Consider the following 108703-nt stretch of genomic DNA (forward strand, 5'->3'; position numbering starts at 1 on the left):
AGAGCAGGCAGAGCAGGCAGAGCAGATGGCGCAGGAGATCATCGTCGCCCGCGCGGCCGCCATGGCAACCGCGGCGCTGGATGTCTCCCCGGTATCCACCGAGGATTCGGTGGTAGAGACGTCGGCGGTGGCGCCTATCGTTGATCTGGCCGAGGTTGCACGCTCGCAAGAGACCGCCGATCTGCAGGATATCGACGCGGAAGAGGAGGCGTCGCCCGCGCCGATCAGCGTGCGTGAGCAGGAGAAGCCGGTGAAGGAGGGCTTCTTTGCCCGCCTGAAGCGTAGCTTGGTTAAGACGCGTCAAAATCTGGGATCCGGCTTTTTTAGCCTGTTCCGCGGCAAAAAAATCGATGACGATCTGTTCGATGAGTTGGAAGAGCAGCTTATCGTGGCCGACGTCGGCGTGGAGACCACGCGCAAGATCATCGACTCGCTGACCGCCCACGCCAGCCGCAAAGAGCTGAAAGATGCCGAAGCGCTGTACGGTAAGCTGAAGGAGGAGATGGGCGAGATCCTGCAGAAGGTGGATGCACCGCTGGATATCAGCGGGCATCAGCCCTTCGTTATTTTAATGGTTGGCGTTAATGGCGTGGGTAAAACCACCACCATCGGCAAGCTGGCCCGCCAGTTCCAGGCGCAGGGGAAATCAGTGATGCTGGCAGCGGGTGACACCTTCCGTGCGGCGGCGGTGGAGCAGCTGCAGGTCTGGGGCGAGCGTAACCATATTTCGGTGATTGCCCAGCATACCGGCGCCGATTCGGCCTCGGTGATTTTCGATGCGATCCAGGCGGCGAAAGCGCGTAAAGTGGACGTTCTGATCGCTGATACAGCGGGGCGTCTGCAGAATAAATCACACCTGATGGAAGAGCTGAAAAAAATCGTGCGGGTGATGAAGAAACTGGATGAGCAGGCACCCCATGAGGTGATGCTGACCATCGACGCCAGCACCGGGCAGAACGCCGTCAGTCAGGCGCGCCTGTTCAACGAGGCCGTTGGGCTGACCGGTATTACCCTGACCAAGCTGGACGGCACCGCCAAGGGCGGAGTGATCTTCTCCGTTGCCGATCGGTTTGGCATCCCGATTCGCTATATCGGCGTCGGGGAAGGCATTGAGGATTTGCGCCCCTTTAAGGCTGATGATTTTATTGAGGCACTTTTTGCCCGAGAGGATTAAAACGGATGATTCGCTTCGAACAGGTCAGTAAAGCGTATCTGGGCGGGCGTCAGGCCCTGCAGGGGGTGGATTTTCACCTGCAGCAGGGCGAAATGGCGTTTTTGACCGGCCACTCCGGAGCGGGGAAGAGTACCCTGCTAAAGCTGATTTGCGGTATTGAGCGCCCGAGCGCCGGGCATATCTGGTTTGGCGGTCACGATATCAGTCGGTTGAAGAACCGCGAAGTGCCGTTTTTACGCCGCCAGATCGGGATGATCTTTCAGGATCATCACCTACTGCTTGATCGTACCGTGTATGACAACGTGGCGATGCCGCTGATCATCGCCGGTGCCAGCAGCGAAGACATTCGTCGCCGGGTGTCGGCGGCGCTGGATAAGGTCGGCCTGCTGGATAAAGCGAAGAATTTCCCCATTCAGCTGTCCGGTGGTGAGCAACAGCGCGTCGGAATTGCCCGCGCGGTGGTGAACAAGCCGACGGTGCTGCTGGCTGACGAGCCGACCGGCAACCTGGATGAGGCGCTGTCCGAAGGTATTCTGCGCCTGTTTGAAGAGTTTAACCGCGTCGGGGTCACGGTGTTGATGGCGACCCATGACATGACGCTGATCGCCCGGCGTCGCTACCGTATCCTGACGCTCAGTCAGGGGCGCATGGCTGGAGGGGGGCAACATGAGCAGTAAACCCAATGCCCGGACGCGCCGCCCGGATAAGAGCAAGGCCCTGCGCGGCGGCTGGCGTGAACAGTGGCGCTATGCCTGGGTCAATACTCTGGCAGATATGCTGCGTCAGCCGCTGGCGACGCTGCTGACGGTGATGGTTATCGCGATCTCGCTGACCCTGCCGAGCGTGTGTTACCTAGCCTATAAAAACGTCAGTGAGGCTGCGACCCAGTGGTATCCTACGCCGCAGCTGACGGTGTATCTGGATAAGGCGCTGGATGACGATGCCGCCAGTCAGGTGATCGCGACCCTCAAGCAGCAGGATGGTGTGGCCAAGGTCAACTATCTGTCGCGTGAAGAGGCGTTGGGCGAGTTCCGCAACTGGTCTGGCTTTGGCGGCGCGTTGGATATGCTGGAGGAGAACCCTTTGCCTGCGGTGGCGATCATTACGCCGAAGCTGAACTTTGAGAGCAGCGCCACCCTGAACACCCTGCGCGATCGCGTGGCGGCGGTGAAGGGGGTGGATGAGGTGCGCATGGATGACAGCTGGTTTGCCCGCCTGGCGGCGCTGACCGGGCTGGTCGGCCAGGTGGCCGGAATGATCGGGGTACTGATGGTGGTGGCCGTATTCCTGGTGATCGGCAACAGCGTCCGTCTGAATATTTTTAGCCGCCGCGATACCATCAATGTGATGAAGCTTATCGGTGCGACAGATGGCTTTATTCTGCGTCCGTTTCTCAACGGCGGCGCGCTGCTGGGGTTCTGCGGTGCCCTGCTGTCGTTGATCCTGTCCCAGACCATGGTCTGGCAGCTGGACAGTGCGGTCGCGCGGGTGGCCTCGGTATTTGGCACCACCTTTACCCTGCACGGTCTCAGCTGGGATGAGTGTCTGCTGCTACTGCTGGTCGCGACCATGATTGGCTGGATCGCTGCCTGGCTGGCGACTGTTCAGCATTTACGCCGTTTTACGCCGCAGTAACACGATGTCATATCGCCTTATGCTATACTCTCCCCCCGTTGAGTCCGAGACGGGGGAGAGCCAGTGGCCTGACCCAAACTTGGTTTCCCGCCTGATATGGTTTTATTTCTCCCCCGGCACGTCGAAGCAGCGTATGCTTCTGTGAAGCTACTGTTGCAGATTTGTGCAATAATATCCGCTATAATAGTGAACTTGTGGAATGACTCACGGTCAAATTATTCAGGATCGTGCTAGCCTTTACCGTTTGGACCTTTTGCCCGGCCGAAAGCTGTAACGCACGGACTGTTATCGTATTGAGAGGGTTTGATGACCAAAGAAATGCAAACTTTAACCTTGGTTCCCCAGGGCAGTCTGGAGGCCTACGTGCGGGCTGCCAACGCCTATCCGATGCTGACGGCAGAGGAAGAGCGGGCGCTGGGGGAACGGCTGCATTACAAGGGAGACCTGGATGCAGCCAAACAGCTGATCCTGTCGCACCTGCGCTTTGTGGTTCATGTCGCCCGTAACTACGCTGGCTACGGACTGCCGCAGGCAGATCTGATCCAGGAGGGCAATATCGGCCTGATGAAGGCCGTGCGTCGCTTTAACCCCGAGATGGGGGTGCGCCTGGTATCATTTGCCGTGCACTGGATCAAGGCCGAGATCCATGAATATGTGCTGCGCAACTGGCGTATCGTTAAAGTCGCGACTACAAAGGCTCAGCGTAAGCTGTTCTTTAACCTGCGTAAAACCAAGCAGCGCCTGGGATGGTTTAATCAGGACGAGGTCGAGCTGGTGGCCCGGGAACTGGGCGTGAGCGAGAAGGACGTGCTGGAAATGGAGTCGCGCATGGCCGCTCAGGACATGGCGTTCGACCTGCCCGGTGATGACGAGCAGGAGGGTGCACCGGCAGCGCCGGTGCTGTTCCTGCAGGATAAGTCCTCTGACTTTGCCAATGAGATCGAGGATGACAACTGGGAAAGCCACGCCGCAGATAAGCTGAGCGTCGCCCTGGAGGGGCTGGACGAGCGTAGTCAGCACATCATTCGCGCCCGTTGGCTGGACAGTGACAATAAGGCCACTCTGCAAGAGTTGGCCGATCGCTATGGCGTTTCCGCAGAGCGCGTGCGTCAGCTGGAAAAAAATGCCATGAAGAAGCTGCGTATGGCGATAGAAGCCTGAGCGCGGTAACGGCAGGATAAGGGGCGATGCGACGGCATCGCCTTTTTTGTGTCCGAACGTCGGCATCGCCGCGCCGGGCGTACGATGGAGGATGTATGGACGGCAGCGATCTCAGTGAAGCCGTGGCCCGACAGATAGTTCACCGGGCGATGGAGATTATCGGCCACTCGGTCAACGTGATGGATGCCCGCGGCGTGATCATCGCCTCTGGCGATACGGCCCGCCTGCATCAGCGTCATGAGGGGGCGGTGCTGGTGCTGGCAGAAAATCGCCTCATTGAAATCGATGAGGCGGCGGCCCGTCAGCTGCGCGGCGTGCGCCCCGGGATCAATTTACCGATCACGTTCCACCGACGTCTGGTCGGCGTGGTGGGGATCTCCGGTGCGCCGGGCGAGGTGCGGGCCTATGGCGAGCTGGTGCGTATGGCGGCAGAGCTGATTCTGGAGCAGGCGGCACTGCTGGAGCAGAGCCAGTGGGAGAAACGCTATCGCGAGACCTTGGTACAGCAGCTGATTGCCGACGAGCGCGATGAGGCTCAGCTGGCGGCGACGGCGGCCTATCTGGGCGTTGACGTCGCGCAGCCGCGCATTGCGCTGCTGTTTACGCTGCAGGATGCCCACCATGAGACGCTGCGCGCTCTGCTGGAGGCCCTGACGGCGCTGCACCGCGAGGCGCTGATCGGGGTACAGGGCTTTGCCCAGCTGGTGATGCTGCTGCCCTGCGGCGACGGCGTGATGGAGAGCCCGGCGCTGCGCCGGACGGTGCGTCAGCTGACCCGCGGTATCGCGGCGCGTTTCGCGCTGCATATCTATGTCGGGGGGGCGTTCTCCGGTACCGGTGCTGTCTGCCGCTCCTACCGCAGCGCGCAGGCACTGCAGGCGCTGGCGCGTCGCCATGCCCTGTCCGGGACGGTGATTTATTACCAGGATCATGTGCTGCCGACGCTGCTGGAGCATCTGGCCGGCAGCTGGCAGGCGGATGAGTTGGGGCAGGTGTGGCGGCGGCTACAGCATCAGGATAGCCGCGGGGTGCTGTGCCGTACCCTACGGACATTTTTTGCTCAGAACTGTGAGCTGTCTCAAACCTCAAAACTGCTGCACATTCACGTCAATACCCTGCGCTATCGTCTGCAGCGGATCTCTGATATTACTAATTTAAATATCAACCAGTTACAGAGCGTCATTCAGCTTTATCTCGGTATGCAGCTGCACGGCTAATTTGGTCTTTCCTACAAAAACGGCGCCGATCCACGGCGCGTTTTCTGTCCGTTTCCCCCAAGCTTTTCCCCGCCTATTTTTCATAATGGCTCGGCATCGATGCTCTCCCGCTTGGCAGGAGAGCACTGAGTACCCTTTGCCGCCCTCGGCGGCCATACCGATAAAAATAACAAGAGGAGTCATTCTATGGTGACTGTATCCGCAACGGGGGCGCTGGTGGCGCTGATCGTTGCCATCATTTTGATTTTACGCAAGGTTCCTCCCGCCTACGGTATGATTGCCGGCGCGTTGGCCGGGGGATTGGTCGGCGGGGCCGATCTGGTGCAGACCATTGCCCTGATGATCGGCGGGGCGCAGGGGATCACCAGCGCAGTGCTGCGTATTCTCGGCGCGGGGTACTGATTGAGTCCGGCGCCGCCAGCGCCATCGCCGAGACGATCGTACGCCGCGTCGGCGAGGGGCGGGCGCTGCTGGCGCTGGCGGTGGCTACGCTGCTGCTGACCGCCGTCGGCGTCTTTGTCGATGTGGCGGTGATCACCGTGTCGCCGATTGCCCTGGCTATCGCTCACCGGGCCGACATCTCTAAAATGGCCATTCTGCTGGCGATGGTCGGCGGTGGTAAGGCGGGAAATGTCATGTCGCCAAACCCCAACACCATCGCCGCAGCGGAGGCGTTCAACGTGCCGCTGACCTCCCTGATGTTGGCCGGTATCGTGCCCGGACTGTTCGGCCTGGCTCTGGCTTACCTGCTGGCGCGGCGCCTGCGCGGGCACGGGAGTAAGGTTCAGGCCCATGAGCTGGTGGCCGCCGATCACGCCAGCCAGCCCGGCTTTATGGCCGCGCTGACCGCGCCGCTGGTGGCCATTGTGCTGCTGGCCCTGCGCCCCGTCGCGGGCATCGCCATCGATCCCCTGCTGGCCTTGCCGCTGGGGGGGCTGATCGGACTGCTGGCCATGGGGCAGTGGCGTCACGCCAACCGCTACATGGTCTCCGGGCTATCGCGCATGGCGCCGGTCGCAATTATGCTGCTGGGGACCGGTACGCTGGCCGGCATCATCGCTAACTCCGGATTGAAAACGGTGCTGATCGACGGCTTGGGCGTATCCGGTTTGCCCTCTTATCTGCTGGCGCCGGTCTCCGGCGCGCTGATGTCGATGGCCACCGCGTCTACGACGGCGGGCACCGCCGTGGCCTCCGCCGTCTTTAGCGCCACCCTGCTGGAGATGGGGATCACGGCGCTGGCCGGGGCGGCGATGATCCATGCCGGTGCGACCGTATTTGATCACATGCCGCACGGCAGCTTCTTTCATGCCACCGGCGGCAGCGTCAATATGCAGGTGCATGAGCGCCTGAAGCTGATCCCTTATGAAACCGCGGTCGGTCTGATGATCGCGCTGATTTCCACGCTGATGTTCGGCGTATTCCACCTGGCGGGTTAACGGAGAAGAGAGAGTATGAAAGTTGTGATCGCCCCCGATTCGTTTAAGGAGAGCCTGAGCGCCATGCAGGTGGCACAGGCGATTGAGCAGGGGTTTCGTGAGATCTATCCCGATGCCAACTACCTGCTGTTGCCGATGGCGGACGGCGGCGAGGGCACCGTCGATGCCATGGTGGCGGCGACCGGTGGGCAGCGCATCGCACAGACGGTTACCGGCCCGCTTGGGCAGCCTGTGGCGGCCTTTTTTGGCTGGCTGGGCGACGGCGGAACCGCGGTGATCGAGATGGCGGCCGCTTCCGGTTTGCATCTGGTGCCGCCCGGTCAGCGCGACCCGAGCATCACCACCTCCTACGGTACCGGTGAGCTGATCCTGGCGGCGCTCGATCGCGGCGCACGCCGATTGATCCTGGGGATCGGCGGCAGTGCGACCAACGACGGCGGTGCCGGAATGATGCAGGCGCTGGGCGCCAGGCTCAGCGATGCGCAGGGAGAGGCGCTGGCCTATGGCGGCGGCGCCCTGGGTGAGCTGGCACACATCGATCTGACGGGGCTCGATGCCCGGCTGGCGCAAACCGATATTCTGGTAGCCTGCGATGTCGATAATCCACTGTGCGGCCCGCAGGGGGCATCGGCGGTATTCGGCCCGCAGAAAGGGGCTACGCCGGAGCAGGTGCGTCGTCTGGATACCGCCTTACATCGCTATGGCACGCTGCTGGAGCAGGTCAGCGGCCGATCGGTGCTGAGGGTGGCGGGAAGCGGTGCGGCCGGTGGCATGGGCGCGGCGCTGTGTAGCCTGCTGAATGCCCGTTTGCGTCCCGGCATTGAGATCGTCACCGACGCGCTGGATCTGGCGCAGGCGGTGCAGGGGGCCAGCCTGGTGATCACCGGCGAGGGACGTATCGACAGCCAGACCGTACACGGCAAGACGCCGATCGGTGTGGCGCGGGTAGCGAAGGCCGCCGGCGTGCCGGTCATCGCATTAGCCGGGGGGATGACGCCCGACTATGGCGTGGTGCATGCCCATGGACTGGACGCAGTATTTTCGGTGCTGTGCCGCGTTTCCCCCCTGGAGGAGGTGCTGGCGCAGGCGCACGATAATCTGCGTGTTACGGCGCGCAACGTTGCGGCGGTCTGGCGCGCCGCGCGCGGTTAACGGCGCCAGCCCTCCGGCCGGCGGCTGAAGCCGCAGGCGCGCATAAAGCCGTCCATGATGGCGAGCTGCGCTGGCGGAATATCGCCAAGCGGCAGCTGCCAGGCGTGAATGTCCGGCAGCTGGCGCAGCGTATCCTCCACCAGGTACAGACCGACGCCGCGCCGCCGGGTGACCTCGCGAACTCTCAGATCGTGCAGGGTCGCGATGCCGTTATCCTGCGTCACCTTCACGGCTGCCAGCAGACGATCGTTAAAGCGGGCGACAAACAGCGCACCGCCGTTGTCCAGCCCGCGCTGCCATGCCTGCGGCGTTTGCTGCGGCCAGATTTTTTGCAGATCGCTCAGATCGGCGGCGTTGAGGGTATGCAGACGTTCAATGGTGAGTTTCATGGGCCTTCCATTAGGTGATGGGGAGCGCAGGCAGCGTGCCGTTCATTGTACGGCATTCCCGGCGCCGACGCTGGTGGGCGCGCGTGATACCGTCGGTCCCCTATCTCCCTTTACGCGGCCTCACGCATTGATAATGCTTCCCAGCCTGGCGCCGGGTGTCACGGTCACGCCATCTTTTATTTCATCCTGCGGCTATTTTTCTGTCATATGCACGTGGCATGGCACGCAGTGCAAATAATATTGATTGTAAATCAATATGTTGTGAGTGTGTGAGCGTTTCACCACGGAGAGATGGAATAGTTAACAAGGTAACAGTGATGCTGGCATCGCTGGCGATGCCCCTGACGCTGAGCGGCCCGGGATGGGCGGTCACCGAGCTCCTGTTCTGGCATTCAATGGATGCCGAGCTGGGTGAAAGAGGTGGATAGCTTGGCGGTGCGCTTTCAGGGCTTTGTTTGGTAAGGTCTTCCCCAGTCTGTCAATGCCGGTGTTTCAGGGTTTCTGTCTGCACGGCATTCCTTGCTCGCTACTCTCTTATCGCTTTGATTACGCGATTATTTTTAATATAAAGATGATGCTGATGACCAGGATTTACACGTTGTAGTATGACGCCATCAGGTTCGTCATATAAGAATTCTACCGGAAAACCATACGCTTCTTCTATCATCAGGTAGATATCTATATCAATAGGATAGTGATTTTGGCATATTTTTTCCTTACTGATACCTTGTGTTGAGCATTATATATGTATATTGCAGCACAGGAAGTGAGATTTGTTTCCTCCCAGGAAGGGGGGAGATCTCGTTGTGGTAGGATCAAGACATTATATGTACATGAAGCCATTCTGACTAACCTAGAAGAGCCACTAGATTACTATCTGGCAGATCAGGTGATGAAAAAGGTTAGAAAGAGATTTGTGCAACTGACTGCTAATGTCAGTAGTTATGATGTGACGCTCAAGGATGATGGAGTTCAAATTTATCAATAACTCTAGCAGGAAAATCATTTTGTAAAAATACAAAGCATTACTGAGCACTGTTGTAGTATTTGGCATTCTCTCATCACCAGCAATAGCGACTACAGAGCTAAATGTTGCTGTTGCGGCTAATTCCCCGCCGATGTTGTCAAAATCACCTTCAGGTAAGATTGAAGGGGTTGAGATGGATATTTTTAATGCGTTTTGTAAAAAGAATGATTGTACGCTGAGGGTCAAGGAATACACCTTTGAAGGGATGTTGGGGGCCTTAGCCAGCGGTCAGGCCGATGTAGCCTTTTCAGCAATATCCATTACGCCAAAACGTGAAGCTGTGATGGACTTCTCCAAGCCATACTATGAGAACTCTTGGAATTTGGTAAGCATGACCAGCAGAAATATTAAGATAACTGACTTATCACAACTCAAAAAATATAAAATTGGTTATCCGAGAGGCATGGCCTACTCAGGTCTGATTAAGAGCAAGCTGCAACCAAAAGGTTATTACCAGCTGAGCGACGTGAGGCTTTATCCTTCCTATAGTGAAACCATGCAAGACCTGAAAAATGGTAATATTGACCTTGCTTTTGTTGAAGACCCAGTATTAATCTTTTATAAAAATAAGAAAAATTATCCAATCATCAATAGCTATAGCTTTAAGAGGATGGATTCTCTTGGGTTTGCTTTTAAAAAGAACTCCCCTCTACGTAACCAGTTTAACCAGTTTCTGGATGAAGAAGGACAGGAAAAAATAAATGTTATTGTTGATAAATGGATGAAGTAGCGTCAGGTGCCACATGAACTGGACTGAACTGGTTAATGTTGTTTTACAACTGTCACAGGGAGTCATCACTACGACTCTAGTTACGGTCAGCTGTTTTATTACTGGTATGGTGGTGGCACTTTTGCTAACTGGCATACGGCAATTGGAGTTGCCAGGTGTTAGGCACTTACTTGATAGCTGTGTCTTTATATTTCGTAGTGTGCCAGTACTAGTACTAGTACTGGTTTTTCTGGTTTACTTCGGCCTACCTAACCTTGGCTGGAGTGTTTCAGCTATGATAGCGATCAATTTGAGCCTTGGCCTGATTGCTGCCGCTTTTTTGTCAGAGGTATTTCGTGGAGCCCTGAATGCGGTAGACCGAACTGAACTACTGGCAGCTAAATCGATGGGGTTGGGGCGTTTGCAGATTTTCTTCAATATAGAGGCTCCACAGATGATTCGTTTTTCCTTTCCAGGTGTGGTTAATGAGTTTAGTACCGTACTAAAGAACTCGGCATTTGCCTACACAATTGGTATTTCAGAAATTATGCGTCAGGCCATGGCTTTGACCTCAACTACCAACTTGGGTGTGCTTGTCTATGTCATAGTTGGTTTTTTGTATTTCTGTATTTACAAGGTGATTTTGTTTTTAATGGGACTGGTTGAGCATCGAATAGCTATTTAACTTAACACCTTGATATTTTTCTGGAGTGATGGAATGTCTTTAATTTCAATTCGTAATCTTGTAAAAAAATACGAAGAGAATTATGTGCTGGCAGGTATCGATCTTGATATTGAGAGTGGTGAAGTCAAGGTAATCATGGGGCCTTCTGGCTGCGGTAAGACGACACTGATCATGTGTCTTAACCGTCTGGTTGAGCCTGATTCTGGAGATATTTATATTCATGGGGAAAATATCATGGCCCCTGGAGTTGATATTCAACAATTACGAAAAAAATTTGGCTTTGTATTTCAAAGCTTTGCTCTATATCGCCATTTAACAGTGCGAGAAAATATTACTCTTGGATTACGGAAATTATGCGGCATGAGTCGGCAGCAAGCCAGTGAGCGGGCGATGCATGAGCTTGCACGCTTTGAAATGGCTGTGCATGCCGAGAAGTTGCCAAAACAGTTGTCTGGTGGGCAAAAGCAACGGGTTGCCTTGGCTAGGGCTTTGTCTATGGATCCTGAAATACTGATTTTTGATGAACCGACTTCAGCCTTGGATCCAATCATGACCCGAGAAGTCGCATCATTGATAAATAGACTACATGGCGGTGTTACCCTGGTTTGTGTGACCCACGATGTACTGTTAGCAGAACAGATTTCAGACAAGGTGACCTTTCTCGACAAAGGCATGGTACGGGCACAGGGTAGTATTCAGGCCTTGAAACAGCAGCAGCAGGAATCGATACGTGATTTCTTTGGGCGTTACGGTAATGTTTAATCAATGGATGAGTTTTCAGTCGGATCTTATAGATCAATTCCCTTTGATTCTGGATGGGCTATGGCACACACTGATGCTGGCCGGAGTTGTATCTATCACTGGGCTCTTGGGGGGGATGTTGTTACTGTATATGAAAATTAGTCGGCGAAAATGGTTGATTCGCAGTGTCGATGGTTACATTTCATTTTTTGTCGGTACTCCACTCATCGTACTATTATTTGTTGTCTACTATGGCTTGCCGAACTACGGTGTTCATTTATCGTCGTTTGCGGTGGCAGTACTAGGTTTTACCCTGAATGTATCAGCCTATAATGCATCTTATCTGTACTCAGCTTGGCTGGGACTGGATGAAGCAGAACTGCGGGCTGCTCGGGCGCAGGGTTTTACTGATTTACAGGTCTATTGGCATATTGTTTTACCACAAGTCTTTAGTCGTTCAACACCATCCCTGACCAATCAGGTGATCGCTAATCTTAAAGATAGCTCTTATGCGTTTCTGATTGGCTTTATTGATTTTTTTTCACGGATTCAGGAGGTAGCATCCACAAATTTTCAGTTCTTTCATGCCTATTTATTTGCAGCGCTGTCCTACATAGCCATGGTTTCGGTGATTGTGCTATCTGCTCGCCAGCTAGAAAAGAGGGGTATACCGTCGAGAGGCTGACCAACACTACGGAAGTATCCATGATATAGGAGCTCGACGAAAGAAGCCTTGAAAACTTTTCATATTCGTCATTTTATAAGTAAAAGCGTGTTGCTACTCTGTAGATATCTGCCACTTTCTGGAAAGCCTGCTTTTGTTTCCGTCAGATAGCCACTTGTCTATAGTTTTAAGAAGATACTTATTATCCTTCGCCATCATATAAACTTTATTGCTTACTGTTCCTGGTAAAATGTTCATAATTGATACACAGAAGATGCCAGGCTCATTGTTCTGGTAATAGTTACCCTCGAGTAAATCGGTAAACATGATATCAGCGCTGCGCTCACGGATCCGCTGCAAACTGGCGGTATTGTCTCTTTCACGAATAACCTTCGCATGCCTGATGTGTATGTCAACATAGTCCTGATTTGTGCCTCCCGGATTAACAACAACCCGGACTTCTGTATGGTCTATATCCTCAAGGGATTTGAAGTCATTAACCCTGTTGCACTGTGTCAGTGCTATTTTCCCATTTTTAAGAACAGGAGAGGAAAGTGCGAACTTTTCTCTTCTATCGGGGGTTTCAGTGACCCCTCCCATCGCAATATCAAACTTGTCAGCAGCCAGATCCGCTGATAACGTAGGCCAGCTACTCAGCACAAAACGGATATTGAGGTGCAACGCCTGGCCCAGTGAATGCGCCATATCAATATCAAAACCAACCAGATGCCCTTGCTTGTCGTGAAATGCAAGAGGAGCATAGTCACCAGGTACTCCCACACGTAACTCTCCACTCTGTTTAATATCCTGCCATCCTTTTGCCGTTGCGGAATGAATACCTGAAAGTGATAACAGAATCGTCAACCAAAAATGTATTTTTTTCATTTTCTCTCTCGATGTTTAGTCAATGTTTAAAACTATGGCTGCGAATAAAATATCCTTCCTGCCATTGCCACGGGAGAGTGTCCTATAGGCCGTCGGACGGGATATCGAAAATAACTCAGCCAGATCGCTGATAGAGTATTGTCCGACTTCATTCATCCGGCATAGCTCTTTTTGTTGTTTACCCGACAGTTTTTGCCGCATTCCCCGAAGATTTCCTTTTGCCCGGCAATGGACATCCCTTCACGGGTGCATAGCCGTATCAGATCGCCTTCAAACTCAGCTAACGTGGCCAGTACGTTGAAGAATATTTTCCCCATTGGGTCTGCGGGATCATAGAGGCTACCCAACGCCAACTTCACTCCCTTGGCTTACAGTGCGTCGGCTACCTGACGCGCATCAGGAAGCGGGCGGGCCAGGCAATTAAGTTTTGGTACTATCAGTGTGTCACTATTATGAACGGCGGCTAGCGCCTGATTGGTAAATCCTTTATCGGTGTAAATCCGGTCTGGGGATACACCGAGTTTCACCAGTGCTTCCTGTTGGTTGAGTACCGAGTATAGCCAACCCGTATTTCAGTCATAAAGTTTACGTTTAAGATGTCATGAAATAGATTAATATCGTACCAGTTATATGAGACAACGCCAGCAGTAATTTTTCCGAAGGTTCAAAAAATCATTTTACAGTCCGTTGAGCGATCTTCTTACGGACACGACTCATGAGGTCAGGATGACAGATCGTGATCAAGCAGTAGGCTGGCTGTTTTAAACAGTGTAGAGCAGGAAGCGCTGTATGGTCTCCCTGATTTCGAGGATGCACAGCGACTGGAGTGACCCTACCCCAAAATCCTGCGCCATTCAGAAACAGAATTCCGGCATGATAAACACTCCCTTGAACGGAGGTGGTGCCGATGAAAAAGTTACGATTCACCGAAGAGCAGATTATCTTTGCCCTGAATCTGAATAGCCACGGATAATCTAACTAACTGATCCTAATACCGCTACACTTTAACCAGTCTATGTTCCCCTCCGGGGAATGGGCTGACGGTATCCATAAAATGACGAACCTTTTTTAACAGTTGCCACATTGAACGGCACTGGTGATTTCGGGTTATTGTCTCATGAAGCGCCTGCCACAACTGTTCGATATGATTGACCCACGGCGAGTAAATCGGCTGGTAAATCACCTTGAACGTTGGGTTTGCTTTCAGCCAGCGCAATGTTTCACAGCTTTTGTGAATGATGTAATTATCGACAATGAGCATAATCGTTTTTGCCCGCCGGCATGTCGCCTTCAGATTTTTTAATTGTTTGATAAATAAGGATGAATATTTACTGTTTCCACTAACGTAGCTGACTTTACCCGTACCACTGTGCAGTGCGCCGGCAAGAGAGTACTTTTCATCCTGGCCCGGAGTGACGATGCGCTTTTGCTGCCCGCGTAGCTGCCAGTCAGCGCCGATTTTGGGATTGAGGTGGATATCCACTTCATCTTCGTAAAACACAGGGTATTCTGTGGTACAACTGGCTAACGCCACATTAATCGCTGCCATTTTTTCTTCCTTATTTGGGTCCCCGATACGCAGTGTTGGTGCTGCTCTGCGCCATACCAGTCCGGCTGCAGCGGCCGCTGCCAGCGCTGGCCGGCCGATCGCTGACGCTCGGGATCCGTCCTGAACACCTGCGGCGCGTCAGCGCGGCACAGGGCGAGACGGGGAATGCGCTGACCATTGACACACTGGAGCTGCTGGGTGCCGACAACCTGGCGCACGGGCGCACGGGCGCACGGGCGCACGGGCGCTGGGGTGCTCAGGGCGTCACCGTGCGTTTACCCTATCAGGTGGTGCCGGCCATCGGCAGCGTATTGCAGCTGGTGCTGCCGCAGGATAACCTGCATTTCTTTGAACCTGGCGACGGGCGGCGTATCGTGCTGCCCGCAGAGGAATCACCATCATGAGTCACTGGCCTTATCCGGCCATCGTCGCCCACCGCGGCGGCGGCAAACTGGCGCCGGAGAATACCCTGGCAGCAATCGATGTGGGGGCCAGCCATGGCCATACCATGATTGAGTTCGATACGAAGCTGAGTGCCGACGGGCAGATCTTTTTACTGCATGACGATACGCTGGAACGAACCACCAATGGCTGGGGCGTGGCGGGGGAGCAGCCCTGGGAGCGGCTGGTGTGCCTGGATGCAGGGGGGGGATTCGGCCGTCGCTTTGCCGGTGAGCCGCTGCCGTTGCTGAGCCAGGTCGCCGAGCGCTGCCGGCAGCATGGCATGATGGCCAATATCGAGATCAAGCCTACCCACGGCTGCGATATTGAAACCGGGCGGGCGGTGGCGCTGGCCGCCGCTGCTCTGTGGCAGGATACCGCGGTGCTGCCGCTGCTGTCCTCTTTCTCGCAACCGGCGCTGTCCGAGGCTCAGCGCGTTGCGCCGCAGCTGCCGCGTGGGCTGTTGCTGGAGGCGTGGGACGACGAGTGGCAGGCGCTGACCCATGCGCTGGGCTGCGTCGCGCTGCATATCGATCACCATGCCCTGAACGCCGAACGCGTGGCGGCGATCCGCCACGCCGGGCTGCATATCCTGGTGTATACGGTGAATCAGCCGCAGCGGGCGCGCGAGCTGCTCAACTGGGGCGTCGACAGCATCTGTACCGATCGCATCGACCTTATCGGCCCTGACTTCGCCAAACGCTGAGGAGGACGGTGCCCAGTGGCGGCGACTACTGCGCGCGCGGTGAGTTCGGTGCTGGCGTTACGCCCTGCTGGCTTTGCCACAGCGGATCGTTGCGCTGCATACGCTGATTCAGCTGCTGAATCTGCTGTGCTTGCGCGTCGCGCTGGATCTGCGTTTGGGTGTTGCGCAGACTCTGCTGAGCGGCACTGTTACGCTGTTGCTGAAACTGCTGCTGCTGCTGCTGGATCATCTGTTGCTGCTGCTGCATCAGGGTGCTATCGGCATGGGCGGACAAGAGAGGGCCGCCCAGCAGGCCCAGGGTGAGGGCGATGTATCTCATGGAAACGTCTCCGTCACGGCGGCACCGCCGGTATGGTCGTGCCTCTGCGCCAGTATAATCAACGGCGCGGCAGGGCGCGTGGCGTAAAGTGGGATAGTGGTGGGGGATTTTGTCCACAGTCCGGCCGATCGCGCTTTTTGTGCTTGCTTTTTAATGTAAAAGCCGCAATCTCTGGAGGAGCCAGCGAGCCTGCCCAGACTCGTCTTTGGCGGGTGTTCATGTACCGTTGTCGTATTCTGCATTTAACAAAATAGTTACAATGCGTCTCTTTTTGGGAGAGGTAGAGTATGGAGCAGTTTGAGACGATCGCCGTCGCGCAGGCGCAGCAGATGCTGGCGCAAGGGCAGGCGCTGTTGCTGGATATCCGGGATGCGCAGAGCTATGCCGCCGGACACGTGCCCGGTGCGCTGCATCTGACGGATGCGACGCTGCCTGCGCTGATGCGGCAGCATGACGGTGTTCAGCCGGTGATGGTGATGTGCTACCACGGCAATAGCAGCCGCGGCGCGGCACAGTATCTGCTGCACCAGGGGTTTGATGAGGTTTACAGTATTGATGGCGGCTTTGACGCCTGGCAACGGGCTTACCCTGAAGAGGTGGCCCGCGGCGGCGACTGAGGCACGTACCGTCAGCGGTTATCGATATAAGCAGGTATTCATGGTTCGTGTGATCACATTGCCCAACCCGCGTTTGGCACAGGCATTTATTGACTATATGGCGACACAGGGTGTGCGTCTGGAGGCGGAGAGCGGGTCGCAGGGCGTAGCCCTGTGGCTGGCGGATGATAGCCGTTTGGCGCAGGTCGAGCAGGAGCTGCAGCGTTTTTTGCAGGCGCCACAGCACCCGCGCTATCAGGCCGCCAGCTGGCAAAGCGGCTCGACCCACAGCGGGCTGCGCTATGCCCGTTTCGGCTACCTGCGCAGCTTTGCCCGCCAGAGCGGCCCGTTGACGATCGGGGTGACGCTGCTGTGCATCCTGGTGTATCTGCTGCAGCTGGCGCTGGGCGATGGCGCGGTGATGGCCTATCTGGCCTGGCCCGCGGATGCGGCGCAGCACTATCAGCTGTGGCGCTACTTCACACCGGCGTTGCTGCACTTTTCACCGCTGCACATCATTTTCAACCTGATGTGGTGGTGGTATTTGGGCGGTCAGGTTGAGAAGCGTCTAGGGGCCGCCAAGCTGGCGCAGATAGCGCTGGTTTCCGCGCTGATGAGCGCCTGGGCACAGTCGCTGTTCAGCGGGATTTTCTTCGGCGGTCTGTCCGGTGTCGTGTATGCCCTGATGGGCTATGTCTGGTGGTGCGGCGAACGTGCACCGCAGTTTGGCGTCGCCATGCCGCGCGGCCTGATGCTGTTTTCGCTGCTGTGGCTGGTGGCCGGCTATTTCAACTGGTTTGGCCTGGCGATTGCCAATGCCGCTCATGCCGGTGGCCTGGTAATAGGCCTGCTGATGGCGTTCTGGGATATGCGCCATTTCCGCCGACAGTGAGGCTCCCGCCCGCTGTTCCGTTTTAATGCTGCCGGGAGAGCCGGTAAACGCAGGGGAATTTACGTGAAACAAACGCAGCGCCATGAAGCGATTATCGATCTGGTCCGTCAGCGGGGCTATGTCAGCACCGAGGAGCTGGTCGAACACTTCGACGTGAGTCCGCAGACCATCCGCCGCGATCTGAATGACCTGGCTGAACAGAATAAGATCCACCGCCATCACGGCGGCGCTGCGATGCCATCGAGTTCTGTCAACGCAGCCTATCACGATCGCAAGGGAATGTGGTCGGAAGAGAAGGCGCGTATTGCCCGGCAGGTCGCCAGCATGATCCCCGATGGCGCCACCCTGTTCATCGACATCGGTACTACGCCAGAGGCCGTTGCCTATGCCCTGCTAAACCATCATAACCTGCGGGTGGTGACCAATAACCTCAACGTGGCCAGCTTGCTGATGGTGAAAGAGGATTTTCGCCTGATCTTGGCCGGTGGTGAAGTCCGCACCCGCGATGGCGGCATCGTCGGCGAGGCGACGCTCGACTTTATCTCTCAGTTCCGCCTGGACTACGGTATCCTTGGCATCAGCGGTATCGATATGGACGGATCTCTGTTGGAGTTTGATTATCACGAGGTGCGCACCAAGCGGGCGATCATTGAGAATTCCCGCTGCGTGATGCTGGTAACGGATCACTCCAAATTTGGCCGTAACGCGATGGTGAATCTGGGGAGCATGGAGCTGGTGGACTATCTGTTTACCGATCAGCCGCCGCCGCAGGGACTGCAAAAAGTGATCGAACAGCACAGTGTTCAGCTGGAGATCTGCTAGGAGATCTCCCGTCACGACGTATGGCGTCGACGCTGATCCCATTCCCCCTCCGCCCGCAATGGGACGCTATCGGCGCCCCATTGACCGACCCCTGCGCCACCCCTTTTGCACTCATCTGCCTTTGCGCCTGTTGGGCGGCCCGATGCGGGAATCGGTTTGCTATTATCCACACCATATGTAATGACAATATCAACTTTGTGTTATCTGCGTTGCATTGATGTGTTTTTATTTGGTCAACTGATGGTGTATTTGTTGCTTATCGCATATCATAATGCTCGAAATCGAACATTGTGGCGTGTGGCAGAGAGCGGGAGGAGTCGTGGACATCAAAGACGTAATCGTCATCGGTGGCGGTATTAACGGTGCGGGTATCGCAGCCGATGCTGCCGGTCGCGGGCTATCGGTTCTGATGTTGGAGGCGCGCGACCTCGCCTGCGCCACTTCGTCGGCCAGCTCGAAGCTGATCCATGGGGGCCTGCGCTATCTCGAACACTATGAGTTTCGATTGGTGAGCGAGGCTTTGGCGGAGCGTGAGGTGCTGCTGAAGATGGCGCCGCACATCGCCTTTCCGCTGCGCTTTCGCCTGCCGCATCAGCCGTATTTACGCCCGGCCTGGATGATCCGCGCGGGCCTGTTTCTGTATGATCATCTCGGTAAACGCACCAGCCTGCCGGGCAGCTGCGCCCTGCGCTTCGGCGCCAGCTCAGTGCTGAAGCCCAGCCTGACGCGTGGCTTTGAGTACTCCGACTGCTGGGTGGACGATGCCCGCTTGGTGGTGCTCAACGCAATGGCGGTGGTGGAGCGCGGCGGTGAGGTGCGCACGCGCACCGAGGTGACCCGCGCCTGGCGTGAGGAGGGCATATGGGTGGTGGAGGCGTGCGACATCGACAGCGGGGAGACGCTGACCTGGCGCGCCCGTAGTCTGGTCAATGCCACCGGCCCGTGGGTCAAGCAGTTGTTTGATGACGGACTGCAGCTCAAGTCCCCCTACGGTATCCGGCTGATCAAGGGGAGCCATATCGTGGTTCCGCGGGTGCATGACCAACCGCAGGCGTATATTTTGCAAAATGAGGATCAGCGCATCGTCTTCGTGATCCCGTGGCTGGATACGTTCTCCATCATCGGCACCACCGATGTGGAGTATCACGGCGATCCGCGCGCGGTGCAGATTGACGAGGGCGAAATAGACTATCTGCTTCAGGTCTACAATCGCCACTTTGTGCGCCAGCTGAATCGGCAAGATATCGTCTGGACCTACGCTGGGGTGCGCCCGCTGTGCGACGACGAGTCGGATTCGCCGCAGGCGATCACCCGTGACTATACGCTGGATATTCACGATAGGGACGGTGTGGCGCCGCTGCTGTCGGTCTTCGGCGGTAAGCTGACCACCTATCGTAAGCTGGCGGAGCATGCGCTGGAGAAGCTGCGTCCCTACTATCCGCACTGCGGCGATGCCTGGACCAGGGGGGCGGTGCTGCCCGGCGGGGAGATGGGTTGCGATCGGGACAGCTATGCCGTCGCGCTGCGTCAGCGCCACGACTGGCTGCCTCAGGCGCTGGCGCGCCGCTATGCTCATACCTACGGCGCGCGCAGTGAGCGGTTAATCGGCTCTGCGGCGTCACTGGCCGGTTTAGGCGAACACTTCGGCCATGGGCTGTATGCGGCGGAGCTCGACTATCTGGCGGCGCACGAGTGGGTCGCGACGGCAGAGGATGCCCTGTGGCGCCGCACCAAGCTGGGGATGTGGCTGGATGACGCTCAGCGTCAGCGGGTGGCCGAGTGGCTGGCGGCCCGGCGCCCGGCGGCGGAGACATCGTCGTCTTCCTGAAAATAGCCAAGGCCCCCTGCGGGAGGCCTTGGCTCGCTGGGCCACTCAGAGCTTGACCGGTTTGATCTGCCAGATCTCGTCGGCATACTCACGAATGGTGCGGTCTGACGAGAAATACCCCATGTTGGCGATATTCTGCAGCGCCTTACGCGCCCACTCGTCGGGGTGGGCGTACACCTCATCCACCTGATCCTGCATATCGACATAGCTGCGGTAGTCCGCCAGCAGCTGATAGTGATCGCCAAAGTTAATCAGCGCATCAAACAGACTGGCGTAGCGCCGCGGCTCCTCTGGGCAAAACAGCCCGGAGGCTATCTGGTTCAGCACCTGGTTCAACTCCGGATCGCGCTCGTAGTAGTCGCGTGGGTTATAGCCGTTACGCCGCAGCGCCTCCACCTCCCCGGTAGTATTGCCGAAGATAAATATATTTGCGGCGCCGACCTGCTCGCGGATCTCAACGTTGGCGCCGTCCAGGGTACCGATAGTCAGCGCGCCGTTAAGGGCGAACTTCATATTGCTGGTGCCGGAGGCCTCGGTGCCGGCGGTCGAGATCTGCTCTGACAGATCGGCCGCTGGAATGATCAGCTGCGCCAGGCTGACGCTGTAGTTGGGGATGAAAACGACCTTCAGCTGACCGCCCAGCCGCTCGTCGGCGTTGATCACCCTGGCGACGTCGTTGATCAGGCGGATGATCAGCTTGGCATTGTAGTAGGCGGAGGCCGCCTTACCGGCGAAGATTTTCACCCGTGGCACCCGCTCCGCGTCCGGCTCCTGCAGGATACGGTTATACAGCGTAATGATGTGCAGCACGTTGAGCAGCTGGCGCTTATATTCGTGAATGCGTTTGACCTGGACGTCAAACAGCGCCTTGGGATTAATCACCGTATTCAGGTGTTGTGCGACGTACATCGCCAGCTGGCGTTTATTGTGTTGCTTGGCCAGTTGAATTTCGCGGATAAAGGTGGGGTAGTCGGCGTGCGGTAGCAGCTCGCTGAGCATGCTCAGATCGGTGCGCCAGCGCTGCCCGATAGCGCCGTCCAGCACCTTTGACAGGGACTGATTGGCCAGCGCCAGCCAGCGACGGGGGGTTATCCCGTTGGTTTTGTTACAGAAGCGCCCAGGGAACAGGCGGGCGAAGTCGGCGAACAGTGAGGTCACCATCAGCTCTGAGTGCAGCTTGGAGACGCCGTTGACCTTGTGGCTGGCAACCACCGCCAGCCAGGCCATACGCACCTGACGGCCGTTGCTCTCATCGATGATCGACACCCGGCGCAGCAGGGCATCGTCGTCGGGGTAGGCGCTCTGCACCTCCTTGAGAAAGTGGTCGTTGATCTCAAAAATGATCTGCAGATGGCGCGGCAGAATACGTCCCAGCATATCCACCGGCCAGGTTTCCAGCGCCTCGCTCATCAGGGTGTGGTTGGTATAGGAGAAGATCTGCATGACGGCCTGCCAGGACTGCTCCCAGTCGTAGTGATGCTCGTCGATCAGCAGGCGCATCAGCTCCGGAATGGAGAGCACCGGATGGGTGTCATTCAGGTGGATGGCCACCTTGTCTGCCAGGTTATCCAGCCGATGGTGGGTGAGCAGATGACGGCTGATGATGTCCTGCACTGTCGCCGAGACCAGAAAGTACTCCTGGCGCAGACGCAGCTCGCGCCCGCAGTAGGTCGAGTCGTCCGGGTAGAGTACACGCGATACGTTTTCCGAATGGTTTTTATCCTCAACGGCGGCAAAGTAATCGCCCTGGTTGAATTTACCCAGGTTAATCTCGCTGCTGGCACGCGCCGACCACAGACGCAGGGTATTGGTCGTGCAGATATCAAAGCCGGGGATTATCTGATCGTAGGCCAGCGCCAGAACCTCTTCGGTCTCCAGCCAGCGGCTGCGGTTGCCCTCCTGCTGGATGCGGCCGCCAAAGCGAACCCGGTAGCGGGTATTGTGGCGGACGAACTCCCAGGCGTTACCATACTCCAGCCAGTTGTCCGGTGATTCGGCCTGCCGCCCGTTGACGATATTCTGTTTGAACATGCCATATTCATAGCGGATGCCATAGCCGTTGGCCGGCAGCCCCTGGGTCGCCATCGAATCCAGGAAGCAGGCCGCCAGTCGCCCCAGACCGCCGTTGCCAAGCCCCGGGTCCAGCTCCTCGTTCAGCAGCTCATCCAGATCGATGCCCATTTCATCGAGTGCTTTTTTGGTTTCGTCATACACGCCGATAGCCATCAGGGCGTTGGAGAGGGTGCGTCCCAGCAGGAACTCCATCGAAAGGTAGTAGACCTGGCGCAGATCCTGCGAGTATTGGGCGCGAACCGAGCGCAGCCAGCATTCAACGATACGGTCGCGAACGGCGAACAGGGTCGCATTCAGCCAGTCGTGCTGGTTGGCGACGGAGGGATCCTTGCCGACGGTAAACATCAGCTTATAGGCAATAGAGTGTTTGAGCGCCTCAACGCTGATCACGGGGGACGTATAGTTAAAGGGTGAGTTAATCATGACAGCTCCCGATCCTCGGTGCCGGGCCATGCCCGGTTATGGTAGTACGGCGTTGGCCCCTGCGCATATCCATGTGCTGCCAGGGGTTGTTCCGCCAGAGGGCCGACCTGCGCCGGCCTGCATCGTATGGCCGCGTAGGCACTGCCTACAGTAGTCGGCGGTACAGCGCCAGATAGTGTTCGGCGGCCAGATCCCAGCCGAATGACTGCGCCATTGCCTGCCGTTGCACGTAGCGCCACAGGGTTGGACGGCCCCACAATACCAGCGCCCGACGGATAGCGCGGGCGAGGTCAGCGGCGTTGGCGTCATGAAAGACAAAGCCGGTGGCGCTGCCGTCGGCCAGATTTTCCAGCGCGCAGTCGTTGACCGTGTCGGCCAGGCCGCCGGTGTGACGCACCAGCGGCAGAGAGCCGTATTTAAGGCCGTACAGCTGGGTCAGCCCACAGGGCTCAAAGCGGCTTGGTACCACGATCACGTCGGCACCGGCCATGATGCGGTGCGAGAAGGCCTCGTGGTAGCCGATCTGGACACCAACCTGGCCGGGGTGCTCCGCGGCGACAGCCAGAAACGCCTCCTGCAGCTGGGCATCGCCGGCGCCGAGCAGTGCCAGCTGAGCGCCGCCCTCCAGTAGCGTAGGCAGCGCCGCCAGTAGCAGATCAAGCCCTTTCTGATCGGTGAGGCGGCTGACCACGGCGAACAGCGGTTTGTCAGCGTTAACCTCCAGCCCCATGGCCGTCTGCAGGTGCAGTTTGTTCTCGGCCTTATCGCGCAGCGTCTCCCGTCGGTAGGTGCGGGCGATCAGTGCGTCGCTGGCCGGGTTCCAAATGGTATCGTCCACGCCGTTGAGTATCCCGCTCAGGGTGCCCTCCCGGGCGCGCCACTGCAACAGCCCTTCCATGCCATAGGCAAACTCGGGGTGCGTTATCTCCTGCGCATAGGTTGGGCTGACGGTGGTGACGTGGTCGGCATAGTACAGGCCGGCCTTCATGAAGGAGATTTGGCCGTGAAACTCCAGTCCGTAAATTTGGAAGAAGTGATGGGGCAGGGCCAACTCATCCAGATGGCGGGCGTTGAACAGCCCCTGATAGGCCAGATTGTGAACGGTGAAGACCGAGCGGGCAGGGTTGCCGCGCGCCGCCAGGTAGGCACACGCCAGACCGGCATGCCAGTCGTGGGCGTGCACCACCTGCGGACGCCAGAAGGGATCGCAGTTACAGGCCAACTCGGCAGCGATCCAGCCGAGCAGCGCAAAGCGCAGGTGGTTATCTCCATAGGCGTTCTGCCACTGATCGTGGTAGGGGCTACCGGGGCGCTGATACAGATGGGGCGCGTCGATCAGGTAGACTCCGACGCCGCGGTAGACGCCGTAGCGCAGGGTTACCCGTCCGGCGAAGGTGTCCAGGGTGGCCACTTCATCGCTGTCCGGGAGCCCGGCACAGATGGCCGGGAACCCCGGCACCAGTACGCGTACGTTGGCACCCTGGGCTATCTGGGCGGAGGGCATTGCGCCGACCACATCGGCCAGACCGCCGGTTTTCAGCAGCGGGAAAAGTTCAGAACACACGTGTAAGACGTACATTATTGCTCCTGTGCCCGCGGCCGGTCAGACCGCAGGGGTGATTACAGACGCGCAAGCATTTCACGCGTTACCAATACGATGCCGCTTTCTGAACGGTAAAAACGGCGGCTGTCCTCTTCGGCGTTTTCACCGATGACCATGCCCTCCGGCAGATGGCAGGCGCGATCGACGATGCAGCGCCGCAGCCGACAGGAGCGTCCGATATAGACATCCGGCAGCAGCACGGAGGAGTCGATGGTGCAGAAGGAGTTGATGCGAACGCGCGGGAACAGCACGGAGTGCACCACGACCGAGCCGGAGATGATGCAGCCACCGGAGACCAGCGAGTTCATGGTCATGCCGTGGCTACCCGAGCGGTCCTGAACAAACTTGGCTGGCGGCAGGGATTCCATATGGGTACGGATCGGCCAATGGTTATCGTACATATCCAGCTCCGGGGTGACCGACGCCAGATCGAGGTTGGCCCGCCAGTAGGCGTCCAGAGTACCGACATCGCGCCAGTAGGGCGGGGTATCGGCGTTCCCGCTGGTGACGCAGGAGAGCGTAAACGGGTGCGCCCAGGCTCGGCCCTGTGCGGTGGCCTTGGGGATCAGATCCTGGCCGAAGTCGTGGCAGGAGCCAGGGGTATGGATATCCTCCTCCAGCAGCTGGAACAGGTAGTTGGCGTTGAACACATAGATCCCCATGCTGGCCAGGGACATTTCGGGATCACCCGGCATGCCTGGCGGTTGGGCCGGTTTTTCTAAAAAATTAAGGATGCGGTGATCGTCGCTGACCTCCATCACCCCAAAGGCGTTGGCCTCGGCACGTGGCACCGGGATACAGGCGACGGTGCAGCCTGCGCCGTTTTCCACGTGGTCGAGCAGCATGCGCGAGTAGTCCATCTTGTAAATATGATCACCGGCCAGGATCACCACGTAGTCCGCCTGATAACGGCGGATGATGTCCAGGTTTTGGTAGACGGCGTCGGCGGTACCGCGATACCAGGTTTCCGAGGCATCGCGCTGCTGGGCCGGCAGCAGATCGACAAACTCGTTCATGGATTCATTGAGGATCGACCAGCCGCGCTGAATATGCTGTACCAGTGTGTGGGAGTGGTATTGGGTGATCACTCCGATACGCCGAATACCGGAGTTGATACAGTTAGAGAGTGCAAAGTCGATGATGCGGAACTTCCCGCCAAAGTGGACCGCCGGTTTGGCGCGGGTTTTGGTGAGATCTTTCAGGCGCGAGCCACGGCCACCGGCCAGGATCAGCGCAACGGACTGCTGCGGCAGCTGGCGGGCCAACATCAGTTTATTTTGATTGTCTGATTTCACCATTTCCGACTCCTTATAAAAGGCCGCTCACACCGTCAGGGGCGCAGCGTCAGCGCGCTAAATGCGCATAAAGAGACAGCAGCTGCGTGCCGCAAGATGCTGGTATCCGCCCTGCATGTCTTCCCGTAATACGGCAAACGGCGGCGGAATATGCCAGTCGCCCGGCGGCAGGACGATCGCCTGCGCCTGTGGCCCGCCGTTGATCACTAATAGCCACTGCTCCGCCATCTGGATCTGCAGCGCTACGGGGGGTACCGCCTGCCACTGAGCCTCCGTCATGGGTTGGGCATCGGCATTCAGCCAGCGTACGCTGCCATCGTTCTCGTTCCACCAGCGATTGTCGGTCAGTGCAGCGATACGGCGGCGCAGGTGGATCAGCTGAGCGGTAAACTGCAGCAGCCCCTCGTCGGCCTGGCTCCAGTCGAGCCAGGTGATAGGGTTATCCTGGCAGTAGGCGTTATTGTTGCCCTGCTGGCTATGGCCGATCTCATCCCCGGCCAGCAGCATTGGCGTCCCCTGCGCCAGCAGCAGCGTGGTGAGCAGCGACCGGGCGCTGGCCTGGCGCCGCGCGTGGATCTCATCCTCGGCGTCAATACCTTCTACGCCATGATTGTGGCTGTAATTGTGGGTATTACCGTCGCGGTTGTTCTCCCCGTTGGCCCGGTTATGACGCTGGCTGTAGCTGAGCAGGTCGCGCAGGGTAAATCCGTCGTGGCAGGTAATATGGTTAATACTGGAGGAGGGCGTGCGGCCGTGATGACGAAACAGGTCGCTGGAGGCGGCGAAACGGGTGGCAAAGAGACCGTTGGGCAGATCGCTCTGCAGCCAGAAACGGCGCATGTCATCGCGGAAGCGATCGTTCCACTCGGCGAAGTATTGGGGGAAATGACCCAGTTGGTAGCCGTTCGGACCGATATCCCAGGGCTCTGCAATAAATTTAACCCGCGCCAGCACCGGATCCTGGGCGATGGCGATAAACAGGGGGGAGTGGCGGACAAAGTCCGGCGTCCGCCCCAGTACCGTCCCCAGATCGAAGCGGAACCCATCAACGTGGCAGGTCTCCACCCAGTAGCGCAGGCAATCCATGACCCACTGCACGCTGTGGGTCTTGGTCAGTCGCAGGGTATTGCCGCAGCCGCTCCAGTTTTCCAATGCACCCTGCCCGTTGCACCAGTAGTAGCTGCGGTTGTCGATGCCGCGCAGCGAGACCAGCGGCCCGTGTTCGTCCAGCTCCGCGGTGTGGTTAAACACCACGTCGAGTATCACCTCGATCCCCGCACGGTGCAGGGCATTGACGGCAGCGCAGAATTCGCTCAGTGGCGTGGTACCGGGGCGCCCGGAGTGGTATCGCGGTTCAATGGCGAAAGGGGCCAGTACGTTGTACCCCCAGTAGTTGCTTAGCCCCAGTCGCTGTAAACGGGGCTCATCCGCATGTAGCTGGATGGGAAGCAGCTCCAGGGCGGTGATCCCCAGACGGGCGTAATGCTCCAGCATGACAGGGTGGGCCAGTGCTGCGTAGCTGCCGCGCAGATCCGGTGGGATACCGGGGTGCTGCCGGGTCAGGCCGCGGACGTGGGCCTCATAGATAACCGTGCTACCCCAGGGCGTATCGGGCGGCACATCCTCCTGCCAGGCATACTGTTCGTCGCTGACGATGCAGCGTGGCAGCAGGTCACGGTTGTCATGCCAGTCCGGATCGTTCAGGCCGCCGCACAGGCGGTCGTCCGCCGACAGCGTGTGGCTCAGCGCCCGCGCATAGGGGTCCAGTACCATCTTAGCCGGGTTAAAACGCAGCCCTTTTCCCGGCTGCCAGGGGCCATATACGCGGTAGGCATACTTCAGCCCGGCGTGTCCGCCGGGCAGTAGGCCATGCCAAATATCGCCGCTGCGCGCTGGCAGCTCATAGGACTGTTGATGGCCGTCCCTATCGGACAGGCACAGCTCTATGCGCTGCGCGTGCGCCGAGTAGATGGCGAAATTGACCCCCTGTGGCGTCAGATGCGCGCCCAGCGGATAGGGTTTACCCGGCCTGAGCATCGTCTCCGTCCCCATTGTCCAGACACAGATAGAGCGTTGACAGCGGCGGCAGGGTCAGTTGGATGGAGTACTCACAGCCGTGGCTGCCCACCGCCTCGCTGAGCACGCCGCCCTGATTGCCGCTGTTGCTGCCGTGGTAGTGGCTGGAGTCAGTATTGAGAATTTCGCGGTAGCGCCCCGGCAGATCGACGCCGATACGGTAATGGTGACGGGGGACCGGCGTAAAGTTACTGACCACCAGCACCTCGTTGCCCATATCATCGCGGCGGACAAAGGCGAAGACTGAGTTCTGATCGTCATCGACCACCCGCCAGCGAAAGCCGCGCGCGTCGCAATCCCAACGGTGCAGGGCACCGCAGCTGCGATAACAGAGGTTCAGATCCCGTACCAGCCGCTGTACGCCGTGGTGCCAGTTGTCTTCGCCCTCCAGCAGGTGCCAGTCCAGGCTGGACTCGTTGTTCCATTCGCGCCCCTGGGCAAACTCCCCGCCCATAAACAGCAGTTTTTTGCCGGGATGTGCCCACATAAAGCCGTAGTAGGCGCGCAGGTTGGCGAATTTCTGCCAGGCATCACCGGGCATTTTATCCAACAGCGAGCCCTTGCCGTGCACGACTTCGTCGTGAGAGAGGGCCAACACAAAATTTTCGCTCCAGGCATACAGCAGGCCGAAGGTCATCAGATTGTGGTGATATTTACGATAGACCGGATCGTGCTTCATGTAGTTGAGGGTGTCGTGCATCCAGCCCATATTCCACTTGAAGTGGAAGCCCAGGCCGCCATCGTCCGGTGGCAGGGTGACGCCGGAAAAGTCAGTGGACTCTTCAGCCATACAGACGCTGCCGGGGTGTTGCTCTCCCAGAGTTCTGTTGGTATAGCGCAGGAACTCGATGGCCTCCAAATTCTGGTTTCCGCCGTGGCAGTTGGGAACCCATTCGCCCGCGGCGCGGCTGTAGTCGCGGTAGACCATCGAGGCCACGGCGTCGACGCGCAGGCCGTCGATGCCATAGCGCTCCTGCCAGAATAGGGCGTTGCCCGCCAGGAAGTTACGTACTTCATAGCGGCCATAGTTGTAGATCAGGGTATTCCAGTCTTGATGGAAGCCTTCGCGCGGATCGGCGTATTCATACAGCGCCGTACCGTCGAAGTTAGCCAGCCCCCACTCGTCGCTGGGAAAGTGGCCGGGAACCCAGTCGAGCAGGACATTGATCCCGGCGGCGTGGGCGGCATCGATAAATTCGCGGAACTCCTGCGGAGTACCGTAGCGCCGGGTCGGGGCGTATAACCCCAGCGGCTGATAGCCCCAGGAGCCGTCGAAGGGATGTTCATTGATCGGCAGCAGCTCAATATGGGTAAACCCCATCTCTTTGACGTAGGGGATGAGCTGCTCGGCCATCTCCCGGTAGCTCAGCCAGTAGCCATTGTCGCTGTGGCGACGCCAGGAGCCGAGGTGTACCTCATAGATGGAGATCGGAGCACTGAAGCCATTGGCGGCACTGCGTTGGGCGCTGATGGCGCTTTTCTCCGGCAGCGGAGCGACCAGCGAGGCGGTATCCGGCCGCATCTGGGCCTCAAAGGCATAGGGGTCAGCTTTCAGTACCCGCTCGCCGCGGGCGTCGATCAGCTCAAACTTGTACAGCTCCCCGGCCTCTATGCCGGGGATGAACAGCTCCCAGATACCGCTTTCCCGGCGCAGGCGCATCGGGTGGCGGCGTCCGTCCCAGGCATTAAAGTTGCCGACTACGGAGACGCGCTGGGCGTTGGGTGCCCAGACGGCGAAACTGACGCCGCGGATATCGGCCAGTTGGGTCAGGTGGGCGCCCAATCGTTCATAGGGACGCAGATGGGTCCCCTCTTTGAGCAGCCAGTTATCGATTTCACCTAACAATGGCCCGAAACGGTAGGGATCTTCCAGCAGCTGCTGATGATTATCCCAGGTGACGCGCAGCAGATAAGGGAAGGGATTCTTACGCCGCGGTACCAGACCGCAGAAGAAACCGCCCTCATGGATGCGCTCCAGCGTGACCAGCGTGCGCCCGTTTTTACGGTCGACCACCTGTACCGATTCTGCCTCGGGCATCAGCGCCCGCACGGCCAGCCCTTTGGCTGTCGTATGCATCCCCAGCAAAGCGAAGGGATCGGCGCACTGGCCGGCGAGCAGTTGTTGGATCTTGTGAGTGCTGGGAAGTACAGACATGGCATTCTTCCTTTAATTGACGGCAGGGGAAGGGGTGCATCCTCATGCCGGCCATTCAGTCTGGGCGCTGACAGGGTGTGTCGGTACCCTGCAGCGCACAGATGGTTTCCTTAATACGCGATGACGGGCTTTTGCCGCCGCGACCATGGTTAAGCATAGTCAGCTTTGGGCGGAAAATAACGCCCGGCATACTTTTTGCCGTCAGGCCGGGACGGCCATAATAGGTGTGTCCTGTCGCACCGCAGGCAGGTTGGCCAATGCCTCCTGAGTCACTAAGACGATCCCGTTAGGGCTGCGGTGAAAATAACGGGCGTCTTGCTGGGGGTCTTCACCGATGGTCAGGCCATCCGGCAGACGACAGCCGCGATCGATGACGCAGCGCTTCAGGCGGCAGCCACGCCCGACGTAGACCTCCGGCATCAGAACGCAGGCGTCAATTCGTGCCTCTGGGGCAACCTCGACACGGGCGGAGAGGATCGCGTCATGAATTTGAGCGCTGTCGATGACGCAGCCTCCGCCGATCAGGGCATTTTCGATGACGTTACCTGCGTGGCGGGCCGACTGCTTGAAGCGTGCCGGCGCCAGCTGGGCATGCTTGCTGATGATGGGCCAGTTAGGATCGAACGGGTTCAGACGCGGCGGGGTGCTGATCAGATCGATGTTGGCCTCCCAGTAGGCGTCCAGAGTACCGACATCGCGCCAATAGGCTTCGCCGTCGGCGGTAAACCCCATGCAGGAACGGCCAAAGGGGTGCGCGTAGGCGACGCCTTCGCGTACTGCAGCTGGAATAATATCCTGACCAAAGTCAAAACTGGTTTCCGGATCGGTCTGCGCCTCTTCCAGTGCCTGATAGAGATAGTCGGCGTTGAAAATATAGATCCCCATAGATGCCAGCGAGCGCTGCGGGTTGCCCGGCATGGCCGGGGGATGCGACGGCTTTTCCTCAAAGCGGGTGATGCGGAACTGCTCATCGACTGCCATCACGCCAAAGGCGTGGGCCTGTTCGCGGGGAACCTCGATACAGCCGACAGTGCAGCGTGCGCCGGACTTCACGTGATCCAGCAGCATTTGGGCATAGTTCATTTTATAAATATGGTCACCAGCCAGGATCACCACATATTCTGGTCGGTAATGGCGCTGCATGATCTCTTTATTCTGGTATACCGCATCGGCAGTGCCGCGATACCAGTATCCTTCCTCCAGCTGCTGGCGGGCTGGCAGCAGATCGATAAATTCGTTGCGTTCGGCGTGCAGGAATGACCAACCATGCTGAATATGACGCAGCAGCGAGTGCGCTTTGTACTGAGTGATCACACCTACGCGGCGCAGGCCGGAGTTAATACAGTTGGAAAGGGTAAAGTCGATGATGCGAAAACGGCTGCCAAAATAGACTGCAGGTTTAGCCCTGCCGTCGGTCAGGCCATTAAGGCGGGTTCCCCGCCCGCCGGCTAATACCAGCGCCACCGTCCGTTGGGTTAATTGGCCGATAAGAGCAATATCTGTAACGCTATGAGTCATAGTCACTTCCTTTTTGACAATTCCATATGCCGCCCCGTCCGCAGTCAGGCAAGGGAAAGCGCGGATGGCGCCTGTCATCCGCAACAACAGTTTGGCGATCCAGTATTAGTGTACTGCGGTGTAATAATAACGGACATCATTGATATAAAAGAAATAAACCGAATGCTTATTTAATACCAAAATAATACGTTAACGGTTCATGACAATCACACGGCGATTGATAATGTAAACGCACTCTTTTTTAAATTCAACGAGAGATTGTGCTATTGCGCAGGATGTCGGAATAAACGACTAGGGAAAGATATTACTTATATGGATAATGTCTGATAAATTAGCGTTAATTTTGAAAGTGGATATATATTGGTATTAATTTGGGACAGGTTGATTTATAAGGGAGAATACTTTCTCCTAGCATAAAAAACGGAAGTTGCAAATAAATCACGGCTGTTTTTTATCAGCCGTGATTTATTGTTTTAGCCTCTAGCCCGCCGAGACTTTTTTCCGCCGCTTGTCCAAGTCGCTTATCAGTTCATTGATTTGCGTATTATTAAACATATCCTCAAGCGTCATGCTCAGCTTGCGGCGCCAGTTCGGGTATTCATCACAGGTACCGGGAACGTTGACCGGCGCAGCCATGTTCAGCCAATCCTCCGGCTGCAGCCCGAGCAGGGCGCTGGCGCTGTCGGCCACGTAGCGTTGGATCCCGCGGTTCAGGACGGGCGTCATCGCCATACGGTCCGCGTGCCGTCCGCTGCGCTGCGGCAGGCAGTCGTAGTGGTGCAGTCCGTCGAGCAACCCTTGCTTGGCGGCAGCACGGTTGCGGTACAGCCCTGCCAGGACTTCGGCATCGGGGTAGAGTCCCAGCCGCTCGCCAAGCCGTAGATCGTCGGCCTGCCAATAGCCGTTCAGCGTCGGCAGGTCGTGAGTGGTCACCGTCGCCATGGCCTGTACGTTATAGGTCTGCGGCGCTCGAAAGGTGTTTTCGCTATCGTGTTCAAAGTAGAGCACCTTGTAGGAGTACACCCCGTATTCGCGCAGCTTGGCGATGATTTCGACCGGTACGGTGCCGAGATCTTCGCCGATGACCATGCAACGGCTACGCTGGCTTTCCAGCGCCAGAATGGTCAGCAGATCGTCAAGGGGATAGCCGACATAGGATCCCTCTGACGCCCTCTGACCTTGCGGTATCCACCATAGTCGCAGCAGCGACATCACATGATCGATGCGCAGGGCACCGCAGTGGCGCATATTGGCGCGCAGCATGTCAACGAATGGTTGATAGGCGAGGTCGCGCAGCGTATGGGGGTCCATCGGCGGCAGTCCCCAGTTTTGCCCCAGCGGGCCGAGAATGTCGGGCGGGGCTCCGACCGAGGCGCGCAGGCAGTAAAGCTCAGGCTCACTCCAGGTCTCCGCGCCGCCCTCGGCGACGCCAACCGCCAGATCGCGGTACAGTCCGATCGGCATCGCCTGGCAACAGGCCTGCTGATAACAGTCGGCCAGCTGGCTATCGGCCAGCCACTGTAGCCACAGAAAAAACGTCACCTCCTGCGGATATTGCTGACAGAAGCGGGCAACCTCGGGGCTATCGGCGCGGCGCAGGGACGGCGGCCAGACCGGCCACCCCCACATCTGCTTATCTTCGCTGTACAGGTGGCTGTGCAGGGCGTCAAATGCGGCCTGGTGGCGCAGGCTATCTCCCCCTTGGCAGACAAAGTGACGGAAGGCGCCGGCCCGGGCATCGGCGCCCTGTGCGTTGAACGTGTGGAAGGCCAGGCGCAGCCCCTCCAGTTTCAGGGCGTATACGGCAGGATAATCGACCCAAGTGCTGGCGCGTGCGGCGTCCAGACGCTGACGGGTTGAGGGTTTCTGCCACCATCGCTGGGCGGCGGTGCTGCGTTGGAACTCGTCGACCTGGTTGATATCAATGTAGATGATGTTCAGCCAGCGGCGTGATGATGGGCTGTAGGGACTGATGCTGTGCGGGTTGGCGGGATACAGGGCATGGATTGGATTCAGGCCGACAAAAGCGCCGCCGCGCAGGGCGATCTGTCCGATCAGCTGGGCCAGATCGCCGAAGTCGCCGATCCCCCAGTTATGCGCGGAGCGCAGGGTATACAGCTGTACGCAGGCGCCCCAGAGCTTTCGTCCGGTCAACAGGGCGTCCGGCTCATGGCAGCGCGCCGGTGCAATAATGATCCGGCATTGCCACTGCCGCTGCCCATCGCTGAGTTGCAGGCTGTGGTAGCCCAGCGGCAGGTTGTGCGGCAGCACCAGATGTTTACGCCGACTCAGCCGGCCCTGATAGGCAGGCTGAGTTCCGTTTTCCAGCGTGAGGGACCAGTGGTAGTGGCCCCCCTGACGCAGGTCGATGATCGGCGTACTCCGCTGTCCGGCCACCAGGACAGCAGGCAGCGGCGCATCGGAGGGGGTACGCGGCGGCATGGCGTCGAGCAGGCGCCGTTTGGTCTGTGCGCTGATGGCCTGAACGCGGCCGTGCGCGTTGATGTAGCTGTCGGCGATCCCCGCCTGGGCCGCCTGCTGCTCCAGGGCGGTGTGCGGCGTAGTGCGTTGCATGGCGACTCCTTAACGCTGGCGCTGCCAGATGCGCTGTTGATAGTCGCGGATGGCCCGATCGGCACTGAACATGCCCACCCGTGCCGTGTTGAGGATGGTCTTCCCGGTCCACGCTTCGCTATCGCGGTAGAGGATATCCACCCGGGCCTGTGTCTGGCAGTAATCGGCGAAGTCAGCCAGCACCAGATAGGGGTCGCCGCCCTGCAGCAAGCTGTGCAGCATCATGTCAAAAGCGTGGCGATCGCCCTGGCTGTAGTGGCCGGAACCCAGCTCATCAATGATGGCCTTCAGGTGTTTGTCTTTCCGATAGAGGCGGAGCGGGTCGTATCCGGTGGCCAGGGTCGCCTTCACCTCTTCGACCGTCAGGCCGAAGATGAAAATATTCTCTTCTCCCACCTGCTCGGCGATCTCTACGTTGGCGCCGTCCAGTGTACCCACGGTCAGCGCGCCGTTCAGGGCCAGCTTCATGTTGCCGGTGCCGGAGGCCTCTTTCCCCGCGGTGGAGATCTGCTCTGATACGTCGGCCGCCGGGATCATCAGTTCGGCCAGGGAGACGCGATAGTCGGGCAGAAAGGCGACCTGCAGACGATCTTTGACCCGCGGGTCGCTGTTGATGACCTCTGCCACCCGGTTGATGGCATAGATGATGTTTTTGGCCAGGTAGTAGCCCGGCGCTGCCTTGGCCCCGAACAGGAAGACGCGCGGAGCCCGATCGGCATTGGGGTTAGCGCGCAGCTCATGGTACAGGGAGAGGATATGCAGCAGGTTGAGGTGCTGACGCTTGTACTCATGCAGCCGCTTGATCTGTACGTCGAAGATGGCGTCGGTATTCAGTGTCAGCCCCTGAGTCTGCCGGATGTAGTGGGCCAGCGCCGCTTTATTCTGCTGCTTGATCTGACGGTACGCCGCGCGGAACCCGGCCTGGGCGGCATAGGGCTCCAGCGCGCGGAGGGCATCCAGATCGTTGGCCCATTCGCGCTGTAGCGTACTGTCGATCAGCGCAGAAAGGGCCGGATTACACTGCTTGAGCCAGCGACGTGGGGTGATCCCGTTGGTTACGTTATGGAATTTTTGTGGCCATAGCTGATGGTATTCGGGGAACAGATCGCTTTTGACCAGTGCCGAATGCAGCTGCGCCACGCCGTTGACGGCAAAGCCGGCGACGACGCACAGGTTGGCCATGCGCACCCGTCGGTCGTGTATGATGGCGACGCGCTGCCACAGCGCCTTATCGCCCGGCCAGCGCTGCTCGACCAGCTCGCGGAAGTGGGCGTTGATCCGGCGGATGATGTCATGGTGGCGCGGGAGCAGGCTGCGGATCAGGCTTTCGCTCCAGCACTCCAACGCCTCTGGCATCAGCGTATGGTTGGTGTAGGCAAAGGTCTGGCTGGTAATGGCCCAGGCCTGCTCCCAGTCCATACCGTGCTCATCGAGCAGAATGCGCATCAGCTCGGGGATGGCGATGGTCGGGTGCGTATCGTTGAGCTGGATCACCTCATACTGCGCCAGATCGTCGATACGGCGTCCGGCCAGATGGTGTCGGCGCAGGATATCGGCCAGCGAGCAGGCGCAGTGGAAGTATTGCTGCATCAGGCGCAGCCGCTTTCCCGCCGGGTGATTATCGTTGGGATAGAGTATCTTGGTCAGCTTGGCAGCCTCTACGCCCTGACGCTCGGCGTGCAAAAACTGCCCGCGATCAAAGCTGTCCAGGTCGAAGGGGTGATCGTGGCAGGCGACCCACAGACGCAGTGGCTGGCTGATTCCGTTACGGTAGCCGACCACCGGCAGATCGCGCGCGACGCCGCGCAGGGTTAGCGCTGGCTGCCAGCGTAGCGCTCCATTTTCACGCAGCAGTTTGCCGCCCAGGCTGACGTGGACATCCCGCGCCCGGTTGTGGTGCATCCAGGGGTAATCGTCCCGCCCCCATGCATCCGGGGCCTCCCGCTGCTGGCACGCCTGAAAGGACTGGCGGAACAGCCCATACTGGTAGCATAGGCCATAGCCGATGGCCGGCTGTTTAACGCAGGCCATGGCGTCGAGGAAGCAGGCCGCCAGGCGGCCTAGGCCGCCGTTGCCCAGCGCCGGATCGACCTCTTGCTCCAGCAGATCACTTAATGCGATGCCATAACGTTCAAGGGCCTGGGTGACAGCGGGATACCAGTCCAGATTGAGCAGGTTATTGCCGGTCAGGCGACCGATGAGAAACTCCATCGACAGATAGTTTACGCGGCGTTGACCATCGTCAGAGGTGCTGGCCGGGTGGGTTTCAGCTGCCAACTGTGCCGAGCAGGCGAGACTGACCGCCTGCCACCACTGATGTGGCGTCATTTGCGCTGCGCTCTCCATTCCCAATCCTTGCCAGTGACGGGTCAGCGCTGCATGGAAAGCCTGCTGATCGAACGGGATATACGACATAGGCATCTCTCTCAAAGCGTCAGAATTAAAGTATTAAGCATGATGGCCATCCTGACGATCTCGCAGGGTAAAAACATCCTCCCGCCGTCGGCTGAGTTGGGGAGGAGCCATAGGGCGTAGTCTGAATGCACCGTGTTATAGCTGGGATATAATCACGGTTTATTACCGTTTCACGTGGAACTGATCGTCTGGTTATAACAGCAAAATATGGACTATTGGTGGCGATTGAGCAGCGAATGATGTTAACTCGGTAAAAAATGTGATCAGCCGCAATTTCCTGTTATTGGGGGCTGAGCCCCGGTTGCAATAGCGCGCACATTGTCAGACCTTAAAGGGCAGCTATTAATTACGAGGCGCAAAATAAATAGGCGCCCATAGCGGCGATTTCTGGGGCTGGGTGCCGCTCCTGCGCGCGGGCCGGTACGGGCCGGTCGCCGAGGAGGGACACCGGAAGGGGTGCGGGTGATTATGCTGATTCCGTCGAAATTAAGCCGTCCGGCGCGGCTGCAGACTACGGTGGTGCGAGAACATTTACTGACCAGGCTGGATGCGGCGCGCAATTACCGTCTGGTGTTGGTCAATGGTCCCGCTGGGTACGGTAAGACGACCCTGATGGCTCAGTGGGCGCAGGAGAAGACACACCTGGGCTGGTATTCACTGGATGAGAGCGACAACCAGCCGGAGCGCTTTGCCAGCTACCTGATCGCCGCCCTGCAGCAGGCTACCGGCGGCCACTGCGCTAAAAGCGAGGCGATGAGCCAGAAACACCAGTATGCCACGCTGTCTGCGCTGTTCTCCCAGCTGTTTATTGAGCTGGCCGATTGGCAGACGCCGCTGTATCTGGTGATCGATGATTATCACCTGCTTACCCATCCTCCGTTGCATGAGGCTATGCGCTTTTTCTTGCGCCATCAGCCCGATAACCTGACCCTGTGTCTGATGTCCCGCACTCTGCCCCCGCTTGGGATCGCTAATTTGCGGGTGCGTGAGCAGCTGCTGGAGATTAATACCCGTCAGCTGGCCTTTAACCATCTTGAGGCCAGCCAGTTTTTTCATCAGCGTCTGAGTGCACCGCTGGCCGATGACGAAATGCACGCGTTATGCGATGAGGTCGAAGGCTGGCCGACGGCGCTGCAACTGATCGCGCTGTCGGCACGTCAGTCATCGGCACAGGCTCAGGCATCAGCACGCCGTCTGGCGCGCATCAACGCTACGCATCTGGCAGATTACCTGGCGGATGAGGTTTTGGACCGGGTAGATGACGATACGCGCGGCTTTCTGCTGCGGTGTTCGGCGCTGCGTTCAATGAACGACGCGTTGATCTGTGCCCTGACCGGCGAGGAGGAGGGCCAGATGCGCCTGGAGGAGCTGGAGCGGCAGGGGTTATTTATCCACCGGATGGATGGCGACGGGGAGTGGTTCTGTTTTCATCCGCTGTTCGCTCACTTTCTGCGTAGTCGCTGTCAGCGGGAGATGGCGGGTGTACTGCCGCAGCTGCATCGCCGCGCGGCGCAGGGATGGCTGGATCAGGGGTTTCCGGCAGAGGCGATCCACCACGCGCTGGCGGCCGGAGACATGGCGCTGCTGCGCGATATTCTGCTGCAGCACGCCTGGGTGCTCTTCCACCAGAGTGAACTGGCGCTGCTGGAGTCCTGCCTGAATACCCTACCGTACGATGTGTTGATCCTGAACCCCAGTCTGGCGCTGCTGCAGGCCTGGCTGGCGCAGAGCCAGCACCGCTACGGCGAAGTTAACACGCTGTTGGCGCGCGCCGAGCAGGAGATGGGGCTGCGCCAGATCTCGCTGGAGGCGGCGTTGCAGGCCGAATTCGATGCGCTGCGAGCCCAGGTCGCGATCAATGACGGGCGGCCACACGATGCCGAGCGCTTGGCGACCGAGGCGCTGCGCCATCTGCCGATCGGCAGCTATTACAGCCGGATTGTGAGCAGCTCCGTGCTGGGGGAGGTGCTGCACTGCAAAGGGGTTTTGGCGCGGGCGCTGCCGATGATGCAGCAGACCGAGCAGGTGGCCCGTCGCCATCAGACCTACCACTATGCTCTGTGGGCGCTGTTACAGCAGAGTGAGATCCTGATAGCCCAGGGGTTCTTGCAGGCCGCCTATGAGACTCAGGACAAGGGTTTTGAACTGGTTAACGAACAGCATCTGCAGCAGCTGCCGATGCATGAGTTTTTACTGCGTATCCGTGCCCAGGTGCTGTGGTCGTGGATGCGACTGGACGAGGCGGAGCGCGCAGCGCGCGATGGGCTGGCGGTATTGGCCAACGTTGAGCCACAGCAGCAACTACAGTGCCTGGCGCTATTGGCCACATGTTCGCTGGCGCGCGGCGATCTGGATAACGCCGGACAGCATCTGCGCCGCTGCGAAACCCTGCTGCAGGCCGGAAACTATCACAGCGACTGGCTGGTGAATACGGATAAGGCGCGGGTGATCTACTGGCAGATCACCGGCGATCGCCAGGCTGCCAGTCGCTGGTTGCTGCAGGCAGTGCGCCCGGCGGAGCCGGATAACCACTTTTTACAGGGGCAGTGGCGCAATATCGCGCGGGTTCAGATCATGCTGGGGCAGTATGATGAGGCACAGGTGGTGCTGGAGCAGCTGAACGCCTCGGCGCGTCGTCTGCGCCTGGTCAGCGATCTGAACCGTAACCTGTTGTTGAGCAACCTGCTGTATTGGCATACGGATCGCAAGAGCGAAGCCCTGCGTGTGCTGATGGAGGCGTTGAGTCTGGCGAATCGCACCGGTTTTGTCAGCCACTTTGTCGTAGAGGGAGAGGTGATGGCCCAACAGCTGCGGCAGCTGCTGCAGCTCAATGCCCTGCCGGAGATGGAGGTGCATCGCGCCCAGCGGATTCTGCGTGATATTAACCAGCATCATCGGCATAAGTTTGCCCATTTTGACGAGCAGTTCGTCGAGCGTTTGCTGAATCATCCCCAGGTACCGGAGCTGATCCGTACCAGTCCGCTGACTCAGCGTGAATGGCAGGTGCTGGGACTGATCTATTCGGGCTACAGCAACGAGCAGATCGCTGATGAGCTGGCGGTGGCGTCGACCACCATTAAAACCCATATCCGCAATCTGTATCAGAAGCTGGGGGTTGCGCACCGTCAGGAGGCCGTGCGTCAGGCACAGGATATCATGCGCCTGATGGGCTATGGGGTCTGATCAGCGCCAGATCAGCAGTACGCAGGCGGCGGTCAGCGTTCCCATGATCAGGTTAAAGGTGAACCAGGCGCGCCGGCTTTGCAGCAGGCGCCCGATCAGGGTGCCGAAGCCTAACCACAGGGCACCGGCCAACAGATTGACCAAGCACATTCCCAGGCTGATGGCGGCGATGGTCGTCAGATAGCGCTCGCCGGGCAGGCTAAAGCTGGTCACCGCACCCAGGGCCATCAGCCAGGCCTTGGGGTTCAGAAACTGCAGCAGCCAGCCCTGTCGCCAGCTGACGGCGTCGTCTAAGGCGGCGGTACCGTCGCTCAGGCGGGTATAGCGCGATGTCGTCACTTTCCACGCGATATACAGCAGGTAGAGGCTGCCTGCGCCCTTGAGCAGGGTGTGCAGCGTCGGGTAGAGTAGCAGCAGGCTGCCGACGCCAAAGGCGATCAGTAGCAACAGCGTTTGCATGCCCAGCATGATGCCGAGCATGAGCGGCAGCGAGCGGTAAAACCCCAGATTGGCACTGGAGCTGGTCAACAGCATATTATTGGGGCCAGGGGTCACGGCAGCGGCCCACAGGAAACCCAGCAGGGAGAGAAACAGAGGCGTATCCATGCTCAACCGGCTCCGATTTTGCGCCAAGGGGGTGTTTTGACCCTAACAGTGTGTTATTGATGGTACAAGTATTCCCCGGATGAATTTTATTCACGCAGCATGAGCGTTTCCACCTTTTCACCGCCCCGAGCCCTACGCAATCCGCACCTGCAGACGATCTTGCCGCGGCTGCTGCGACGGCGTGCCCTGTTGACACCGGTGTGGCAGCGTTTAACCCTGCCGGACGGCGATTTTATCGATCTGGCCTGGAGCGAGGCCCCGCAGCCCGCCCGTCATAAACCGCGGGTGGTTCTGTTCCATGGTCTGGAAGGCAGCGTGCATAGCCCCTATGCCCATGGCCTGCTGCATGCCTGTCGGGAGGCTGGCTGGCTGGCGGTCGTGATGCACTTTCGCGGCTGCAGCGGTGAGCCCAACTTGACGCCGCGTTTCTACCACTCCGGTGAAACCGGGGACGCGCGCTTTTTTCTGGCGTGGCTGCGCCGCACCTTCGGTCAGGTGCCCACCGCGGCGGTCGGGTTCTCCCTGGGGGGGAATATGTTGGGCTGTTATCTGGCCGAAGAGCAAGCCCTGGCCCCGCTGGAGGCCGCAGTGATGGTGTCGGCACCGCTGATGCTGTCGGCCTGCGCGGCGCATCTGGAGCGCGGTGTGGCGCGGATTTATCAGCGTTATCTGTTGCATGAGCTCAAGCAGAGCGCCAGGCGTAAGCTGCGACGCTATCCGGAGATGCTGGATCTCGATCCGCTGCAACTGCGGCGTATACGCAGGCTGCGCGAGTTTGACGATCAGATCACCGCCCGCCTGCACGGGTTTCGCGATGCGGATGAGTACTATCGGCGCTGTAGCGCCCTGCCGCGGTTATCGACGATCCGCCAGCCGTTGCTGATCATTCAGGCGCGCGACGATCCTTTTATGACGTCGGCGGTGATCCCGCCGTCGGGAGCATTGCCGTCCAATATCGAATATCAGCTGACGGCGTTTGGCGGCCACGTCGGCTTTATCGGCGGAACACTGCGCCATCCCTTCCCGTGGCTGGAGCAGCGTATTCCTGCCTGGTTAGCCCCCTATTTGGAGTAAAACACGTGATCATTCCCTGGCAACAGATTGCCCCAGAGACGCTGGATAGCCTGATCGAGGCCTTTGTTCTGCGCGAGGGGACCGACTATGGTGAGCAGGAGAGAAGCCTGACGCAGAAAGTGGAGGATGTACGGCATCAGCTGAAGTGCGGCGAGGCGGTTGTGGTATGGTCCGAGTTGCATGAAAGCGTCAATATTATGCCGCGTAGCCAGTTTAATGGCGTTGATTAGCGCACGTTGGCGTATTTTCCCGTGCTGCGTCTGGCGCCGCGCTGTGCAAATAAAAATCAAAAGCACCACGGGGGAGAAAAAACGGTGGCGAACAGTGAGCTATTCCATGCTGAAGCGAGACAGTGCGAGACAGTAAGGCCAAGCTATGCTACAAACTAAGCCGATATGCACCTTTAATGGAATGGAGCGGGTATAGATCAAGATCGCCGGGGATCATCTCCCTTAGGCTATGGAAACTATATTCGACAAGTGCAGTGCTATAGCAGGTTACTAGGCAGTTCCCGGCCCCGTCCAGCGGGGATGCGTTTGGCGCACCGGGGATGCGATAACAACAGAGGATAATAGCGAATGGTTCTCGGCAAACCGCAAACAGATCCAACTCTCGAATGGTTCCTGTCTCATTGCCATATTCACAAATATCCGTCCAAAAGTACCTTGATTCACCAAGGTGAAAAAGCGGAGACGCTTTATTACATCGTAAAGGGATCTGTAGCGGTACTGATTAAGGATGAAGAGGGTAAGGAGATGATTCTCTCCTACCTGAACCAGGGCGACTTCATTGGCGAGCTGGGGTTGTTTGAGGAAGGGCAGGAGCGTAGTGCCTGGGTGCGGGCGAAGACTGCCTGTGAGGTGGCTGAAATTTCCTACAAGAAATTCCGCCAGCTGATCCAGGTTAACCCAGATATTTTGATGCGTCTGTCTTCCCAGATGGCGCGTCGTCTGCAGGTCACGTCAGAGAAAGTCGGTAACCTGGCCTTCCTGGATGTGACAGGCCGTATTGCTCAGACGCTGTTGAATCTGGCCAAGCAGCCAGATGCGATGACGCACCCAGACGGCATGCAGATTAAAATCACCCGTCAGGAGATCGGCCAGATTGTGGGTTGCTCTCGTGAAACGGTAGGACGTATCCTGAAGATGCTGGAGGATCAGAACCTGATCTCGGCACACGGTAAAACCATCGTCGTCTACGGGACGCGTTGATTTTGCGCCCGCGCCGCACGAGCGGCGCGGAATCTTCAACCCATCCCCAGGATGGTGCTCATGTGGCGGCGCTTTATCTACCACCCTGAAGTGAACTATGCCCTGCGCCAGACGCTGGTTTTGTGTCTGCCGGTGCTGTTCGGGCTGATGGTAGGCCAGCTGCAGCAGGGGCTGCTGTTTTCTCTGGTACCGGTCTGCTGTAATATCGCCGGTCTTGACACCCCCCATAAACGCTTCTTTAAACGCCTCGCAGTGGGTGGCACCCTGTTCGCGCTCGGCAGCCTTTTATTGCAGATGGCCCTGCTCTGGTCGGTACCGTTGCCGCTGGCCATGCTGCTGTTGGCACTGCTGTTTGGTGTCAATGGCGAGATCAGTCCGTTGCACGCCCGTTTACTGCCGGCAACGCTGGTCGCTGCCATCTTTACCCTCAGCATTGTAGGGATGGTACCAATCTGGCAGGGGCCGCTGCTGTATTTGGTCGGTACGATTTGGTACGGCGCCTTTACCTGGTTTTGGTTTGTTCTGTGGAAAGGGCAGCCGATCCGCGAAACCCTGAATCAGCTGTACCTGGAGCTGGCGGATTACATTGAGGCCAAGTACAGCCTGCTCACGCAGCACAGCGATCCGCAGACGGCGCTGCCGCCGCTGTTGAACCGTCAGCAAAAGGTGATGGACCTTATCAGCGTTATTTACCAGCAGATGCACATGCTGTCCCTGGTCCATAACCCGGAGTATAAGAGGTTGGTGCGCTACTTTCAGGTGGCGCTGGATTTACAGGAGCATATTACCGTAAGCCTCTCCCAGCCGGAGGAGGTACAAACGCTGGTGGCACAGAGCCAGGCCGAGGCGATTATTCGCCGCAACGCGCAGGTAGTGGCCGGACGCCTGAGAGTGCTGGCGGATGATATCCAGTACCACCGCTATCCACAGCATTTCTCTATGCGCAGCGAGGTATCGGCGCTGGAAAAGCTGGCCAGCCGCTACCCGGATAATCCGGTTGGCCAGTTCTGTCTGCACCACTTTAGCCGGATGGGGCGTCTGCTGGAGCGGCAGCGTCCGCTCTATCAGCGCCAGCTGATGGCGACCCAGCAACGTCTGCCGTTCTGGCCGGCACTGCGTGCCTACTGTTCCCTGAAGTCTGGCGCGCTACGCAACGCGCTGCGTCTGGGACTGACGCTGACGGCTGGCAGCGGGCTGGGGATCCTGCTGGCGCTGCCTAAGCCCTATTGGATCATGCTGACCACCATGCTGGTGATCCAGAATGGCTATAATGCGACGCGGGTGCGTATTCAGCACCGGGCGATGGGCACCTTTGCCGGTCTGATCATCGCCGCCGGTCTGCTGCAGCTGACGCTGAGCGAATATGCGATGTTGCTGGTGATGCTGCTGGTGACGCTGGGCGCCTACCTGGCGCTGCGTAAGAATTACGGTCTGGCGGTGATAGGCTTTACGGTCAGCGCCGTATTCACCCTGCAGCTATTGGCGCTGAACGGCTCGCACTTCCTGGTGCCGCGCCTGGTGGATACGCTGCTGGGCTGTATTCTGGCCTTCGCCAGCACCATCTGGTTGTGGCCGCAGTGGCAGAGCGGCCTGCTGCGTAAAAACGCCCACCAGGCGCTGGAGGCCTACCAGGATGAGCTGCGCCTGCTGCTCTCTGCCGAACCGGGGGTCAGTGAGCTGGCCTATGCCCGGATGCGCAGCAACCAGGCGCAGAATACGCTCTACTCCTCGCTGAGCCAAGCGATGCAGGAGCCGGGATTTGATTCGCGCTACCTGGCGGATATGCGTCTGTGGATCAGCCACAGCCAGTTTATTGTCGAGCATTTGAATGCCATGACGATTTTGGCGCGCGAGCACTATATGCTGACGCCGCGCCTGGCACAGGACTATCTGCAATGTGGCGAGATCGCGCTGCAGCTGTGCCAGCAGCGTCTGGAGCACGATGGCCCGAGCAGCAACGACAGCCAGGCGGTTCCGATACCGGAGCCGCAGCAGGGGATGCCGATGACGCCGATGGAGGTGCATCTGCGCCGCATTCTGTCGCACCTGCGTACCATGCATACCATTTCATCTATCGCCTGGCGCCAGCGCCCGCATCACGGGCTGTGGCTCAGCCGCCGACTGCGCGACTGAGCCGGGGAGCCGACGCGTTAGCCGCGCTGGCCGTAGTAGGCATCCGGTCCGTGCTTGCGCCGGAAATGTTTATCGTGCAGCGCCCGATCCATCGGGGCGAGCCGCGGGTTCAGGCTATGGGCAATCCAGGCCATTTTGGCCACCTCTTCCAGCACCACCGCGTTATGCACCGCCTGTGCCGCGCTCTCTCCCCACGCGAAGGAGCCGTGCTGGTGAACGACGATCCCCGGCATATGGCCCGGGTCGCGCTGCGCCAGCGTTTCGATGATGACCAGCCCGGTGTGATGCTCATAGTCGTGGTCGATCTCGGCGGTGCTCAGCGCGCGGGTGCAGGGAATGTCGCCATCGAAGTAGTCAGCGTGGGTGGTGCCGAGCGCCGGGATGGCCCGCCCCGCCTGTGCCCAGGCGGTCGCATGGGTCGAGTGGGTATGCACAATGCCGCCCAGCTGCGGGTAGCGACGGTACAGTGCCAGGTGGGTCGGGGTGTCGGAGGAGGGGCGCAGCGCGCCAGCGACGATCCGTCCGTCAAGATCGACGACGACCATCTCATCGGGGGTCAGTGCCTCATAGGCGACGCCGCTGGGTTTGATGACGACATGGCCGCACTGGCGATCGATGGCGCTGACGTTGCCCCAGGTAAAGGTGACCAGCCCGTGGTGCGGCAGGGCCATGTTGGCCTGGCAGACCTGCTGTTTCAGCCGTTCCATGATGCCTCCTGTGCCACCGCCAGCCCGGCACGCCGCATCCGCTCCATGACCCAGTCGCGCGCCTCGCGCACCGCCTGCAGAGGGCCCGGGGCGCTTTCGTTCCACATCTCGATCAGGTAGGGACCGCGGTAGCCATGGCGATCCAGCGTGCGGAAGCAGGCCTCAAAGTCGACCACGCCGCTGCCGAAGGGCACATCCCGAAACTGGCCCGGCCGGGTGTCTTTGACATGTACGGCGACGATGTGGTCGATGGCTGCCGCCAGCTCCAGTTCGACATCATTATCCCAGGCCGAAAGATTGCCGATATCCGGGTAGATCTGGAACCAGGGGCTGCGCAGATAGCGGCAGTAGCCGAGTGCCTTGCTGATGGAGTTGAGCAGCGGCGTGTCCATGGTCTCCATGGCCAGCGTGACCTGTGCCCGGCTAGCCAGGGTGACAGCCTGGCTCAGCCCCTCGCGGAACAGCTGGCGGGTCAGGGGATTGCCCTGCTGATAGTAGACGTCGTATCCCGCCAGCTGAATCACCCGGATCCCCAGATCCTGTGCGAGGGTAATCGCGTGGGCCAGCAGCCGCAGCGCCTGGCGTCTGACCTCCTGATCCTCGCTGCCCAGCGGAAATCGGCGGTGGGCGCTGAGGCACAGGGAGGGAATACGCACGCCGCTGTGCGCCATCGCCGCCAGCAGCTCCAAACGCTGCTGGCGCGACCAGCTCAGCCGGGCCAGGCGGCGATCGCTTTCATCGATAGACATTTCGACGAAGTCGAACCCGAGCTGTGCGGCCTGTGTCAGGCGCTGTGGCCACTCCTCGTCGGCCGGCAGCGCCTTTTCATAGATGCCCAGCGGCACGGTAGGATGCAGCATATTGGTCTCCTTAGCCCCACAGCTGGGCGATGCGCTGTTTGAAGCGATGCGCGGCGGCCAGCGGATCGTCGGCCTCGCGGATGCTGCGTCCGGCGATGAAAACATGCACCGGGATCCCCTGAAACAGCGGAAGATCGTCCAGGGTGAGGCCACCGGTCACCGTGACGCGAAAGCCCATGTCGCTCAGGCGGCGTATGGCGTCGATATCCGCCTGTCCCCAGGCCACCCCCGCCGCCTGTGCGTCGCGGCTGCGGTGGTAGACCACCTGACCGATACCCGCCTGGCGCCAGGCCTGTGCCTGCTCCCAGGTCCAGTAGCCGGTCAGCTCGATTTGCAGATCGCCGTCGAACGCCTGCGCGACCGCCAGCGCGTTCTTGGCCGTAGCGATATCGGCACAGCAGATCACGGTGATCCAGTCGGCGTTGGCCTCAAAACACATGCGCGCCAGGATGGCGCCGGCATCGGCAATTTTGGCGTCGGCCAAGATGATCTTGTGGGGATAGAGCGCCTTGAGATCGCGTATGGCGCGCACGCCCTCGCCGACGCACAGTATCGTGCCGACCTCGATGATATCGACGGCTTCGACGATCTGCCGGGTGGTGAGGTAGGCCGCCTCCAGCGTTGGGTTATCCAGCGCGATTTGCAGCATAGGCAGGGACGGTATCATGAGGAGACTCCCTGGGGATGCGATGGGGTGGTTGCCGAATCGATGAGCGCCAGCACCTGCGCAGGCGCGCGGCAGGCGCGCAGGCGCGTAAAGTTGGCCTCATCCTCGAACAGGTCGACGATCTGACGGATACCGACCTCCTGATGGGTGTGGGCGTCGACGGCGGCCAGGGTGATCAGAATGTCCACCGGGTCGTTATCCTCATGGCCGAACGCGACCGGCGTACGCAGGGTGACCAGTGCAAAGCCGGTCTTGATCACCCCCTCTTCCGGGCGCCCGTGCGGCATGGCCAGCCCCGGAGCCAGCACAAAGTAGGGGCCAAAGCGCGCGACGCTATCCAGGATGGCCCGGTAGTAGCGTGGCTCTACGACGCCGGCGCTGACCAGGAGATCCACGCCGATCCTGACGGCCGCAGGCCAGTCCGCCGCCTCGGCCTGTAGGCGGATGCTGTGGTTTTCCGCCAGAGAGTCTCGCAGTTTCATCATGGCTCCTTAGCTGAGGTCCTGGGGGAAATGGGCGCGGATGACCTCCAGCAGCCTGGGGCCGAACTCGTCTGCCGACAGCATATTGCGCACCCCGACCACGTATTTATTGCCGCTGACGCTGATCTCGCCGGCGACGTGGGTGGAGGCAATGATGATATCTGCGCCGCTCAGCTCCGATTTATACTCGCCGACCGCGCAGCTGTTGACGCTGTGGTCAACGCCCTGCTGGGTCAGAAACTGATCCACCTTCATCTTCATGATCATTGAGCTGCCTTGGCCGTTACCGCAGACGGCGAGAATGCGTACTGTCATGATGTTTCTCCATGGAGTTAGTGTGTTGTGCCGCGCGCCGGATCGGTCTGCGCCGCCTCTTCTGCCCGCAGGCTGCGCCCGGCAACCAGCATGTAAGCCAGGGCGATCAGCAGCAGAATGCCCATAAACCACAGCCCCAGCGTCAGTCCCTGGATCATCGGCGGAGCCAGGATGGACCAGTCGGCCATCCCCATCCAGGCGCTGAGCCCGGTAAGTTTGACGGCCCAGACGCAGCCGAAGATTTCAATCATCCCCATGACCAGACAAATCTTGATGGCTGCCCGCCAGCCGCCGAAGTGGTTGGCAAAGACGCCGATCGTCGCGTTGGAGAAGAACATGGGGATAAAGCCGGGGATGATCAGGATAGGCGACCCCAGCAGGATCAGGATGCCGATGGCGATCAGCTGCCCGATGGTGCCCCAGATAAATCCCCAAACGACGGCGTTGGGGGCAAAACTGTAGATGGCCGCGCAGTCGATGGCCAGCACGGCGCCGGGGATCAGGCGCTGGGAGATGCCGGTGAAGGCCTCGGACAGCTCCGCGACAAACATGCGCACGCCCTGAACGATGATGAAGATCGCGACGGCGAACTGGAAGCCGGTCTGCAGGATGTAGATGCTCCAGTGGGCTTTCCCCGCCATCAGCTGGACGGCGTCCAGCCCGAAAGAGCCGAGGATCAGCCCGAAGAACAGGGTCATCACGATTGCGGTCGAGACGATATTGTCGTGGAAGATATTCAGCCAGCCGGGCAACCTGAGATCTTCCACGCTCTCCTCCCTGCGCCCCAGATAGGGGGCCAACCGATAGGCCAGCCAGGAGGCAAACTGCTGCTGATGGCCAATGGAGAAGCCGCAGCCGTCGGTGACCTCCTGAGTGGGGCGATACATCATGTTGGCGGTGATGCCCCAGTAGAGCGAGACCAGCAGCGCGCTGCACAGGATCGTGGTCCACATGGGATAGCCGAAGATATAGAACACCACGGCGATAAGCCCGGCCTGCTGAAACATGATGTGGCCGGTCAGCATGATGGTGCGGATGCCGGTGAGGCGGCGCAGCAGGACGTAGAGAATGTTCAGCGCCAGCGCCAGCAGCACGGTATAGCCTACCCAGCTGTAGGCGTCGCCCATGCGCTCTATGGTGGCCATCATCGAGGCGTAGGTGTCTGAAATGGCTCCGTTGATGTGATAGACCTCAGACATCTTGGCCACCACCGGTTTGAAGGTTGACGTCAGGATGCCGGATCCCGCCTGCAGCAGCATAAAGCCGATGATGGTTTTGATGGTGCCCTTGATGATCACCGTCGCCGGTTTACGCAGCAGCAGGTAGCCGAGACAGGTGACAATCCCCAGCAGCAGGGGGGCATTGGTCATCACCTGATTGAAAAAAATCAGAAAGGCACGGTACAGAATATCCATAGCGTTCTCCGTTCGGCGTGGATCCTGAGCGCGGATCCGGGGGATTGCGCTCAGGGCTATGTATAATTTGACCACTCTAACAATCATAAAAAATCACTTAAAGATTAAATGTGATCATTTGTGATTATGATCTCAACTTGTCGATCGCCCTGTGGGCAGGCGTTCCCTGGGCTGCATCGCCCGGCGCTGTATTTTTATCTACATGATTATAAATAATAATTTATTTTTTGGTGGCCATGGCGCCACAGTGCGGAGGGATAGCCTCTCGTATCGGGTATATCTTGACATCACGTCACTACACTATTGCAATCAAAATTGATCTAAATATGATTGTTATTGATTTCATGTGCTGCACTGGCGAGCCGATAGGAGGCCGACGATGAGTAAACTTGATGGTATTACCCGCGAGTCCTGGATCCTGAATACGTTTCCGGAGTGGGGAACCTGGCTGAACGAGGAGATAGAGCAGACGACGGTGGATCCCGGTAGCTTTGCGATGTGGTGGCTGGGCTGTACCGGGATCTGGCTGAAGTCGGCGGGGGGAGCGAATCTGTGCGTCGATTTTTGGTGCGGAACCGGTAAGCGTAGCCACGCCAATCCGTGGATGGCAGCAGGGCACCAGATGCAGCGGATGGCCGGGGTGCGGAAGCTGCAGCCCAATCTGCGCACCTCGCCCTTTGTGCTCGATCCTTTTGCCATCCGCGAGATCGATGTGCTGCTGGCGACCCACGATCATAACGATCATATCGATATCAATGTGGCGGCCGCAGTGTTGCGCAATGCGGCGCCGGACGTCCCCTTCATCGGCCCGCAGCGCTGCGTCGATCTGTGGGTATCTTGGGGCGTGCCGCGCGATCGCTGCCGGGTGGTGGTCCCCGGCGATACGATCCGGATCAAAGATACGGAGATCGTGGCGCTGGACGCCTTCGATCGCACCGCCCTGATCACGCTGCCGCCGTCGGAGCGGGCGCAGGGTACGCTGCCCGACGGTATGGATCTGCGGGCGGTTAACTACCTGTTTAAGACGCCCGCGGGTTCGCTGTACCACAGCGGCGACTCCCACTACTCCAACTATTACGCCAAGCACGGCAACGATCATCGCATCGACGTGGCGCTCGGCTCCTATGGCGAGAACCCGCGCGGGATCACCGATAAGATGACCAGCGCCGATATCCTGCGGATGGCCGAGGCGCTGAAGGTTAAAGTGGTGATCCCGTTTCATCACGATATCTGGTCTAACTTCCAGGCCGATCCGCAGGAGATCCGGGTGCTGTGGCAGATGAAGAAAGATCGTCTGGGCTACGGTTTCACCCCCTTTATCTGGCAGGTGGGCGGTAAGTTTACCTGGCCACAGGATCAGGGGCGGCTGGAGTATCACTATCCGCGCGGCTTTGACGACTGCTTCACCCGGGAGCCGGACCTGCCCTTTAAGGCTTTTTTGTAGCCGGGCGGTGGCGGTATCTGCGGCAGGGATACCGCCCGATTTGTTTCCCCGCAGCTTTCAAATATACTCATGTTGTAATCATAACTGAGCCTGGATTTTCATGACGGAATCACAACGACATCAGACCCTGCTGGAGATGTTGCAGCAGGATGGCTTTGTCAGCGTTGAGCAGGTGATCGCGAGCCTGCAGGTATCGCCGGCGACGGCGCGGCGCGATATCAATAAGCTGAATGACGCCGGTAAGCTGAAAAAGGTGCGCAACGGCGCGGAGGCCGCGAGCCCCAATCGCATGGCCTGGACGCCGATGAATATCCACCGGGCGCAGAATCACGATGAAAAGGTGCGCATTGCCCGTGCCGCCTCGCGGCTGGTACAGCCGGGTGAGAGCGTAGTGATCAACTGCGGCTCGACGGCATTTTTGCTGGGGCGGGAGCTCTGTGGACGCGATGTGCAGGTGATTACCAACTATTTGCCGTTGGCTAACTACTTGATAGATCAAGAGCATGATAGCGTGGTGATCATGGGGGGACAGTATAATCGCACCCAGGCGATCACGCTGGCGCCGGCGGACGGCGATGCCTCGCTGTATGCCGGACACTGGATGTTTACCAGCGGTAAGGGGCTGACCCCGGAGGGGTTGTACAAGACCGATATGTTGACGGCGATGGCAGAACAGAAGATGCTGAGGTACGCCGGTAAACTGGTGGCGCTGGTGGACAGCAGCAAGGTGGGGCAGCGGGCCGGGATGCTGTTCGCGCGCACCGGGCAGATCGACATTCTGATCACCGGTCAGGATGCCTCGGCGGAGGTGGTTGCGCACCTGCGTGAGTGCGGCGTGCGGGTTGAGCTGGTCTGATCGTGGTGTTCTACGGGGCCTGCTATTATAAAATTAATTGAATGCCAAGAGGTGACGTATGAGACCGCTCATTTATCTATCTCTTATGGGAGGAGTTTTTTCATGTAGCGCAGCGGATTGCGTGCTTCCATCATCAATCGTAGGAAAAGATGTTTTAGCCATAGTGGATCAGGGTTACTCACCATTAAATCCAATGGCGGGTTATGTATATAAGATGTCATTTAAGGAGAAAGGTACGTATTCATACCTTTCCCTGAATGAAAATAAAACCTACCAGGGAACCTATCGTTACTCTAGGCTTCCACAAAATAAAAATATTGCAGTGATAAGCGCATCGGCCATTTTTGATGGGTTATCGGTAGCCTATACTATGACCTTGCTATGCGAAACGAATTTTTCTGGCGTTTATTTTTATCAGCAAAGCGAAGGTACAGGTGGTACCCGAGCCAATACCGCCCGGTATTACTTTCCCGATACAGTAAAAGCACCGTAAACGGTTTAAGTCTGATGCCCTGCCAGTGAATATGGGCCGTGACGCCGATTTATTGATAGTGATAAAGCGTTAGCTCTTCATCGATGTTCTGTCATGGGGCGTGGCTTCGTGTTCACGCACCATTACGGGACACAGCCTAGATAATGCCCCGGACAATGACCGGACGTTGCCTATATCTGCAAGGTATTGGCTTAAAGGGTATCCGTTGATACGTCATCATATCAACGGATTATCACAGATCAGTAGTAAGAGTGGTCGCCGCGCTGGTGCTCGGTCAGATCGCGTACGCCCTTCAGCTCTGGGAAGCGTTGCAGCAGCTCTTTCTCGATCCCCTCTTTCAGGGTGTAGTCCACCATGGAGCAGCCGTTGCAGCCGCCGCCGAACTGCAGAATAGCGTAGCCTTCATCGGTGATCTCCATCAGCGAGACGCGACCGCCGTGGCCCGCCAGCTGGGGGTTAATCTGCGACTGCAGAATATACTCCACGCGCTCGATCAGTGGCGCATCGTCGGCGACTTTACGCATCTTGGCGTTGGGGGCTTTTAGGGTCAGCTGCGAGCCGAGCTGATCGGTGACAAAGTCGATCTCGGCATCGTCCAGGAACGGGGCGCTGATTTCGTCGACATAGGCGCTCAGCTGCTCAAAGTCCAGCTTACGGTCATTGGCTTCTACGGCGTCCGGCGGGCAGTAGGAGACGCCGCACTCCGCATTGGGCGTACCGGGGTTAATGACAAAAACGCGGATCTGGGTACCCGGCTCCTGGTTTGCCAGCAATTTGGCAAAGTGCTCTTGCGCTGCTTCGGTAATACGGATCATGGCATCTGCTCAATAGTTGACTACTCCGGTCGGTTATAATACGCCGATCGTAAAATGCTCACAAGGTGCGGCACAGACAGATCGTCTCTACCGACATCACACCCTGTGCTATCAGCAGGCGGGAGATTTCGCTCAGGGTACTGCCGGTGGTGATCACATCGTCGACCAGCAGCACCCGCCGCCCGGCCAGCGCCCGGTGCGCGGCGAAAGCACCGCGCAGGTTGCGCCGCCGCTGCGCCGCGCTGAGCCCTTGCTGGGGCGGGGTTCGCCGAGTGCGCCAGAGCCACTGCGGGCGGAACTCGGCCTGCAGCCAGCGCGCCAGCCAGCGGGCCAGTTCGGCGGCCTGATTGTAGCCGCGCTGCCAGTGGCGCAGACGGTGTAGCGGCACCGGCAGGATGATCTCGGGGCGCGCCCGCGGCGCGCTGCGGCGATCCTGCAGGTAGCGCAGCAGCATCAGCCGGGCCAACGGCACGGCCAGCGGCCACTCCGCGCGGTATTTCAAGCGCTGTACCAACGGCGCCAGCGGCGGTAGATAGCCGCTGACAAACGTCAGCCGCTGCCAGGGCGGTGGGCGCAGCAGGCAGCGGCCGCAGGGGTGATGGATATCTGCGCTGGGCAGCCCACAGCGGGGACAGCAGGGCGGCGGCGCGGGCAGCGCCCGACGGCAGGCGCTACAGATACCGACTGGCGCCCGTAGGGGAAGGAGGCAGATCGCGCAGCGTCCGTGAAGTGATACCATAGGCTTCGTCCTGAAAGGTCTAAGGGAAAAGGAGACCATAACCGATGAGTGCGCTGTTTTGGCATACCTGCGGCGCGGGTAAACGCGATCTTGTGCTGCTGCACGGCTGGGGACTGAATGCTGAAGTGTGGCGTAGCATTGTCCCCCAGCTCTCTGCGCAGTTTCGCCTGCACCTGGTCGATCTGCCCGGTTATGGGCGCAGCGGCGGTGATACGCCGTATTCGCTGGCGGAGATGACACAGCGGGTGTTGGCGCAGGCACCGGAGCGGGCGCTATGGCTGGGGTGGTCGCTGGGGGGGCTCGTTGCCACCCAGGCGGCCCTGTATCACCCGCAGCGGGTCAGCGGTTTAATCACCGTCGCCTCTTCGCCCTGTTTTACGGCGCAGATGGCGTGGCCGGGGATCCGTAGTGATGTGCTGTACCATTTTCAATCACAGCTGCGCGATGATTTTCAGCGTACGGTGGAGCGTTTTCTGGCGCTGCAGACGCTGGGGGCCGACAGCGCCCGGCAGGATACCCGCGCGCTGAAGTCGGTGGTGCTGGCGCAGCCGATGCCGTCGGCGGCGGTATTGAACGCGGGGTTGTCCCTGCTGCGCGAAACCGATCTGCGCCCGCAGCTGGCGACGCTGGCGCTGCCGTGGCTGCGCTTCTATGGCGCGCTGGATGGCCTGGTACCGCGCCGGGTGGCGCCGCTGGTGGATGCGCTCAGTCCGTGCGGCCGTTCGCTGATTATTCCCGGTGCCGCCCATGCCCCCTTTATCTCTCATCCCGAGCCGTTTTGCGCCGCGCTGTGCGAGTTTGCCGACGGGCGGTCGGTATAATGGGCAGCGATAAAAAAAGCAGCCGCATCTGCGGCTGCCTGTCGAGGGGCGTCAATGGTTACGGCGCGCGTTTAGTGCAGCGTGCGTATCCGGTAGACGACGGTTTCACATTTTTTCTGCGCCTCGGGGCAGCCTTTACAGCTGCCGCTCAGGCATCCGCTATCCATATCATCGACCTTTTCCACACATCCCATGAGCTCCAGACGCTCCAGCATGGCGCGCACCAGTGCCGGCGTGCCGCCGACCTCACGACACAGGCGCTGTAGCTCAATACGCCCATGTAGCGCGACGGTATCCCGGACTTGCAGTAAGGTGGTCATCATGGCGCTCCGTTAGAGTGATCAGTGGCAGCTGCCGCTATTGTTGCAGCAGCAGCTGGCGCTGGTGGCGTTGCTCAGGCGCACGGTAACCCGCTCGCGAGAGCGGCGCAGTACGATCAGTAGCGCCAGGTTAAACAGTATGACGACGCTGATGGCGATCAGGCTGTAGTCCGGATGGGCGCTGAAGTTGACCACCTGGTAGTACAGGGTCGCCAGCGAGTAGGCTACGTTTAGCCCCCAGCCGATGGAGAACAGCATCCAGCCACGGCTGCTTTCACGGGCGATGGCGCCCATGACTGATACGCAGGGGACGTACAGCAACACGAAGATCAGGTAGGCGTAGGCGGCGCTGACGCTGCCAAATTTGCTGCTCATTACTCCCATGGAGCTGTTGCCCATTTCACCGTCGCCCTTGCTGGCTTCAATGGGGTTGGAGAGGACACTGATACTGAAAGTATCCTTCAGCCCTTGCCACGTTTCATCCAGCGCCTCTTTCAGGCCGCCGGCCAGGCTATAGCCCTGCGGATCGAACGCTTCTTCATTGATATGCTCGGCGGTGTACAGCGTGTTCAGAGTGCCGACGACCACCTCTTTGGCCATGGCACCAGTCACCAGACCCACGGTAGCCTGCCAGTTATCTTCTTTGACGCCAATCGGTTGCAGCAGCGGCGTCAATATCTTACTGGTCGTAGCCAGTGCGGAGTCGTTGAGATCGCTGACCGGTTTACCGCTGAAGGAGAAGCTGTTCAGTGCGCCGATAAAGATACTGACGATGATGATCACGCGCCCGGCGCGGATCATAAAGCCCTTCAGACGCTGCCAGGTCTGCAGCAGCAGACTTTTTAGATGCGGCACGTGATAGACCGGCATCTCCATGACGAACGGTGAGGACTCGCCGCGCATCAGGGTGTGTTTCAGCATCAGCCCGGTCAGGATCGCCATCACGATACCCAGCAGGTACAGCGAGAATACGACGAGCGCGCCATCCTGACCAAAGAAAGCGGCGGAGAAGACGGCAAAGATAGCCAGCCGTGCGCCGCAGGACATAAAGGGCGCCATCAGAACGGTGATCAGACGCTCACGTGGCGCATCCAGGGTTCGCGCCCCCATCACGGAGGGAACGTTACAGCCGAATCCGACGATCAGCGGGACAAAGGATTTCCCGGGCAGCCCCAGCGCCTGCATCATCCGGTCAACGACGAACGCTGCGCGGGCCATGTAGCCAGAGTCCTCCAGAAAGGAGAGAAACAGGTACATCATGCCGATCTGCGGCACCAGCGGCAGTACGGTATTGATCCCGCCACCGACCCCCTGGGCCAGGAAAATGGTCAGCCAGTCGGGGAAGTTCAGGGTTGCCCCCAGCCACTGGATCCCCTGAATAAAGAGGGTGGCGGAGCCAATATCAAACAGCGGCTGCAGAGCGCCGCCGATATTGATGGCCAGCAGGAACATCAGGTACATCACCAGCAGGAAGATGGGGATCCCCAGCCAACGGTTGAGGATCACCCGGTCGAGCTTTTCCGTCAGGCGGTTGGGTTGCGCCTGCTGGCTGTTGCTGACGGCATCGCAGATGTCGGTGATACTTTGGTAGCGGGCATTGGCGATGATCAGTGCAGGATCTTCGTTCAGGGTACGCTGCAGGACATCACGCACCTCCGGCAACAGTGCCTGCGCGTTGCTGGCCCGCGAGGAGCTGTAGATATCGCCCTCCAGCAGTTGCAGGGCAATCCAGCGGCGCTGCTGCATGGTCAGGGAGTCGGGCATTACCTGCGACAGGCGATCGACCTGGCTCAGCAGTAATGGGGGGTAGTCAACCAGCGCCTCCACCGCACAGACCGGCGGCATGTCAATGGCTCGCTTCAGGGCGCAGATCCCTTCGCTGCGGGTCGAGACCATCGGGATCACCGGGCAGCCAAGGCGCTTGGAGAGGGCGTCGATGTCGATCTCAATCTGCTGGCTGCGGGCTATATCCAACATGTTGAGCGCGACAATACAGGGGATGCCCAGCTCCAGCAGTTGTAGGGTCAGATAAAGGTTACGCTCCAGGTTTGCGGCATCCACCACGTTGACGATCAGATCCGCGTCGCCGCTGAGGATGTAATGACAGGCGATCTGTTCATCCAGCGAGGTCTGTTCGGAGATGGTAGTCAGCGAATAGGTGCCGGGAAGATCGACCAGCTTAACCTGATGTTGGGGTGTTGCGAACTGCCCCTCTTTACGTTCGACGGTGACGCCGGCCCAGTTGCCTACGCGCTGACGCGCGCCGGTCAGCTGGTTGAACAGCGTGGTTTTCCCTGAGTTGGGGTTACCGATTAACCCGATGGTCAATTGTTTCATAATTTACTGTTTTTTGGCGAAGACAGACACTGGCACGGGTGTGAGTCACCCGCGCTCTCCCTTGAGCATATGCCGATGAAGGTAGCTATGCGGTACGTTCAGGCGCGCTGCTGCACGCCGATGGCGGTGACGGCTACGCTCTGCGACGCAGACTGTAGCTCTCCCATCGGTTCAATATTCAGCAGTGCGAGATCTTTCTTACGCAGTACCAGACTGACCCGGCGCGCCTTGACCTCAATAGGATCGCCCAGAGGTGCGATGCGCACCACCGTAAACGGTGAGCCGGGCAGGAATCCCAGCGAGAGCAGCTTTTGGCGATAGGCCGGACTGATATTCGGTGAAAAGCCCAATATTTTGTACTGATGACCCGGAAGAAGCCGATGCATATAAACCTTCTTACTTATTACGACAGTCATTGCGCTGAGCCTTCACTCGGGGCGCCGGTGGCATGGTGTTGGCTGGAGAGAGCGCCTTGGTGAACACGCAGTACAATGAAACCGATAATCGTTTTATCTGTATTTCAAGCCGAACCCGCACGGCTTACGTCGACGATGCGCCGTACGCGAAAGCGGTCATCGTCCTTACTATGGCTGTGTTTTAGCACTATTTTGAACAGTCCGCAAATGAGAATCATTCGTTAAAATGGTTAATGGAATGTACCTGCTTTTTATATGGGCTTTTGGTGCACCGATACTATCGAATAAAAAACGTAACCGTTATCGGTGACAGAGGACCACTATCCTTATAATTTATTCATTAATATCATATTGATATATATTATTTATTCATTGTGAGGGAAGGTTCGGAGTGTGGGATTGACATCAGCATAGAGGCGGGAGGCACGTGGTATTGGGCAACTAAATGTAACATTTTAGCTACATTTTCGTGGTGAAGACGAATATAGACATTATGAAATTGCGATGGAGTCTCATTTAGATTTGCATTATGTGATGAGCATCACGCCCCCATAGGGGGCGTGATGTCGCCGTCAGCGCTTGTGTTTGCCCAGCGCTGCCGCCAGGGCATCCCCCATGGCGCTGTTGCCGCTGTTTCCCGGGCGCTCGGCGCGGCCGTGGCCCGCGCGCGCCGGACGTTGCCCTGGCCGTGTGCGTTCACCGCTGCGATCGGCCGACGGGCGACGGCCCCCGCCTTCGCCGGGCTGCTCATCCAGACGCATGGTCAGGGCAATGCGTCGGCGGGCCTGATCGACTTCGAGGACTTTCACCTTAACGATGTCGCCGGCTTTAACCACCTTGTGCGGATCTTCAACAAACTTATGGGCGAGAGAGGAGATATGCACCAGACCGTCCTGATGTACGCCGATATCGACAAAGGCGCCAAAGTTGGTAACGTTAGTGACCGTTCCCTCCAGGATCATGCCGACGCTGAGGTCGGCCAGGGTCTCTACCCCTTCGGCAAACGTGGCGGTTTTAAATTCCGGACGCGGGTCGCGCCCCGGTTTTTCCAGCTCACGCAGAATATCGCTGACGGTCGGTACCCCGAAACGCTCATCGGTGAAGGCTTTCGGGCTCAGGCCGCGCAGTGCATCGGGGTTCCCCATCAGCATCGCCAGGCTCTGCTCGGTTTTCGCCAGGATCCGCTCAACCACCGGGTAGGCCTCCGGGTGCACCGTAGAGGCATCCAGCGGGTTATCTCCGTGGGTGATGCGCAGGAAGCCTGCGCACTGCTCGAAGGCTTTGGGCCCCAGCCGGCTGACCTTAAGCAGCTGTTCGCGATTGGTAAAACGGCCGTTGGCGTCGCGCCAGCTGACGATGTTCTGGGCCATCAGGCGGCTCAAGCCCGCCACCCGGGTCAGCAGCGCGACCGAGGCGGTGTTCAGGTCGACACCCACGGCGTTGACGCAGTCCTCCACCACGGCATCCAGCTTGCGGGCAAGCAAGCTTTGGCTGACGTCGTGCTGGTACTGGCCCACGCCGATGGATTTGGGATCGATCTTCACCAGCTCCGCCAGCGGATCCTGCAGGCGACGGGCGATAGAGACGGCGCCGCGCAGGGAAACATCCAGGCCGGGAAACTCCTGCGCCGCCAGCTCGGAAGCGGAGTAGACCGAGGCGCCTGCTTCGCTGACGATCACCTTCTGCGCCGTCACCTGCGGGAACTGACGCTGTACGTCGGCATAGAAGCGATCCGTCTCGCGCGACGCCGTGCCGTTACCGATAGCGACCAGTTCGACGCCGTGCTTTTGGCACAGGGTGGCCACGCTGACGGCCGCCTTGGCCGCCTGACCGGTATGCGGATAAATGGTATCGGTGGCAACCAGTTTACCGGTGGCGTCGACGACGGCCACCTTGACCCCGGTACGCAGGCCGGGATCCAGTCCCATGGTCGCGCGTAGCCCGGCCGGCGCCGCCATCAGCAGATCGTGCAGATTACGGGCGAACACGTTGATGGCCTCATCCTCTGCCCGTTCGCGCAGGGTGCCCATCAGCTCGGTTTCCAGGTGCAGCAGCACCTTGATGCGCCAGGTCCAGCTGACTACGGCTTTGCGCCAGGCATCCGCCGGCGCCTGCGTCAATCGTAGCCCGAGATGGTCGCAGACAATCTGTTCACCATAGCTCTCTTTCGGCGGCTCGTCGCACTGCGGGTCGGGGTTGAGGGAGAGCTGTAAAATGCCTTCGTTGCGTCCACGGAACATCGCCAGCGCCCGGTGGGAGGGCACGGCGGCGAGGGGTTCATGGTGGTCGAAGTAGTCGCGGAACTTGGCGCCTTCGTCCTCTTTGCCTTCATTGACCCGCGAGACCAGATGGGCATTTTTCCACAGGTAGTCGCGCACTTTGCCCAGCAGCGCGGCGTCTTCGGCAAAGCGCTCCATCAGGATATAGCGGGCGCCGTCCAGCGCCGCCTTGGCGTCGGCCACCCCTTTTTCGGCATCGACATACTGTAGCGCCAGGGTCTGCGGATCGTGCTGCGGCTGCTGCCACAGCGTATCGGCCAGCGGCGCCAGCCCGGCCTCGATGGCGATTTGTCCCCGGGTACGCCGTTTCGGCTTATAGGGGAGATAGAGATCTTCCAGTTCGGTTTTGCTTTGAGTGGTACGGATGGCGCTTTCCAGCGGCGCATCCAGCTTACCCTGTTCTGCGATCGACTTAAGGATGGTGGTGCGACGCTCCTCCAGCTCCCGCAGGTAAATCAGGCGGCTCTCCAGCTGACGCAGCTGTGTATCGTCCAGTCCGCCGGTGACCTCTTTGCGGTAGCGTGCGATAAACGGCACGGTATTGCCTTCGTCCAGCAGGCGGATGGCGGCGTCAACCTGCTCAGTACGCGCCTGCAGTTCTGTTGCGATAATACGGCTTAATGCGTCATTCATAGCGTTAGATAGTCTTGATGGATAAAAGCCAAGTCCCCGTTATACGGAGTCAGTCAGGAAAATGCCAGCCCGCGCAGGCGGGCGGACTATGACGTGACGTAGTTGATGGCATTGACATACCACTCCGCGTCACCCTGCGGCGTTGCCACGGTCGCGGCATCGCCCACCTCTTTTTTCAGCAGCGCGCGGGCCATCGGCGAGTCAATGGAGATATAGTCGTTACGGCCAAAGATTTCATCATAGCCGACGATGCGAAAGCGCTTGATATCGCCCCGCTCGTTTTCCACCTCGACCCAGGCGCCGAAGAAGACTTTACCGTTCTGCTGCGGGGCGTAATCGACAATTTTAAGTATACTCATGCACTTACGAAGATAACGTACGCGTCTGTCAATTTCGCGCAGGCGCTTCTTGTTGTACTGATAATCTGCGTTTTCGCTGCGATCGCCCAGGCTCGCCGCCCAGGTCACTTTTTTGGTGACTTCCGGACGCTCCTCGCGCCACAGATAATCCAGCTCCTGTTTGAGCTTTTCGTAACCTTCTCGGGTAATCAGCGGGGTTTTCATCTGTTATAACCTGAAGTGGATGCCACATCGTCCAGTGCCGCGCCGTACGGCCACACCATCGCGTAGGTGCAGTGCGCGGCGGCACATCACAGCCTATCCCATTTTGCCCGCGTGGGCGAATAAATGGCGTGATGGTGCATTCAAGTTCGCGTAAGCATAAGATAAATAACCTTTGTAACAATTTAGGCTAGAATATAAACCATTATCTGCTGTCTGAATAAAGAGACTTTTCTGACAATAGATCACTTCGGGTGCGCGCGATATCGGCGGCCCATAACCTGATTGCCATATACCGCTATACAGATAAGCACCGGGCTTTCTGCCTTTGGGAGTAAACCATGCAAGAAAATTACAAAATTCTCGTTGTTGATGATGATATGCGCCTACGGGCTCTGCTGGAGCGTTATCTGACTGAACAGGGATTCCAGGTGCGCAGCGTCGCTAACGCGGAGCAGATGGATCGTCTGCTGACGCGTGAATCTTTCCACCTGATGGTGCTGGACCTGATGCTGCCGGGTGAAGATGGCCTGTCTATCTGCCGCCGCTTGCGCAGCCAGAGCAACCCGATGCCGATCATTATGGTGACCGCCAAAGGGGAGGAGGTAGATCGCATCGTGGGCCTGGAAATTGGCGCAGATGACTATATTCCCAAGCCGTTTAACCCGCGTGAGCTGCTGGCCCGCATCCGTGCGGTGCTGCGCCGTCAGGCCAACGAGCTGCCCGGTGCGCCGTCCCAAGAGGACGCCGTGATTAACTTTGGCAAGTTCAAGCTCAACCTGGGTACGCGTGAAATGTTCCGTGACGATGAGCCGATGCCGTTGACCAGCGGCGAGTTTGCCGTGCTCAAGGCGCTGGTGAGCCATCCACGAGAGCCGCTGTCGCGCGACAAGCTGATGAATCTGGCGCGCGGGCGTGAGTACAGCGCCATGGAGCGCTCCATCGACGTGCAGATTTCCCGTCTGCGTCGGATGGTAGAAGAGGACCCGGCGCATCCGCGCTACATTCAGACCGTATGGGGTCTGGGGTATGTCTTTGTCCCGGACGGCAGTAAAGCATGAGACGACTGCGTTTCTCGCCGCGCAGCTCTTTTGCCCGTACCCTGTTGCTGATCGTCACGCTACTGTTCGTCAGCCTGGTGACGACCTACCTGGTCGTGTTGAACTTTGCCATTCTGCCCAGTTTGCAACAGTTCAATAAGGTGCTGGCCTATGAGGTGCGGATGCTGATGACGGATAAGCTGCAGCTGGAGGATGGTACCCAGCTGGAGGTTCCGCCGGCGTTTCGCCGCGAGATTTACCGCGAGCTTGGTATTTCGCTGTACACCAATTCAGCGGCGGAAGAGAATGGGCTGCGCTGGGCGCAACATTATCAGTTTCTTAGCCAGCAGATGGCTCAGCAGCTGGGCGGTCCGACGGACGTGCGGGTTGAAATCAGCAAGAATACACCGGTGGTCTGGCTCAAGACCTGGCTATCACCTGATATCTGGGTGCGGGTGCCGCTGACGGAGATCCATCAGGGCGATTTTTCACCGTTGTTCCGCTACACGCTGGCGATTATGCTGCTGGCGATTGGCGGAGCCTGGCTGTTTATTCGGATACAAAATCGACCATTGGTTGAGCTGGAGCATGCCGCCCTGCAGGTTGGCAAGGGGAAGATCCCGCCGCCGCTGCGTGAGTATGGCGCCTCGGAGGTGCGCTCGGTGACCCGGGCGTTTAATCAGATGGCGGCGGGGGTTAAGCAGCTGGCCGACGATCGGACCCTGCTGATGGCCGGGGTCAGCCACGATCTGCGTACCCCGCTAACGCGTATTCGTCTGGCGACAGAGATGATGAGTCCGCAGGATGCCTATCTGGCGGAGTCGATCAATAAGGATACGGAAGAGTGTAACGCCATTATTGAGCAGTTTATCGACTATCTGCGCACCGGTCAGGAGATGCAGACTGAGGCGTGCGATCTGAACGGTATCCTGACCGAGGTCGTGGCGGCGGAGAGCGGCTATGAGCGTGAGATCGATACCGATTTGGCCAACGGCGAGCTGTTGATCGATGCGCATCCGCTGTCGATTAAGCGGGCTGTCGTTAATATGGTGGTGAACGCGACCCGCTACGGTAATGGCTGGATCAAGGTCAGCAGCGGCATGGAGGGTGCGCGTGCCTGGTTCCAGGTGGAGGATGATGGCCCGGGGATCGACGATGCGCAGCTGGCCCATCTGTTCCAGCCCTTTGTCCGCGGTGAAAGCGCGAGAACCACCAGTGGAACCGGTCTGGGGCTGGCGATCATTCAGCGTATTATCGATGCCCACCACGGCTCGCTGGATATTGGCCGCAGTGAGCGCGGTGGACTGAAGATCCGTGCCTATTTACGACGGGTTAATGTCATCGTCTCCAATACACCCGATACCGCACCGCGCAGCGGTGGGCGTCGCAAAGAGCGCGTCTGAAGCTCCGCCAGGCCAGAGAGCCGATGGTCAGTAAAAAGGATGCCCTTGGGCATCCTTTTTTACGTCAGGTGGCGTATATCCGCGTGGGCGTGAGTTAGCGCCGGGGACCGGCGTGAACCAGTGCAGCACCTGCCGGCGTATCGGTGTATTTATCAAAGTTGGTGATGAAACGCTGCGCCAGATCCTGGGCTTTCTCTTGCCACTGCTCGCGATTGGCGTAGGTATCGCGCGGATCGAGGATAGCCGGATTGACACCGGGCAGCTCGATCGGCACCGCCAGATTAAAGATCGGCAGGGTAAAGGTTTCCACCCGATCGATATCCCCGTTGAGGATAGCATCGATAATGGCACGGGTATCCTTGATGGAGATCCGCTTACCGCTGCCGTTCCAGCCAGTGTTTACCAGGTAGGCCTGAGCTCCGGCCGCCTGCATCCGCCGGACCAGCACCTCGGCGTATTGGGTGGGGTGCAGCGTCAGGAATGCGGCGCCGAAGCAGGCGGAGAAGGTTGGCGTCGGTTCGGTTACGCCACGCTCGGTACCGGCCAGTTTGGCAGTAAAACCGGACAGGAAGTGGTACTGGGTCTGATCCGCGGTCAGACGGGAGACCGGCGGCAGGACGCCGAAGGCGTCGGCGGTAAGGAAAATGACCTTCTTGGCCGCCCCGGCTTTGGATACCGGCTTCACGATGTTTTTGATGTGGTAGATGGGGTAGGAGACGCGGGTGTTTTCGGTCTTGCTGCCGTCGTCAAAGTCGACGCTGCCATCCGCCCGCACCGTGACGTTTTCCAGCAGCGCATCGCGGGTGATGGCGCCGTAGATGTCGGGTTCGGCGTCGGCGGAGAGTTTAATGGTCTTCGCGTAGCAGCCGCCCTCAAAGTTAAACACGCCGTCATCGTCCCAGCCGTGCTCATCATCGCCGATCAGGCGGCGCTTGGGATCGGTTGAGAGCGTGGTTTTCCCGGTGCCGGAGAGGCCAAAGAAGATCGCCACGTCGCCCTGTTCGCCCACGTTGGCGGAGCAGTGCATGGAGGCGATGCCCTTTAACGGCAGCAGGTAGTTCATGATGGAGAACATCCCCTTCTTCATCTCGCCGCCGTACCAGGTTCCCCCGATCAGCTGAATGCGTTCGGTCAGGTTAAAGGCGACAAAGTTTTCGGAGTTCAGCCCCTGCGCCTGCCACTGCGGATTGGTGCATTTGGCACCGTTCATCACGATGAAATCGGGTTCAAAACCGGCCAGTTCATCCGCCTCTGGACGGATGAACATATTTTTGACGAAGTGGGCCTGCCAGGCCACCTCGGTAATAAAGCGGACCTTCAGGCGGCTGTCCGGGTTGGCGCCGCAGTAGGCATCGACGACGAACAGGCGCTTGTTGGAGAGCTGGCGGGTCACCAGCCCCTTCAGATGCTGCCAGACTTCCGGCGACAGCGGGCGGTTGTCATTCTTGCCTTTGCCCTGATCGGACCACCAGACGGTATCGCGGGTGGTGTCGTCGCGCACCAGGTACTTATCCTTGGGGGAACGGCCGGTAAAAATACCGGTATCCACGGCAACGGCGCCCAGAGAGGTAACGGTACCGCGTTCATAGCCCTGTAGGCCAGGGGCGGTTTCTTCCTTGAACAAGAGGTCATAATCTGGATTGTGGACGATTTCAGTAACGTCAGAAATGCCGTAGGAGGCGAGATCAGCTGCGGTTAAACCTTTGGCATGCATTGAGCTACTCCTTATAGGTTATTTTTATCTGCGTCTACTGTATGTGGTTACGTGTTTGTTAACCGAGATAGTCATCAAAAAAACAAAAATTCAGCGGAATCCATTTTGTGGCAGATCCTTCCATTTTGATAATCCCCGACGGGATCAATTATTGATCGATATCCTGGTGTGACCCGTCGTCCTGATGCTGAGTCAAAAGCGCGTCATTGGCCATTACCTGGATAGATGGCTGATGTCCAGGTCCCGGGGTACTTCGGATACGTACCCCGAGGCGGCGCTATGCGGCATCCGCTTTTTCGATGGTGCGGCCGGAGGTGATCCAGCCGAAGATACCGTCCACCATATGAAAGACCTGCCGATAGCCGAGGGCCATCGCCGTACCGGCGGCATCATAGCTGGCCATGCACAGCCGGTTGGCACAATAAAAGATCAGCGTGGCCTGACGATCGGTCGGTAGCAGTGCTGGCCAGTTGTCCTGATTAATGTAGATCGCACCGGGGATATGCCCCTGTTGCCAGATCTCCGGCGTATTGGCGTCAAGGAAATAGACGTTGGGTTTGCCCAGCAGTGCCTCGGCCGCCCGCATACTGATAACGGACGGCTCATGGGCCTCTGGCGCTGGCATATCGGCGGCGCAGACGGTACCGGAGATGATAGTCAGTGCCATCAGTATCGCGGTCAGTGACGGGGAGCGCATCATAATGATCTCCTTGGTGGTAAGCGTCGCCGGACAGCGCTGGGCATCCGGCGACCGACGTTATTTGGGCGCCTTGCCCCCATTGAGGATCGTTTCCGCCTGTTCGATATACAGCAGAGCCTCCTCCATGCGGACCTTGGCATAGTTGGGCGCATGTAGCCCCCAAGAGCCATCCTTTTCAATCAGATCAGCCTGCTGACGCGCCTGGCCGCTGAGCAACCGGATTTGCACCTGATCGTTCAGGGCCAGATCGGGCGTCTTCGCCAGACGTTTTTCGATGCGTGTCAGCCCGCTACGAATACGTACGTAGCCGTCCCTGACCGGTGTTTGCCACTCCATCACCTTGGCATAGATGCTCTCCTGATCCTTAAACTGCAGTCGTTCAGAGAGCACCGTTTGTACCGGACTGTGGCATCCGCCGCCTTCGACCACGTCGCCATCGCTGAATGCTGTCCGTCCGCAGGACCACATCAGATCCAGGTAAGGTTTGCCATCCTGCTTGGCGATGGTCCAGCCTTTGACATCAGCAGTGCGGGGCTTTCCCTCCGGGGGATTGAGGGTTTTTGCCGTTTCGTCTACCCGGATTTTCCAGATATGGGCGCGCCGTACGTTGTCGAATCCGGCCATATCGGGGAACTGGATCGTGGCAAAGTTTTCACAGCTCCCCATATTGGGCATATGACAGGCGGTACAGCTGCTTTGCCCGTGGGTATCGCCCTGAGCAAAAAATTGGGCTTGCTCGGTGTGGCAATCCTGGCACTGCTTTTTCAGCGTGGTCTTGGTAAAGCCCTCCTTCCAGTCATTGGCGGTGACGGCATGGGGGTCGTGGCAGGTACTGCAGCGCATGCCTTTCTCGTAGTGGACGGTGTTGTACATCTGCGAACCCTCGGTGCCGCAGGAGGGGCAGGATGATTTGAAATAGCTGTTAAATGGTTTTAGCGGGTTGGCCTCGGCATCGGCCTCATTGTATGCGAAGCGCTGATGGCAGCGCTCGCAGTTTGAGGGGATACCGGCCCCGCGGGCGCCGTACAGATGGGCGCCCGCGCCATGGCACTCTTCGCAGCTAATTCCCTTGGCGATGGTATGTTTGCGCAACTCATCCGGTTTGCCCAGCGCGGCGATAAACTCCTCGCTGCTGTTGAAGTCAAACTTCATGGAGTGGCACACCTCACAGTAGGCGCTGGCAGGCTGAAACAGCATTCGGGTACGGTTGGACGCGCCGTAAGAGGTCATACCCCAGACGCTGGACCCCTGGGAGCCGAAGTCCTCCAGCTTGGTGGGGAATCCCGGGACGAAGCTGGCGATCTTTTTCGCCATGTCCGGCGTGATGAACTGGGCCCACCCGCGGGAGAACTGATTACCGCCGGCAACCATGGAGCCGGTGCCGTCCCTGAGCAGCCCACCCTCGATATGATAGGTTCCGCGGACCATCCAGCCATCGATAAAACCATATTTGGTCCGCGGCGTTCCAATCACCGCGTAAATGGCGTCTGCCGTAATGCCCTCGGGTAAGACGGAAGCCTTGCTACCGTACAGTCCACGGTTCAGATCGCCGTCGGGAATTTCAACCATTTCGCTGGGGAATCGGACGGTTTTGGCGTGGCGTGAACGTTCCCAGGCTTGGTACTGGGCCGGGTGGCACTCGCCACACTTCTCCGGGCCGACATATTTATTGGGGAAGTCGAGAATAGACTCAAAGCCGAGCCGGTAGGTGATCGCGGTTGGGCGGCCCTGCTTGGCGGCATATTTGTTGCCGCCACCGAAGTCGACAAACTCCTCCTGGCGATCGCTGATGCTGTATTGCCCAACCAGGCGACCGGCGGACTCGTACTTGAACATCGGGTGATGTTCACGCAGATAGGCGAAAAAATCCTTTTCTTGCCCTACGTACTCCAGCAGAGTACGAGGCTTTTCTGGAATACCGTCGTTGCGGTTGAGGTCGACACGCGCCGTCGATGCCGTCTCGGTCTGCGGTAACGGTTGGGCGACCAGCTCTGATGCCGCCATTAATGACGTACAGCACATTCCTATAATGAGACAGATTAAGCGGGTGGGTATTTTCATCGTCAGCTCCTTGACTTAATAAAGCGCGGTGCGATGGAGTATTATATTCAGCGGTGTGGTGTTTTTTTATTTTCCGCCATTTATTTATTTTCTGTTGCATGGTGGCGGTGATAGCCATCCACCATGGCCATAAAAATTTCTCTGGGCGTGTCACCCAGCGTGCAGAGATAAATATGTACGCTAATAAACATTAAAATAAAGAATGAGAGTAAAAGGTGTCCCTGTAATACCCAGTAGGCGGTTCCTTCGGGCAGGAATAGGGGATGGGCGAGGCCGAGACCGCTGAGCAATAGCGCAGGCACCACGAGATACATTATCGTGCAATAGCCTAGCTGCTGTAGCGGGTTAAACTTTTGCGTTGGGCTGGCGTGGAAGGGATGCGGCTCCGCGTGAAAAATACCGATCAGGTAAAAATGGGCCTGACGCTGACAGCGCGTCGCGATCCCCCGCCAGCGGATATGGTAGTGAACGCCATTGGTGCCCAGCGCGTTGAGCAGGATAAAACCACACCACAGTCCCAGTAGCAGATAACCTGCGTAGGGATGCCAGCGCACCAGCCAGCGGGTGGCCGCCAGGGGGAGTGGGACCGCATGGAGCAGCAGTCCGCTGAACAGTAAAAACAGGAACAGCAGTGCATTGAGCAGGTGCCACAGTCGCAGGGTGCGTGGGTAAAGATAGAGATGCTCAGCACCGCTACGTACCGCAGGTAGGGGGCGAAGACGGCGGTGCAGTAGGGCATGCAGTATCAGCAGTGCACACAGCCCAAGCCAGGCCAGCGCCAGTGTTATCAGCCATTCTGGCCACGCATCGGGTGAATCAACGACGGTGCGTTGCATGAGGTAGGATTGCAGCTGTTCGGCGGTCATGGGCGGCTCCTAGTCATCTGCGGTGAGGCGGTAGACGCGGCTGTGGCGTGTGCCAGCCAGGTGATGCTGATAGTGGGGCGCCAGCGCCAGCTTCAGATCGAATGCCGCAGAGCCAATCTCACCGAAGCTGAGCGCATGGTAGGGACAGATACGCACGCAGATAGGGATATAGCCATGGCGCAGGCGCGTTGCGCTGCAGAAGTCACACTTATCGGCGACGCGGCGCTGCGGGTGCAGATAGCGTACCTGGTAGGGGCAGGCGCGGATACAGTAGCCGCAGCCTGTGCAGCGACGGGTATCGATTTGTATCAGGCCATGTGCATCGCGATAGGTGGCCTGACTGGGGCAGACCTCCAGACAGGGCGCCGGATCGCAGTGCTGACAGCCATGACGGAAGTGGGGCGGTGTTGCCGCGTGCGGATCGTTGGCAGGCAGTGGGATGATGGCCAGCCGGGCGTAGCCGGGGGCAACCCGGTTGAGCTGGTTGCAGGCGTTGATACACTCATTGCAGCCGACACACTTTGACTGATCGTGGATCAGGGCAAACTGCTGCCGTTTACGCGTGGAGCTGGATAACAGTATGCCGGGTGCCAGCAAGATAAATCCGGCGCCGACAATAATGCTGCGGCGTGAATAATGCTTCATAGATTATCCCATTAAATATATTCGTTTTTTATTTTTATGTTTTCTATTTTGGCAGGCGGATTAAATTCTAGAAGGAGGTTGAATAGAGAACAGAGAGAGAGATCAAAAAATGGAGCCTCATTAAAAAGAGGTAGGGAATAATCTGTCTTTAATATTCCCCGAGTTAATTAAAATAAAATAATAAATAAAAACGGGGGATGATTCCCCCGAGGAAAGACGATTATTAGTGTAGCTGACCCGCTTCGTCCGGCTGTGCTCCGGCACGTAATGCGTCGATATCGACCCGATCGAACAGGTAGTGGCTACCGCAGTAGTCGCAATGGATATCGATGCTGCCACGCTCAGCCAACAGCTCTTCCAGCTGCTGGGGTGGCAGGCTCATCAGCGCGCTGGCGCTGCGCCCGCGGGAGCAACCGCAGAGGAAGGCGATCGGCTGTGGCTCAAACAGGGTCACCTGCTCCTGATTGTACAGGCGGTACAGCACCTCGTTGGCGGGCAGCGTAAACAGCTCCTGCGGGGTAACAGTGGTCGTAAGGTGCGACAGGTGAGTCAGATCGTCAACGTTATTGGGCTGCGTCGGCAGGATCTGCAGCAGCATACCGGCCGCCGCCGGTTGACCGTCCTGCTCCCCGGTGAACATAAACAGGCGGGTCGGCAGCTGCTCGGACTGCATGAAGTAGGCCTCCAGACAGTTGGACAGTGTATCGCCTTCCAGCGCCACGACGCCCTGATAACGCTCTCCTTCTTTCGGTGTAATGGTGATCACCATGATACCGTTGCCCAGCATGTGTTTCAGGCTGCTGCCATCGGCGATATCGCCCTGCAGGCGGGCGACGCCGCGCATCTCCTGACGATGGTTGCCATTGATCACCGCCAGCTTCAGCGGACCGTCACCCTGCAGCTGTACTGTGATATCGCCGTCGAACTTCAGGGTAGCGGTCAGCAGAGTGGTGGCGACCAACAGTTCACCCAGCAGCGCGCGCACCGCGGCCGGGTAGTCGTGGTTTTCCAGTATGCGGGCATAGGTGGCGCTGGCGTTGACCAGCTCGCCGCGTACGGCCAGATTGTCAAACAGGTAGCGATGTAATTGGTCGTGATGGGGCATAGTTCTCTCTCTTCAGGCGCCGGTCATTCCGACTGGTCGTATTTAAATTTAAGCAGATTGCGGCGCTCTTTTTTATCGGGACGCCGATCCGGGTGTGGCATGCTCAGCGCATTCATCTTGCGGGCCTGGGCAATCGCCTCGCGCTTGGCAATGCTCTGCGCGGTCTCCTGATATAGCTGGCGTGCCTGCTCAGCGCCGCCGCGCTGGGTGCTGAGGGCAGTCACAATGACCGTACGATCATCGTTGCCCTGACGCAGGCGGATCTCGGCGCCGATTTCTACGCTGCGGCTCGGCTTGCCGCGCACCCCGTTGTAGTGTACTTTTCCGCCGTCGATCATATCGCGGGCAACGGCGCGGGTTTTATAAAAACGGGCCGCCCACAGCCATTTATCCAGACGTATGCTCTCCTGTTCTTGCCTGGCGCTGGCTTTCATTGTGGCCTCCTGCCGGTATTGGACCCACCGGTGGTGATGGCCGGCAGCAGGGCTCGGTAGTCACTCATCGCCGGATGGCGGGAAAAGCGTTTTTCTGGTCTGCCGGAGTCGGGATTGCTGACGCCCAGGCAGTAACGGATACCGAACTGGTGCGCGGCATCGAGGATTGGTTCGGCATCGTCAATAAACAGCGTTCTGGCCGGATCCAGCCCACACTGATGCTGTACCGCTTGCCACAGGCGTTGATCCTCTTTGGGATAGCCAAATATGTGGGTGGAGTAGAGTAAATCAAGGTGGCTATCCAGCCCGGTCTGTGCCATCTTCATCGCCAGCCCGTGCGGGTGGGCGTTGGTCAGCAGAATGGTACGGCGCCCGCTGGTGCGCAGGGCATCCAGAAAGGGTAACGTATCCTGACGCACCTGCACCCGGGCCCCTTGCTCCAAGGTCATGCGGTGAATGTCCAGCCCCAGGCGCTCGCGCCAGTAGTCGAAACAGTACCAGTTTAGCGTATGGGCTACCGCCTGGTACTCCCGCTGGATCAGCGCCTGAGCATCGGCGCTGGAAATACCGCGCGTCTCGCTTAAGGTCTGTGGCACCAGCGTTAGCCAAAAGTAGTTGTCAAAGGCCAGATCGATCAGCGTGCCGTCCATATCCAGCAGGACGGTGTCGATATCATTCCAGTCGAGGATGGGAACCATGGGCGTACTCCGGAAAATGCATGCAGGGCGTGATCGCGTCGCCCAGTATATTTTCCTGACGTCGCCTTGTCATGCCGCACGTTAAGGGCGCGGTGGAAGATCGAACGGTATGATCTTATGGTTGATGCACTGCTCATAGTAATGCTGGATCGCCGGGATTCGCGCCAGCGCGCCGCGCAGGCGTCGCACAAACAGCGTGGCGTTGACTGCCAGGGTGACGCAGAGTGCCAGCAGCAGCGGCGTCATTAACAGATAGCGCCACAGGGTTAGCCCAGCCGGCTGGCTGTGCAGCATGATATGACGCGTACCGTTGGCATCCGTGCTGATCTCCGTGATCACACCGTGGGCCCGGAAAGGGGTATTCAGCAGCAGGCGCGACAGATTTTCCAGCTCGCGCCACTGATCGACCGGACTGTAGTCATACAGTGAAACGCTGGGCTGCGGGTGAGCGACCCATTGATGACCCTCATCGCTGCTGATTAAAACCCCCCCCGGCGGCGTAACGGCCAGCTGCTGCGCCGCCTTATGGGTTTCGCGATAATAAAATGAGGATACCGCGCTGTTGACGATATTGGTCAGCTGGCGGGCGCTGGCCGGTCGCATGAGAACATTGACTCCTTCCAGTCCTCCGCCGTGCGCTTTTTTCAGCAGCGCGGGCCAGGATTTACTGTTGCCCAGGTTCACCAGCGAATTCTTGAGCCGGGTACATTCGTTTTTCTGAGCGCACAGGGCCTCGGTCTTGAGGACGATCCCGACAAAGTCATCCAGCAGGATCATCCCCGATTTCTGAATGGCACTGGCCAGCGCCGGACTCACCTTGCTATCGCTGTCGCCGACGGTTAGCTGGAGGGTGACGGTAGACTGCAGTGCGGCGGCGTTATCGATGGTATCCGAGCTCGGCTCCGCCATCGGCGAGGCGGTGCCCCAGTAAATGGCGCTGCAGTCGAAGGGCATGAAGGGGTAGCGTTCGCCCTCTTTATAGAAGGTGGGCACGTGGCACATTCCGTTGCCGCGCAGATCCAGGATATCCCCGACCTGTAGCGGCATCTCCGTCAGCTGCTTCACGCTGGTAGCTGAGAGGGTTTGGGCTCCGTGTAGCCAGGCGGTGCTGATCTTCAGGGGGATAGTCAGTGACTGAGTGGTCAGCAGAAGGAGTAGCGCGATCAGCGCAGCCGCGCCCAGCAGCGCATTGCGCCCCCACGGCTGCAGCGGAAACTGGGTAGCCTCGTCGCTGAGAGAGAGGAAGCGACCCTGGCGCACCACCTGACGGTTTTGGTAAATCTCGATATCGGTCGGATGGCCGATATCCGGGTGAATATAGGGCTGCCAGTGGGGCGGATACAGGAGATCCAGCGTGCCGACGGAGATGTTGCTCAGCTGTTCACCGCAGGATTCGCCAAACAGTCCCCAGCGCTTGGGGGTCCCGCGCAGCAGATGGATCTCTTTGCATTGCCCGGCGCTGGGTTTCCGGTATAGGCACCAGAGCCCCCAGCCCAGAAACGGCGTGGCCAACGCCAGCAACCATGGCATCAGGGTCGGGGGAACGATCAGGGCCACGCCGAGTAGAATCAGGGCCAGCGCCGTCGGGATGGCGCGGCGGGCACCGCTGCGCTGGTGCAGCTGATATTCGGCCAGGGTTTCTCTGCGTACGCCGCACAGATCGACCTGATCGCCCTCGCTTCGGCGGATCGAGGCGGCCCCGCCCAGCGTCGGCGTCGGTAGCTGCTGGCTGTGCAGGCTCTCGGCCAGCGTATGGCCATTAATGGTGATGACCAGCGGCAGCGTTGCGGTTTTGATCAGCTCCAGGCTGTTTTCATCGGCGATGTACTTTTCCCAGCACGCGGGCAGATGGATTTCTTGGTTATCCAGGAAGTAGCGGTGTTGGCTGGGCGTATCGCCTGCCAGGGCATAGCGGGTGATCGCGTGAGTCACGGAGTACACCCGATCCCCTTGCGGCATCAGACGTTGGTGTCGCAGTGTCAGCATCGGGTCGGCGCTCTCTGATGCAGTATCCAGTCCACGTAGATAGGCCGCAATCGCCTGGCGCTCTTCCGGATTCAGTTTACGCTGTTTGGTTTTGACAAAGGGAAAGGATGCAGACAACCGCGACGCTCTCTTCATTGTGTACCAATAGATATACCCGATAATAACCGCTGTGGGGATAAGATATAGGAGTGCGATGGATACATTCACGTCGACTCTCCCACGGTGATCATCGCGCTGCTGTTTTGCCCTTTCTCTGCCCGGCGGCGTGGATATAGCCGCAAAAAACGCAGCGTACTGCCGTAAGGTGATAGAGGAAGTGCAGTCACAGTGATTATTATGAATGTAATTATATGCTATGGAATGAGTTTGCTTTTCTGGGGCGCTCGTTTTCCCATGACTCAGCCTAACATACCCACTTAGCGATCATATCGGTATTGTCCGATTTTTCCTACCATAGGGGTGGGATTATCGGAACAAGTCTCCTTCCTGACCGTGTTGTGGTTCGACAGCGTTGGTAAAATAACGGCAACATATGTTGCGAAAATATGAGCATCTGCGCACAATGCCGTAAGGTGTCTTTGCGAGCACAAACGGTTTATCATGCCGGGCCGCCGTCGGCCGGTGCGAACGCATATCTTTAGGATGTCGGGTTGAGTATGGATAGTTCCACTAAGAAGCCCAGGATCTTGGGCGTTGAAACCGTGGCGCACTCACGCTTATTTAACGTCGAGTCCGTTGATTTGGAGTTTAGCAACGGGGTGCGCCGGGTGTATGAGCGTATGCGTCCGTCAGGCCTCGAGGCGGTGATGATCGTTCCTATACTGGGGGACGATCTGCTACTGATCCGGGAATATGCGGTCGGCATTGAGGAGTATGAACTGGGTTTTCCCAAGGGGCTTATCGATCCCGGTGAGCGGGTGTTCCAGGCGGCCAACCGTGAGCTGATGGAAGAAGCCGGCTTTGGGGCGCAGCGTTTTACCCTGCTGCATAAGCTCACGATGGCCCCCTCCTATTTCTCCAGTCAGATGAACGTGGTGGTAGCAGAAAATCTGTTCGCTCAGCGCCTGCAGGGCGATGAGCCTGAGATGATGCCGGTGATCCGCTGGCCGCTGGACCAGATGATGGCACTGCTGCAGGAGCCCGATTTTCACGAGGCCCGCAACGTGAGCGCGCTGTTTTTGCTGCGGGAGTTTCTACTGCGCCGCACCGCCTAGGACGATGTGAGTGAATGTGGATAAAAGGGAGCCTGGTAGCCTGCCCCCAGAAACATGGGCAGTACACTGTGATGTGTTTCTGTAGTTCATGCTATGTCAGTATACATCTTGCCAAGGGGCATCCCCGACAGTATTCCCAGTGACTGGTGGAGCGCAGTTTCACCCAATGTGAGAGGCGATAACCCCGATCTCGATTTTACACTGCTTGCTTATCCATTTTTCAGGGGAATACTTTGTAAGCCACATTCATAATGCTATAGATCAGACATAGTATAAAGATCAGCATATCTCCCTGGCTCAGACCATAACGTTCACTTTTCTCATCACGAACACTCTGTGCTATCCGCACCCGGCAACTGTAAATGCTCACTCTCTTCTACGGCGCACTCCCCATCAGGTTGGTAAAAGGCCGCCACGGTGGGCGGGCGTTTTTCCGGTGTTTCCGTCTGTGCCCGAGAGGTATTTCCTGCTTGTCCTGCCGTCTGCTTTTTTGTGAACCGTATGAAAATATCCGATGCAGTCATGGCTGGGGTTATACGCCAGCCGCCTAAAGACCAGATAGCGGGGCTTAACGGATGAGGTGATATTCCGGCCTATGCGGCCGCCATTTGATCAGGGAATGCGTTCTGAATACTGGCGCTATGCTGTTCATGGGAGGAGATAACTTTATTCATCATCAGGATAGTCCTGTCCTCACAACGGGCTGACCCACCGCCGCTGAGTTCTGATGAAGGATAGCTACGCCAGACCGCGGCAATAATACAGTGAGAGGCTACGGGTGATACGGGACAGGACACCTGTTGCGGATAAACCGTGGGGAGATCACTGAATATGGGATTACGGCTGAGATGCTTATCGGTAACCCTCATCTTGTGTTTAACGTGCACCGATACTGGTGTGGGGCGAAGCGGTGCGGCTCAGAGTAACGGTCATATTAAGCTGCGTTTTCTACGGTGCTGGTGGGGGGAGGTCAGTGGCTGGCTGAAAAATTTATGGAAAACCTGAGAAGCAGGCATAAAGGAGTGGCTTACTTTTTGGTTGAATACTCAGTAGACAACAACAACTCTCTATGCCTGTCTTTATTTATGGAGAGCCGTCAGGTCTGACGGCTCTTTCCCATTAGTGAAAATGAGGGGGGCTATCAGAATAGCTCCTGACTCTGCCCCTCATTGTTGATGATCACGGTGCCGGCATCCGGCGTAGCATAGTCCGTCGGCTGGGTCCCCTCAATGAAGTACTCGCTACGGCTGTTACCGCTGCCGGTGGCCAGCTTGCCGGTCGCCCTGTCGATAACGACGCTGACAATGTCCGGTGGCGGCGGCAGCGGCTGCTCGGGGATTCCGGTCAGCGCCGACTTCATAAAGTCGTCCCATGCCGGCTGGGCGCTCTTGGCTCCGCCCTCACCGCCGGAAATCTGATCCTTCAGGGCCCCAGATACGGTGGTGCGTCCCAGATCGCGACGATGATCGTCAAAGCCTATCCAGACGCTGGTAGCAATACCCGGACCGTAACCGGAGAACCAGGCGTCTTTGGAGCTGTTGGTCGTGCCGGTTTTCCCGCCGATATCGTGGCGCTTCAGATCGCGCATCGCGCGCCACCCGGTTCCCATCCAGCCCGGTTCTCCCCAGATGTTGCTGCTCAGCGCATCGTGCATCAGGAAGGCCAGCGGCGTGCTGATAACGTGCGGCGCATAGCGCTGATCGCTATCCTGACTGACCTGACTTGGCGTGACCTGCTCCAGCTCCGGCATCGGCACGTTGCCGTTCACGCTCGGGGTCGTTGAGACAGCGACGTTTTCTACACTGTCGTCGCTCAATACCGCTGACTTCGGCGTCGGGCCGTAGATAACCGGTAGATTACAGCTGTCGCATACGACCTTCGGATGAGCTTCATAGATCGTCTGATCGCTGCCGTCGACGACCTTGGTGATGAAGTAGGGGTCGACCAGATAGCCGCCGTTGGCAAAGACGGCGTAGCCGCGTACCAGCTGTAGTGGGGTAAAGTTGGCTGAGCCCAGCGCCAGGGATTCGGTCTTCACGATGTTCTGTGCGGGGAAGCCGAAGCGCAGCAGATAGTCTGCGGCGTAATCGACACCCATGGCGCGCATGGCACGTACCATTACCACGTTTTTCGACTCACCGAGACCCTGACGCAGGCGAATGGGACCGGCATAGGTTGGCGGTGAGTTTTTGGGCCGCCAATCGGTACCTGCACCGGCATCCCAACGGGAGATGGGCAGATCGTTTAGGATGGTCGCCAGCGTCAGCCCCTTATCCATGGCGGCGGTGTACAGGAACGGTTTGATATTGGATCCGACCTGGCGCACCGATTGAGTGACCCGGTTAAATTTACTCTGATTAAAGTCAAAACCACCGACCAGTGCCTTGATGGCACCATCCTGCGGGCTGATGGAGACCAGGGCGGAGTTGACGTCCGGCACCTGTGCCAACCACCAGTGCTTATCGCCATCCTGACGCACCCAAATCTGTTGTCCCGGCTGCAGGACATCGCTGACTTTACGCGGTGTGGCACCCTGCACGCGATCGCTGCGGTAAGGGCGGGCCCAGCGCACGGTCGTCAGCGGCAGCGCAACGCTGTTGCCGTTGGCTAACATGGCCGTAGCGCTGTCGGCATCGGCCGACATCACAACAGCTGGCAGTAGCGGGCCGTAGGAGGGTAGACCGTTAAGCGTATCGGTGATCCGCTGCTGGCTCCAGGCAGACTGCCCGACTTTCCACAGTACGTTGGAGGGGCCGCGGTAGCCATGGCGCATATCGTAATTGATCACGTTATTACGCAGTGCCGTTTGGGCGGCAACCTGTAAGTGTTTGGTGATCGTGGTGTAGACCTTAAAGCCGTCGGTATAGGCATTTTCACCGTATTTCTCCACCATCTGCTGGCGCACCATTTCGGCCAGATAGGGGGCGGAGAAGTCGATCTCAGGCCCGTGGTAGCGGGAGACCAGCGGTTCGCTGCGTGCCTGATCATACTGTGCCTGGGTGATGTAGTGTTCATCCAGCATCCGGCTAAGCACGACGTTGCGGCGGGCGACAGCACGATCGTGGGAGTAGAGTGGATTAAAGGTGGACGGTGCTTTGGGCAGGCCCGCGATCATGGCCATTTCACTCAGCGTGAGCTGATCGACGGATTTGCCAAAGTAGACCTGCGCTGCAGCGCCGACGCCGTAGGCGCGATAGCCCAGATAAATTTTATTGAGGTAAAGATCGAGAATTTCGTCTTTATTCAATAGCTGCTCGATGCGAATGGCGAGAAAGGCCTCCTTGATTTTACGCATCAGCGTTCGCTCTGGGCTGAGGAAAAAGTTCCTGGCCAACTGCTGAGTGATGGTACTGGCGCCCTGCGAGGCATGCCCGGTAAACAGGGCGACGGAGGCGGCACGGAAGATGCCGATAGGATCAACGCCGTGGTGTTCGAAGAAACGGCTGTCTTCGGTAGCGATAAACGCCTTGACCATCAGCGGGGGGATCTGCGTGAGCGGCAGCGGAATACGGCGCTTTTCACCATATTGGGCGATGAGATAGCCGTCGGCGCTGTACACCTGCATCGGTGTCTGTAGCCGCACGTCTTTCAGCGTTGCAACGTCCGGGAGCTGCGGCTCAACGTATTTGTACAGGCCAAATACCGCAGCGACTCCCAGCAGAATGCAACAGACCGCGAGGATGATTAAATACTTTACGAACTTCACCTGGAATTTCCCATTACATGTCAGTTGGGCAGTTTATAAACAAACGGGCAGTAGTATAAAGGCTAGCAGACACAGAGGATACGTTCTTTTAGTAAGTTGATGATAAGGAGGCGCGGCATGGGGGGCGGTCATTGGCGCTTGGGGATCGATATTCAGCCCGCTCAGCTGGTCGCCGTGGCGCTCTCGGCGCGCCGCGATGGCATCCAGCTGCGCGGTTGGTGGCGACTGCCGCTGACGGCTGACCCGGATCGGGATGGCCTCTCTCCCTCGCTGCCCGCGACGCTGACTACGCTGCGCGCCCGTTTGCCGCGTCGGCTGTCAGTGCGGGCGGCTTTTCCCGCCGAGCGGGCGATCCGCGATATGCTGCCGGGCAGCACGCTTCCCCTGACCCCCTGGCAGCGGCATCGCCTGCTGTTGGCGCAGGGAGAGCGTCAGCTGATGTTGCCCGCACACCAGTTGGCCTGTGATTTCGCCCCCGCGCCCGAGGGGGGCGGGCGCTGGCAGGTGTGTGCCGTGCACCGCGCGCAGCGCGATCGGTGGTGCGCGCTGTTCGACAGCGCAGGCTTACCGCTGCAGCGCTTAACGCTGGCACCCTGTGCATTGCGGCGTTTGGCTCGTCTGGCCGGGGAGAGCCCAGCAGCGCCGTTGATCTACGGCGATGGGTATCGCTTTTGCTGGATAGCGCCCTGGGGATCACCACTACAGTATGGCTTTGTTTCCCTCAGCGACGGCCCAGAGGCGGCCTGTGCCCAGGCCGTGGCCGCGCTGCCGCCCGGTGTGGCCGACGGCGTCGCGCCGCTGCACTGCGGTAGCGATAGTGGCCACCGGGGGTGGTCCGGCCTGCGCGCCGTACGTCATCTCGTCTCCCCGCTGCCCGCCGATCCCGCGGCGTTTTGCCTCGCGCTGGGGCTGGCCGTGATGCCGGAGTCACCGCTGTGGATGACATAGATCTGCTTTCTTGGCGTGAGGCCCGGCGCCGGGCGCGTCTTCGTATGCTATGGCTGACGCTGGTGCTGGGAATACCTGCGTTCACTGCGCTGGGGATGAGTGCCGAGTGTCTGCTGCGTCAGCGTCGGGCGCCGTTGGTCAGGTTGGTCGCAGAGCAGACCCGCCAGCGGGAGACAGCTCAGCGCCAGCTTCAACAGAGGCTGGATGCACTGTCCGCCTCTCTGCAGCGTGAGTCGGCATCCGGGCCTTCTGGGGCCGCGCTGCCGGGCGCGACGGTGGCGGGGCTGGCACAGCAGCTGCGTCAGGTGCAGGCCACGATCCCTGATGCGGTGTGGCTGACGCGCCTGCTCCATCAACCGCCGTATTGGCTCTTGGAGGGGCAGGGTGAATCCCGGCAGGAGGTGGCCGATTTTGCCCTGCATATGGCGGCGTGGCGGTGGTTGGGGCTGCGTCGTGCTGACGATGGTCGCTGGCAGTTTACGCTGCGCCTCTGTGCGATGGAGGGGTGCCATGAGTGAACTGCTGCTGTCGTTGCAGGGTAGACTGTATACCTTATCACCACGTGCGCTGCATCAATGGCTGTGGGGCGGTGTTTTTTTGCTTCTGATGTCGCTGCTGGCCGGACTGTGGCTCAGGCACACGCTGGAGCAGCAGCGGCTGCGCATCCAACTGACGGAGGGTACTGCGCAGGCAGCGATGCTGCAGGTTCAGCGCTGGGCGACTGAACTGCGGCTCTGGCAGGCGGATGTCGTCGCGATCGCACAGGCAGCACGTCAGGCGCGATGTGCTCCGGTACATAACGTCGCACTTTCTTGGCAGATCCAGAGCGACGGGCGGCGTCATATCTCTGCTGACATGACATTCAGCGCGCTGCTGCAGACGCTGGATACCCTGTCCGACTGCGGTCAGCGTGTGAGTACGCTGACGATCACGCCGCTCGCGCAGGGGGTGCATATAACCTGGGTGGAGCAGGAGGACGAATGAGGGCGTGTGGCATCAGATGGGGGGCGCTGCTGCTGGCGTGTGGCTGCGACGCTGCACGGGATCCTTTCCAGCCTCCCGAGCGCGCCACGGCAACGTCCGCGGCGGTCAGCGCCGTCGGGATCGTCGGTCGGACGCCCTGTTTTTCTCTGTGGCTGCGCGATGAGATTGGCCGTTGGCGGCCAGCGGCGCTGCCCGCCTCACCGAGTCCTGCCTTGTCCCGTTCATTGACGCTACGTTTTACGCCGCTGACGCTATATCCCTTTCGCTGTCCGCGCCTTATCCCTTTGGCGGCGCGTCGGGAGGGCGAGGGGACATGAGATGTCTTCCTGCGTATGTCGCAGCTCTCGCGGTGCTGCTGGTCATGAGTCCGACGGGGCAGGCGATGCCCCTGACGCTCTGGTTCGATCGCGCTCCCCTGTCCAGCGTGCTGCAGGCGGTGGCGGAGTTTGCCGGGCTGAATCTGATCCTCAGTGAGGAGGTGCGTGGAGAGGCGACGGTACATATTGCCCACACTCCGTGGCCACGGGTACTTGATGCTCTGGCGGAGATCCACGATCTCAGCGTGGTACGGCGCGATGGGATACTGCTGATCCAAAGCCGTGCGCGTGCGGCGCGACAGATCAGGCCCGCTGCGGCGCCTGCGCCGCCCAAACCGCCGCAGATGCGGAGCCAGCGCGTGGTGCTGCACTATGCTGATGCGGCCACGGTGGAGAAAAGCCTGCGTCAGCGTCGCGATTTGCTGGGTGAGACGGGCAGCGCGGTGGCTGACAGTCGAACTAATGCCCTGCTGCTGAGGGCGGAGGTCGCCCGTCTGGCGCCGCTGCGCGACTGGATTGCTCAGTTGGATGTACCACTGCCGCAGGTACAGCTGGCGGCCCATATTGTCTCTATCAGCCAAGAAGGGCTGCGTGAACTGGGGATCCGCTGGAGCAGCGGTGACCAACGATCACGAGGGCAGGATACGTTACGCGGTGCGGCGGATGCCTATTTCAGCGCGGGGTTTCAGGTAGCCCGCATCGGTGGCCAGACGCTGGCAGTCGCGCTTGCGGCATTGGAGCGGCAGGATAAGGTGGCGATCATCGCCAGTCCGCATCTGATGGCTGCCCATGGGCAGACTGCCAGCATAAAACAGGGCAGTGAGCTCCCCTATGCCGTCTCCGGCGGCGAGCGTGGTGTGAGTACCATGGAGTTCAAGGAGGCGGTGCTGGGTATGTCGGTCACACCACGGATATTGGCCGATGCGCGTATCGAGCTGGCGCTGCAGATAAGCCAGAACATGCCGGGGCGCGTAGTGCGTCAGGGTGACAGCGAGGCACTGGCTATCGATAAACAGGAAATTACGACCCAGGTTACTCTGGCCGACGGCGACACGGCGATGCTGGGCGGTATTTTTCAGTATCAGCGTCAGGTGGATAGCATCGGTTTTCCCTGGCTTGCCGATGTACCGCTGCTGGGCCATTTACTGCGCAGCGACAGCCAGCGCAGCGGGCGGCGCGAACTGGTGATTTTTATTACGCCGACCCTGCTTTCTGCCTCTTCTCTTCTCCCTCGAACGCTGCGCCCGCCGGCGCGTGGCTAAAAATTTTTATCACATGAATTGCTTCCGCGTTTGACGCTGGGATGGATTTGGCATACAAGGTTAGCGGTTTGCGCCTTGTTCCGTCCCGTATTTCCTGTCGTACACTGGGTCTGGTTTGTGTATCGCGCCGCGCGGAAATTTATTCGGTTGCCAAACAGCCTTGAGTGTTGAGATAATTTTTCGTCTGATCTCGCACTATCTTCATGAGGTTTCAGTTTCGGTCCCGTCGCTAATTCGATTGGCGGGGCGGGTTATCATTAACGTATTGTCTTAGTAGTACCGAAAACATGGCAGAGAAACGCAATATCTTTCTGGTTGGGCCTATGGGTGCCGGCAAAAGTACTATTGGCCGTCAGTTAGCGCAGCAGCTGAACATGGAATTCTTCGACTCCGACCAGGAGATCGAACGTCGTACCGGCGCTGATGTGAGCTGGGTCTTTGACGTTGAGGGCGAAGAGGGCTTTCGCGATCGCGAAGAGAAAGTCATCAATGAACTGACGGAAAAGCAAGGCATCGTGCTGGCGACCGGGGGCGGCTCCGTCAAATCCCGCGAGACCCGTAATCGCCTGTCCGCGAGGGGCGTGGTTGTCTATCTGGAAACTACCATTGAAAAACAGCTGGCGCGCACTCAGCGTGACAAAAAGCGTCCGTTGCTGCAGGTAGATACGCCGCGCGAGGTGCTGGAGCAGCTGGCGCAGGAACGCAATCCGATGTATGAGGAGATTGCCGACGTGACTATCCGCACGGATGAGCAGAGCGCCAAAGTGGTGGCCAACCAGATTATCCATTTGCTGGAAAACAACTGAACGGTTGGCTGAGGAACTAGCGTTGTAACAGGGGGGCTGGCAGGCCGTGGAAAGGATAACCGTAACGCTCGGGGAGCGCAGCTACCCGATCAGCATCGCCAGTGGGCTTTTTTCACAGGAGGCGGCTTTCTGGCCGCTGCGCTCCGGCGAGCAGGCCATGCTGGTCACCAACGAAACCCTGGCCAAACTGTATCTGGCGCCGGTTCAGCGCACGCTGGAGCGGGCAGGCGTACGCGTCGGGCAGGTGATCCTGCCCGACGGTGAGCAGTTTAAGTCACTGAGCGTACTGGAGCGGGTATTCAGCGCGCTGCTGGAGAACAACCACGGGCGGGATACCACGCTGGTGGCGTTGGGGGGCGGCGTGATCGGCGATCTGATCGGTTTTGCCGCCGCGTGCTATCAGCGCGGTGTGCGCTTCATTCAGGTGCCGACAACGCTGTTGGCGCAGGTGGACTCCTCGGTGGGCGGGAAGACTGCGGTCAATCATCCGCTGGGTAAGAATATGATCGGCGCGTTTTATCAGCCGGCCAGCGTGACGATCGACATCGACTGTCTGCAGACCCTGCCACTGCGCGAGCTCGCCTCCGGGCTGGCGGAGGTCATTAAATACGGCATCATCATGGATGCCGATTTTTTCCGTTGGCTTGAGACGCAGATGGATGCGCTGCTGCGTCTGGAGCCGTCCGCGCTGGTCTACTGTATCCGCCGCTGCTGCGAGCTGAAGGCGCAGGTGGTGGCGGAGGATGAGCGTGAGCAGGGCCGCCGGGCGCTGTTGAATCTCGGCCATACGTTTGGTCATGCCATCGAGGCTGAGATGGGCTATGGCAACTGGCTGCACGGCGAGGCAGTGGCCGCGGGGACGATGATGGCGGCCCGCGTGGCCTGCCGTCTGGGCTATCTGCAGCCGCAGCAGGCCGAGCGTATGTCGGCGCTACTGACGCGCGCCGGGCTGCCGGTGCAGGGGCCGGCTGGTATGATCCCTGACGCCTATCTGCCGCATATGCTGCGTGATAAGAAGGTGCTGGGCGGAACCCTGCGGCTGGTGTTGCCGACCGCTATCGGTAGCGCGGAGGTGTTCGCAGGGGTAAGCCATGATGTCGTGCGGGACGCGATTGCGGACTGCCTGGCCTGAGCGGTTAATTGGCGAGTCTCCGGCGCGGTACGGTCGGCTTTGCCCCTAAGTGGAGGGTGAGATGGATCAAGAAGAGTTTAAAGCAGATGATGAGTTAAAACCGGACGCCAGCGATCGTCGTTCGCCGCGTGCGCGCAGCCGACGTCCCGCGACGCCGCGTCTGACGGTATCGCGTCAGCATCTGATGATCGGCGCCGGCGTCCTGGTATTGCTGGTGGTGATCGTTGCGATCGGATCGGCGCTGAAGTCGCCCTCCAAGGGGAGCTCCGCCCAGTCTGCGGCTACGACGGGCAGCGCCAGAGAGATTAATCTATCTGGCGCATCTTCCATGACCAACGGCAGTGCCGGAAGTAACGTGACTGACGTTCAGGACGGTAGTGGGGTCAGTAACTCCGCGCCGCTGGGTCAGCCGCAGCCGATCACGATGCCCTCCATATCGCCGACGCCAACGCAGTCTGCTCCGGCGGCTCAGGAGCGCGGGCAGCAGCGGATCGATCTGGCGGGGAACTCTGTTTCCGATGCGCTGACTCAGCAGCAGGGCGCGTTGGACGCGATGCCGCAGGCCGACACGTTACCGACGGCACCGGCAACGGTGGCCGGTGGCGCAGCGCGTATCGCGCCGAAAGTGGCGGTCGAATCGACGCCGCGCCCCAAGACGCCGCCGCGTCGGGAGGAGCGGGCACCGGTCCGTCACAGCGAGAAGAGCGTAGCGCGGACACCTAGCGCACCGAAGCAAACGGCGCACCTGCCGGTGGTGGGCAGCAATGGTAAACCGGCGGCGCATCTGCCGCAGAGCGCCAACAGCAGCGCTGGGACGCTGAAGAGCGCCCCGGGCAGTCACTATACCCTACAGCTGAGCGGCGCCTCGCAGCCCACTACGCTGCATGCGTTTGCCCGTCACCAGAGCCTGAGCCATTACTGGGTATATGAAACATCCCGCAACGGTAAGCCTTGGTACGTGCTGGTCAGCGGCAGCTATGCGACGCCGGCGGATGCCCGGCGGGCGATTGCGGCGTTGCCGACAGAGGTGCAGGCGATGAAGCCCTGGGCTCGTCCGCTGAGCCAGGTGCAAAAGGATGCAAAGTAAGCTGTCACCCATAAAACGCGCGCGATGTGCTGTCTGAAAAGGTACGCCCTGGCGAATTGAAAGAGTAGAAATAACTGACTGGCGACGGCATGAAGAAGAAGCGCGCATTTTTGAAATGGGCCGGCGGGAAATATCCTTTGATTGAAGAGATCCGTCGGCACCTGCCGGCGGGCGAGAGGCTGATAGAGCCTTTCGTCGGCGCTGGCTCTGTGTTTTTAAACACGGATTACGATGAGTACCTGTTGGCGGACATTAACGCCGATCTGGTCGGGTTGTACAATATTGTGAAAGATGAGACGGATCGCTTTATCAGCGATGCCCGTCAGATGTTTTGCCCTGAACTGAACGTCTCGGAGGAGTATTACCGCATCCGCGAGGCCTTTAACCTGTGCGACGATCGTTACCAGCGGGCGCTGTACTTCCTCTATCTGAACCGGCACTGCTATAACGGTCTGTGCCGCTATAATGCCAAGGGGGAGTTCAACGTCCCCTTCGGGCGCTATAAAAAGCCCTACTTCCCGCAGGAGGAGCTGGAGTTTTTTGCCCGCAAGGCCGAGCGCGCCGTGTTTGTCTGCGAACATTACCAGCAGACGATGCTGCGCGCGCAGCCGGGTGCCGTGGTGTATTGCGATCCACCCTACGCCCCGCTGTCCGCTACCGCCAATTTTACCGCCTACCATGTCAACGGCTTTGGCTTTGCCGAGCAGATGCGTCTGGCGGAGTTGGCCGGTGAACTGGCCCAGCGTCAGGTGCCGGTGCTGATCTCTAACCATGAAACCCCGCTAACGCGGGAGTGGTATGCGCAGGCCGATGCGCTGCACGTCGTGAAAGTTCGGCGTACCATCAGCAGAAAAACTGACGGGCGCAGCAAAGTGAACGAATTATTGGCGCTGTACGGCAAGCGCTGAGCGCGGTCGTCAGCCCCCCGAGCCCAGGAGAAACGGATGAACCCGTATTTAATTGCCCCGTCGATTTTGTCCGCAGACTTTGCCCGGCTGGGCGAAGATACTGCCAAGGTGTTGGCCGCCGGTGCCGATGTGGTGCACTTTGATGTCATGGATAACCACTATGTGCCGAATTTGACCATTGGTCCGATGGTCTGCAAAGCGCTACGGGAGTATGGCATCACCGCTCCGATCGATGTTCACCTGATGGTGAAGCCGGTCGATCGGATTATCCCGGATTTTGCTGATGCCGGCGCCAGCATTATTACCTTCCATCCGGAGGCATCGGATCACGTCGATCGCACTCTGCAGCTGATCCGCGCCTGTGGCTGTAAGGCGGGGCTGGTTCTGAACCCAGCCACGCCGCTGAGCTGTCTGGATTACGTGATGGATCGCCTCGATACCATCCTGCTGATGTCCGTAAATCCGGGCTTTGGCGGCCAGTCCTTTATTCCGTCGACCCTCGATAAGCTGCGTCAGGTGCGTCAGCGTATTGATGCCAGCGGTCTGGATATTCGCCTGGAGGTTGACGGTGGCGTGAAGGTGGACAATATCGGTGCTATCGCGGCGGCTGGCGCCGATATGTTTGTTGCCGGCTCGGCTATTTTCGGTCACGCCGACTATGCGGCGGTGATCACGGATATGCGTCATGAGATTGCGCAGGCCTGCCATGAATAAAGGTATTCCGGTACAGGCACTGGCCTTTGATTTGGACGGCACGCTGGTGGATAGCGCGTCGGGTCTGGCGGCGGCTACGGACGCGGCGATGCTGGCGCTGGACTACCCGGCGCCGGGCGTGGAGCGGGTGAAGCTGTGGCTGGGAAACGGCGCAGATGTTCTGATGCAGCGCGCCTTGAGCTGGGCGGGTGCCCCGCAGGATGCCGCACTGTGTCAGCGTGCGCGGCGCGCATTTGACGCGCATTACGCCGAGAGCGCCAATCAGGGGTGTCAGTTGTTTCCCGGCGTCCGGGAGACGCTGGGGGTACTGGCGGCCAAGGGATTTCCGCTGGCGGTTATCACCAATAAGCCCTCGCCCTTTGTCCGCCCGATGCTGGAGAGTCTGGGGATCGATGCACTCTTCGGTCAGGTGATCGGCGGCGATGATGTCGCTAAGCGTAAGCCCCATCCGGCCCCGCTCTATCTGGTGCTGTCCCGTCTGGGGCTGCGGGCCGATGAGATGCTGTTTGTCGGTGACTCGCGCAATGATATCCAAGCTGGCCAGTCGGCCGGCTGTCCTACCGTCGGCTTGACCTACGGTTATAACTATGGCGAACCTATCGCTGCCAGCGAGCCCTGCTGCGTGCTGGATGACTTTGCCGGCCTGCTGCCCTTGGTAGGGTTGGCGCCGCTGAACTGAATTGATAAGGACAGGAATGTGACCATGAGTAAGCCCATTGTTTTCAGCGGTGCGCAGCCGTCTGGTGAACTCACCATCGGTAACTATATGGGCGCGCTGCGCCAGTGGGTACAGATGCAGGATGAGTATGACTGCATTTACTGTATCGTCGATCAGCACGCCATCACCGTGCGTCAGGACGCAGAGAAACTGCGCAGCGCGACGCTGGATACGCTGGCCCTGTACCTAGCCTGCGGTATCGATCCGCAGAAGAGCACGATTTTTGTGCAGTCTCATGTTCCAGAGCATGCCCAGCTGGGCTGGGTACTTAATTGTTACACCTATTTCGGCGAACTGAGCCGCATGACCCAGTTCAAGGATAAATCGGCTCGCTACGCAGAGAACATTAATGCCGGCCTGTTTGATTACCCGGTGCTGATGGCAGCGGATATCCTGCTGTACCAGACTCACCAGGTCCCGGTAGGGGAAGATCAGAAACAGCACCTGGAGCTGAGCCGTGATGTCGCGGCGCGCTTCAACGCGCTGTATGGCGATATCTTTAAGGTGCCGGAGCCGTTTATTCCCAAGTCAGGTGCGCGCGTCATGTCGCTGCTGGAGCCGACCAAAAAGATGTCTAAGTCGGATGAGAACCGCAACAACGTGATCGGTCTGCTGGAAGATCCCAAGGCGGTGACCAAGAAGATCAAACGCGCGGTGACCGACTCCGATGAGCCGCCGGTCGTGCGTTACGACGTGGTCAATAAGGCCGGCGTCTCCAATCTGCTGGATATTCTTTCCGGAGTGACCGGTAAACGTATCGGGGATCTGGAGGCTGAGTTTGCGGGCAAGATGTACGGCCACCTGAAGGGCGCCGTTGCCGATGCGGTCTCCGGGATGCTGTCTGAGCTGCAGGAGCGGTATCACCGTTTCCGCAATGATGAGGCCTACCTGCAGGAAGTGATGCGCGATGGCGCCGCCAAAGCGCGCGCGCGCGCCGCACAGACCCTGGACAAGGTTTACGATGCGATCGGGTTTGTCGCGCGGCCGTAAGCAGCGCGGCGATCTGAACGTGAAGGGGAGGGCGATGGCCCTCCTTTTTTTGTGCTGTGGCGCTGTGTTATGCGCTTGCCGCTTCGCAGCGGAACCAGTTGAGGCGTGGCCGCAGGGTGACGACGTCGCCGACGATGATCAGACTGGGGCTGGCAACGCGCGTTGCCAGCGTCTCCAGCTGAGTCAGCGTTCCACTGACGACCCGCTGGCGAATCGTGGTGCCGTTTTCAACCAGGGCGATGGGGGTATCTGGCAGCATGCCGTGCTGCAGGAGGCGCTGCTGAATGGTTGCCGCCTGGCTCAGTCCCATATAAAACACGAGCGTTTGTCCTGCGGCCGCCAGGCAGGACCAGTCCAGCTGGCCATCCTGGCGGGTGTGGCCGGTGACCAGACGGACACTTTGGGCATGGTCGCGGTGAGTCAGCGGAATACCGCTATAGGCGGAGCAGCCGGAGGCGGCGGTAATACCGGGCACCACCGAAAAGGCGATCCCCGCAGCGGCCAGCGCCTCAAGCTCTTCGCCTCCCCGGCCAAAGATGAAGGGATCGCCGCCCTTTAGGCGCACTACCCGTTTGCCCTCACGCGCGTGATCCAGCAGAGTCTGATTAATCTCTTCCTGGGGAACGCAGTGATGACCGGCGTGTTTGCCGACAAAGATACGCGTCGCGTCACGCCGCACCAGTGACATGACCTCATCGGATACCAGGCGGTCATAGATGATCACATCTGCCTGTTGGATCTGCTGTAGCCCTTTGAGGGTCAACAGCCCTGCATCCCCTGGCCCGGCGCCGACCAGCGTCACCTCGCCGCGATCCATCGGCGCCGCGCTGAATAGCGCATCCACCTGTTGCTGTGCCTGCGTGGTATCGCCGTTGGCCAGCGACTGTGCCAGACGATCTTGGGCGAACAGCCGTTCCCAAAAGCGGCGGCGCAGCGACAGGGTGGGAAAGTGTGCCTTGACGCGCTGGCGCAGGTGGCCAGCCATGTGTGCCACCTGGCCGAGATGCTGTGGTAGCAGCGCCTCCAGCTTTTCGCGCAGAATTCTGGCCAGCACCGGTGCGCTGCCACCGGAGGAGACGGCGACCATCAACGGCGAGCGATCGACGATCGACGGCATGATAAAGCCCGTCTGTTGCGCGGCGTCGACCACGTTACAAAAGATACAGCGCGCCTCGGACTGGGCCAGCACCTGCTGATTTACCCGGCTGTCATCGGTGGCGGCGATAGCCAGCCACTTACCCGTGAGCAGCGCGGGGTCGAAGTCGCCGGCGATCAGCGTCAGCTGACCGTCCCGTTGCCACTGTTCAAACTGGGGCGTGAAGCGCCCGGCGTTCACCGTCAAAATCGCGCCCGCCTCCATCAACAGACGGGCTTTACGCTCGGCCACCTCGCCGCCGCCGACCAGCAGGCAGGGCTTAGTACGCAGCTGACAAAATATCGGAAAGTAATCCATCAGAGATCCTCAAGGGTGAGCCTGTTGTGGGGCGGCCATATTCCGCGAGCGGGGATAGTACGCCAAGGGGCAGAGACTCTCCAGCTTGCCAGACGCGTTGCCTGCCTGCAGCGGACTTGTTTCAAGAAACGGCCACTGCGGGTTGGCGTCAGCGTCAGTGCGGGATTGCAGGGGAATCCGTCCGGCAGAATAAATAACCAGCAAAGAAAACGTTTGCTTTTTGGCGTGAACTCTTTAGAATGCGCCAGATTTTTTTGTCTACCGCACAGAGATTAAGGAGGATTGCGTGTCGCAGGATAACAATTTCAGTCAGGGGCCCGTTCCGCCATCGGCGCGCAAGGGGGTGCTGGCATTAAGCTGTGTCATGCTGGGGTTAACCTTCTTTTCCGCCAGTATGTGGACCGGCGGCACGCTCGGCACTGGCCTTGGCTATCACGATTTTCTTCTGGCCGTATTCATCGGTAATCTCCTCCTCGGCATCTATACCTCTACACTTGGCTATATCGGTGCAAAAACCGGTCTGACGACGCACCTGCTGGCGCGCTTCTCCTTTGGTGTTAAAGGCTCTTGGCTGCCTTCGCTGCTGCTGGGCGGCACGCAGGTGGGATGGTTTGGCGTCGGGGTCGCCATGTTCGCGATTCCGGTCAGTAAGGCGACCGGTCTGAATACCGATCTGCTGATCGCGCTTTCCGGACTGCTGATGACCGTGACGGTGTTCTTTGGCATCTCGGCGTTGACGCTGCTGTCGGCGATCGCGGTACCGGCAATCGCGCTGCTCGGCGGCTACTCGGTGTGGCTGGCGATCGATGGCATGGGCGGGATGGATGCCCTGCGTGAGGTGGTTCCCGCGCAGCCGCTGGATTTCAATTTGGCGCTGGCGCTGGTGGTCGGCTCCTTTATCAGCGCAGGCACGCTGACGGCGGACTTTGTCCGCTTTGGCCGCAGCGCCAAGGTGGCGGTGCTGGTGACGATGGTGGCGTTCTTTCTCGGTAACTCGCTGATGTTTATCTTTGGCGCGACCGGCGCCGCGGTGCTGGGAATGTCTGACATCTCCGACGTCATGATAGCCCAAGGGCTGTTGCTGCCCGCGATTGCGGTGCTGGGGCTGAATATCTGGACCACCAATGATAATGCGCTGTATGCCTCCGGTCTGGGATTCGCCAATATCACCGGGCTGTCGAGCAAGACGTTGTCGGTCGCCAACGGGATCATCGGGACCCTGTGCGCGCTGTGGCTGTATAACAACTTTGTCGGCTGGCTGACCTTCCTCTCCGCCGCCATTCCGCCGGTCGGTGGGGTGATCATCGCGGATTACCTGATGAACCGGCGCCGTTACAGCAACTTTGCGGAGGCGGGCAGGGTCGCGGTAAATTGGAACGCCATTGCCGCCGTCGCCCTGGGCGTCGCCGCGGGCCACGGGTTGCCGGGGATCGTTCCGCTGAACGCCGTATTGGGCGGCGCCCTGAGCTACGTGGTTCTCAGCCGCAGGGCGAGTCCTCAGAGAGAAAATAGACTGGAGATCAGCCATGCAGAATAACGTACTGCGCGCCGTGATCAATGCCCGCCTGCCCGCGCGCGACGGGTGGTGGCAAATTACCTTGGAGCATGGCCTGATCGCGGCCATTACGCCGCAGCCCGCGCTACGGGCTGCGCAGCCGGATGAGCTGGATGCACAGCAGGGGCTGGTGGTACCGCCCTTTGTCGAACCGCATATTCATCTGGATACGACGCAGACGGCGGGGCAGCCAGCCTGGAATCAGTCGGGAACCCTGTTTGAGGGGATCGAGCGCTGGGCCGAGCGCAAGGCGCAGCTGACCCACGATGACGTGAAACAGCGCGCCTGGCAGACCTTGAAGTGGCAGATAGCGAACGGTATCCAGTACGTACGTAGCCACGTGGACGTCTCCGATCCGTCGCTGACGGCGTTAAAGGCGATGCTGGAGGTACGCCAGGAGGTGGCGCCCTGGGTCGATCTGCAACTGGTCGCCTTTCCGCAGGAGGGGATACTCTCCTATCCAAACGGCGAGGATCTGCTGGAGGAGGCGCTGCGACTGGGCGCAGATGTGGTGGGGGCCATTCCTCATTTTGAGTTTACCCGTGAATATGGTGTGGAGTCGCTTCATAAAGTCTTCGCACTGGCCGCGCGCTATGGCCGCCTGATCGATGTTCATTGTGATGAAATAGACGATGAGCAGTCGCGCTTCGTTGAAACCGTGGCGGCACTGGCGCACCGCGAAGGCATGGGGGCACGGGTGACCGCCAGCCATACCACGGCGATGCACTCTTACAACGGCGCCTATACATCGCGGCTGTTCCGGTTGCTGAAGATGTCTCAGATTAACTTTGTCGCTAATCCGCTGGTCAACATCCATTTACAGGGGCGCTTCGATGACTATCCCAAGCGACGAGGCATCACCCGGGTGAAAGAGATGCTGCAGGCCGGGATCAACGTCTGCTTCGGCCATGATGATGTGTTTGACCCCTGGTATCCGCTGGGTACCGCCAATATGCTGCAGGTGCTGCACATGGGGCTGCATGTCTGCCAACTGATGGGCTATGCCCAGATTGATGAGGGGCTGGCGCTGATCGGTTCGCATAGTGCCCGGACGCTCGGTCTGCAGGGATATGGGGTGGCGCCGGGCTGCCGCGCCAGTCTGCTGGTGCTGCCGGCGGAGAGCGGGTTTGACGCGGTGCGCCGACAGGTGCCGGTGCGTTACTCCCTGCGTGATGGCCGCCTGATCGCGGAGACCCGTCCGGCGCAGAGCCAGATTTATCTGCGGCAGGCGGAGCGCGTCGACTTCCGCCGCTGAGTTCGGCGCGCGCAAAAAAACGGGACCTGCATGCAGGCCCCGTTGTTATGGGTATGGCGCAGTCTACTTGGCTGCGTGACCATGCAGGCGGTGCTTGGTGACAAACCCCAGCAGGACGCACATGACAAAAACGACCAGATAGAGACCGTTGGCCGTCGCCAGCGCGGCATGGGCTCCGCTGTGAGCGACGATGGGGCCGGTGACGACGAAGGTCAGCATGGTGCCGATGGTGCCGCAGGTCAGGATAAAGTTCACCAGCTTCGGCGAGGAGACCTTGGTCTGCTGCGATCCCAGCGTAATCAGCGTGGTATAGATAGCGCTGCTGACAAAGCCCAGGCCCAGAATATACATGCTCAGCATGGCGCTCTGCTGGCTGCTGACGAACATGTACATCATAAAGGTGGAAAGGGCGGCCAATACCGTGACGATGCGCTGCAGATCGAAGAAGCGCAGCGCGACGCTGAAGAACCACATGCCGACCATATAGGCGGTCCAGAAGTTACTGACCAGCCCGCCGCTCTCTTCAATGCTCATGCCGAAGCGCTTGGCGGCATACTCCGGTACCCACTGAATAAAGCCCAGCTGACCGAGGATGTAGCAGAGCGCCGCGATCGACAGGAACAGAACGCCGATCCCCCACTTTTCCTTTCTGACCGGCTGGCTGTCGCCGACGGCCTGCTTACCCAGCTGCGGGAAGTCAGAGCACAGCGTCAGGATAAAGATGGCCAGATACAGAACGCCGATGCAGGCGTAGACCCAATACCATGCCACGTGCTGTGCCAGCAGGGTGGCGGCGATGATGGGGAACACCATCCCGGCCATGCTGAAGAAGGAGTCGGTAAACAGCAGGCGAGAGCCGCGCTGACGCCCGGTATAGATATGGGTGATCAGGAAGGTTCCGATCGACATGGTGATCCCGCTGACCACGCCCAGCACGAACATGCAGGCGGAGAAGATGGCCAGATTGTGCCCGACCATCAGACCGGCGATGGCAAGGATCATCAGGATAAAGCCAAAAACGAGCTGACGTTTAAGCGGAATAATTTCCATCAGCCAGGCATTAAGGAAAATGGAAACCAAAATCCCGGTGTTGAGGAACGTAAAGGTATTACTCATGCTGGAGATCGGCAGATTAAAGTACTCTGCGATATTTCCCATCACCATCCCGGTGACAATCACCAATGCGCCGGTAAGCGCATAGGAGAAGAAACTGATCCATGTTAGGCGGATGCGATTGCTGTCGGTCATAGCAAGCCCTGTATCAGTATATAAGGTAAAAAGAAGCGTGTTTGTGGGAAGATCTGACAAGAAGGGTCGATTTCACCAAGCGTGCGCATCCTAACATAGCTACACTGATGTTTTGTGATATGAATCTTCTTTTTATTGCAAAGTAATATTTTGTTGCTTAAAAGATGAGAGTTTTTTTGGATTTGCTCCCGTATTTGCCGCTTTTCCAACAGTGCGTGGGGTTTGTCGTCTCCCCGAAGCGCATATTTTCGCCTTGTGTCGTAGCGGGAGGGGCGGCGCTCGATAATTCGGATTTGAACCGCTTCTCCTGCGCGTCAACTCCGCTAATGAAGGAGACGGACGGGTACAAAACACGGCGTGGCGGCTTGGTAAATCTGAGTAAATGGGTGGCGATTATGCCAAGGGCTATTTAGAATCGTTAAGCTATTTTGTTGTTTTTACGCTTTTGACAAAGCCCGTCAGAGAAAGGAAGTTTTCATGTTCAAAAGAATCGTCATTACCCTGGTTACCCTCTTCTCGCTGGCCGTCATGGCCCCCGCCGCGCTGGCGGCCAACACGCGGGTTATGCTGATGACCAGCGTAGGCAATATTGAGCTGGAGCTGTATAACCAGAAGGCGCCGGTAACCGTTGATAACTTTCTTGGCTACGTTAACAGCGGTTATTACAACGGCACCATTTTTCACCGCGTGATCCCGGGTTTTATGATTCAGGGCGGCGGTTTTACCGGCGATATGCAGCAGAAGGCGACGCAGCCGCCGATCAAGAACGAGGCGGACAACGGGCTGCGCAACCTGCGCGGTACTATTGCGATGGCGCGTACCGCAGAGAAAGACAGCGCGACCAGCCAGTTCTTTATCAACGTGGCGGACAACGCCTTTCTCGACCATGGACAGCGTGACTTTGGCTATGCTGTCTTTGGCAAAGTGATTAAGGGGATGGATGTCGTCGACAGGATCTCCCAGGCGCGTACCGAAAATGTCGGCCCTTACCAGAATGTGCCGGCCAAGCCGATCGTGATTACCTCGGCCAGCGTTATGAAGTAAGGCTGTGCGCTTCTGCGCGGTTTCGCACAGCGGGCGCCGGATGGCGCCCGCTGTGTTACTGGCGCAGAAAGTTGCGCAGCAGGGCGTGTCCCTGCTCGCTAAGAATGCTTTCCGGATGGAACTGAACCCCCTCCAGTGCCATGCCGGTATGACGAACACCCATTATCTCATCGACCTCGCCATCGCGTTCGCTCCAGGCTGTCACTTCCAGGCAGTCGGGCAGGCTCTCCTTATCCAGAATCAGCGAATGGTAGCGGGTGACCGTCAGCGGGTTATTCAGCCCCTGGAATACGCCGCGATCGCGGTGGCGGATAGCGCTGGTCTTACCGTGCATCACCTGCCGCGCCCGGATCACCCGCGCGCCGAAAACCTGTCCCAGCGCCTGGTGCCCCAGGCAGACCCCCAGCAGCGGAATGCGTCCTGCCAGATGGCGGATGGCCGCAAGGGAAATACCGGCCTGATCGGGCGTACCCGGTCCGGGGGAGATCACTACATGCGATGGGTGCATGGCATCGATCTCTGCCAGCGTCAGCGCATCGTTGCGTTTTACCATGACCTCAGCATCGAGCTGGCAAAAGTACTGGTACAGGTTGTAGGTAAAGGAGTCGTAGTTATCGATAAGCAGCAGCATGGCATGGACTGGCGTTACGGGAAAGCGGTGATGATAAAGCATACGCCGGACAAATTCAGCCCCGTTTGACCGGGATTGGCGGAGCCTGCGCAGTGTCGGTGTTGAAAACATGGTTGCCATTTATTGAGTTATTATTCATATTTTATGATTATAAAATCATTTTTGCTTGACCGGTGCGAATGGGGAGAACGTGGGATGACGCAGAAAAGTACAGTAGAGAGGGGCGATTTTGAAAAGGTTATGTTGCCGGTTTATGCACCCGCGGAGTTTGTGCCGGTGCGCGGTCAAGGCAGCCGGGTGTGGGATCAGCAGGGGCGTGATTATATTGACTTTGCCGGTGGCATTGCGGTTACGGCGCTGGGGCACTGCCATCCGGCATTGGTGGCTGCGCTACAGGAGCAGGGGAGCCGTCTGTGGCATACCAGTAATGTCTTTACCAATGAGCCCGCGCTGCGACTGGCGCAAAAGCTGATCGATGCCACCTTTGCTGAGCGGGTGTTTTTTGCCAACTCCGGTGCAGAGGCCAATGAGGCGGCGCTAAAGCTGGCCCGCTACCACGCTGCGACGCGTATCAGCCCTCATAAAAGCCAGATTATCGCCTTCAAGCAGGGATTTCATGGCCGCACCCTGTTTACGGTATCGGTGGGGGGGCAGGCGAAATACGCGGACGGCTTTGGGCCAAAGCCGGCGGATATTGTGCACGTCCCGTTTAACGACGTGGCGGCGGTTGAGGCGATCATCGGTGAACAGACCTGTGCGGTGATCGTCGAGCCTGTTCAGGGCGAGGGTGGGGTATTACCGGCCAGCGCAGATTTTCTGCAGGGGCTGCGCACGCTGTGCGATCGTCACCGGGCGCTGCTGATTTTTGATGAGGTGCAAAGTGGGATGGGACGCAGCGGTAGGCTGTTTAGTTACATGCACTATGGCGTGACGCCGGATATTCTGACCAGCGCCAAGGCACTGGGCGGCGGGTTTCCGATCAGCGCCATGCTGACCACCGAAGCGATCGCCTCAGCGATGACGGTGGGCTGCCACGGCACGACCTATGGCGGCAATCCGCTGGCCTGTGCGGTGGCGGAGGCGGCGTTCGATATCATCAGCCAGCCGCAGGTCCTTGCCGGGGTGACGATGCGCCGGCAGGTCATGGTTAGCCATTTGCAGGCCCTTAACCGGCGTCACGGGACGTTTAGCGACATCCGCGGACAGGGACTGCTGCTAGGGGCGGCTTTGTCGCCCGCCTACCGGGGACGGGCCCGAGACATTCTGCATGCGGCGGCGGAGCAGGGGGTGATGTTGCTGAACGCTGGCGCCGATACGCTGCGCTTTACGCCGTCTCTGGTGATCGAGACGGCGGAGATCGAGGAGGGGATGGCCCGCCTGGGGCGGGCGCTGGATACGCTGGCGGCCTAGGCGGCGCTCAGGCGTTATCGCTCTCCGTGAAGGCGCGGGACATCGCTTCGAGCTGCTCCTGCGCATCGAGCCAGCACAGCTCCGCCTCTTCCAGACCGAGCTTGGCCTGACTTTGGCACTGCAGAATGTCGTTTAGCTCCTCTTTACGCGCCGGATCGTACAGCGCGCTGTCGGCGAGGCGTTCCTCCAGAGTATTGAGCTGGGCGCTCAGGGTCTCCATACGCTTTTCCTGCGCGGCGATCTGCTTGCGCAGCGGCTGAGTCTGGCTGCGGAACTCAGCCTCGCGCCGCTTCTGATCCTTTCTGGCCTGGGCGCTGTTGGTCGTTTGCGCGCCATCCTGATCCGCCGGCGCCTGGTTTTCCTGGCGCTGCAGATCGATCATCCAGCGCTGGTAGTCGTCCAGATCACCGGCGAACGGCTCGACCTGGCCGTCGTGCACCAGATAGAGATCGTCGGTGGTGGATCGCAGCAGATGGCGATCGTGCGAGACCACCACCAGCGCGCCCTCGAAATCGATCAGCGCTTCGGTTAGCGCCTGGCGCATGTCCAGATCCAGATGGTTGGTCGGTTCGTCGAGCAGCAGCAGGTTCGGACGCTGCCAGACGATCAGCGCCAGTACCAGGCGCGCCTTCTCGCCGCCGGAAAAGCGCGCGGTCGCCTCGCTGACTTTATCGCCGTTAAAACCGAAGCCCCCTAAATAGTCGCGCAGCTGCTGTTCGCTCTCCTGCGGCGCCAGGCGGGCTAAGTGCTGCAGTGGCGATTCGTCGGCGCGAAGATACTCTAGCTGATGCTGGGCGAAGTATCCCAGACGAACGCCCTTGGCCAGCCCGACCTCCCCCTGCTGCGGCGCTAGCTCGCCGGCCAGCAGCTTGATCAGGGTGGACTTACCGGCGCCGTTACGTCCCAGCAGACCGATGCGCGAACCGGGTACCAGGTTGAGCTTAATCGAGGCGAGTACGGTGCGCTCGCCGTAGCCGGCGCTGACGTGCTCCATACGCAGCAGCGGCGTCGGCAGGCTTTCCGGCGCGCGGAAGCTGAAGTGGAACGGGTTATCGACGTGGGCCGGCGCGATGCGCTCCATGCGTTCCAGCATTTTTACCCGGCTCTGCGCCTGCTTGGCCTTACTGGCCTTGGCCTTGAAGCGGTCGATATAGCTTTGCAGATGGGCGATACGCTGCTGCTGGCTCTGATACATCGCCTGCTGCTGCGCCAGTTTCCCGGCGCGCTGCAGTTCGAAAGAGGAGTAGTTTCCGCTGTATTCAAACAGCTGCTGCTGTTCGATATGTACAATTTTGTCCACGATAGGATCGAGGAAGTCACGGTCGTGTGAAATCAGGATCAGTGTGCCCGGATAGCTTTTCAGCCAGCGCTCCAGCCAGATCACCGCGTCCAGATCCAGGTGGTTGGTCGGTTCGTCGAGCAGCAGCAGATCGGAGCGGCACAGCAGCGCCTGTGCCAGGTTCAGGCGCATGCGCCAGCCGCCGGAGAAGGATCTCACCGGCTGCATGAGCTGTTCCTGGCTGAAGCCGAGGCCGTGCAGCAGACTGGAGGCGCGGGCGCGAATGGTCCAGGCGGCAATGGCGTCCAGCTTGCCGTGGATCAGCGCGATCGTGTTGCCATCGTTACGCTGGTTGGCATCATCGAGCTGCTGCTCCAGCTGGCGGAACTCGCGATCGCCGTCGAGCACATATTCCAGCGCCGGCGTTTCCAGCGCCGGCGTCTCCTGGTTAACCCAGGCCATGGCCCAGTTGCCGGGCAGGGTCAGATTACCGCCGTCGGCGCTCAGCTCATTTTTCAACAGCGCCAGCAGCGTTGATTTCCCACAGCCATTTTTGCCGACCAGGCCCACCTTTTGGCCGGGGTTGATCGTTGCCGAGGCATTGTCCAGCAGCACCCGGGTGCCGCGACGAATTTGGAGCGATGAGAAAACAATCATAAAGCGTCGTCTATTGAGTGTGTGTTAAATTGGCGTTGTGGCGACGTAAATAACGCGGCGGGCTAATGGCGATGTGCGGCGTTATTCCGTCATTCAGGGTCGCATGGTAGCTGAAAAGTCCGGCAATGACGACGTCCGGACGCACGAGGAGAAGGAAGCATGGCGTACCCGCCGAAGGTGTTACTGATTTATGCCCATCCCGAGTCACCGTCATCGGTGGCCAATCAGCTGCTGCTGCAGGCCGCCCGGCGCCGGAGTAACGTGACGGTGCATGACCTGTATGCCCACTATCCGGATTTTTTTATTGATATTCATCATGAGCAGCATTTGCTACGCAACCATCAGGTCATTGTGTTTCAACACCCCCTGTATAATTACAGTTGTCCGGCCCTGCTTAAAGAGTGGCTGGATCGCGTGTTAGCGCGCGGTTTCGCCAGCGGCGTGGGGGGGGATGCCCTGCGTGATAAGTATTGGCGTTCGGTGGTCACTACCGGCGAGCCTGAGGGAGCCTATCAGTTGGGTGGCTATAATCATTACACCATGGGCGAGGTATTGCGTCCGTTTGAGCTCACGGCGCTGCGCTGCCATATGCGCTGGCTGGCGCCGCTGACGATCTATTGGGCGCGGCGCCAGAAGTTGGAGATGTTGCACGCTCAGGCGCATGACTATGCCGAATGGTTAGCGGCGCCGCTGCCCACCGGAGATGATGATGAACGCTGAACCCTCCCTGCTGTCGGCGGTGGTGCTGTTTTTGTTTGCTGCAGTGCTGGCGGTGCCCATCGCCCGCCGCTTGGGCATCGGCGCCGTGCTCGGCTTTTTGATCGCCGGGATTGCTATCGGCCCCTGGGGTATCGGTCTGATCCGGGATGTGGAGGAGATCCTGCACTTCTCGGAGATGGGCGTGGTCTTCCTGCTGTTTATCATCGGGTTGGAGCTGAATCCGGGCAAGCTGTGGCGCCTGCGGCAGCTGATCTTCGGCGCCGGCGCCGCCCAGCTGCTGCTGAGCGCGCTGCTGCTTGGTGGGTTGTTGGTCGCCAGCGGGTTTGCCTGGCAGGCAGCGGTCATTGGCGGGATTGGTCTGGCCATGTCGTCTACGGCCATGGCGCTGCAGCTGATGCGCGAAAAGGGGATGAACCGCAATCAGGGTGGCCGCCTCGGGTTTGCGGTGCTGCTGTTCCAGGATATCGCCGTCGTGCCGGCGCTGGCGCTGATGCCGATCTTGGCCGGGGGAGCCGATCACGCCATCAGCTGGGGGCACATTGCGCTGAAGCTCGGTGCGCTGGCCGGTATCTGGGTCGGCGGACGGCTGCTGCTGCGCCCGCTGTTTCACTATATCGCCGCCACCGGCGTGCGTGAAATCTTTACCGCTGCGGCGCTGTTGGTGGTGCTCGGCTCCGCGCTCCTGATGGATATGCTGGGTTTTTCAATGGCGCTGGGGACCTTTATCGCCGGGGTGCTGTTGGCAGAGAGCGAGTTCCAGCACGAACTTGAGATCGCCATTGAGCCCTTTAAGGGACTGTTGCTGGGGCTGTTTTTTATTTCGGTCGGTATGGCGCTCAATCTGGGTGTGCTGTATGCCTACTGGGCGCAGATCCTGGCCGCAGTCGTTGCGCTGGTGATGGTCAAAAGCGCTGTGCTGTATCTGTTGGCGCGATTGTCGCGGATACGCAGCGCGGTGCGGTTGCAGTTTTCGGCGGTGCTCAGCCAGGGGGGGGAGTTTGCCTTTGTGTTGTTTTCCGCCGCCGCCGCCCAGCACCTGCTGAGTGCCCAGCAGAGCGCGATGCTGCTGGTGGTGGTGACGCTGTCGATGGTGACCACTCCACTGCTGATGCAGGCGCTCGATCGCTTGTTGGCCCAGCGGCTGAACCCGGCGGAGGAGAGTGCAGAAAAACCCTATGTCGCCGATGATGAGCCGCAGGTGATCTTGGTTGGCTTTGGCCGTTTTGGCCAGGTTATCGGTCGGCTGCTGATGGCCAATCAGACGCGGGTCACCGTACTGGAGCGCGATGTCAGCGTGGTCAGCATGATGCGCCGCTACGGTTATAAGGTGTATTACGGCGATGCCACCCACCTGGATCTGCTGCATGCGGCTGGAGCGACACGGGCGGAGGCTATCGTCATCACCTGTAATGAGCCGGAGGAGACTATGGCGGTGGTTCGTTTGTGTCAACAGCACTTTCCACAGCTGCGCATTCTGGCGCGCGCCCGCGGGCGGGTCGAGGCCCACGAGCTGCTGCAGGCCGGTGTGACGCAGTTTAGCCGGGAGACCTTTTCCAGTGCGCTGGATCTGGGGCGTAAAACCTTGATTGAAACTGGAGTGCACCCGCATCAGGCCTATCGGGCCCAGCAGCATTTCCGCCGTTTGGACATGCGCATGCTGTACGAGCTGATGCCGCATCGGCAAGGGGATATCGCGCAAATTTCCCGCATTCGCGAGGCGCGACGTGAGCTGGAGGAGATCTTTCAGCGCGAGATGCTGCATGAGCAGTATCAAATGAATAGCTGGGATGAAGAGTGGCCGGAGGATGAGGCGTGAAGAAGCGATTTATTGCCGGAGCGTGCTGCCCCGTCTGTCATGCCATGGATAGTCTGGTGCTGTGGCAGGTTAATGAGCATGAGCAGATGCAGTGCGTGCGCTGTGGCCATAGGATAACGCCATCGGCACAGGCGCCTGCATCCGAACGGATCATTGGCCGTTTTAAACCTTGAGGGGATAAAGTGGGTGGGCGGTGCAGCTTTTTTTATTCTGAACCGTACAGTGGCGCGAAATTCCGCTACAATCCGCTCGGATTCAGTTTCAAACGCTAGGAGATATCATGAAAGTAGCTAAAGACCTGGTGGTCAGTCTGGCCTATCAGGTGCGTACGGAAGACGGAGTATTGGTTGATGAGTCTCCGGTGTCAGCACCGCTGGACTACCTGCACGGCCATGGCTCTCTGATTGCCGGCCTGGAAAAAGCGCTGGAAGGCCACGTCGTTGGCGATCGTTTCGACGTGCATGTTCCGGCTAATGATGCCTACGGCCAGTATGATGACAACCTGGTACAGCGTGTACCGAAGGATGTCTTCATGGGGGTTGACGAGCTGCAGGTTGGCATGCGTTTCCTGGCGGAAACCGATCAGGGCCCGGTACCGGTCGAAATTACCGAAGTGGGTGATGACTATGTTGTGGTTGACGGCAACCACATGCTGGCTGGCCAGAATCTGAACTTCAATGTGGAAGTGGTTGCCCTGCGTGAAGCGACTGCTGAAGAGCTGGAGCATGGTCATGTTCACGGTGCTCACGATCACCACGGCGAATGTTGCGGTGGGCATGGTAACGGCGAAGGTGAGTGCTGTGGCGGCCATGACCACGATCATGAGCACGCAGAAGGTGACACCTGCTGCGGCGGTCAGGGTAAAGGTCACGGCGGCTGTGGCTGCCATTGATTGCCCCTGTAAAAAAGCGGTCAGATGACCGCTTTTTTATTTTCTGTACCGCGCCGTCTCAGTAGTGGGGGGGGGGCGTCTCTTCCGACGGATGCGCCATCATCGAGGGTTGCACGGCCCTGAATTTGTCGATCAGCAGGCGTATTTGCTCGCGGTATTTCCCTACCTCTAACTGTAGCGCGATCACCGTCTGGTTAAGATCCTCTATCGTGATCTCCTGAAAAGCGATCCGACTCTCCATCTGTTCCAGACGGCTCTCCAGATCATTCAGCCCGTTGGACGATGACTTCATAAAAAATTCCTCTATTTTCCGATTATTGCATTCTTGCTCTTTCTTGAATACGCCTGGATGGGGCGATGAGTGGACTATGGTAGCGCGAATTGTATGGATCTGCGTAGTCGTCTACCCTATCACAGTGTCACTAGAAACTTTTTTACGTAATACAGGTCTGAATTTACACTGTATGCTGGCTTATTGATTGTTTTCTGGTAAGAGCGCCAGCTATAGTAGCCCTGTACTGTTGCTCATCGTGATTTAAGGCAAGTGCCTTAATTTTGGAGAAATGGATGAAATCTTTTTTTAAAGTTACCGCGCTGGCCACGACCATGGCTCTGGCGCTGAACGCATCGGCGTTTGCAGCGGACGCAACCAAGGCGGCTACAGCCGCACCGACTGCCGCCAATAGCCAGTTCAAGAATGACGATCAGCAGGCTGCTTACGCACTGGGCGCCTCTCTGGGTCGTTATATGGACAACTCACTAAAAGAGCAAGAGAAGTTGGGTATCAAGCTGGATAAAGATCAGCTGATCGCCGGGGTACAGGATGCATTTGCCGGTAAGAGCAAACTGAGCGATCAGCAGGTCGAACAGACGCTGCAGTCTTTCGAGAGCCGAGTGAAGAATGCTGCTCAGGCGAAGATGGAGCAGGAAGCCAAAGAAAACGCTGAGGCAGGGCAGAGGTTCCGTGCAGAGTTTGCCAAAGAGAAAGGGGTGAAGACCACCGCCAGCGGCCTGATGTATCTGGTTCAGAAAGAGGGGACCGGGCCTGCACCGACGGACAGCGATACCGTGGTGGTGAACTATAAGGGTTCGCTGATTAACGGTACCGAGTTCGATAACTCCTACAGCCGCGGTGAACCGCTCTCCTTCCGCTTGGACGGGGTGATCCCGGGTTGGACCGAAGGTCTGAAGCTCATCAAGAAAGGTGGTAAAATCAAGCTGGTTATCCCGCCGGATCTGGCCTACGGTAAAACCGGTGTTCCGGGGATCCCGGCTAACTCTACGCTGGTCTTCGAGGTTGAGCTGCTGGACGTGAAGCCGGCGGTGAAGGCGGATGCTGCGCCGGGTGCGAAAGACAAAGCCGCTGCCGCGACATCTGCTAAATAAATTGTGCATTGATTAGACCCCCTGATGGCGCCGCTCTCAGGGGGTTTTTGTTGCCTGTCTGCATCGCCTGCGGGTAAAAAGGCATTTACCTTGGCACCATCAAGGATTTAAATAGAGCGTCTTTGCTAAAATTTTTTAAAAATTACGCTATTTTTTCCGTGCCCGTCAGGGATGGATGAGTCTTATTCGACGATGGGAGTGGTTAATGTCAAATACGCTTGTTACGGCTGATATCAGTGAGCTGGATCTGTTGGATGAACGTCCTTTCAACCTACTAGATCAGACGATCCTTAAATCCTACGAGGCCGTGGTGGATGGACTGGCGATGCTGATCGGCCCGCACTGTGAGATAGTCCTGCACTCGCTGGAGGATCTGAAGTGCTCAGCGGTACGTATTGCCAATGGTGAGCACACCGGGCGTAAAATTGGCTCCCCGATAACCGATCTGGCCCTGCGCATGCTGCACGATATGGCCGGAGAAGACAGCAGTGTCTCGCGCGCCTATTTTACCCGAGCCAAAAGTGGCGATTTGATGAAGTCGGTAACCATCGCTATCCGCAATCAAGAGCAGCGGGTAATCGGCCTGCTGTGTATTAACATGAATCTGGATGTGCCGTTCTCTCAGATCATGGAGACATTTATCCCCAAAGCGACCCAGGAGGTCTCTTCGGCGGTGAACTTTGCCTCATCTGTTGATGAACTGGTGGCCCAGACGCTGGAGTACACCATCGAAGAGGTAAATGCTGACCGAACGGTATCCAATAATGCCAAGAATCGTCAGATTGTGTTTACTCTACATGAGAAGGGGATCTTTGACATCAAGGATGCGATCAACCAGGTGGCTGATCGCCTGAATATATCCAAGCATACGGTTTATCTCTACATTCGCCAGTTTAAGAACGGCGATGTGCAGGGTAACTGAGCCATGCTGAGCTACTCTCTGGTCGTGAATGGACCTCCCTACGGTACGCAGGCGGCTAGCAGCGCCTATCAGTTCGCCCTCGCACTGCTGGCGGCAGGACATACGCTTCACAGCGTTTTCTTTTACCGTGAAGGGGTGCTCAACGCCAATCAGCTGACGCAGCCGGCGGCGGATGAGTTTGATCTGGTGCGGGCCTGGCAGAAACTATCACAGCAGCATGGCGTGACACTGAATGTCTGCGTCGCCGCCGCGCTGCGCCGCGGCGTTGTATCGGCAGAGGCGGCCGAACGGCAAGGGGTGACATCGGGCAATCTGCAGCCCGGTTTTACGCTGAGTGGTCTGGGTGCGTTGGCGGAAGCGATGCTGGTGTGCGATCGCACGATGCAGTTTTAGGGGGAGAGATGAGACGGCTTGCCTTTGTTTTTACCCAATCCCCCCATACGACGAGCGCTGGGCGAGAAGGGCTGGATGCACTGCTTGCGGCCTCTGCATTCTGCGAGGATATTGCCGTATTTTTTATCGGCGATGCGGTTTTCCAACTGCTGCCTGACCAGCAGCCGTCGGCTATTCTGGCGCGCGATTATATTGCTACGTTTGGCGTGATGGCACTGTATGATATTGAGCAGATCTATCTGTGCGCTGCGTCGCTGGCCGAACGCGGGCTGAGTAGCAACGTCCGCTGGGTTATTCCTGCCGATGTGCTGGCGGCCGATGCGTTGCGCGCGCGTCTGGATGCGTGCGACGTCATTTTGACCTTTTAATACCGGGGGGTTCTGCGATGTTACATACCTTGACCCGATCAGCGCAGGGGGGCATCGATTTCACTGCGCTGGCGGCGTTGGTGCTCCCCGGTGATGCGCTGGTTCTGTTGCAGGATGGTGTACTGTGCGCGCTGATGGGCAGCGCCGGGCTGGCGGCACTGAACGCTATGCCGGTGACTCTGCATGTCTTGCGGGAGGATGTGCTGGCGCGGGGGCTGACAGCGTATGTCGCACCGGCGTGTCAGCTGATTGGCTATGGCGAATTTGTCGCGTTGAGCGAGGCGCATTCGCATCAGATGGCCTGGTGACGGTACAGCCAGTGTTGACAGTATTGCGCCGAATATCTTGTATATTTCTTGACACCCTCCCGACTCAGCCATAAAATTCTGCGTCCCCATATTTTGCCCTTGGTCTATCCAGTGTGCAGTATGGGGCGATTTATTACGTGTTTACGAAAAGCAAAAACCAGGAGCTTTTAATGGCAACTATCAACCAGCTGGTTCGCAAGCCACGCGCTAAGAAAGTTGAGAAAAGCAACGTTCCAGCGCTGGAAGCCTGCCCGCAGAAACGTGGCGTATGTACCCGTGTATATACCACCACTCCGAAAAAACCGAACTCCGCACTGCGTAAAGTATGTCGTGTTCGTCTGACCAACGGTTTTGAAGTGACTTCCTACATCGGTGGTGAAGGTCACAACCTGCAGGAGCACTCCGTGATCCTGATCCGTGGTGGTCGTGTTAAAGACCTGCCGGGTGTGCGTTATCACACCGTGCGCGGTGCTCTGGACTGCTCCGGTGTTAAAGACCGTAAGCAATCCCGCTCTAAGTACGGCGTTAAGCGTCCTAAGGCTTAATGGTTCTCCGTTAAGTAAGGCCAAACGTTTTAACTTTAATGTCAAAATAAACTCGTAGAGTTTTGGACAATCCTGAATTCACAACGGAGTATTTCCATGCCACGTCGTCGCGTAATTGGTCAGCGTAAAATCCTGCCGGATCCGAAGTTCGGATCAGAACTGCTGGCTAAATTTGTCAATATCCTGATGGTAGATGGTAAAAAATCTACTGCAGAATCAATCGTATACAGCGCGCTGGAGACCCTGGCTCAGCGCTCTGGCAAAACTGAACTGGAAGCTTTCGAGACCGCTCTCGAAAACGTGCGCCCGACCGTCGAAGTTAAATCCCGTCGCGTTGGTGGCTCTACCTACCAGGTTCCGGTTGAAGTTCGTCCGGTCCGTCGTAATGCCCTGGCAATGCGTTGGATCGTAGAAGCTGCTCGTAAACGCGGTGATAAATCCATGGCTCTGCGTCTGGCGAACGAACTTTCTGACGCTGCAGAAAACAAAGGCACTGCAGTTAAGAAACGTGAAGACGTTCACCGTATGGCAGAAGCCAACAAGGCGTTCGCTCACTACCGTTGGTAATATCATCGGTATGTTAGTCACCAAGCGGGCGCTTAAGCTTAAGTCGCCCGCTTTGGGTAACTTAACTTGAACGCCCTAGGATATAGAGGAATCAAATGGCTCGTACAACACCCATTTCGCGTTACCGTAACATCGGTATCAGCGCTCACATCGACGCCGGTAAGACCACTACTACCGAACGTATCCTGTTCTACACCGGTGTAAACCATAAGATCGGTGAAGTTCATGATGGTGCTGCCACCATGGACTGGATGGAGCAGGAGCAGGAGCGTGGTATCACCATTACCTCCGCTGCGACCACCGCTTTCTGGTCTGGCATGGCCAAACAGTTTGAGCCGCACCGTATCAACATCATCGATACCCCGGGGCACGTTGACTTCACCATCGAAGTAGAACGTTCCATGCGTGTACTGGATGGTGCGGTCATGGTTTACTGCGCCGTTGGTGGTGTTCAGCCGCAGTCTGAAACCGTATGGCGTCAGGCCAACAAGTATCATGTTCCGCGCATCGCGTTCGTTAACAAAATGGACCGCATGGGTGCGAACTTCCTGAAAGTTGTTAACCAGATCAAAACCCGCCTGGGCGCTAACCCGGTTCCGTTGCAGTTGGCAATCGGTGCTGAAGAAGCATTCACCGGTATCGTTGACCTGGTTAAAATGAAAGCCATCAACTGGAACGAAGCCGATCAGGGCGTGACCTTCACCTATGAAGACATCCCGGCTGACATGGTTGAACTGGCTAACGAATGGCACCAGTTCCTGGTTGAGTCCGCAGCCGAAGCGTCTGAAGAGCTGATGGACAAGTACCTGGGCGGTGAAACGCTGTCTGAAGAAGAGATCAAAAATGCTCTGCGTCAGCGCGTACTGAACAACGAAATCATCCTGGTTACCTGTGGCTCCGCGTTCAAGAACAAGGGCGTACAGGCAATGCTGGATGCAGTCATTGAGTACCTGCCGTCACCGACCGATGTTCCGGCGATCAAAGGTATCCTGGACGACGGTAAAGATACCCCGGCTGAGCGTCACTCTGACGACAACGAGCCGTTCGCGGCGCTGGCGTTCAAAATCGCCACCGACCCGTTCGTGGGTAACCTGACCTTCTTCCGCGTATACTCCGGTGTGGTTAACTCTGGTGATACCGTACTGAACTCCGTGAAGTCTGCACGTGAGCGTTTCGGCCGTATCGTTCAGATGCACGCCAACAAGCGTGAAGAGATCAAAGAAGTTCGCGCGGGTGACATCGCCGCGGCAATCGGTCTGAAGGACGTCACCACCGGTGATACCCTGTGTGACCAGAACGCGCCGATCATCCTGGAGCGTATGGAATTCCCTGAGCCGGTAATCTCCATCGCCGTTGAGCCGAAAACCAAGGCTGACCAGGAGAAAATGGGCCTGGCACTGGGCCGTCTGGCTAAGGAAGACCCGTCTTTCCGCGTACGTACTGACGAAGAATCCAACCAGACCATCATCTCCGGCATGGGTGAATTGCACCTGGAAATCATCGTTGACCGTATGAAGCGCGAGTTCAACGTTGAAGCCAACGTCGGTAAACCGCAGGTTGCTTACCGTGAAACCATCCGTGACACCGTCAAGGATGTTGAAGGTAAACACGCCAAACAGTCCGGTGGTCGCGGTCAGTACGGTCATGTCGTTATCGACATGTTCCCGTTGGAGCCGGGTGGCGAAGGCTACACCTTCACCAACGACATCAAGGGCGGTGTGATTCCGGGTGAATACATCCCGGCAGTTGACAAGGGTATCCAAGAGCAGCTGAAGTCCGGTCCGATGGCCGGTTATCCGGTAGTAGACCTGGGCGTACGTCTGCACTTTGGTTCTTACCATGACGTTGACTCCTCTGAACTGGCGTTTAAACTGGCTGCCTCTCTCGCGTTTAAAGAAGCCTTCAAACGCGCTAAGCCGGTTCTGCTTGAGCCGATCATGAAGGTTGAAGTAGAAACTCCGGAAGATTACATGGGTGACGTTATCGGTGACTTGAACCGTCGTCGCGGCATGATCGAAGGTATGGAAGATACTGCGACTGGCAAGACTGTTCGTGCGCAGGTTCCGTTGTCTGAAATGTTTGGTTATGCTACTGACCTGCGTTCCCAGACCCAGGGCCGTGCTTCATACTCCATGGAGTTCCTGAAGTATGCTGAAGCACCGACTAACGTCGCTCAGGCCGTTATTGAAGCACGTGGCAAATAAGCCTCTGCTTTAACATATTGATCCCGCGCCCTCTCCTTCGGTGAGGGCGCAAGATAAGGAATATAACCGTGTCTAAAGAAAAA

General features: G+C 58.6%; 96 protein-coding genes and 4 pseudogenes. 58 read left to right on the top strand and 42 right to left on the bottom strand.

Features of this window, described 5'->3' with window-relative positions; all coding sequences use genetic code 11:
• The 7 genes and pseudogenes from ftsY to EIEH_RS02470 form a co-directional block, all read left to right on the top strand.
• Nucleotides 1-1174: signal recognition particle-docking protein FtsY (gene ftsY / locus EIEH_RS02440; protein WP_050977387.1), on the top strand; the 1174-nt coding region annotated here is incomplete at its 5' end.
• Nucleotides 1175-1179: 5 nt separating this feature from the next.
• On the top strand, nucleotides 1180-1851 hold the full coding sequence (ftsE, locus tag EIEH_RS02445) for a cell division ATP-binding protein FtsE (protein ID WP_015872870.1): 672 nt from the start codon (nucleotides 1180-1182) through the stop codon (nucleotides 1849-1851).
• Nucleotides 1841-2809, top strand: coding sequence for a permease-like cell division protein FtsX (gene ftsX / locus EIEH_RS02450; protein ID WP_015872869.1), 969 nt, complete (start codon nucleotides 1841-1843; stop codon nucleotides 2807-2809). The genes ftsE and ftsX overlap by 11 nt, the downstream gene beginning before the upstream one ends.
• Before the next feature lie 306 nt (nucleotides 2810-3115).
• Nucleotides 3116-3970, top strand: coding sequence for an RNA polymerase sigma factor RpoH (rpoH, locus tag EIEH_RS02455; protein ID WP_015872868.1), 855 nt, complete (start codon nucleotides 3116-3118; stop codon nucleotides 3968-3970).
• Nucleotides 3971-4065: 95 nt separating this feature from the next.
• The gene (locus EIEH_RS02460) at nucleotides 4066-5187 is read left to right on the top strand and encodes a sugar diacid recognition domain-containing protein (RefSeq protein WP_015872867.1); all 1122 of its coding nucleotides are present in this window, start codon (nucleotides 4066-4068) and stop codon (nucleotides 5185-5187) included.
• 186 nt (nucleotides 5188-5373) lie between these two features.
• A pseudogene (locus EIEH_RS02465) lies at nucleotides 5374-6626 on the top strand (GntP family permease).
• A gap of 15 nt (nucleotides 6627-6641) precedes the next feature.
• Nucleotides 6642-7778: a glycerate kinase gene (locus EIEH_RS02470; protein ID WP_015872864.1), complete on the top strand. Its 1137-nt coding sequence runs from the start codon at nucleotides 6642-6644 to the stop codon at nucleotides 7776-7778.
• Here EIEH_RS02470 and panM read toward each other — a convergent pair.
• Complete coding sequence (gene panM / locus EIEH_RS02475) at nucleotides 7775-8167, bottom strand: aspartate 1-decarboxylase autocleavage activator PanM (RefSeq protein WP_015872863.1); 393 nt, start codon at nucleotides 8165-8167, stop codon at nucleotides 7775-7777. The two genes, EIEH_RS02470 and panM, sit on opposite strands and share 4 nt — an antisense overlap.
• Nucleotides 8168-8912: 745 nt before the next feature.
• Between panM and EIEH_RS18770 the strand changes: the two genes are divergently transcribed.
• From EIEH_RS18770 to EIEH_RS02500, 5 genes are read left to right on the top strand one after another with little or no spacing between them, the layout of a single operon-like run.
• Entirely contained in the window at nucleotides 8913-9155 is a 243-nt protein-coding gene (locus EIEH_RS18770) for a hypothetical protein (protein WP_041730600.1), read from the top strand.
• A 40-nt stretch (nucleotides 9156-9195) separates the two neighbouring features.
• The gene (locus EIEH_RS02485; RefSeq protein ID WP_035608573.1) at nucleotides 9196-9924 is read left to right on the top strand and encodes a transporter substrate-binding domain-containing protein; all 729 of its coding nucleotides are present in this window, start codon (nucleotides 9196-9198) and stop codon (nucleotides 9922-9924) included.
• Between the two features lie 13 nt (nucleotides 9925-9937).
• On the top strand, nucleotides 9938-10588 hold the full coding sequence (locus EIEH_RS02490; RefSeq protein WP_015872859.1) for an amino acid ABC transporter permease: 651 nt from the start codon (nucleotides 9938-9940) through the stop codon (nucleotides 10586-10588).
• 33 nt (nucleotides 10589-10621) lie between these two features.
• Nucleotides 10622-11350, top strand: a complete 729-nt coding sequence (locus tag EIEH_RS02495; protein ID WP_015872858.1) for an amino acid ABC transporter ATP-binding protein — start codon at nucleotides 10622-10624, stop codon at nucleotides 11348-11350.
• On the top strand, nucleotides 11343-12014 hold the full coding sequence (locus EIEH_RS02500) for an amino acid ABC transporter permease (RefSeq protein ID WP_015872857.1): 672 nt from the start codon (nucleotides 11343-11345) through the stop codon (nucleotides 12012-12014). The genes EIEH_RS02495 and EIEH_RS02500 overlap by 8 nt, the downstream gene beginning before the upstream one ends.
• 93 nt (nucleotides 12015-12107) lie before the next feature.
• Here EIEH_RS02500 and EIEH_RS02505 read toward each other — a convergent pair whose 3' ends face one another.
• The 3 genes and pseudogenes from EIEH_RS02505 to EIEH_RS02515 form a co-directional block, all read right to left on the bottom strand.
• Nucleotides 12108-12878 (bottom strand): transporter substrate-binding domain-containing protein, encoded by a 771-nt coding sequence (locus tag EIEH_RS02505; RefSeq protein ID WP_015872856.1) that lies wholly within the window; start codon nucleotides 12876-12878, stop codon nucleotides 12108-12110.
• 15 nt (nucleotides 12879-12893) lie between these two features.
• Nucleotides 12894-13458: pseudogene (locus EIEH_RS19575) on the bottom strand (recombinase family protein).
• Between the two features lie 417 nt (nucleotides 13459-13875).
• Nucleotides 13876-14496, bottom strand: a pseudogene (locus EIEH_RS02515) (IS630 family transposase); the annotation flags it as partial.
• Nucleotides 14497-14516: 20 nt separating this feature from the next.
• On the opposite strand from EIEH_RS02515, the pseudogene EIEH_RS02520 reads away from it, so the two are divergent.
• Together EIEH_RS02520 and ugpQ are read left to right on the top strand one after the other, a co-directional pair.
• Nucleotides 14517-14831 (top strand): annotated as a pseudogene (locus tag EIEH_RS02520) (TOBE domain-containing protein); the annotation flags it as partial.
• Nucleotides 14828-15574 (top strand): glycerophosphodiester phosphodiesterase, encoded by a 747-nt coding sequence (gene ugpQ, locus EIEH_RS02525; RefSeq protein ID WP_015872850.1) that lies wholly within the window; start codon nucleotides 14828-14830, stop codon nucleotides 15572-15574. The pseudogene EIEH_RS02520 and the gene ugpQ, both read left to right, overlap by 4 nt.
• 25 nt (nucleotides 15575-15599) lie before the next feature.
• Here ugpQ and EIEH_RS17195 read toward each other — a convergent pair whose 3' ends face one another.
• On the bottom strand, nucleotides 15600-15893 hold the full coding sequence (locus EIEH_RS17195; RefSeq protein WP_015872849.1) for a hypothetical protein: 294 nt from the start codon (nucleotides 15891-15893) through the stop codon (nucleotides 15600-15602).
• Nucleotides 15894-16180: 287 nt separating this feature from the next.
• On the opposite strand from EIEH_RS17195, the gene glpE reads away from it, so the two are divergent.
• From glpE to glpD, 4 genes are all read left to right on the top strand, one after another.
• Nucleotides 16181-16510, top strand: a complete 330-nt coding sequence (gene glpE, locus EIEH_RS02535) for a thiosulfate sulfurtransferase GlpE (protein ID WP_015872848.1) — start codon at nucleotides 16181-16183, stop codon at nucleotides 16508-16510.
• A gap of 40 nt (nucleotides 16511-16550) precedes the next feature.
• Nucleotides 16551-17381: a rhomboid family intramembrane serine protease GlpG gene (gene glpG, locus EIEH_RS02540; protein WP_015872847.1), complete on the top strand. Its 831-nt coding sequence runs from the start codon at nucleotides 16551-16553 to the stop codon at nucleotides 17379-17381.
• Nucleotides 17382-17444: 63 nt separating this feature from the next.
• Complete coding sequence (locus EIEH_RS02545; RefSeq protein WP_015872846.1) at nucleotides 17445-18203, top strand: DeoR/GlpR family transcriptional regulator; 759 nt, start codon at nucleotides 17445-17447, stop codon at nucleotides 18201-18203.
• Nucleotides 18204-18522: 319 nt separating this feature from the next.
• Complete coding sequence (gene glpD, locus EIEH_RS02550) at nucleotides 18523-20031, top strand: glycerol-3-phosphate dehydrogenase (protein ID WP_015872845.1); 1509 nt, start codon at nucleotides 18523-18525, stop codon at nucleotides 20029-20031.
• A 45-nt stretch (nucleotides 20032-20076) separates the two neighbouring features.
• Here glpD and glgP read toward each other — a convergent pair whose 3' ends face one another.
• The 8 genes from glgP to malP form a co-directional block, all read right to left on the bottom strand.
• Entirely contained in the window at nucleotides 20077-22524 is a 2448-nt protein-coding gene (gene glgP, locus EIEH_RS02555) for a glycogen phosphorylase (protein ID WP_035608603.1), read from the bottom strand.
• A 148-nt stretch (nucleotides 22525-22672) separates the two neighbouring features.
• Nucleotides 22673-24106: a glycogen synthase GlgA gene (gene glgA / locus EIEH_RS02560; protein WP_015872843.1), complete on the bottom strand. Its 1434-nt coding sequence runs from the start codon at nucleotides 24104-24106 to the stop codon at nucleotides 22673-22675.
• A gap of 41 nt (nucleotides 24107-24147) precedes the next feature.
• Entirely contained in the window at nucleotides 24148-25428 is a 1281-nt protein-coding gene (gene glgC / locus EIEH_RS02565) for a glucose-1-phosphate adenylyltransferase (RefSeq protein ID WP_015872842.1), read from the bottom strand.
• A 54-nt stretch (nucleotides 25429-25482) separates the two neighbouring features.
• Entirely contained in the window at nucleotides 25483-27462 is a 1980-nt protein-coding gene (gene glgX, locus EIEH_RS02570) for a glycogen debranching protein GlgX (RefSeq protein ID WP_015872841.1), read from the bottom strand.
• The gene (gene glgB, locus EIEH_RS02575) at nucleotides 27446-29656 is read right to left on the bottom strand and encodes a 1,4-alpha-glucan branching protein GlgB (RefSeq protein WP_015872840.1); all 2211 of its coding nucleotides are present in this window, start codon (nucleotides 29654-29656) and stop codon (nucleotides 27446-27448) included. Before glgB ends, glgX begins: the two co-directional genes overlap by 17 nt.
• Nucleotides 29657-29857: 201 nt before the next feature.
• Nucleotides 29858-31174: a glucose-1-phosphate adenylyltransferase gene (gene glgC, locus EIEH_RS02580; RefSeq protein WP_015872839.1), complete on the bottom strand. Its 1317-nt coding sequence runs from the start codon at nucleotides 31172-31174 to the stop codon at nucleotides 29858-29860.
• A 480-nt stretch (nucleotides 31175-31654) separates the two neighbouring features.
• A complete protein-coding gene (gene malQ / locus EIEH_RS02585) occupies nucleotides 31655-33748 on the bottom strand; it encodes a 4-alpha-glucanotransferase (protein WP_015872838.1) in 2094 nt (697 codons plus the stop codon).
• 9 nt (nucleotides 33749-33757) lie between these two features.
• The gene (gene malP, locus EIEH_RS02590; RefSeq protein ID WP_015872837.1) at nucleotides 33758-36163 is read right to left on the bottom strand and encodes a maltodextrin phosphorylase; all 2406 of its coding nucleotides are present in this window, start codon (nucleotides 36161-36163) and stop codon (nucleotides 33758-33760) included.
• 468 nt (nucleotides 36164-36631) lie between these two features.
• On the opposite strand from malP, the gene malT reads away from it, so the two are divergent.
• Complete coding sequence (gene malT, locus EIEH_RS02595) at nucleotides 36632-39346, top strand: HTH-type transcriptional regulator MalT (protein WP_015872836.1); 2715 nt, start codon at nucleotides 36632-36634, stop codon at nucleotides 39344-39346.
• Here the strand turns inward: malT and EIEH_RS02600 are convergent, their stop codons facing one another.
• Nucleotides 39347-39952, bottom strand: a complete 606-nt coding sequence (locus EIEH_RS02600; protein WP_015872835.1) for a LysE family translocator — start codon at nucleotides 39950-39952, stop codon at nucleotides 39347-39349. It abuts the gene before it with no gap.
• Nucleotides 39953-40051: 99 nt separating this feature from the next.
• On the opposite strand from EIEH_RS02600, the gene EIEH_RS02605 reads away from it, so the two are divergent.
• The 4 genes from EIEH_RS02605 (at nucleotide 40052) to EIEH_RS02620 (ending at nucleotide 44370) form a co-directional block, all read left to right on the top strand.
• Nucleotides 40052-41026, top strand: a complete 975-nt coding sequence (locus EIEH_RS02605) for a hydrolase (protein WP_015872834.1) — start codon at nucleotides 40052-40054, stop codon at nucleotides 41024-41026.
• Between the two features lie 5 nt (nucleotides 41027-41031).
• A complete protein-coding gene (locus EIEH_RS02610; RefSeq protein ID WP_015872833.1) occupies nucleotides 41032-41256 on the top strand; it encodes a YheU family protein in 225 nt (74 codons plus the stop codon).
• Nucleotides 41257-41604: 348 nt separating this feature from the next.
• On the top strand, nucleotides 41605-42237 hold the full coding sequence (gene crp, locus EIEH_RS02615) for a cAMP-activated global transcriptional regulator CRP (RefSeq protein ID WP_000242758.1): 633 nt from the start codon (nucleotides 41605-41607) through the stop codon (nucleotides 42235-42237).
• 60 nt (nucleotides 42238-42297) lie between these two features.
• Nucleotides 42298-44370: a YccS/YhfK family putative transporter gene (locus EIEH_RS02620; protein WP_015872832.1), complete on the top strand. Its 2073-nt coding sequence runs from the start codon at nucleotides 42298-42300 to the stop codon at nucleotides 44368-44370.
• 17 nt (nucleotides 44371-44387) lie between these two features.
• Here the strand turns inward: EIEH_RS02620 and EIEH_RS02625 are convergent, their stop codons facing one another.
• The 6 genes from EIEH_RS02625 to ulaA are packed head-to-tail and all read right to left on the bottom strand — an operon-like array spanning nucleotide 44388 to nucleotide 48816.
• A complete protein-coding gene (locus EIEH_RS02625) occupies nucleotides 44388-45077 on the bottom strand; it encodes an L-ribulose-5-phosphate 4-epimerase (RefSeq protein WP_015872831.1) in 690 nt (229 codons plus the stop codon).
• Nucleotides 45065-45937 carry an L-ribulose-5-phosphate 3-epimerase gene (locus EIEH_RS02630; protein ID WP_015872830.1) on the bottom strand — a complete coding sequence of 291 codons (873 nt, stop codon included), beginning with the start codon at nucleotides 45935-45937 and terminating at the stop codon, nucleotides 45065-45067. The genes EIEH_RS02625 and EIEH_RS02630 overlap by 13 nt, the downstream gene beginning before the upstream one ends.
• Nucleotides 45938-45947: 10 nt before the next feature.
• On the bottom strand, nucleotides 45948-46604 hold the full coding sequence (locus EIEH_RS02635; protein ID WP_015872829.1) for a 3-keto-L-gulonate-6-phosphate decarboxylase UlaD: 657 nt from the start codon (nucleotides 46602-46604) through the stop codon (nucleotides 45948-45950).
• Nucleotides 46601-47086: a PTS ascorbate transporter subunit IIA gene (gene ulaC, locus EIEH_RS02640; RefSeq protein WP_015872828.1), complete on the bottom strand. Its 486-nt coding sequence runs from the start codon at nucleotides 47084-47086 to the stop codon at nucleotides 46601-46603. Before ulaC ends, EIEH_RS02635 begins: the two co-directional genes overlap by 4 nt.
• Before the next feature lie 9 nt (nucleotides 47087-47095).
• On the bottom strand, nucleotides 47096-47401 hold the full coding sequence (gene ulaB, locus EIEH_RS02645; protein WP_015872827.1) for a PTS ascorbate transporter subunit IIB: 306 nt from the start codon (nucleotides 47399-47401) through the stop codon (nucleotides 47096-47098).
• A gap of 17 nt (nucleotides 47402-47418) precedes the next feature.
• A complete protein-coding gene (ulaA, locus tag EIEH_RS02650) occupies nucleotides 47419-48816 on the bottom strand; it encodes a PTS ascorbate transporter subunit IIC (protein ID WP_015872826.1) in 1398 nt (465 codons plus the stop codon).
• Nucleotides 48817-49195: 379 nt separating this feature from the next.
• Between ulaA and ulaG the strand changes: the two genes are divergently transcribed.
• From ulaG to EIEH_RS18775, 3 genes are all read left to right on the top strand, one after another.
• Nucleotides 49196-50260 carry an L-ascorbate 6-phosphate lactonase gene (ulaG, locus tag EIEH_RS02655; RefSeq protein ID WP_015872825.1) on the top strand — a complete coding sequence of 355 codons (1065 nt, stop codon included), beginning with the start codon at nucleotides 49196-49198 and terminating at the stop codon, nucleotides 50258-50260.
• 100 nt (nucleotides 50261-50360) lie between these two features.
• A complete protein-coding gene (gene ulaR / locus EIEH_RS02660) occupies nucleotides 50361-51116 on the top strand; it encodes an HTH-type transcriptional regulator UlaR (protein WP_015872824.1) in 756 nt (251 codons plus the stop codon).
• 58 nt (nucleotides 51117-51174) lie between these two features.
• Nucleotides 51175-51609: a hypothetical protein gene (locus EIEH_RS18775; RefSeq protein WP_015872823.1), complete on the top strand. Its 435-nt coding sequence runs from the start codon at nucleotides 51175-51177 to the stop codon at nucleotides 51607-51609.
• Nucleotides 51610-51848: 239 nt separating this feature from the next.
• On the opposite strand, the gene nfuA is transcribed toward EIEH_RS18775, so the two are convergent.
• Together nfuA and EIEH_RS02670 are read right to left on the bottom strand one after the other, a co-directional pair.
• Nucleotides 51849-52424 (bottom strand): Fe-S biogenesis protein NfuA, encoded by a 576-nt coding sequence (gene nfuA / locus EIEH_RS02665; protein ID WP_015872822.1) that lies wholly within the window; start codon nucleotides 52422-52424, stop codon nucleotides 51849-51851.
• A 58-nt stretch (nucleotides 52425-52482) separates the two neighbouring features.
• The gene (locus EIEH_RS02670; protein ID WP_015872821.1) at nucleotides 52483-53163 is read right to left on the bottom strand and encodes a phosphoribosyltransferase family protein; all 681 of its coding nucleotides are present in this window, start codon (nucleotides 53161-53163) and stop codon (nucleotides 52483-52485) included.
• Nucleotides 53164-53207: 44 nt separating this feature from the next.
• On the opposite strand from EIEH_RS02670, the gene bioH reads away from it, so the two are divergent.
• On the top strand, nucleotides 53208-53984 hold the full coding sequence (gene bioH / locus EIEH_RS02675) for a pimeloyl-ACP methyl ester esterase BioH (RefSeq protein WP_015872820.1): 777 nt from the start codon (nucleotides 53208-53210) through the stop codon (nucleotides 53982-53984).
• Nucleotides 53985-54055: 71 nt separating this feature from the next.
• Here bioH and EIEH_RS02680 read toward each other — a convergent pair whose 3' ends face one another.
• From EIEH_RS02680 to greB, 5 genes are all read right to left on the bottom strand, one after another.
• Nucleotides 54056-54304: a FeoC-like transcriptional regulator gene (locus tag EIEH_RS02680; RefSeq protein WP_035608586.1), complete on the bottom strand. Its 249-nt coding sequence runs from the start codon at nucleotides 54302-54304 to the stop codon at nucleotides 54056-54058.
• 21 nt (nucleotides 54305-54325) lie between these two features.
• Nucleotides 54326-56641 carry a Fe(2+) transporter permease subunit FeoB gene (gene feoB / locus EIEH_RS02685; protein ID WP_015872818.1) on the bottom strand — a complete coding sequence of 772 codons (2316 nt, stop codon included), beginning with the start codon at nucleotides 56639-56641 and terminating at the stop codon, nucleotides 54326-54328.
• Nucleotides 56642-56739: 98 nt separating this feature from the next.
• Entirely contained in the window at nucleotides 56740-57027 is a 288-nt protein-coding gene (gene feoA / locus EIEH_RS02690; RefSeq protein ID WP_015872817.1) for a ferrous iron transporter A, read from the bottom strand.
• Nucleotides 57028-57629: 602 nt separating this feature from the next.
• The gene (locus tag EIEH_RS02695; protein WP_015872815.1) at nucleotides 57630-59969 is read right to left on the bottom strand and encodes a Tex family protein; all 2340 of its coding nucleotides are present in this window, start codon (nucleotides 59967-59969) and stop codon (nucleotides 57630-57632) included.
• Nucleotides 59970-60055: 86 nt separating this feature from the next.
• Nucleotides 60056-60532 (bottom strand): transcription elongation factor GreB, encoded by a 477-nt coding sequence (gene greB / locus EIEH_RS02700; RefSeq protein WP_015872814.1) that lies wholly within the window; start codon nucleotides 60530-60532, stop codon nucleotides 60056-60058.
• A 338-nt stretch (nucleotides 60533-60870) separates the two neighbouring features.
• On the opposite strand from greB, the gene ompR reads away from it, so the two are divergent.
• Both ompR and envZ read left to right on the top strand, forming a co-directional pair.
• Complete coding sequence (ompR, locus tag EIEH_RS02705; RefSeq protein ID WP_005290509.1) at nucleotides 60871-61590, top strand: osmolarity response regulator transcription factor OmpR; 720 nt, start codon at nucleotides 60871-60873, stop codon at nucleotides 61588-61590.
• Complete coding sequence (envZ, locus tag EIEH_RS02710; RefSeq protein WP_015872813.1) at nucleotides 61587-62972, top strand: two-component system sensor histidine kinase EnvZ; 1386 nt, start codon at nucleotides 61587-61589, stop codon at nucleotides 62970-62972. Before ompR ends, envZ begins: the two co-directional genes overlap by 4 nt.
• A 94-nt stretch (nucleotides 62973-63066) precedes the next feature.
• Here envZ and pckA read toward each other — a convergent pair whose 3' ends face one another.
• The 9 genes from pckA to EIEH_RS02755 form a co-directional block, all read right to left on the bottom strand.
• Nucleotides 63067-64686 carry a phosphoenolpyruvate carboxykinase (ATP) gene (gene pckA, locus EIEH_RS02715; RefSeq protein WP_015872812.1) on the bottom strand — a complete coding sequence of 540 codons (1620 nt, stop codon included), beginning with the start codon at nucleotides 64684-64686 and terminating at the stop codon, nucleotides 63067-63069.
• Nucleotides 64687-64963: 277 nt separating this feature from the next.
• Nucleotides 64964-65386, bottom strand: a complete 423-nt coding sequence (locus EIEH_RS02720) for a rhodanese-like domain-containing protein (RefSeq protein ID WP_015872810.1) — start codon at nucleotides 65384-65386, stop codon at nucleotides 64964-64966.
• A gap of 57 nt (nucleotides 65387-65443) precedes the next feature.
• The gene (locus tag EIEH_RS02725; protein ID WP_172468358.1) at nucleotides 65444-67447 is read right to left on the bottom strand and encodes a cytochrome c3 family protein; all 2004 of its coding nucleotides are present in this window, start codon (nucleotides 67445-67447) and stop codon (nucleotides 65444-65446) included.
• Between the two features lie 80 nt (nucleotides 67448-67527).
• On the bottom strand, nucleotides 67528-68313 hold the full coding sequence (gene phsC / locus EIEH_RS02730; protein WP_015872808.1) for a thiosulfate reductase cytochrome B subunit: 786 nt from the start codon (nucleotides 68311-68313) through the stop codon (nucleotides 67528-67530).
• A 9-nt stretch (nucleotides 68314-68322) separates the two neighbouring features.
• The gene (locus EIEH_RS02735) at nucleotides 68323-68958 is read right to left on the bottom strand and encodes a 4Fe-4S dicluster domain-containing protein (RefSeq protein ID WP_015872807.1); all 636 of its coding nucleotides are present in this window, start codon (nucleotides 68956-68958) and stop codon (nucleotides 68323-68325) included.
• Nucleotides 68959-69181: 223 nt separating this feature from the next.
• A complete protein-coding gene (hslO, locus tag EIEH_RS02740) occupies nucleotides 69182-70063 on the bottom strand; it encodes an Hsp33 family molecular chaperone HslO (RefSeq protein ID WP_015872806.1) in 882 nt (293 codons plus the stop codon).
• A gap of 23 nt (nucleotides 70064-70086) precedes the next feature.
• On the bottom strand, nucleotides 70087-70497 hold the full coding sequence (hslR, locus tag EIEH_RS02745; protein WP_015872805.1) for a ribosome-associated heat shock protein Hsp15: 411 nt from the start codon (nucleotides 70495-70497) through the stop codon (nucleotides 70087-70089).
• On the bottom strand, nucleotides 70494-71195 hold the full coding sequence (gene yrfG, locus EIEH_RS02750; RefSeq protein ID WP_015872804.1) for a GMP/IMP nucleotidase: 702 nt from the start codon (nucleotides 71193-71195) through the stop codon (nucleotides 70494-70496). Before yrfG ends, hslR begins: the two co-directional genes overlap by 4 nt.
• A gap of 81 nt (nucleotides 71196-71276) precedes the next feature.
• On the bottom strand, nucleotides 71277-73388 hold the full coding sequence (locus EIEH_RS02755) for an IgaA/UmoB family intracellular growth attenuator (RefSeq protein WP_071525678.1): 2112 nt from the start codon (nucleotides 73386-73388) through the stop codon (nucleotides 71277-71279).
• Between the two features lie 449 nt (nucleotides 73389-73837).
• On the opposite strand from EIEH_RS02755, the gene nudE reads away from it, so the two are divergent.
• A complete protein-coding gene (nudE, locus tag EIEH_RS02760; RefSeq protein ID WP_015872801.1) occupies nucleotides 73838-74395 on the top strand; it encodes an ADP compounds hydrolase NudE in 558 nt (185 codons plus the stop codon).
• A gap of 1141 nt (nucleotides 74396-75536) precedes the next feature.
• On the opposite strand, the gene mrcA is transcribed toward nudE, so the two are convergent.
• On the bottom strand, nucleotides 75537-78101 hold the full coding sequence (gene mrcA / locus EIEH_RS02765; RefSeq protein WP_015872799.1) for a peptidoglycan glycosyltransferase/peptidoglycan DD-transpeptidase MrcA: 2565 nt from the start codon (nucleotides 78099-78101) through the stop codon (nucleotides 75537-75539).
• Between the two features lie 117 nt (nucleotides 78102-78218).
• Between mrcA and EIEH_RS02770 the strand changes: the two genes are divergently transcribed.
• The 12 genes from EIEH_RS02770 (at nucleotide 78219) to trpS (ending at nucleotide 87967) form a co-directional block, all read left to right on the top strand.
• A complete protein-coding gene (locus tag EIEH_RS02770) occupies nucleotides 78219-79049 on the top strand; it encodes a type IV pilus biogenesis protein PilM (RefSeq protein ID WP_015872798.1) in 831 nt (276 codons plus the stop codon).
• Complete coding sequence (locus EIEH_RS02775) at nucleotides 79037-79567, top strand: hypothetical protein (protein ID WP_226092368.1); 531 nt, start codon at nucleotides 79037-79039, stop codon at nucleotides 79565-79567. Before EIEH_RS02770 ends, EIEH_RS02775 begins: the two co-directional genes overlap by 13 nt.
• On the top strand, nucleotides 79560-80033 hold the full coding sequence (locus EIEH_RS02780; protein WP_015872796.1) for a hypothetical protein: 474 nt from the start codon (nucleotides 79560-79562) through the stop codon (nucleotides 80031-80033). The genes EIEH_RS02775 and EIEH_RS02780 overlap by 8 nt, the downstream gene beginning before the upstream one ends.
• Nucleotides 80030-80350, top strand: coding sequence for a hypothetical protein (locus EIEH_RS17205; protein WP_015872795.1), 321 nt, complete (start codon nucleotides 80030-80032; stop codon nucleotides 80348-80350). Before EIEH_RS02780 ends, EIEH_RS17205 begins: the two co-directional genes overlap by 4 nt.
• 44 nt (nucleotides 80351-80394) lie before the next feature.
• Nucleotides 80395-81612 (top strand): secretin N-terminal domain-containing protein, encoded by a 1218-nt coding sequence (locus EIEH_RS02785; protein WP_226092367.1) that lies wholly within the window; start codon nucleotides 80395-80397, stop codon nucleotides 81610-81612.
• Nucleotides 81613-81899: 287 nt separating this feature from the next.
• Complete coding sequence (gene aroK, locus EIEH_RS02790; RefSeq protein ID WP_015872793.1) at nucleotides 81900-82418, top strand: shikimate kinase AroK; 519 nt, start codon at nucleotides 81900-81902, stop codon at nucleotides 82416-82418.
• Between the two features lie 46 nt (nucleotides 82419-82464).
• Nucleotides 82465-83550, top strand: coding sequence for a 3-dehydroquinate synthase (gene aroB / locus EIEH_RS02795; RefSeq protein WP_015872792.1), 1086 nt, complete (start codon nucleotides 82465-82467; stop codon nucleotides 83548-83550).
• Nucleotides 83551-83611: 61 nt separating this feature from the next.
• Nucleotides 83612-84637: an SPOR domain-containing protein gene (locus EIEH_RS02800; protein ID WP_015872791.1), complete on the top strand. Its 1026-nt coding sequence runs from the start codon at nucleotides 83612-83614 to the stop codon at nucleotides 84635-84637.
• 89 nt (nucleotides 84638-84726) lie between these two features.
• A complete protein-coding gene (dam, locus tag EIEH_RS02805) occupies nucleotides 84727-85545 on the top strand; it encodes an adenine-specific DNA-methyltransferase (RefSeq protein ID WP_015872790.1) in 819 nt (272 codons plus the stop codon).
• Nucleotides 85546-85581: 36 nt separating this feature from the next.
• Complete coding sequence (rpe, locus tag EIEH_RS02810) at nucleotides 85582-86259, top strand: ribulose-phosphate 3-epimerase (protein ID WP_015872789.1); 678 nt, start codon at nucleotides 85582-85584, stop codon at nucleotides 86257-86259.
• Complete coding sequence (locus tag EIEH_RS02815; RefSeq protein ID WP_015872788.1) at nucleotides 86252-86938, top strand: phosphoglycolate phosphatase; 687 nt, start codon at nucleotides 86252-86254, stop codon at nucleotides 86936-86938. The genes rpe and EIEH_RS02815 overlap by 8 nt, the downstream gene beginning before the upstream one ends.
• A 24-nt stretch (nucleotides 86939-86962) precedes the next feature.
• Nucleotides 86963-87967 carry a tryptophan--tRNA ligase gene (gene trpS / locus EIEH_RS02820; protein WP_015872787.1) on the top strand — a complete coding sequence of 335 codons (1005 nt, stop codon included), beginning with the start codon at nucleotides 86963-86965 and terminating at the stop codon, nucleotides 87965-87967.
• Between the two features lie 67 nt (nucleotides 87968-88034).
• On the opposite strand, the gene cysG is transcribed toward trpS, so the two are convergent.
• A complete protein-coding gene (cysG, locus tag EIEH_RS02825; protein WP_015872786.1) occupies nucleotides 88035-89420 on the bottom strand; it encodes a siroheme synthase CysG in 1386 nt (461 codons plus the stop codon).
• Between the two features lie 286 nt (nucleotides 89421-89706).
• Here cysG and codB point away from each other — a divergent pair, with 286 nt between their 5' ends.
• Both codB and EIEH_RS02835 read left to right on the top strand, forming a co-directional pair.
• Nucleotides 89707-90957, top strand: a complete 1251-nt coding sequence (gene codB / locus EIEH_RS02830; RefSeq protein WP_015872785.1) for a cytosine permease — start codon at nucleotides 89707-89709, stop codon at nucleotides 90955-90957.
• The gene (locus tag EIEH_RS02835) at nucleotides 90947-92230 is read left to right on the top strand and encodes a cytosine deaminase (RefSeq protein WP_015872784.1); all 1284 of its coding nucleotides are present in this window, start codon (nucleotides 90947-90949) and stop codon (nucleotides 92228-92230) included. Before codB ends, EIEH_RS02835 begins: the two co-directional genes overlap by 11 nt.
• Before the next feature lie 63 nt (nucleotides 92231-92293).
• Here EIEH_RS02835 and tsgA read toward each other — a convergent pair whose 3' ends face one another.
• Nucleotides 92294-93478, bottom strand: coding sequence for an MFS transporter TsgA (gene tsgA / locus EIEH_RS02840; protein WP_015872783.1), 1185 nt, complete (start codon nucleotides 93476-93478; stop codon nucleotides 92294-92296).
• 477 nt (nucleotides 93479-93955) lie between these two features.
• Between tsgA and ppiA the strand changes: the two genes are divergently transcribed.
• Nucleotides 93956-94522: a peptidylprolyl isomerase A gene (gene ppiA, locus EIEH_RS02845; RefSeq protein ID WP_015872782.1), complete on the top strand. Its 567-nt coding sequence runs from the start codon at nucleotides 93956-93958 to the stop codon at nucleotides 94520-94522.
• Between the two features lie 55 nt (nucleotides 94523-94577).
• Here the strand turns inward: ppiA and EIEH_RS02850 are convergent, their stop codons facing one another.
• On the bottom strand, nucleotides 94578-95153 hold the full coding sequence (locus tag EIEH_RS02850; RefSeq protein ID WP_015872781.1) for an aminodeoxychorismate synthase component II: 576 nt from the start codon (nucleotides 95151-95153) through the stop codon (nucleotides 94578-94580).
• Nucleotides 95154-95348: 195 nt separating this feature from the next.
• Here EIEH_RS02850 and EIEH_RS02855 point away from each other — a divergent pair, with 195 nt between their 5' ends.
• Entirely contained in the window at nucleotides 95349-96563 is a 1215-nt protein-coding gene (locus EIEH_RS02855; RefSeq protein WP_015872780.1) for an aspartate aminotransferase family protein, read from the top strand.
• A 7-nt stretch (nucleotides 96564-96570) separates the two neighbouring features.
• Here the strand turns inward: EIEH_RS02855 and EIEH_RS02860 are convergent, their stop codons facing one another.
• Nucleotides 96571-98499 (bottom strand): ABC transporter ATP-binding protein, encoded by a 1929-nt coding sequence (locus EIEH_RS02860; protein ID WP_015872779.1) that lies wholly within the window; start codon nucleotides 98497-98499, stop codon nucleotides 96571-96573.
• Nucleotides 98500-98658: 159 nt separating this feature from the next.
• Here EIEH_RS02860 and kefG point away from each other — a divergent pair, with 159 nt between their 5' ends.
• The 4 genes from kefG (at nucleotide 98659) to slyD (ending at nucleotide 101927) form a co-directional block, all read left to right on the top strand.
• Nucleotides 98659-99219 (top strand): glutathione-regulated potassium-efflux system ancillary protein KefG, encoded by a 561-nt coding sequence (gene kefG / locus EIEH_RS02865; RefSeq protein ID WP_015872778.1) that lies wholly within the window; start codon nucleotides 98659-98661, stop codon nucleotides 99217-99219.
• Nucleotides 99209-101035: a glutathione-regulated potassium-efflux system protein KefB gene (gene kefB, locus EIEH_RS02870; RefSeq protein ID WP_015872777.1), complete on the top strand. Its 1827-nt coding sequence runs from the start codon at nucleotides 99209-99211 to the stop codon at nucleotides 101033-101035. The genes kefG and kefB overlap by 11 nt, the downstream gene beginning before the upstream one ends.
• Entirely contained in the window at nucleotides 101032-101208 is a 177-nt protein-coding gene (locus EIEH_RS17210) for a YheV family putative zinc ribbon protein (RefSeq protein WP_015872776.1), read from the top strand. The genes kefB and EIEH_RS17210 overlap by 4 nt, the downstream gene beginning before the upstream one ends.
• Nucleotides 101209-101315: 107 nt before the next feature.
• Complete coding sequence (gene slyD / locus EIEH_RS02875) at nucleotides 101316-101927, top strand: peptidylprolyl isomerase (RefSeq protein WP_015872775.1); 612 nt, start codon at nucleotides 101316-101318, stop codon at nucleotides 101925-101927.
• Between the two features lie 58 nt (nucleotides 101928-101985).
• Here the strand turns inward: slyD and EIEH_RS02880 are convergent, their stop codons facing one another.
• Nucleotides 101986-102219, bottom strand: a complete 234-nt coding sequence (locus EIEH_RS02880) for a protein SlyX (RefSeq protein ID WP_035608591.1) — start codon at nucleotides 102217-102219, stop codon at nucleotides 101986-101988.
• Between the two features lie 275 nt (nucleotides 102220-102494).
• On the opposite strand from EIEH_RS02880, the gene fkpA reads away from it, so the two are divergent.
• From fkpA to fusA, 8 genes are all read left to right on the top strand, one after another.
• Nucleotides 102495-103313, top strand: a complete 819-nt coding sequence (fkpA, locus tag EIEH_RS02885) for an FKBP-type peptidyl-prolyl cis-trans isomerase (RefSeq protein ID WP_015872773.1) — start codon at nucleotides 102495-102497, stop codon at nucleotides 103311-103313.
• A 205-nt stretch (nucleotides 103314-103518) separates the two neighbouring features.
• Nucleotides 103519-104235, top strand: a complete 717-nt coding sequence (locus EIEH_RS02890) for a helix-turn-helix transcriptional regulator (RefSeq protein ID WP_015872772.1) — start codon at nucleotides 103519-103521, stop codon at nucleotides 104233-104235.
• 3 nt (nucleotides 104236-104238) lie between these two features.
• Nucleotides 104239-104628 (top strand): sulfurtransferase complex subunit TusD, encoded by a 390-nt coding sequence (tusD, locus tag EIEH_RS02895; protein ID WP_015872771.1) that lies wholly within the window; start codon nucleotides 104239-104241, stop codon nucleotides 104626-104628.
• 8 nt (nucleotides 104629-104636) lie between these two features.
• The gene (tusC, locus tag EIEH_RS02900; protein ID WP_015872770.1) at nucleotides 104637-104996 is read left to right on the top strand and encodes a sulfurtransferase complex subunit TusC; all 360 of its coding nucleotides are present in this window, start codon (nucleotides 104637-104639) and stop codon (nucleotides 104994-104996) included.
• A gap of 17 nt (nucleotides 104997-105013) precedes the next feature.
• Entirely contained in the window at nucleotides 105014-105304 is a 291-nt protein-coding gene (gene tusB / locus EIEH_RS02905) for a sulfurtransferase complex subunit TusB (RefSeq protein WP_015872769.1), read from the top strand.
• A gap of 170 nt (nucleotides 105305-105474) precedes the next feature.
• Complete coding sequence (gene rpsL / locus EIEH_RS02910) at nucleotides 105475-105849, top strand: 30S ribosomal protein S12 (protein WP_012850034.1); 375 nt, start codon at nucleotides 105475-105477, stop codon at nucleotides 105847-105849.
• Between the two features lie 96 nt (nucleotides 105850-105945).
• On the top strand, nucleotides 105946-106416 hold the full coding sequence (gene rpsG, locus EIEH_RS02915; RefSeq protein ID WP_012850033.1) for a 30S ribosomal protein S7: 471 nt from the start codon (nucleotides 105946-105948) through the stop codon (nucleotides 106414-106416).
• A 95-nt stretch (nucleotides 106417-106511) separates the two neighbouring features.
• A complete protein-coding gene (gene fusA / locus EIEH_RS02920; RefSeq protein WP_015872768.1) occupies nucleotides 106512-108620 on the top strand; it encodes an elongation factor G in 2109 nt (702 codons plus the stop codon).
• The last annotated feature ends 83 nt before the right edge of the window (nucleotides 108621-108703 follow it).

Origin of the sequence: Edwardsiella ictaluri ATCC 33202, from assembly GCF_000264785.1 — a bacterium.
Lineage (GTDB): Bacteria > Pseudomonadota > Gammaproteobacteria > Enterobacterales > Enterobacteriaceae > Edwardsiella > Edwardsiella ictaluri.

Bases quoted from the DNA above. Each gene is read 5' to 3' on its own strand.
- ftsE (WP_015872870.1), top strand. From the start codon at position 1,180: ATGATTCGCTTCGAACAGGTCAGTAAAGCGTATCTGGGCGGGCGTCAG.
- ftsX (WP_015872869.1), top strand. From the start codon at position 1,841: ATGAGCAGTAAACCCAATGCCCGGACGCGCCGCCCGGATAAGAGCAAG.
- rpoH (WP_015872868.1), top strand. From the start codon at position 3,116: ATGACCAAAGAAATGCAAACTTTAACCTTGGTTCCCCAGGGCAGTCTG.
- EIEH_RS02460 (WP_015872867.1), top strand. From the start codon at position 4,066: ATGGACGGCAGCGATCTCAGTGAAGCCGTGGCCCGACAGATAGTTCAC.
- EIEH_RS02470 (WP_015872864.1), top strand. From the start codon at position 6,642: ATGAAAGTTGTGATCGCCCCCGATTCGTTTAAGGAGAGCCTGAGCGCC.
- panM (WP_015872863.1), bottom strand. From the start codon at position 8,167: ATGAAACTCACCATTGAACGTCTGCATACCCTCAACGCCGCCGATCTG.
- EIEH_RS18770 (WP_041730600.1), top strand. From the start codon at position 8,913: ATGTATATTGCAGCACAGGAAGTGAGATTTGTTTCCTCCCAGGAAGGG.
- EIEH_RS02490 (WP_015872859.1), top strand. From the start codon at position 9,938: ATGAACTGGACTGAACTGGTTAATGTTGTTTTACAACTGTCACAGGGA.
- EIEH_RS02495 (WP_015872858.1), top strand. From the start codon at position 10,622: ATGTCTTTAATTTCAATTCGTAATCTTGTAAAAAAATACGAAGAGAAT.
- EIEH_RS02500 (WP_015872857.1), top strand. From the start codon at position 11,343: ATGTTTAATCAATGGATGAGTTTTCAGTCGGATCTTATAGATCAATTC.
- EIEH_RS02505 (WP_015872856.1), bottom strand. From the start codon at position 12,878: ATGAAAAAAATACATTTTTGGTTGACGATTCTGTTATCACTTTCAGGT.
- ugpQ (WP_015872850.1), top strand. From the start codon at position 14,828: ATGAGTCACTGGCCTTATCCGGCCATCGTCGCCCACCGCGGCGGCGGC.
- EIEH_RS17195 (WP_015872849.1), bottom strand. From the start codon at position 15,893: ATGAGATACATCGCCCTCACCCTGGGCCTGCTGGGCGGCCCTCTCTTG.
- glpE (WP_015872848.1), top strand. From the start codon at position 16,181: ATGGAGCAGTTTGAGACGATCGCCGTCGCGCAGGCGCAGCAGATGCTG.
- glpG (WP_015872847.1), top strand. From the start codon at position 16,551: ATGGTTCGTGTGATCACATTGCCCAACCCGCGTTTGGCACAGGCATTT.
- glgA (WP_015872843.1), bottom strand. From the start codon at position 24,106: ATGTACGTCTTACACGTGTGTTCTGAACTTTTCCCGCTGCTGAAAACC.
- glgC (WP_015872842.1), bottom strand. From the start codon at position 25,428: ATGGTGAAATCAGACAATCAAAATAAACTGATGTTGGCCCGCCAGCTG.
- glgX (WP_015872841.1), bottom strand. From the start codon at position 27,462: ATGCTCAGGCCGGGTAAACCCTATCCGCTGGGCGCGCATCTGACGCCA.
- glgB (WP_015872840.1), bottom strand. From the start codon at position 29,656: ATGTCTGTACTTCCCAGCACTCACAAGATCCAACAACTGCTCGCCGGC.
- glgC (WP_015872839.1), bottom strand. From the start codon at position 31,174: ATGACTCATAGCGTTACAGATATTGCTCTTATCGGCCAATTAACCCAA.
- malQ (WP_015872838.1), bottom strand. From the start codon at position 33,748: ATGCAACGCACTACGCCGCACACCGCCCTGGAGCAGCAGGCGGCCCAG.
- malP (WP_015872837.1), bottom strand. From the start codon at position 36,163: ATGTCGTATATCCCGTTCGATCAGCAGGCTTTCCATGCAGCGCTGACC.
- malT (WP_015872836.1), top strand. From the start codon at position 36,632: ATGCTGATTCCGTCGAAATTAAGCCGTCCGGCGCGGCTGCAGACTACG.
- EIEH_RS02600 (WP_015872835.1), bottom strand. From the start codon at position 39,952: ATGGATACGCCTCTGTTTCTCTCCCTGCTGGGTTTCCTGTGGGCCGCT.
- EIEH_RS02605 (WP_015872834.1), top strand. From the start codon at position 40,052: ATGAGCGTTTCCACCTTTTCACCGCCCCGAGCCCTACGCAATCCGCAC.
- crp (WP_000242758.1), top strand. From the start codon at position 41,605: ATGGTTCTCGGCAAACCGCAAACAGATCCAACTCTCGAATGGTTCCTG.
- EIEH_RS02620 (WP_015872832.1), top strand. From the start codon at position 42,298: ATGTGGCGGCGCTTTATCTACCACCCTGAAGTGAACTATGCCCTGCGC.
- EIEH_RS02625 (WP_015872831.1), bottom strand. From the start codon at position 45,077: ATGGAACGGCTGAAACAGCAGGTCTGCCAGGCCAACATGGCCCTGCCG.
- EIEH_RS02630 (WP_015872830.1), bottom strand. From the start codon at position 45,937: ATGCTGCATCCTACCGTGCCGCTGGGCATCTATGAAAAGGCGCTGCCG.
- EIEH_RS02635 (WP_015872829.1), bottom strand. From the start codon at position 46,604: ATGATACCGTCCCTGCCTATGCTGCAAATCGCGCTGGATAACCCAACG.
- ulaC (WP_015872828.1), bottom strand. From the start codon at position 47,086: ATGAAACTGCGAGACTCTCTGGCGGAAAACCACAGCATCCGCCTACAG.
- ulaB (WP_015872827.1), bottom strand. From the start codon at position 47,401: ATGACAGTACGCATTCTCGCCGTCTGCGGTAACGGCCAAGGCAGCTCA.
- ulaA (WP_015872826.1), bottom strand. From the start codon at position 48,816: ATGGATATTCTGTACCGTGCCTTTCTGATTTTTTTCAATCAGGTGATG.
- ulaG (WP_015872825.1), top strand. From the start codon at position 49,196: ATGAGTAAACTTGATGGTATTACCCGCGAGTCCTGGATCCTGAATACG.
- ulaR (WP_015872824.1), top strand. From the start codon at position 50,361: ATGACGGAATCACAACGACATCAGACCCTGCTGGAGATGTTGCAGCAG.
- EIEH_RS18775 (WP_015872823.1), top strand. From the start codon at position 51,175: ATGAGACCGCTCATTTATCTATCTCTTATGGGAGGAGTTTTTTCATGT.
- nfuA (WP_015872822.1), bottom strand. From the start codon at position 52,424: ATGATCCGTATTACCGAAGCAGCGCAAGAGCACTTTGCCAAATTGCTG.
- EIEH_RS02670 (WP_015872821.1), bottom strand. From the start codon at position 53,163: ATGGTATCACTTCACGGACGCTGCGCGATCTGCCTCCTTCCCCTACGG.
- bioH (WP_015872820.1), top strand. From the start codon at position 53,208: ATGAGTGCGCTGTTTTGGCATACCTGCGGCGCGGGTAAACGCGATCTT.
- EIEH_RS02680 (WP_035608586.1), bottom strand. From the start codon at position 54,304: ATGACCACCTTACTGCAAGTCCGGGATACCGTCGCGCTACATGGGCGT.
- feoB (WP_015872818.1), bottom strand. From the start codon at position 56,641: ATGAAACAATTGACCATCGGGTTAATCGGTAACCCCAACTCAGGGAAA.
- feoA (WP_015872817.1), bottom strand. From the start codon at position 57,027: ATGCATCGGCTTCTTCCGGGTCATCAGTACAAAATATTGGGCTTTTCA.
- EIEH_RS02695 (WP_015872815.1), bottom strand. From the start codon at position 59,969: ATGAATGACGCATTAAGCCGTATTATCGCAACAGAACTGCAGGCGCGT.
- greB (WP_015872814.1), bottom strand. From the start codon at position 60,532: ATGAAAACCCCGCTGATTACCCGAGAAGGTTACGAAAAGCTCAAACAG.
- ompR (WP_005290509.1), top strand. From the start codon at position 60,871: ATGCAAGAAAATTACAAAATTCTCGTTGTTGATGATGATATGCGCCTA.
- envZ (WP_015872813.1), top strand. From the start codon at position 61,587: ATGAGACGACTGCGTTTCTCGCCGCGCAGCTCTTTTGCCCGTACCCTG.
- pckA (WP_015872812.1), bottom strand. From the start codon at position 64,686: ATGCATGCCAAAGGTTTAACCGCAGCTGATCTCGCCTCCTACGGCATT.
- EIEH_RS02720 (WP_015872810.1), bottom strand. From the start codon at position 65,386: ATGATGCGCTCCCCGTCACTGACCGCGATACTGATGGCACTGACTATC.
- EIEH_RS02725 (WP_172468358.1), bottom strand. From the start codon at position 67,447: ATGAAAATACCCACCCGCTTAATCTGTCTCATTATAGGAATGTGCTGT.
- phsC (WP_015872808.1), bottom strand. From the start codon at position 68,313: ATGACCGCCGAACAGCTGCAATCCTACCTCATGCAACGCACCGTCGTT.
- EIEH_RS02735 (WP_015872807.1), bottom strand. From the start codon at position 68,958: ATGAAGCATTATTCACGCCGCAGCATTATTGTCGGCGCCGGATTTATC.
- hslO (WP_015872806.1), bottom strand. From the start codon at position 70,063: ATGCCCCATCACGACCAATTACATCGCTACCTGTTTGACAATCTGGCC.
- hslR (WP_015872805.1), bottom strand. From the start codon at position 70,497: ATGAAAGCCAGCGCCAGGCAAGAACAGGAGAGCATACGTCTGGATAAA.
- yrfG (WP_015872804.1), bottom strand. From the start codon at position 71,195: ATGGTTCCCATCCTCGACTGGAATGATATCGACACCGTCCTGCTGGAT.
- nudE (WP_015872801.1), top strand. From the start codon at position 73,838: ATGGATAGTTCCACTAAGAAGCCCAGGATCTTGGGCGTTGAAACCGTG.
- EIEH_RS02770 (WP_015872798.1), top strand. From the start codon at position 78,219: ATGGGGGGCGGTCATTGGCGCTTGGGGATCGATATTCAGCCCGCTCAG.
- EIEH_RS02780 (WP_015872796.1), top strand. From the start codon at position 79,560: ATGAGTGAACTGCTGCTGTCGTTGCAGGGTAGACTGTATACCTTATCA.
- EIEH_RS17205 (WP_015872795.1), top strand. From the start codon at position 80,030: ATGAGGGCGTGTGGCATCAGATGGGGGGCGCTGCTGCTGGCGTGTGGC.
- EIEH_RS02785 (WP_226092367.1), top strand. From the start codon at position 80,395: ATGAGTCCGACGGGGCAGGCGATGCCCCTGACGCTCTGGTTCGATCGC.
- aroK (WP_015872793.1), top strand. From the start codon at position 81,900: ATGGCAGAGAAACGCAATATCTTTCTGGTTGGGCCTATGGGTGCCGGC.
- EIEH_RS02800 (WP_015872791.1), top strand. From the start codon at position 83,612: ATGGATCAAGAAGAGTTTAAAGCAGATGATGAGTTAAAACCGGACGCC.
- dam (WP_015872790.1), top strand. From the start codon at position 84,727: ATGAAGAAGAAGCGCGCATTTTTGAAATGGGCCGGCGGGAAATATCCT.
- rpe (WP_015872789.1), top strand. From the start codon at position 85,582: ATGAACCCGTATTTAATTGCCCCGTCGATTTTGTCCGCAGACTTTGCC.
- EIEH_RS02815 (WP_015872788.1), top strand. From the start codon at position 86,252: ATGAATAAAGGTATTCCGGTACAGGCACTGGCCTTTGATTTGGACGGC.
- trpS (WP_015872787.1), top strand. From the start codon at position 86,963: ATGAGTAAGCCCATTGTTTTCAGCGGTGCGCAGCCGTCTGGTGAACTC.
- cysG (WP_015872786.1), bottom strand. From the start codon at position 89,420: ATGGATTACTTTCCGATATTTTGTCAGCTGCGTACTAAGCCCTGCCTG.
- EIEH_RS02835 (WP_015872784.1), top strand. From the start codon at position 90,947: ATGCAGAATAACGTACTGCGCGCCGTGATCAATGCCCGCCTGCCCGCG.
- tsgA (WP_015872783.1), bottom strand. From the start codon at position 93,478: ATGACCGACAGCAATCGCATCCGCCTAACATGGATCAGTTTCTTCTCC.
- ppiA (WP_015872782.1), top strand. From the start codon at position 93,956: ATGTTCAAAAGAATCGTCATTACCCTGGTTACCCTCTTCTCGCTGGCC.
- EIEH_RS02850 (WP_015872781.1), bottom strand. From the start codon at position 95,153: ATGCTGCTGCTTATCGATAACTACGACTCCTTTACCTACAACCTGTAC.
- EIEH_RS02855 (WP_015872780.1), top strand. From the start codon at position 95,349: ATGACGCAGAAAAGTACAGTAGAGAGGGGCGATTTTGAAAAGGTTATG.
- EIEH_RS02860 (WP_015872779.1), bottom strand. From the start codon at position 98,499: ATGATTGTTTTCTCATCGCTCCAAATTCGTCGCGGCACCCGGGTGCTG.
- kefG (WP_015872778.1), top strand. From the start codon at position 98,659: ATGGCGTACCCGCCGAAGGTGTTACTGATTTATGCCCATCCCGAGTCA.
- kefB (WP_015872777.1), top strand. From the start codon at position 99,209: ATGAACGCTGAACCCTCCCTGCTGTCGGCGGTGGTGCTGTTTTTGTTT.
- slyD (WP_015872775.1), top strand. From the start codon at position 101,316: ATGAAAGTAGCTAAAGACCTGGTGGTCAGTCTGGCCTATCAGGTGCGT.
- EIEH_RS02880 (WP_035608591.1), bottom strand. From the start codon at position 102,219: ATGAAGTCATCGTCCAACGGGCTGAATGATCTGGAGAGCCGTCTGGAA.
- fkpA (WP_015872773.1), top strand. From the start codon at position 102,495: ATGAAATCTTTTTTTAAAGTTACCGCGCTGGCCACGACCATGGCTCTG.
- EIEH_RS02890 (WP_015872772.1), top strand. From the start codon at position 103,519: ATGTCAAATACGCTTGTTACGGCTGATATCAGTGAGCTGGATCTGTTG.
- tusD (WP_015872771.1), top strand. From the start codon at position 104,239: ATGCTGAGCTACTCTCTGGTCGTGAATGGACCTCCCTACGGTACGCAG.
- tusC (WP_015872770.1), top strand. From the start codon at position 104,637: ATGAGACGGCTTGCCTTTGTTTTTACCCAATCCCCCCATACGACGAGC.
- tusB (WP_015872769.1), top strand. From the start codon at position 105,014: ATGTTACATACCTTGACCCGATCAGCGCAGGGGGGCATCGATTTCACT.
- rpsL (WP_012850034.1), top strand. From the start codon at position 105,475: ATGGCAACTATCAACCAGCTGGTTCGCAAGCCACGCGCTAAGAAAGTT.
- rpsG (WP_012850033.1), top strand. From the start codon at position 105,946: ATGCCACGTCGTCGCGTAATTGGTCAGCGTAAAATCCTGCCGGATCCG.
- fusA (WP_015872768.1), top strand. From the start codon at position 106,512: ATGGCTCGTACAACACCCATTTCGCGTTACCGTAACATCGGTATCAGC.